The organism is Pseudomonas sp. zfem005 (assembly GCF_032621735.1).
GTDB lineage: Bacteria > Pseudomonadota > Gammaproteobacteria > Pseudomonadales > Pseudomonadaceae > Metapseudomonas > Metapseudomonas solani.
The window spans coordinates 343,230-458,572 of sequence record NZ_JAVYJE010000004.1 but is presented as its reverse complement, the minus strand read 5'-3'; the positions used below and the strand labels follow the sequence as shown (position 1 = coordinate 458,572).

Annotated in this window: 101 protein-coding genes and 5 tRNA genes (1 of these 106 only partly in view); 34 read left to right on the top strand and 72 right to left on the bottom strand. The window is 63.1% G+C overall.

Annotated elements, in window-relative coordinates; all coding sequences use genetic code 11:
* Positions 1-153: 153 nt before the first annotated feature.
* The 9 genes from RTW82_RS11650 to leuC form a co-directional block, all read right to left on the bottom strand.
* Entirely contained in the window at positions 154-777 is a 624-nt protein-coding gene (locus RTW82_RS11650; protein ID WP_043243356.1) for a phosphoribosylanthranilate isomerase, read from the bottom strand.
* Between the two features lie 56 nt (positions 778-833).
* Positions 834-1,694 carry a tRNA pseudouridine(38-40) synthase TruA gene (gene truA, locus RTW82_RS11645; protein WP_043243358.1) on the bottom strand — a complete coding sequence of 287 codons (861 nt, stop codon included), beginning with the start codon at positions 1,692-1,694 and terminating at the stop codon, positions 834-836.
* Positions 1,695-1,697: 3 nt separating this feature from the next.
* Positions 1,698-4,598, bottom strand: a complete 2,901-nt coding sequence (locus RTW82_RS11640; protein ID WP_316925164.1) for a FimV/HubP family polar landmark protein — start codon at positions 4,596-4,598, stop codon at positions 1,698-1,700.
* Positions 4,599-4,752: 154 nt separating this feature from the next.
* Entirely contained in the window at positions 4,753-5,754 is a 1,002-nt protein-coding gene (locus tag RTW82_RS11635) for an aspartate-semialdehyde dehydrogenase (protein WP_316925163.1), read from the bottom strand.
* Between the two features lie 106 nt (positions 5,755-5,860).
* Positions 5,861-6,973: an aspartate-semialdehyde dehydrogenase gene (gene asd / locus RTW82_RS11630; protein ID WP_021218578.1), complete on the bottom strand. Its 1,113-nt coding sequence runs from the start codon at positions 6,971-6,973 to the stop codon at positions 5,861-5,863.
* 57 nt (positions 6,974-7,030) lie between these two features.
* The gene (gene leuB, locus RTW82_RS11625; RefSeq protein ID WP_043243364.1) at positions 7,031-8,113 is read right to left on the bottom strand and encodes a 3-isopropylmalate dehydrogenase; all 1,083 of its coding nucleotides are present in this window, start codon (positions 8,111-8,113) and stop codon (positions 7,031-7,033) included.
* An 85-nt stretch (positions 8,114-8,198) separates the two neighbouring features.
* Entirely contained in the window at positions 8,199-8,963 is a 765-nt protein-coding gene (locus RTW82_RS11620) for a class I SAM-dependent methyltransferase (RefSeq protein ID WP_316925162.1), read from the bottom strand.
* Between the two features lie 14 nt (positions 8,964-8,977).
* Positions 8,978-9,622 carry a 3-isopropylmalate dehydratase small subunit gene (gene leuD / locus RTW82_RS11615; protein WP_021218581.1) on the bottom strand — a complete coding sequence of 215 codons (645 nt, stop codon included), beginning with the start codon at positions 9,620-9,622 and terminating at the stop codon, positions 8,978-8,980.
* Positions 9,623-9,632: 10 nt separating this feature from the next.
* Entirely contained in the window at positions 9,633-11,057 is a 1,425-nt protein-coding gene (gene leuC, locus RTW82_RS11610) for a 3-isopropylmalate dehydratase large subunit (RefSeq protein WP_316925161.1), read from the bottom strand.
* Between the two features lie 177 nt (positions 11,058-11,234).
* Here leuC and RTW82_RS11605 point away from each other — a divergent pair, with 177 nt between their 5' ends.
* Both RTW82_RS11605 and RTW82_RS11600 read left to right on the top strand, forming a co-directional pair.
* The gene (locus RTW82_RS11605) at positions 11,235-12,116 is read left to right on the top strand and encodes a LysR family transcriptional regulator (protein ID WP_021218583.1); all 882 of its coding nucleotides are present in this window, start codon (positions 11,235-11,237) and stop codon (positions 12,114-12,116) included.
* Positions 12,117-12,242: 126 nt separating this feature from the next.
* Positions 12,243-15,926: a PAS domain S-box protein gene (locus RTW82_RS11600; protein ID WP_316925160.1), complete on the top strand. Its 3,684-nt coding sequence runs from the start codon at positions 12,243-12,245 to the stop codon at positions 15,924-15,926.
* A gap of 48 nt (positions 15,927-15,974) precedes the next feature.
* Here RTW82_RS11600 and RTW82_RS11595 read toward each other — a convergent pair whose 3' ends face one another.
* Positions 15,975-16,421, bottom strand: a complete 447-nt coding sequence (locus RTW82_RS11595; RefSeq protein WP_021218585.1) for an Hsp20 family protein — start codon at positions 16,419-16,421, stop codon at positions 15,975-15,977.
* Between the two features lie 123 nt (positions 16,422-16,544).
* Between RTW82_RS11595 and RTW82_RS11590 the strand changes: the two genes are divergently transcribed.
* On the top strand, positions 16,545-17,291 hold the full coding sequence (locus tag RTW82_RS11590) for an SDR family oxidoreductase (protein WP_316925159.1): 747 nt from the start codon (positions 16,545-16,547) through the stop codon (positions 17,289-17,291).
* 122 nt (positions 17,292-17,413) lie between these two features.
* Here the strand turns inward: RTW82_RS11590 and RTW82_RS11585 are convergent, their stop codons facing one another.
* Complete coding sequence (locus tag RTW82_RS11585) at positions 17,414-18,385, bottom strand: tRNA dihydrouridine synthase (RefSeq protein WP_316925158.1); 972 nt, start codon at positions 18,383-18,385, stop codon at positions 17,414-17,416.
* A gap of 135 nt (positions 18,386-18,520) precedes the next feature.
* Between RTW82_RS11585 and RTW82_RS11580 the strand changes: the two genes are divergently transcribed.
* Positions 18,521-18,913 carry a hypothetical protein gene (locus RTW82_RS11580; RefSeq protein WP_021218588.1) on the top strand — a complete coding sequence of 131 codons (393 nt, stop codon included), beginning with the start codon at positions 18,521-18,523 and terminating at the stop codon, positions 18,911-18,913.
* Positions 18,914-18,917: 4 nt separating this feature from the next.
* On the opposite strand, the gene RTW82_RS11575 is transcribed toward RTW82_RS11580, so the two are convergent.
* The 10 genes from RTW82_RS11575 to RTW82_RS11530 form a co-directional block, all read right to left on the bottom strand.
* Entirely contained in the window at positions 18,918-19,367 is a 450-nt protein-coding gene (locus tag RTW82_RS11575; protein ID WP_316925157.1) for a thioesterase family protein, read from the bottom strand.
* Complete coding sequence (locus tag RTW82_RS11570; protein ID WP_043243379.1) at positions 19,367-20,014, bottom strand: bifunctional 4-hydroxy-2-oxoglutarate aldolase/2-dehydro-3-deoxy-phosphogluconate aldolase; 648 nt, start codon at positions 20,012-20,014, stop codon at positions 19,367-19,369. The genes RTW82_RS11575 and RTW82_RS11570 overlap by 1 nt, the downstream gene beginning before the upstream one ends.
* A gap of 227 nt (positions 20,015-20,241) precedes the next feature.
* Positions 20,242-21,069, bottom strand: coding sequence for an alpha/beta fold hydrolase (locus RTW82_RS11565; RefSeq protein WP_316925156.1), 828 nt, complete (start codon positions 21,067-21,069; stop codon positions 20,242-20,244).
* 10 nt (positions 21,070-21,079) lie between these two features.
* Positions 21,080-21,619, bottom strand: coding sequence for a TetR/AcrR family transcriptional regulator (locus RTW82_RS11560; protein WP_184490659.1), 540 nt, complete (start codon positions 21,617-21,619; stop codon positions 21,080-21,082).
* Between the two features lie 192 nt (positions 21,620-21,811).
* Positions 21,812-21,887, bottom strand: a tRNA-Glu gene (locus RTW82_RS11555).
* 67 nt (positions 21,888-21,954) lie between these two features.
* A tRNA-Ala gene (locus RTW82_RS11550) sits at positions 21,955-22,030 on the bottom strand.
* A 49-nt stretch (positions 22,031-22,079) separates the two neighbouring features.
* Positions 22,080-22,155, bottom strand: a tRNA-Glu gene (locus RTW82_RS11545).
* 46 nt (positions 22,156-22,201) lie between these two features.
* A tRNA-Ala gene (locus RTW82_RS11540) sits at positions 22,202-22,277 on the bottom strand.
* A gap of 246 nt (positions 22,278-22,523) precedes the next feature.
* Positions 22,524-24,008 (bottom strand): glutamate--tRNA ligase, encoded by a 1,485-nt coding sequence (gene gltX / locus RTW82_RS11535; RefSeq protein WP_316925155.1) that lies wholly within the window; start codon positions 24,006-24,008, stop codon positions 22,524-22,526.
* Between the two features lie 22 nt (positions 24,009-24,030).
* The gene (locus tag RTW82_RS11530) at positions 24,031-24,951 is read right to left on the bottom strand and encodes a LysR family transcriptional regulator (protein WP_021217519.1); all 921 of its coding nucleotides are present in this window, start codon (positions 24,949-24,951) and stop codon (positions 24,031-24,033) included.
* Between the two features lie 104 nt (positions 24,952-25,055).
* Between RTW82_RS11530 and RTW82_RS11525 the strand changes: the two genes are divergently transcribed.
* The 3 genes from RTW82_RS11525 to RTW82_RS11515 all read left to right on the top strand — a co-directional run bounded on the left by RTW82_RS11525 (position 25,056) and on the right by RTW82_RS11515 (position 28,591).
* Positions 25,056-26,093: an HlyD family secretion protein gene (locus RTW82_RS11525; protein ID WP_316925154.1), complete on the top strand. Its 1,038-nt coding sequence runs from the start codon at positions 25,056-25,058 to the stop codon at positions 26,091-26,093.
* A 62-nt stretch (positions 26,094-26,155) separates the two neighbouring features.
* Entirely contained in the window at positions 26,156-27,646 is a 1,491-nt protein-coding gene (locus RTW82_RS11520; RefSeq protein WP_162164725.1) for an MDR family MFS transporter, read from the top strand.
* A 45-nt stretch (positions 27,647-27,691) separates the two neighbouring features.
* A complete protein-coding gene (locus RTW82_RS11515) occupies positions 27,692-28,591 on the top strand; it encodes an EamA family transporter (RefSeq protein ID WP_021217878.1) in 900 nt (299 codons plus the stop codon).
* Between the two features lie 48 nt (positions 28,592-28,639).
* On the opposite strand, the gene uvrB is transcribed toward RTW82_RS11515, so the two are convergent.
* Positions 28,640-30,655: an excinuclease ABC subunit UvrB gene (gene uvrB, locus RTW82_RS11510; protein WP_184490656.1), complete on the bottom strand. Its 2,016-nt coding sequence runs from the start codon at positions 30,653-30,655 to the stop codon at positions 28,640-28,642.
* Between the two features lie 186 nt (positions 30,656-30,841).
* On the opposite strand from uvrB, the gene RTW82_RS11505 reads away from it, so the two are divergent.
* Positions 30,842-32,038, top strand: a complete 1,197-nt coding sequence (locus RTW82_RS11505; protein WP_316925153.1) for an amino acid aminotransferase — start codon at positions 30,842-30,844, stop codon at positions 32,036-32,038.
* A gap of 69 nt (positions 32,039-32,107) precedes the next feature.
* Positions 32,108-32,183, top strand: a tRNA-Asn gene (locus RTW82_RS11500).
* Positions 32,184-32,413: 230 nt separating this feature from the next.
* Here RTW82_RS11500 and RTW82_RS11495 read toward each other — a convergent pair.
* From RTW82_RS11495 to mtnA, 28 genes are all read right to left on the bottom strand, one after another.
* Positions 32,414-32,731, bottom strand: a complete 318-nt coding sequence (locus RTW82_RS11495; RefSeq protein ID WP_316925152.1) for a helix-hairpin-helix domain-containing protein — start codon at positions 32,729-32,731, stop codon at positions 32,414-32,416.
* A 351-nt stretch (positions 32,732-33,082) separates the two neighbouring features.
* A complete protein-coding gene (locus tag RTW82_RS11490; RefSeq protein ID WP_316925151.1) occupies positions 33,083-33,583 on the bottom strand; it encodes a hypothetical protein in 501 nt (166 codons plus the stop codon).
* Positions 33,584-33,848: 265 nt separating this feature from the next.
* The gene (locus tag RTW82_RS11485) at positions 33,849-35,819 is read right to left on the bottom strand and encodes a nucleoside-diphosphate sugar epimerase/dehydratase (protein ID WP_316925243.1); all 1,971 of its coding nucleotides are present in this window, start codon (positions 35,817-35,819) and stop codon (positions 33,849-33,851) included.
* A gap of 425 nt (positions 35,820-36,244) precedes the next feature.
* Positions 36,245-37,720 (bottom strand): aminotransferase class I/II-fold pyridoxal phosphate-dependent enzyme, encoded by a 1,476-nt coding sequence (locus tag RTW82_RS11480; RefSeq protein ID WP_184490652.1) that lies wholly within the window; start codon positions 37,718-37,720, stop codon positions 36,245-36,247.
* Positions 37,720-38,331, bottom strand: coding sequence for an acetyltransferase (locus tag RTW82_RS11475; RefSeq protein WP_316925150.1), 612 nt, complete (start codon positions 38,329-38,331; stop codon positions 37,720-37,722). The genes RTW82_RS11480 and RTW82_RS11475 overlap by 1 nt, the downstream gene beginning before the upstream one ends.
* Entirely contained in the window at positions 38,321-39,448 is a 1,128-nt protein-coding gene (gene neuC / locus RTW82_RS11470; protein ID WP_316925149.1) for a UDP-N-acetylglucosamine 2-epimerase, read from the bottom strand. Before neuC ends, RTW82_RS11475 begins: the two co-directional genes overlap by 11 nt.
* A complete protein-coding gene (gene neuB, locus RTW82_RS11465; protein WP_184490649.1) occupies positions 39,448-40,482 on the bottom strand; it encodes an N-acetylneuraminate synthase in 1,035 nt (344 codons plus the stop codon). Before neuB ends, neuC begins: the two co-directional genes overlap by 1 nt.
* A 2-nt stretch (positions 40,483-40,484) precedes the next feature.
* Positions 40,485-41,273 carry an SDR family oxidoreductase gene (locus RTW82_RS11460; RefSeq protein WP_184490648.1) on the bottom strand — a complete coding sequence of 263 codons (789 nt, stop codon included), beginning with the start codon at positions 41,271-41,273 and terminating at the stop codon, positions 40,485-40,487.
* The gene (locus tag RTW82_RS11455) at positions 41,266-41,967 is read right to left on the bottom strand and encodes a cytidylyltransferase domain-containing protein (protein ID WP_285962267.1); all 702 of its coding nucleotides are present in this window, start codon (positions 41,965-41,967) and stop codon (positions 41,266-41,268) included. Before RTW82_RS11455 ends, RTW82_RS11460 begins: the two co-directional genes overlap by 8 nt.
* Positions 41,964-42,953, bottom strand: a complete 990-nt coding sequence (locus tag RTW82_RS11450) for a Gfo/Idh/MocA family oxidoreductase (protein ID WP_316925148.1) — start codon at positions 42,951-42,953, stop codon at positions 41,964-41,966. The genes RTW82_RS11455 and RTW82_RS11450 overlap by 4 nt, the downstream gene beginning before the upstream one ends.
* 70 nt (positions 42,954-43,023) lie before the next feature.
* Entirely contained in the window at positions 43,024-43,671 is a 648-nt protein-coding gene (gene hisH, locus RTW82_RS11445) for an imidazole glycerol phosphate synthase subunit HisH (RefSeq protein ID WP_316925147.1), read from the bottom strand.
* Complete coding sequence (gene hisF, locus RTW82_RS11440; protein WP_081711520.1) at positions 43,661-44,434, bottom strand: imidazole glycerol phosphate synthase subunit HisF; 774 nt, start codon at positions 44,432-44,434, stop codon at positions 43,661-43,663. Before hisF ends, hisH begins: the two co-directional genes overlap by 11 nt.
* 16 nt (positions 44,435-44,450) lie before the next feature.
* Positions 44,451-45,779, bottom strand: coding sequence for an N-acetyl sugar amidotransferase (locus tag RTW82_RS11435; protein WP_265167938.1), 1,329 nt, complete (start codon positions 45,777-45,779; stop codon positions 44,451-44,453).
* Between the two features lie 230 nt (positions 45,780-46,009).
* Positions 46,010-47,251 carry a CDP-glycerol glycerophosphotransferase family protein gene (locus RTW82_RS11430; protein ID WP_316925146.1) on the bottom strand — a complete coding sequence of 414 codons (1,242 nt, stop codon included), beginning with the start codon at positions 47,249-47,251 and terminating at the stop codon, positions 46,010-46,012.
* Positions 47,248-48,237 carry a hypothetical protein gene (locus tag RTW82_RS11425; protein ID WP_316925145.1) on the bottom strand — a complete coding sequence of 330 codons (990 nt, stop codon included), beginning with the start codon at positions 48,235-48,237 and terminating at the stop codon, positions 47,248-47,250. Before RTW82_RS11425 ends, RTW82_RS11430 begins: the two co-directional genes overlap by 4 nt.
* A gap of 44 nt (positions 48,238-48,281) precedes the next feature.
* Positions 48,282-50,036 (bottom strand): asparagine synthase (glutamine-hydrolyzing), encoded by a 1,755-nt coding sequence (gene asnB / locus RTW82_RS11420; RefSeq protein ID WP_316925144.1) that lies wholly within the window; start codon positions 50,034-50,036, stop codon positions 48,282-48,284.
* Between the two features lies 1 nt (position 50,037).
* Positions 50,038-50,592 (bottom strand): sugar transferase, encoded by a 555-nt coding sequence (locus RTW82_RS11415; protein WP_265167934.1) that lies wholly within the window; start codon positions 50,590-50,592, stop codon positions 50,038-50,040.
* Complete coding sequence (gene murJ / locus RTW82_RS11410; RefSeq protein WP_316925143.1) at positions 50,576-52,111, bottom strand: murein biosynthesis integral membrane protein MurJ; 1,536 nt, start codon at positions 52,109-52,111, stop codon at positions 50,576-50,578. Before murJ ends, RTW82_RS11415 begins: the two co-directional genes overlap by 17 nt.
* Positions 52,111-52,941, bottom strand: coding sequence for an aldolase/citrate lyase family protein (locus RTW82_RS11405; protein WP_316925142.1), 831 nt, complete (start codon positions 52,939-52,941; stop codon positions 52,111-52,113). The genes murJ and RTW82_RS11405 overlap by 1 nt, the downstream gene beginning before the upstream one ends.
* A gap of 692 nt (positions 52,942-53,633) precedes the next feature.
* Positions 53,634-53,918, bottom strand: coding sequence for an integration host factor subunit beta (gene ihfB / locus RTW82_RS11400; RefSeq protein WP_021221182.1), 285 nt, complete (start codon positions 53,916-53,918; stop codon positions 53,634-53,636).
* 149 nt (positions 53,919-54,067) lie between these two features.
* A complete protein-coding gene (rpsA, locus tag RTW82_RS11395) occupies positions 54,068-55,747 on the bottom strand; it encodes a 30S ribosomal protein S1 (RefSeq protein WP_043243257.1) in 1,680 nt (559 codons plus the stop codon).
* Positions 55,748-56,110: 363 nt separating this feature from the next.
* Complete coding sequence (gene cmk, locus RTW82_RS11390) at positions 56,111-56,797, bottom strand: (d)CMP kinase (protein ID WP_263404352.1); 687 nt, start codon at positions 56,795-56,797, stop codon at positions 56,111-56,113.
* Complete coding sequence (locus RTW82_RS11385; RefSeq protein WP_316925242.1) at positions 56,797-59,037, bottom strand: bifunctional prephenate dehydrogenase/3-phosphoshikimate 1-carboxyvinyltransferase; 2,241 nt, start codon at positions 59,035-59,037, stop codon at positions 56,797-56,799. Before RTW82_RS11385 ends, cmk begins: the two co-directional genes overlap by 1 nt.
* Positions 59,030-60,142 carry a histidinol-phosphate transaminase gene (gene hisC / locus RTW82_RS11380; RefSeq protein ID WP_316925141.1) on the bottom strand — a complete coding sequence of 371 codons (1,113 nt, stop codon included), beginning with the start codon at positions 60,140-60,142 and terminating at the stop codon, positions 59,030-59,032. The genes RTW82_RS11385 and hisC overlap by 8 nt, the downstream gene beginning before the upstream one ends.
* Positions 60,143-60,169: 27 nt before the next feature.
* Positions 60,170-61,264: a prephenate dehydratase gene (gene pheA / locus RTW82_RS11375; RefSeq protein WP_410478789.1), complete on the bottom strand. Its 1,095-nt coding sequence runs from the start codon at positions 61,262-61,264 to the stop codon at positions 60,170-60,172.
* Positions 61,264-62,349 (bottom strand): 3-phosphoserine/phosphohydroxythreonine transaminase, encoded by a 1,086-nt coding sequence (gene serC / locus RTW82_RS11370; protein ID WP_021221176.1) that lies wholly within the window; start codon positions 62,347-62,349, stop codon positions 61,264-61,266. Before serC ends, pheA begins: the two co-directional genes overlap by 1 nt.
* Positions 62,350-62,447: 98 nt before the next feature.
* The gene (gene gyrA / locus RTW82_RS11365) at positions 62,448-65,219 is read right to left on the bottom strand and encodes a DNA gyrase subunit A (protein WP_316925140.1); all 2,772 of its coding nucleotides are present in this window, start codon (positions 65,217-65,219) and stop codon (positions 62,448-62,450) included.
* A 218-nt stretch (positions 65,220-65,437) separates the two neighbouring features.
* The gene (gene mtnA, locus RTW82_RS11360; protein WP_316925139.1) at positions 65,438-66,514 is read right to left on the bottom strand and encodes an S-methyl-5-thioribose-1-phosphate isomerase; all 1,077 of its coding nucleotides are present in this window, start codon (positions 66,512-66,514) and stop codon (positions 65,438-65,440) included.
* A 113-nt stretch (positions 66,515-66,627) separates the two neighbouring features.
* On the opposite strand from mtnA, the gene RTW82_RS11355 reads away from it, so the two are divergent.
* From RTW82_RS11355 to RTW82_RS11335, 5 genes are all read left to right on the top strand, one after another.
* Positions 66,628-67,953 carry a TRZ/ATZ family hydrolase gene (locus tag RTW82_RS11355; protein ID WP_316925138.1) on the top strand — a complete coding sequence of 442 codons (1,326 nt, stop codon included), beginning with the start codon at positions 66,628-66,630 and terminating at the stop codon, positions 67,951-67,953.
* A 26-nt stretch (positions 67,954-67,979) separates the two neighbouring features.
* Positions 67,980-68,678: a bifunctional 2-polyprenyl-6-hydroxyphenol methylase/3-demethylubiquinol 3-O-methyltransferase UbiG gene (ubiG, locus tag RTW82_RS11350; RefSeq protein WP_021221172.1), complete on the top strand. Its 699-nt coding sequence runs from the start codon at positions 67,980-67,982 to the stop codon at positions 68,676-68,678.
* Between the two features lie 5 nt (positions 68,679-68,683).
* Positions 68,684-69,355, top strand: coding sequence for an N-acetylmuramic acid 6-phosphate phosphatase MupP (gene mupP / locus RTW82_RS11345; RefSeq protein WP_316925137.1), 672 nt, complete (start codon positions 68,684-68,686; stop codon positions 69,353-69,355).
* Between the two features lie 100 nt (positions 69,356-69,455).
* Positions 69,456-70,196, top strand: a complete 741-nt coding sequence (locus tag RTW82_RS11340; RefSeq protein WP_021221170.1) for a YciK family oxidoreductase — start codon at positions 69,456-69,458, stop codon at positions 70,194-70,196.
* Positions 70,197-70,447: 251 nt separating this feature from the next.
* Complete coding sequence (locus RTW82_RS11335) at positions 70,448-71,374, top strand: GGDEF domain-containing protein (RefSeq protein WP_316925136.1); 927 nt, start codon at positions 70,448-70,450, stop codon at positions 71,372-71,374.
* A gap of 69 nt (positions 71,375-71,443) precedes the next feature.
* Here RTW82_RS11335 and rluB read toward each other — a convergent pair whose 3' ends face one another.
* The 6 genes from rluB to RTW82_RS11305 all read right to left on the bottom strand — a co-directional run bounded on the left by rluB (position 71,444) and on the right by RTW82_RS11305 (position 76,119).
* Positions 71,444-72,679: a 23S rRNA pseudouridine(2605) synthase RluB gene (rluB, locus tag RTW82_RS11330; protein WP_316925135.1), complete on the bottom strand. Its 1,236-nt coding sequence runs from the start codon at positions 72,677-72,679 to the stop codon at positions 71,444-71,446.
* Positions 72,680-72,767: 88 nt separating this feature from the next.
* Positions 72,768-72,947 carry a DUF1289 domain-containing protein gene (locus RTW82_RS11325; RefSeq protein ID WP_316925134.1) on the bottom strand — a complete coding sequence of 60 codons (180 nt, stop codon included), beginning with the start codon at positions 72,945-72,947 and terminating at the stop codon, positions 72,768-72,770.
* 22 nt (positions 72,948-72,969) lie between these two features.
* Entirely contained in the window at positions 72,970-73,785 is an 816-nt protein-coding gene (gene scpB, locus RTW82_RS11320; RefSeq protein WP_316925133.1) for an SMC-Scp complex subunit ScpB, read from the bottom strand.
* A complete protein-coding gene (locus RTW82_RS11315) occupies positions 73,786-74,484 on the bottom strand; it encodes a segregation and condensation protein A (RefSeq protein ID WP_169708463.1) in 699 nt (232 codons plus the stop codon).
* Between the two features lie 122 nt (positions 74,485-74,606).
* Positions 74,607-75,242, bottom strand: a complete 636-nt coding sequence (locus tag RTW82_RS11310; protein ID WP_148304265.1) for an L-threonylcarbamoyladenylate synthase — start codon at positions 75,240-75,242, stop codon at positions 74,607-74,609.
* Between the two features lie 13 nt (positions 75,243-75,255).
* On the bottom strand, positions 75,256-76,119 hold the full coding sequence (locus RTW82_RS11305; RefSeq protein WP_316925132.1) for a PHP domain-containing protein: 864 nt from the start codon (positions 76,117-76,119) through the stop codon (positions 75,256-75,258).
* A gap of 66 nt (positions 76,120-76,185) precedes the next feature.
* On the opposite strand from RTW82_RS11305, the gene RTW82_RS11300 reads away from it, so the two are divergent.
* The 6 genes from RTW82_RS11300 to RTW82_RS11275 all read left to right on the top strand — a co-directional run bounded on the left by RTW82_RS11300 (position 76,186) and on the right by RTW82_RS11275 (position 80,240).
* Positions 76,186-76,776, top strand: coding sequence for a septation protein A (locus RTW82_RS11300; RefSeq protein ID WP_021221162.1), 591 nt, complete (start codon positions 76,186-76,188; stop codon positions 76,774-76,776).
* Positions 76,777-76,784: 8 nt separating this feature from the next.
* Positions 76,785-77,081, top strand: coding sequence for a YciI family protein (locus RTW82_RS11295; protein WP_021221161.1), 297 nt, complete (start codon positions 76,785-76,787; stop codon positions 77,079-77,081).
* Positions 77,082-77,122: 41 nt separating this feature from the next.
* A complete protein-coding gene (locus RTW82_RS11290; protein ID WP_316925131.1) occupies positions 77,123-77,554 on the top strand; it encodes a hypothetical protein in 432 nt (143 codons plus the stop codon).
* A gap of 15 nt (positions 77,555-77,569) precedes the next feature.
* Entirely contained in the window at positions 77,570-78,247 is a 678-nt protein-coding gene (locus tag RTW82_RS11285) for a response regulator transcription factor (RefSeq protein WP_021221159.1), read from the top strand.
* 165 nt (positions 78,248-78,412) lie between these two features.
* Positions 78,413-78,838, top strand: coding sequence for a hypothetical protein (locus tag RTW82_RS11280; RefSeq protein WP_021221158.1), 426 nt, complete (start codon positions 78,413-78,415; stop codon positions 78,836-78,838).
* 79 nt (positions 78,839-78,917) lie between these two features.
* The gene (locus RTW82_RS11275) at positions 78,918-80,240 is read left to right on the top strand and encodes a sensor histidine kinase (protein WP_316925130.1); all 1,323 of its coding nucleotides are present in this window, start codon (positions 78,918-78,920) and stop codon (positions 80,238-80,240) included.
* A gap of 67 nt (positions 80,241-80,307) precedes the next feature.
* Here RTW82_RS11275 and RTW82_RS11270 read toward each other — a convergent pair whose 3' ends face one another.
* A complete protein-coding gene (locus RTW82_RS11270; RefSeq protein ID WP_316925129.1) occupies positions 80,308-80,865 on the bottom strand; it encodes a nitroreductase family protein in 558 nt (185 codons plus the stop codon).
* Positions 80,866-80,996: 131 nt separating this feature from the next.
* Between RTW82_RS11270 and RTW82_RS11265 the strand changes: the two genes are divergently transcribed.
* Together RTW82_RS11265 and RTW82_RS11260 are read left to right on the top strand one after the other, a co-directional pair.
* Entirely contained in the window at positions 80,997-82,451 is a 1,455-nt protein-coding gene (locus RTW82_RS11265) for a TrkH family potassium uptake protein (RefSeq protein WP_316925128.1), read from the top strand.
* 77 nt (positions 82,452-82,528) lie between these two features.
* Positions 82,529-83,983, top strand: coding sequence for a TrkH family potassium uptake protein (locus tag RTW82_RS11260; protein ID WP_316925127.1), 1,455 nt, complete (start codon positions 82,529-82,531; stop codon positions 83,981-83,983).
* A 121-nt stretch (positions 83,984-84,104) separates the two neighbouring features.
* Here the strand turns inward: RTW82_RS11260 and RTW82_RS11255 are convergent, their stop codons facing one another.
* Both RTW82_RS11255 and RTW82_RS11250 read right to left on the bottom strand, forming a co-directional pair.
* Entirely contained in the window at positions 84,105-85,106 is a 1,002-nt protein-coding gene (locus tag RTW82_RS11255; protein WP_031288353.1) for an AraC family transcriptional regulator, read from the bottom strand.
* Positions 85,107-85,458: 352 nt separating this feature from the next.
* Entirely contained in the window at positions 85,459-85,812 is a 354-nt protein-coding gene (locus RTW82_RS11250; protein ID WP_021221152.1) for a YkgJ family cysteine cluster protein, read from the bottom strand.
* Positions 85,813-86,101: 289 nt separating this feature from the next.
* Here RTW82_RS11250 and RTW82_RS11245 point away from each other — a divergent pair, with 289 nt between their 5' ends.
* The 3 genes from RTW82_RS11245 (at position 86,102) to RTW82_RS11235 (ending at position 88,592) form a co-directional block, all read left to right on the top strand.
* Positions 86,102-86,419 carry an Mpo1-like protein gene (locus tag RTW82_RS11245; protein ID WP_265167928.1) on the top strand — a complete coding sequence of 106 codons (318 nt, stop codon included), beginning with the start codon at positions 86,102-86,104 and terminating at the stop codon, positions 86,417-86,419.
* Positions 86,420-86,462: 43 nt separating this feature from the next.
* On the top strand, positions 86,463-87,050 hold the full coding sequence (locus RTW82_RS11240) for an HD domain-containing protein (RefSeq protein ID WP_021221150.1): 588 nt from the start codon (positions 86,463-86,465) through the stop codon (positions 87,048-87,050).
* A gap of 153 nt (positions 87,051-87,203) precedes the next feature.
* Positions 87,204-88,592 carry an adenylate/guanylate cyclase domain-containing protein gene (locus tag RTW82_RS11235; RefSeq protein WP_021221149.1) on the top strand — a complete coding sequence of 463 codons (1,389 nt, stop codon included), beginning with the start codon at positions 87,204-87,206 and terminating at the stop codon, positions 88,590-88,592.
* Positions 88,593-88,777: 185 nt separating this feature from the next.
* Here the strand turns inward: RTW82_RS11235 and RTW82_RS11230 are convergent, their stop codons facing one another.
* Positions 88,778-89,815 carry a glycosyltransferase family 1 protein gene (locus RTW82_RS11230; RefSeq protein ID WP_316925126.1) on the bottom strand — a complete coding sequence of 346 codons (1,038 nt, stop codon included), beginning with the start codon at positions 89,813-89,815 and terminating at the stop codon, positions 88,778-88,780.
* The gene (locus tag RTW82_RS11225) at positions 89,812-90,645 is read right to left on the bottom strand and encodes a UDP-2,3-diacylglucosamine diphosphatase (RefSeq protein WP_021221147.1); all 834 of its coding nucleotides are present in this window, start codon (positions 90,643-90,645) and stop codon (positions 89,812-89,814) included. Before RTW82_RS11225 ends, RTW82_RS11230 begins: the two co-directional genes overlap by 4 nt.
* Positions 90,646-90,778: 133 nt before the next feature.
* Here RTW82_RS11225 and RTW82_RS11220 point away from each other — a divergent pair, with 133 nt between their 5' ends.
* The 3 genes from RTW82_RS11220 (at position 90,779) to RTW82_RS11210 (ending at position 92,840) form a co-directional block, all read left to right on the top strand.
* Positions 90,779-91,534, top strand: coding sequence for an AraC family transcriptional regulator (locus tag RTW82_RS11220; protein ID WP_316925125.1), 756 nt, complete (start codon positions 90,779-90,781; stop codon positions 91,532-91,534).
* A gap of 92 nt (positions 91,535-91,626) precedes the next feature.
* Positions 91,627-91,965 carry a tRNA-binding protein gene (locus tag RTW82_RS11215; protein ID WP_021221145.1) on the top strand — a complete coding sequence of 113 codons (339 nt, stop codon included), beginning with the start codon at positions 91,627-91,629 and terminating at the stop codon, positions 91,963-91,965.
* Entirely contained in the window at positions 91,962-92,840 is an 879-nt protein-coding gene (locus tag RTW82_RS11210; RefSeq protein WP_316925124.1) for a DMT family transporter, read from the top strand. Before RTW82_RS11215 ends, RTW82_RS11210 begins: the two co-directional genes overlap by 4 nt.
* 66 nt (positions 92,841-92,906) lie before the next feature.
* On the opposite strand, the gene RTW82_RS11205 is transcribed toward RTW82_RS11210, so the two are convergent.
* The 3 genes from RTW82_RS11205 to RTW82_RS11195 form a co-directional block, all read right to left on the bottom strand.
* Entirely contained in the window at positions 92,907-93,416 is a 510-nt protein-coding gene (locus RTW82_RS11205; RefSeq protein WP_316925123.1) for a hypothetical protein, read from the bottom strand.
* Positions 93,417-93,539: 123 nt separating this feature from the next.
* The gene (rfaD, locus tag RTW82_RS11200) at positions 93,540-94,544 is read right to left on the bottom strand and encodes an ADP-glyceromanno-heptose 6-epimerase (protein ID WP_316925122.1); all 1,005 of its coding nucleotides are present in this window, start codon (positions 94,542-94,544) and stop codon (positions 93,540-93,542) included.
* Positions 94,545-94,623: 79 nt separating this feature from the next.
* Positions 94,624-94,908, bottom strand: coding sequence for a SelT/SelW/SelH family protein (locus RTW82_RS11195; RefSeq protein WP_021221141.1), 285 nt, complete (start codon positions 94,906-94,908; stop codon positions 94,624-94,626).
* A gap of 75 nt (positions 94,909-94,983) precedes the next feature.
* On the opposite strand from RTW82_RS11195, the gene RTW82_RS11190 reads away from it, so the two are divergent.
* A complete protein-coding gene (locus RTW82_RS11190; RefSeq protein WP_316925121.1) occupies positions 94,984-97,173 on the top strand; it encodes a patatin-like phospholipase family protein in 2,190 nt (729 codons plus the stop codon).
* Between the two features lie 128 nt (positions 97,174-97,301).
* On the opposite strand, the gene RTW82_RS11185 is transcribed toward RTW82_RS11190, so the two are convergent.
* From RTW82_RS11185 to recQ, 6 genes are all read right to left on the bottom strand, one after another.
* Positions 97,302-99,686: a FimV/HubP family polar landmark protein gene (locus RTW82_RS11185; protein WP_316925120.1), complete on the bottom strand. Its 2,385-nt coding sequence runs from the start codon at positions 99,684-99,686 to the stop codon at positions 97,302-97,304.
* 265 nt (positions 99,687-99,951) lie between these two features.
* The gene (locus tag RTW82_RS11180; RefSeq protein WP_316925119.1) at positions 99,952-101,352 is read right to left on the bottom strand and encodes a DHA2 family efflux MFS transporter permease subunit; all 1,401 of its coding nucleotides are present in this window, start codon (positions 101,350-101,352) and stop codon (positions 99,952-99,954) included.
* A complete protein-coding gene (locus tag RTW82_RS11175; protein ID WP_021221137.1) occupies positions 101,352-101,786 on the bottom strand; it encodes a MarR family transcriptional regulator in 435 nt (144 codons plus the stop codon). The genes RTW82_RS11180 and RTW82_RS11175 overlap by 1 nt, the downstream gene beginning before the upstream one ends.
* An 80-nt stretch (positions 101,787-101,866) precedes the next feature.
* On the bottom strand, positions 101,867-102,883 hold the full coding sequence (locus tag RTW82_RS11170; RefSeq protein WP_316925118.1) for a DUF2804 domain-containing protein: 1,017 nt from the start codon (positions 102,881-102,883) through the stop codon (positions 101,867-101,869).
* A gap of 88 nt (positions 102,884-102,971) precedes the next feature.
* The gene (locus tag RTW82_RS11165) at positions 102,972-104,141 is read right to left on the bottom strand and encodes a diguanylate cyclase (RefSeq protein ID WP_316925117.1); all 1,170 of its coding nucleotides are present in this window, start codon (positions 104,139-104,141) and stop codon (positions 102,972-102,974) included.
* A 230-nt stretch (positions 104,142-104,371) separates the two neighbouring features.
* Positions 104,372-106,504 (bottom strand): DNA helicase RecQ, encoded by a 2,133-nt coding sequence (gene recQ, locus RTW82_RS11160; protein WP_316925116.1) that lies wholly within the window; start codon positions 106,502-106,504, stop codon positions 104,372-104,374.
* A 137-nt stretch (positions 106,505-106,641) separates the two neighbouring features.
* Between recQ and RTW82_RS11155 the strand changes: the two genes are divergently transcribed.
* The 4 genes from RTW82_RS11155 to lapD all read left to right on the top strand — a co-directional run bounded on the left by RTW82_RS11155 (position 106,642) and on the right by lapD (position 110,375).
* Complete coding sequence (locus RTW82_RS11155) at positions 106,642-107,229, top strand: YecA family protein (protein WP_184490723.1); 588 nt, start codon at positions 106,642-106,644, stop codon at positions 107,227-107,229.
* A gap of 13 nt (positions 107,230-107,242) precedes the next feature.
* Positions 107,243-107,644 carry a YbaN family protein gene (locus tag RTW82_RS11150; protein ID WP_316925115.1) on the top strand — a complete coding sequence of 134 codons (402 nt, stop codon included), beginning with the start codon at positions 107,243-107,245 and terminating at the stop codon, positions 107,642-107,644.
* A gap of 85 nt (positions 107,645-107,729) precedes the next feature.
* Positions 107,730-108,416, top strand: coding sequence for a cysteine protease LapG (gene lapG, locus RTW82_RS11145; protein WP_021221131.1), 687 nt, complete (start codon positions 107,730-107,732; stop codon positions 108,414-108,416).
* Between the two features lie 3 nt (positions 108,417-108,419).
* On the top strand, positions 108,420-110,375 hold the full coding sequence (gene lapD / locus RTW82_RS11140) for a cyclic di-GMP receptor LapD (protein WP_316925114.1): 1,956 nt from the start codon (positions 108,420-108,422) through the stop codon (positions 110,373-110,375).
* 943 nt (positions 110,376-111,318) lie between these two features.
* Here lapD and RTW82_RS11135 read toward each other — a convergent pair.
* Both RTW82_RS11135 and RTW82_RS11130 read right to left on the bottom strand, forming a co-directional pair.
* Positions 111,319-112,581 (bottom strand): OprD family porin, encoded by a 1,263-nt coding sequence (locus RTW82_RS11135; protein ID WP_316925113.1) that lies wholly within the window; start codon positions 112,579-112,581, stop codon positions 111,319-111,321.
* A gap of 117 nt (positions 112,582-112,698) precedes the next feature.
* A complete protein-coding gene (locus RTW82_RS11130) occupies positions 112,699-114,075 on the bottom strand; it encodes an MFS transporter (RefSeq protein ID WP_316925112.1) in 1,377 nt (458 codons plus the stop codon).
* Positions 114,076-114,655: 580 nt separating this feature from the next.
* On the opposite strand from RTW82_RS11130, the gene quiC reads away from it, so the two are divergent.
* Positions 114,656-115,343, top strand: the start of a protein-coding gene (gene quiC, locus RTW82_RS11125) for a 3-dehydroshikimate dehydratase QuiC (RefSeq protein ID WP_316925111.1). It continues 1,223 nt past the right edge of the window; 688 of the gene's 1,911 nt are visible here — the first part of the coding sequence; it begins with the start codon at positions 114,656-114,658; its stop codon lies off the right edge, out of view.

Sequence of the window (115,343 nt, the reverse complement as noted above, 5' to 3'; positions counted from 1 at the left end):
AGGCCCCGGCCATCTGGGCGACGGGCACCGCCAGGGTGCCGTCGCGAAAAGCAAAATCGGCCCGATCCGACACCGTGCGCATACGCGCGTGCCCGGGCAACTGGGTTATGGACGGCAGCGCAGGCGGCGCCGTCACATCTGTGGACGACGGGTTCAGCATGCCGCCCTTGCCGCATCGATGAAGGCTCGCACCTTGTCGTGATCCTTGATGCCCTTGCTCGCCTCCACCCCGCCGCTGACGTCGACCGCGTAGGGCCTGACCTGCACCACCGCGCTGGCGACGTTTTCCGGGGTGAGGCCGCCGGCGAGGATCACCGGCTTGCCCAGGCCGACCGGCACCAGGTTCCAGTCGAAGGCTTCGCCGGTACCACCGGGGATGCCGGGCACGTAGGTATCCAACAGCACGCCCGAGGCGCCGGGGTACTCGCTTACGCGGGCCGCCACATCGTCGCCGGGCTTGACCCGCAAGGCCTTGATATAGGGACGACCATGGCCTTCGCAGGCTGCCGGGGTCTCGTCGCCGTGGAACTGCAGCAGGTCGAGGGGCACCGCTTCGAGAATCGCCGCCAGTTCAGCGGCGGGCATATCGACAAACAGGCCCACGCTGGTCACGAAGGGAGGCAGCGCCGCGACTATCGCCCGGGCCTGCTCGACATTCACCGCTCGCGGGCTGGCGGCATAGAACACCATGCCGATGGCGTCGGCACCGGCCGCTGCTGCGGCGAGGGCGTCCTCGACGCGGGTGATGCCACAGATTTTGATGCGAACGGCTGGCAAGTTGCAGGCACCGGTGGGTAAAAGATGCTGGATGGTAGCAAAGGCTCGGCGGAGCGTCAGCCCGGGTTTTCCGGTAACCAGGAGAGAAAATGCGGCCCGATGTAACGGTGCGGCAGCTGGAATTCCTCGGGGTACTCCACCTGCACCAGGTACAGCCCATAGGGATGGGCGGTGACGCCACCGGTACGCCGCACGCGGCTTTCCAGCACTTCACGGGCCCATTCCGGTGGGCGCTCGCCGGCACCGATGGTCATCAGCACGCCGGCGAAGTTGCGCACCATATGGTGAAGGAAGGCGTTGGCGCGGATATCCAGCACGATGAAGCGCCCGTGCTCGCTGAGGTGCAGGTGGTGCACCGTCTTGATCGGCGACTTGGCCTGGCACTGACGGGCACGGAAGGCGCTGAAGTCATGGGTGCCGACCAGATGGGCGGCGGCCTCGCGCATGCGCTGGATATCCAGCGGGCGATGGTTCCAGGTGACTTCCTCGGCCATGTGCGCCGGGCGGATCTGGTCGTTGTAGATGACATAGCGATAACGCCGCGCCATGGCACTGAAGCGCGCGTCGAAATGCCGGGGCATTTCCTGGGCCCAGGCCACGCTGATGTCGTTCGGCAGGTTCATGTTGGCGCCCATGGTCCAGGCATGCATGGAGCGCTGCACCGGCGTGTCGAAATGCACCACCTGGCCACTGGCATGCACCAGGGCGTCGGTACGCCCGGCACAGCTGAGGGTGACGGGAGCACCGCCGGCCACCTTGGACAAGGCCGTTTCCAGGGTTTCCTGGACGGAGGGCACCCCGGCGCGTTGACGCTGGAAGCCACGGTAGCGGGAGCCCTTGTACTCGATGCCGAGGGCGATTCTGTAAATGCCAACGGCAGCCGAGTCGGCTGCCGTTGTGGGTACTGCTTGGGTCATTGATCAGCTGATACGGGCGATGAGCTCGCGCGCTTCCTGTTGCTGGTTTTCACTGCCCTCGGACATCACTTCGTCGAGGATGTCGCGGGCGCCTTCGGTGTCACCCATGTCGATGTAGGCACGGGCCAGATCGAGCTTGGTGGCGGTTTCGTCAGTGCCGGAGAGGAAGTCGAAATCATCGTCGCCATCCAGATCAACTGCCGGAGCGGCGGTGCTGGCAGGTGCACTGTCGGCCGGCGACTGGTCGAGGCTCTCGGCGAGCTGGTCGAGCTCGGCGGTCACTTCATCGAGCTTGGCGGCGAAGCTGTCGGAGAGCGGCGCTTCTTCGGCGGCGGGCTCGTCTTCCGGCATCGACAGGTCGAAATCGGACGGCAGTTCGAAGGCCGATGCAGGCTCTTCCTTGGCGACCGGCTCGGCACCAGGCTGGGAGCCGCCCAGGCTCAGGTCGTCGTCCAGGCTGAGAAGGAAATCATCTTCCTCGGCGATGGACGACTTGCTGTCGCCTTCCAGCTCCAGGCTGAAGTCGGCCAGGTCGTCGCCCAGATCCAGCGATTGCTCGCCCAGCGGCTTGTCGTCCAGCTCCAGGTCGAAGCCGAGTTCGTCGTCGTTGCGGGCAGCCGGGGCGCTCGGAGCGTCGAGGTTGAGGTCGGCATCCAGGTCGATCTCGTCCAGGCCGGCCAGGGCATCGTTGCCGGAGGCAGCTTGCAGGTCGCGGTCGAGGTCGGCTTCCAGTTCATCCAGGCTCAGGTCGAAGGCATCGTCCATGTCGTCCTGGGCGGCAGGCGCCTGGGCAGCCGGAGCAGCAGGCTCGTCCAGGGTCAGGTCGTCGAGGCTGAAGCTGTCGAGGTCGTCACTGGCGGAACCGGCGGCGAAGCCGAGGCCGGCAGCGGCGGCCAGCGCCATGGCCGGGTACTTGGCCTTGAGCTGGTCGACTTCGGCATAGGCACCACCGATTTCACGCAGCTCGCTTTCCTGGCGGGCGAAGCCGTCGCGGTCACCCAGTTCGGCGTAGACCTCCATCAGCTTCAGGCGCAGGTCGGCACGATGCGGCTCGTCGTTGATCGCGTTCTGCAGCAGCTCGGCAGCCTGGTTGAAGCGGCCGTAGGCGATGTAGATGTCGGCTTCGCTGATGGCATCGCCGGTCTGGGCGGTGACACGCTCCTCGGCCTGGGCCGGAGCAGCGGCGACCGCAGCAGGCTCGTTTTCGAGGCCGGCGAAGGCGTTGTCCTGGATGTCCAGGTCGTTGTCGAAGCCGGTGTCGTCATCCTGGGCGGCCAGGCTGTTCTGCAGCTCGGCCTCCTTCATGGCGTTGCGACGGGAGAGGATCATCAGTGCAACCAGCAGAAGCAGCAGCGCGCCGCCACCGGCGATGCCCAGCAGCATCGGGTTGCCCATCAGGTCGTCGACGAAGCCAGGCTGTTCGGCTTCAGGTTCCGGCTGCACGGGCGCCGGAGCGGGCTCGACCGGCTTGGCAGCTTCTGCCGGAGCAGCAGGTTTTTCAACGGCATCAGCCGGCTCACTGGCCGGCTGCTGGTTCTGGGACTGGGCGGCTGCATCAGGTGCAGCCGGCTCCTCGTTGTAGTTGTAGTCCGGTGCCTGCCCGGCCGGGGGAGTGGCCTGAGTTGCATCGGGTGCCGGAGTAGCCGGCACCGCTGCAGGTTGTTCGGCAGCCGGAGTGGCCGGGGTGGCGGAAGCGGCTGGCGCTGTCGGCGTGGCCGGTGCTGCCGGAGCGGCGGCCTCGGGTTTCTTCGCCAGGTCGCCCTGCAGCTTGGCCAGCTGATCATCCTTCAGCTGGATCAGGCGTTGCAGTTTATCCAGCTGGCTCTGCAGGTCGGTCATCCGGCCCTTGAGCTCGTCGTTCTCGCGACGGGTGGTGTCCAGGCTTTCCTGGGTCACCGCCAGTTTCTCGGCCAGCGCCTTGTTGTTGCCGTTGCCAGCACCCTTCTCGCTGCCGGCAGTGGACTTGCCACTCTCGGCGGATACCAGGCGCAGGTTATCCTTGCTTTCGGTCTTGGCCGGAGCGGCACCGGCGCTGGCGCGCTTGGTGGCGTCGAGCTGGCGCTGGCCGGCGGTACCGGCTACGGCGCTGCCGTCACGCCAGGCGGCGTTCTGCGCTGCGACCTGGGCAATGGCTTCGGATTGGGAACGGCTGGCGATCTGCGCATCGGTCGGCATGCGCAGCACCTGGCCGCTCTTCATGCGATTGATGTTGCCGCCGACGAAGGCATCCGGGTTCAGGTCCTGGATGGCCAGCATGGCCTGGTGCACGGAGCCGCTGGAGCGATTGCGCTGGGCAATTTCCCAAAGGGTGTCGCTACCGGTGGTCTTGTATTCTTCGCCACCCGCCTTGGCGGTGGAGGCAGCCGAGGCGACAGGCGCGGACGGACGCGGTGCTTGGGCAGCCGGGCTGGCGCTCGGACGCGGTGCAGCAGCCGGGCGCGGAGCCTGGGCCGGAGCGGCGATGGGCATGCTCGGCACGACGGCAGCGGTGGTTTCGGGGGAGTAGGTCGGCGGGTCCAGCAGCAGGGTGTATTCGCGCAGCAGGCGGCCGTTGGGCCACAGCACTTCCACCATGAAGTTCAGGTAGGGCTCGCGCACCGGCTTGTTGGAGGTCACGCGGATCACGCTCTTGCCGTTGGGCTTGAGCACCGGCGTGAACTTGAGGTCGGTCAGGAAGTACTGGCGATCGACGCCAGCCTTGCTGAACTCTTCGGCCGAAGCCAGGCTCGGAACGACTTCGTTGGAGGCCAGATCACGGACCTCGAGCAGCTCGATTTCAGCGACCAGCGGCTGGTTCAAGGCGGACTTCAGGGTCACTTCCCCGAGCCCCAAAGCGTGAGCCATGCCGGAGGTCAGCGCCGAAGCAGCCGCAATTGCCAGCACCAGTTTGCGAACCCGAATCATAGCGTAATCCCTTGTTTTATCTTTTTTTCTCGGCCGAACGAGAGAGTATTTTGATCGCTGCCACAACACGCCATAGCGGTTCCCCGTCAGCGACGAAAACTAAACCAGTATTGTCAAGCTAGAAAAGTTCTTCAAATTTTCAGGTAAGTATCTTTTACAGATAGTGTTTTATCAATAACTCGCCGGACTGTACGGCGTTGAGTGCAGCGCCTTTTCGCACATTATCAGACGCAATCCACAAATTGACTTGGCGCGGGTCTTCCAGCCCTTTTCGCACGCGGCCGACGTAGATCACATCCTGCCCCACAGCGTCACCTACCGCCGTCGGATAGTCGCCCTGCTCCACCAGTTCGATGCCCTCCGCCGCCTCCAGTTTTTCCAGCACGACGGCCAGGTCGACGTCCTCGCGCACCTGCAGCGAGACGCTCAGGCTGTCGCCGAAGAACACCGGTGCCAGCACGCAGGTGGCGGCCACATCCAGGGCCGGGGCAGCCAGCAGTGCTCTCAATTCGCGTGCCAATCTCTTCTCTAGCTGGGCGTGGCCCGCCTCATCCACCGCATCGGGCTGGGCGAGGATGTTGAAGGCGACCTGGCGATCGAAGAAGCGCGGCTCCAGCGGACGGGCGTTGAGCAGCTCGGCGGTTTGCCGGGCCAGTTCGGTGACCCCCTCGCGGCCACGGCTGGAAACGGCCAGGCAGGCGGTGACCGTGACCCGCTCGATGCCCAGGGAAACCAGCGGCGCCAGGGCACAGGCCAGGGCGACGGCAGAAGCGCTCGGGCTGCACAGCTTATAAGGAGGGGCCAGTTCGCCGAGCAGGCCGGCATTGGCTTCCGGCACCAGCGGCTGGGCGTCGTCCAGAACACCGGAAAGATCGATCACCGCGCAGCCCGCCTGGTTGGCGTGCACGACGAAGCTGCGGCTCACCGCCTCGCCGGCGGCGAAGAAGGCCAGGCGCACCTGGGAGAAATCGAATTCGGCGACATCACGCACGCGCAGGTTCTTGCCGCGGAACTGCACGGAGGCGCCGGCAGACTCGATGCTGGCCAGCAAATGCAGAGTTCCGACGGGGAATTCACGCTCGGCAAGGAGTTCGACGAGGGTTTCGCCAACGGTACCGGTGGCGCCGACAACGGCGATATCGAAGGACTGGCTCATGGACATTGCCTCTGGCGAAACGGGAGCGGCACTTTAACCGTCGCCCCGCACGCAGGCAATTGAGGGAAACCGGGCGCCGACGAGCCTCGTCGGCGCCCGCTGTCGATCAACGCTCCAGGAGGATGCGCAGCATGCGGCGCAGCGGTTCGGCCGCGCCCCACAGCAGTTGGTCGCCCACGGTGAAGGCGCCGAGGTACTGCGTGCCCATGTTGAGCTTGCGCAGGCGGCCGACCGGGACGCTGAGGGTGCCGGTGACGGCGGTCGGGGTCAGCTCGCGCATGCTGATCTCGCGTTGGTTCGGCACCAGCTTCACCCAGGGGTTGTGCTGGCTGATCATGCCTTCGATATCGGCGATGGGCACATCCTTGTTCAGCTTGATGGTCAGCGCCTGGCTGTGGCAGCGCATGGCGCCGATGCGCACGCAGATGCCGTCCACCGGGATCGGGCTCTTGAAGCGACCGAGGATCTTGTTGGTTTCGGCCTGGCCCTTCCACTCTTCACGGCTCTGGCCGTTGGGCAGTTCCTTGTCGATCCAGGGGATCAGGCTGCCCGCCAGGGGCACGCCGAAGTTCTCGGTGGGATACGCCTCGCCGCGCATGGCTTCGGCCACCTTGCGATCGATGTCGAGGATGGCGCTGGCCGGGTTGGCCAGGTCATCGGCGACCGCCGCGTGGGTCGCGCCCATCTGCTTGATCAGCTCGCGCATGTTCTGGGCACCGGCGCCGGAGGCTGCCTGGTAGGTCATGGCGCTCATCCACTCCACCAGGCCGGCTTCGAACAGCCCGCCCAGGGCCATCAGCATCAGGCTGACGGTGCAGTTGCCGCCGATGTAGTTCTTGGTGCCGGCGTCCAGTTGCTGGTCGATGACACGACGGTTGACCGGGTCGAGGACGATGACCGCGTCATCCTGCATGCGCAGGCTGGAAGCGGCGTCGATCCAGTAGCCCTGCCAGCCGGCTTCGCGCAGCTTGGGGAAGACTTCGCTGGTGTAGTCGCCACCCTGGCAGGTCAGGATCACGTCGAGGCTTTTCAGCTCATCGATGTTGTAGGCGTCCTTCAGCGGGGCAACGTCCTTGCCGATCGCCGGGCCTTGCCCGCCAACATTGGAGGTGGTGAAGAAAACCGGCTCGATCAGGTCGAAATCCCGCTCTTCAAGCATTCGCTGCATGAGCACGGAACCCACCATGCCACGCCAACCGATCAGACCTACACGCTTCATGACAACTACACCTTTCAGGAAAAAGTGGACCGCCGGTATTCCGGCGAGCCCGACAGATTACAGATTACGCAGGGCCTCGACCACTGCATCGCCCATGGCTTGGGTACCGACCTTGGTGGTACCGGCGGAGAAGATGTCGCCGGTGCGCAAGCCCTGGTCGAGGACGAGGCTCACGGCCTTCTCGATGGCATCCGCGGCGGCACTCTGGTTGAAGCTGTAGCGCAGCATCATCGAGACCGAGAGGATGGTCGCCAGGGGGTTGGCGATGCCTTGGCCGGCGATGTCCGGCGCGGAGCCGTGGCACGGCTCGTACATGCCCTTGTTGTTCGCATCCAGGGAAGCGGAAGGCAGCATGCCGATGGAGCCGGTGAGCATGGAAGCCTCATCCGACAGGATGTCGCCGAACATGTTGTCGGTGACCATCACGTCGAACTGCTTGGGCGCGCGCACCAGCTGCATGGCGGCGTTGTCGACGTACATGTGCGACAGCTCGACGTCCGGGTAGTCCTTGGCCACTTCCTCGGCCACCTCGCGCCACAGCTGGCTGGAGGCGAGCACGTTAGCCTTGTCCACCGAGCAGAGCTTCTTGCCGCGCACGCGGGCCATGTCGAAGCCGACGCGGACGATGCGGCGGATCTCGCTTTCGGCATAGGGCAGGGTGTCATAGGCCTGGCGCTCGCCGTTTTCCAGCACGCGCTGCTCGCGGGGCTGGCCGAAGTAGATGCCGCCGGTCAGCTCACGGACGATGAGGATGTCCAGGCCCGCGACCACTTCCGGCTTGAGGCTGGAGGCATCGGCCAGTTGCGGATACAGGATGGCCGGGCGCAGGTTGGCGAACAGGCCCAGTTGCGAGCGGATCTTCAGCAGGCCGCGCTCCGGGCGGATGTCGCGCTCGATCTTGTCCCACTTCGGGCCGCCCACGGCGCCCAGCAGTACGGCGTCGGCCTGGCGCGCACGCTCCAGGGTCTCATCGGCCAGGGGCACGCCGTGCTTGTCGATGGCAGCGCCGCCGATCACGTCGTGGGTCAGCTCGAAGCCGAGCTGGAACTTGTCATTGGCCAGCTCCAGCACCTTGACCGCCTCGGCCATGATTTCCGGGCCGATACCGTCGCCAGGGAGAACCAGAATCTGTTTGCTCATGAGTCTTTCCTTCGGAAAAAAGCTTCAAGCCCCAAGTCGCAGGCCCCAAGTACTTGTCGCTTGGAGCTTGCAGCCTGGCGCTCAGTTATTTAGTGGCCCACAGCACCAGTACGTCGGTACTGAAGGAGCCGTCTTCGGTGATTTCGAAATACTCGCGCACTTCCTCGCCCACCGCATTCTGCAGGGCGAGGATGGCGTCGCGGAACACATCCGGCGTGCGCATGCGGGTGATCCAGGAGGCGAACTCCAGGCGCAGCCGCTGACGCGCATGGCGATCGACGAACAGACCGGCCTCGCTCACCTGGCGCAGCCACTCGGCGACGGAATAGTCACGCACATGGCTGGTGTCGCGCAGCACTTCCACGGCCTGCAGGTGGGTGTCGAGCAGCGGGCTGCCCGGCGACGCCACGTCGATGAAGGCAGCGGTGCCGCCCGGCTTCAGCACCCGACGCACCTCGCGCAGGGCCAGGCCCAGGTCGCTCCAGTGGTGCGCCGAATAACGGCTGAAGACGAAATCGAAGCTGGCATCGGCGAAGGGCAGGCGCTCGGCCACCCCGCGCTCGGTGCGCAGGTTGCCCAGCCCGCGCTCGGCGGCAGCAGCGGTGACCACCTCCAGCATCTGCTCGGAGAGGTCGTAAGCCACCACTTCGCCGACCAGCGGCGCGACATGGAAGCTGACATGCCCGGCGCCACAGCCGAGGTCGAGCACCCTGGCGTCGCCCCGGCCATCGACCGCCGCCTGCAGCAGCGCGAATTCGGTGCCCTGGGCGTGCACGGCACTGCTCAGGTAGGCACTGGCCTGTTCGCCGAACTGGCGCTGCACCACCTGGGCATGGGCCTTGTCGCTCATCTCGCTCCCCTGCCTCAGGCGTCGCGGAACAGCCAGGGCTGCGCCTGGCGATGGCCACCCTCGAAGGCGCGGATGGCGTCCGCGTCCTGCAGGGTCAGGCCGATGTCGTCGAGGCCGTTGAGCAGGCAGTGCTTGCGGAACGCGTCCACTTCGAAGCTGTACTGCTTGCCGTCCGGGCGGGTCACGGTCTGTGCGGCGAGGTCGACGGTGAGCTGGTAGCCCTCCTCCGCTTCGCACTGCTTGAACAGCTCGTCCACCTCTTCATCCTTGAGGATGATCGGCAGCAGGCCGTTCTTGAAGCTGTTGTTGAAGAAGATGTCGGCGTAGCTCGGCGCGATGATGGCGCGGAAGCCGTACTCCTCCAGGGCCCAGGGTGCGTGCTCGCGGGAGGAGCCACAGCCGAAGTTCTCACGGGCCAGCAGCACGCTGGCGCCCTGGAAGCGCGGGAAGTTGAGGACGAAGTCCGGGTTCACCGGGCGCTTGGAGTTGTCCTGGTTGGGCTGACCGACATCGAGGTAGCGCCACTCGTCGAACAGGTTGGGGCCGAAGCCGGTGCGCTTGATCGACTTGAGGAATTGCTTGGGGATGATCTGGTCGGTGTCGACGTTGGCACGATCGAGCGGAGCGACGAGACCGGTGTGTTGGGTAAAGGCTTTCATCTCGCTCTCCTTACTTGAGCATCTCGCGAACATCGACGAAGCGGCCGTTGACGGCGGCTGCGGCGGCCATGGCCGGGCTGACCAGGTGGGTACGACCACCGGCGCCCTGGCGGCCTTCGAAGTTGCGGTTGGAGGTGGAGGCGCAATGCTCGCCGCTTTCGAGGCGGTCCGGGTTCATCGCCAGGCACATGGAGCAGCCCGGTTCACGCCATTCGAAGCCGGCCTCGATGAAGATCTTGTCCAGCCCTTCCTGCTCGGCCTGCTGCTTCACCAGGCCGGAGCCCGGTACCACCATCGCCTGCTTGACGGTGGTGGCGACCTTGCGGCCCTTGGCCACTTCGGCAGCGGCGCGCAGGTCTTCGATGCGCGAGTTGGTGCAGGAACCGATGAACACGCGGTCCAGCTGGATATCGGTGATCGCCTGGTTGGCGGCCAGGCCCATGTACTTCAGGGCACGGGTGATGGAATCACGCTTGACCGGGTCGGCCTCGACGGCCGGGTCCGGCACGCGCTGGTCGACCGGCAGCACCATCTCCGGCGAGGTGCCCCAGCTGACCTGGGGAATGATGTCTTCGGCGCGCATCTCGATCACGGTGTCGAAGTGCGCATCGGCGTCGGAAACCAGGTCGCTCCAGGCCGACACGGCCTTTTCCCAGTCGGCGCCCTTGGGCGCGAAGGGGCGGCCTTCGACATAGGCGATGGTCTTCTCGTCCACCGCCACCATGCCCACGCGGGCACCGGCTTCGATGGACATGTTGCAGATGGTCATGCGGCCTTCCATGGACAGGTCACGGATGGCGCTGCCGGCGAACTCCAGGGCGTGGCCGTTGCCGCCGGCGGTGCCGATCTTGCCGATCACCGCGAGCACGATGTCCTTGGCGGTCACACCGAAGGGCAGCGTGCCCTCCACGCGCACCTGCATGTTCTTCATCTTCTTGGCGATCAGGCACTGGGTGGCCAGCACGTGCTCCACCTCGGAGGTGCCGATGCCGTGGGCCAGCGCACCGAAGGCGCCGTGGGTGGAGGTGTGCGAGTCACCGCAGACCACGGTCATGCCCGGCAAGGTGGCGCCCTGCTCCGGGCCGACCACGTGGACGATGCCCTGCCGTACGTCGTTCATCTTGAACTCGAGGATGCCGAAGTCGTCGCAATTCTCGTCGAGGGTCTGCACCTGGATGCGCGACACCTCATCGGCGATGGCTTCGAGGCCGCCCTGGCGCTCGGCGCGGGTGGTCGGCACGTTGTGGTCCGGGGTCGCGATGTTGGCGTCGATGCGCCACGGCTTGCGGCTGGCCAGACGCAGGCCTTCGAACGCCTGGGGCGAGGTCACTTCGTGGAGGATGTGACGGTCGATGTAAATCAGCGACGAACCATCGTCGCGGCGCTTCACCTCGTGCAATTCCCAGAGCTTGTCGTACAGCGTCTTGCCGGCCATCGGTGGGTCCTCATCAGCGTGTTTCTATGCCAGGGCTCTCATGGATAAAAAGGCCCCTTGGCTTGTGGGGATGATCCTAGGGATTTGACATGAATAACTCAAATTCATATTTTTCATCCAATGGATTCCCCTCAGGAATACCCTTAGCCACGCCCCCTGCCTGGAGCTCAAGCGCCAATGGACCTCGCCAGCCTCAATGCCTTCATCGCCATCGCCGAAACCGGCAGCTTCTCCGAGGCCGGCGAACGCCTGCACCTGACCCAGCCGGCGGTGAGCAAGCGCATCGCTTCCCTGGAGCAGCAGTTGAACGTGCGCCTGTTCGACCGCCTCGGCCGCGAAGTGGGCCTGACCGAAGCCGGCCGCGCCCTGCTGCCGCGTGCCTACCAGATCCTCAATGTGCTGGACGACACCCGTCGCGCCCTGAGCAACCTCTCCGGTGACATCAGCGGCCGCCTGACCCTGGCCACCAGCCACCACATCGGCCTGCATCGCCTGCCGCCGCTGCTGCGGGCCTTCACCCGTGCCTACCCGCAGGTGGCGCTGGACATCCAGTTCCTCGATTCCGAAGTCGCCTATGAAGAGATCCTCCATGGCCGCGCCGAGCTGGCGGTGATCACCCTGGCCCCGGAAACCGCCCTGCCCGTGCAGGCGGTGCCGGTTTGGGACGACGCCCTGGACTTCGTCGCCGCCCCCGAACATCCGCTGGCCCGCGACAAGACCATCTTCCTCGCCGACGTGGCCAAGCACCCGGCGGTGTTCCCCGGCGGCAACACCTTCACCCACCACATCGTGCGGCGCCTGTTCGAGGCCGAAGGTCTGACGCCGAACATCGGCATGAGCACCAACTACATGGAGACCATCAAGATGATGGTCTCCATCGGCCTGGCCTGGAGCGTGCTGCCGCGCACCATGCTCGACGAGCAGGTGGTGCGCCTGCCGCTGCAGGACATCCAGCTGAGCCGCAAGCTCGGCTACATCCTGCACACCGACCGCACCCTGTCGAACGCAGCCAAGGCCTTCATGGCCCTGCTCGACGCCCAGCGCGACAATCTTGCGTAGCCCCCGAACCAGGGGCTAACGTGAGCCGCATAACGATAAGAAAAGGCCCGTGCATGCCCCAGCCACCCCGCCCACTCTCCGCCCGCACCGCGCCACACTGCAGCCTCCGGACCGGAAAGGGCCGCCATGACCAAGCCATCTGATCGCCCGCCACTGCCCTTCATCCCCGCCCTCGACCCCGGCGAGTTCGAGCAGAGCTGGCAGGACACGCAACGCCTGCTCGCCGCGCTCAATGGCGCGCGCCTGGGCGCCTGGGACTGGGACATCGCCAGCGGCCGGGTCAACTGGTCCCGCGGCGCCCAGGCGCTGTTCGGCCTGGACCCCAAGCGCCCGCTGCGCACCCAGGTCGACTACATCGAACTGATTCCCGAGGAAGACCGCGCCGGCGTGCTCGAACTCTTCGCCCGGGTGCTGTCCGGCGCCCACCCGGACCGCGCCTTCCGCCACCGCATCCGCTGGCCCGACGGCAGCCTGCATTGGCTGGAGATCAGCGGCAGCCCGCAGGAAGACCCCGACGGGCGCAAGCGCATCATCGGGGTGATCCGCGACGTCACCGAGCAGCAGGAGCGGGCCGAGGCGCTGGAGAACTCCCAGCGACGCTTCTCCAGCCTGTTCCACTTGAGCCCCGATGTGATCCTGCTGGTGCGCATGGACGGCGGCATCATCACCGAGGCCAACCAGCACTTCGAAAGCGTGTTCGGCTGGCCGGCCGCCGAGGTGGTCGGCCGCAGCACCCAGGAACTGGGCATCTGGGTCCACCCGCAGCAGCGTGAACTGCTCTACCGCAACAGCCACGGCTCGGAAGACCCCATCGTCCAGGAGGTGCAACTGCGCACCCGCGACGAGCGGGTGCTCGACGGGGTGCTGTCCAGCCAGTTCGTCGACCTGGACGGCGAATCCTTCCTCATCAGCACCTTCCTCGACACCACCGAGCGCAAGCGCGCCGAAGCCGCCCTGCGCACCAGCGAGGAGAAGTTCTCCAAGGCCTTCCGCAGCACCCCCGATGCCGTGGTCATCACCGACCGCGAGACCGGTTGCTTCATCGAGGCCAACCCCGGCTTCCAGCGCCAGTTCGGCTGGGATGCCAGCGAAACCATCGGCCGCAGCTCGCTGGAACTGGGTATCTGGGTCAATGTCGAGCAGCGCCGCGAGATGCTCGACGCCTTCGGCAACAGCGGCATCCTCGCCGGCCTGGAAGTGCAACTGCGCGGCCGCGACGGTACCGTCAGCACCAACCTGCTGTATGGCGACCAGATCCAGCTCAATGGCCGTACCTGCCTGGTACTGACGGTGCGCGACATCACCGAGATGCGCGCCCAGGAGCGCGCCTTGAAGGACAGCCAGGAGCGCCTGGCCCTGGCTCTGGAATCCGCCGACCTGGGCACCTGGGACTGGCACATCCCCAGCAGCAGCCTCTATGGCTCGGCCCGGGCCTCGGCGCTGCACGGGCTGGCCACCGAGCCGTACGAAGGCGACTTCAAGAACTTCTTCAGCTTCGTGCCCCTGGAAGACCAGATGGCCATGCGCCAGGCCTACCAGGACCTGCTCACCGGGGTAACCAAGGACTACCAGTTCACCTACCGCTCACGCTTCGCCAATGGCGAGATCCATTTCCTGGAAAGCACCGCCAAGCTCTACCGTGACGAAGCGGGCGAGCCGCTGCGCATGGCCGGCATCCTCATCGACATCACTGAACGGGTGCGCCGCGAGCAGCGCCTGGCGGCGTCGGAGGAGAAGTTCGTCACCCTGTTCCAGGCCAGCCCCGACCCCATCTGCGTGACCCGCGTGCGCGACGGCGCCTTCATCGAGATCAACCCCAGCTTCACCGAGGTGTTCGGCTGGCGCCCCGATGAGATCGTCGGCCGCTGTGCACCGGAGATCGCCTTCTGGGCCGACCTGGAGCAGCGCGACCAGCTTTCGCGCACGCTGATGCGCGACAAGGGCCTGGACAACGTCGAGGCCCAGTACCTGACCCAGGACGGACGGATGCTGACCTGCGTAGTGTCCAGCCGCTTCATCCGCGTCGACCGCCAGCTGTGCATCACCACCACCTTCCGCGACATCACCGAGCGCCAGCAGTCCGAAGCGGCGCTCAAGGCCAGCCAGGAGAAGTTCGCCAAGGCGTTCCACTCCAGCCCCGACGCCATCACCATCACCGAGCGCGACACGGGCCGCTACATCGAGGTCAACGAAGGCTTCTGCCGCCTCACCGGTTACAGCGCCGAGGAGGTGATCGGGCGCACCGCCGACGACCTGCACATCTGGGCCCGGCCCGATGAGCGCGAGCACCTGATCGAGGTCATGCGCCGCGATGGGCGCGCGCACCACCTGGAGATGTCCGGCCAGCACCGCGACGGCACGCGCAAGGTGGTGGAGGTCTCGGTGGAGCAGATCGACCTCGACGGCAAGGCCTGCCTGCTGCTGACGGCCCGCGACATCAGCGCGCTGAAGGACGCTCAGGCGCAGATCCAGCACCTGGCGTACCACGACTCGCTGACCAACCTGCCCAACCGCGCCCTGCTGATGGACCGCCTGACCCAGCAGATCGCCCTGCTGCGCCGCCACAAGCTGCGCGGTGCCCTGCTGTTCCTCGACCTCGACCACTTCAAGCACATCAACGACTCCCTCGGCCATCCGGTGGGCGACTCGGTGCTGAAGATGGTCACCGCACGCCTGGAAGCCAGCGTGCGCCTGGAAGATACGGTCGCGCGCCTGGGCGGCGACGAGTTCGTGGTGCTGCTCACCGGCCTGGAGGGCAAGCGCTCCGAGGTGACGCGCCAGGTGCGGCAGATCGCCGACAAGCTGCGCAAGCTGCTGGCCGAGCCCATGTTGCTGGACGGCCACCACCTGCAGGTCACGCCGAGCATGGGCGTGGCGCTGATTCCCGATCACGGCGAGACGCCCGCCGACCTGCTCAAGCGCGCCGATATCGCCCTGTACCGAGCCAAGGATTCGGGGCGCAACGCCATCCAGATGTTCCGAGCCACCATGCAGGAGGCGGCCAGCGAGCGCCTGCGCCTGGAAAACGACCTGCGCCTGGCCCTGGTTCGCGGCGAGTTCGAGCTGTACTTCCAGCCCCAGGTGGACGCCCGCAGCAACCGGGTGATAGGCGCCGAAGCGCTGCTGCGCTGGATGCACCCGACCCTGGGGCCGCAGTCGCCGGCGCAGTTCATCCAGGTGCTGGAGGAAAGCGGGATGATCCTCGAGGTGGGCAGCTGGGTGCTGGCCGAGGCCTGCCGGGCCTGCGAGCGACTGCTCGTCGATCGGCTGGCCAGTTCCGACGACTTCAGCCTGTGCGTGAACATCAGCCCCCGGCAGTTCCGCCAGAACGATTTCGTCGAACGCATCGAGAAGAGCCTGGTCGATACCCGCTTGCCACACGGCATCCTCAAGCTGGAGATCACCGAAGGCATCGTCATCCAGAACCTCGACGACACCATCGGCAAGATGCGCCGCCTGAAGAAGCTCGGCGTGAGTTTCGCCATGGACGACTTCGGCACCGGCTACTCCTCCCTGACCTACCTCAAGCGCCTGCCGGTGGATGTGCTGAAGATCGACCAGTCATTCGTCCGCGATGCCACCAACGACCCCAACGATGCCGAAATCATCCGCGCCATCGTCGCCATGGCCCGCAGCCTGGGCCTGGGCATGGTGGCCGAAGGGGTGGAGCAGAAGGAGCAGCTGGACTTCCTCGAACAGCAGGGCTGCCACCTGTACCAGGGCTACCTGTTCAGCCGGCCGGTGCCGCTGGAGGAGTTCCGCGCGCTGCTGGCCAGGAACAACCAGCAGGCCCTCCCCCCGGCCCCATGAAAAAGGGCGCCCGCAGGCGCCCTCTTCGTTGCAGCAAGCGCTGCCGGATCAGTTCTCCAGCACCGCACGAGCGCCATTGATGGGGATGCGCTTGGCCTTGGCGTCTTCCGGCACGATGCGTACCAGGTCGATGTTCAGCAGGCCGTTCTGCAGCCCGGCGCTGCGCACTTCGATGTGGTCGGCCAGGCGGAACGACAGCTTGAAGCCGCGCTGGGCGATGCCCTGGTGCAGGTAGGTCACGCTCTCGACACCCTTGTCGCGCTTGCCACCACTGACGGTGAGCACGCCACGCTCGACCTGCAGCTCCAGGTCTTCTTCCTGGAAGCCGGCTGCAGCGACCACGATGCGGTACTGGTCATCACCGTGCTTCTCGACGTTATAGGGCGGATAGCTGCTGCCGCTGTCGTTGCGTTGGGCGGACTCGAACAGGTCGTTGAAACGGTCGAAGCCCACGGAATGACGGAACAGCGGAGCGAGGGAAAATGCAGTGGTCATGAAAATCTCTCCTGAATAATCAGCAAGTGTCTAAAGTCGCGGGACCCGACTTCGGCATCCCGCATTCCCCTAGATAGGGACGGCCGAAATGATTTCAAGGGCCTTTTTTTCAATGGAGGTTCCATGCACAAGGTCATGCTCATCACCGGCGCCAGCCGTGGCATCGGCGCCGCCACCGCGCGACTGGCGGCGGCGCGCGGCTATGCGCTGTGCATCAATTACCGGCGACAGCGCGAGGCGGCCGAGCAACTGGTGGACGAGATCACGCGCCAGGGCGGCCGGGCCATCGCGGTTGCCGCGGACGTGGCCGACGAGCGACAGGTGGCACAGTTGTTCGCAGCCATCGATAGCGAATTCGGGCGCCTGGACGTGCTGGTCAACAACGCCGGAATGCTCGAACGCCAGGCACGCCTGGATGAGATCGACGGCGCCCGGCTGCTGCGGGTGTTCGGCGCCAACGTATTCGGCAGCTTCCACTGCGCCCGCGAGGCGATCCGCAGGATGTCCACCCGCCACGGCGGCCGGGGCGGCGCGATCATCAACCTGTCGTCCATCGCCGCGCGCCTGGGCGCGCCCAACGAGTACATCGACTATGCGGGGGCCAAGGGCGCCATCGACGCGATGACGGTAGGGCTGGCCAAGGAAGTAGCGGCCGAAGGCATCCGGGTGAACGCGGTGCGGCCTGGGGTGATCCGCACGGAAATCCACGCCAGCGGCGGGGAGCCGGGGCGGGTGGAGCGGGTCGCCGCCAGCATCCCCATGGGCCGGGGCGGTGAAGCGGAAGAAATCGCCAAGGCCATTCTCTGGCTGGCCAGCGACGAGGCCTCCTACACCACCGGCGCCCTGCTGGACGTCGCCGGTGGCCGCTGAGTACGCATATCGTAGGTTGGCGCCGAGCGCAGCGAGGCCCAACGAGACAACCCTGATGCTGCGCTTCGTACCTCAGTGCGTAGCCCGGGCTTCAGCCCGGGAAAACCAAGGAACAAAGCGCATCAAGCCGCCGCGAACTCCCGCTCCAGGCTGGGCAGGCCCAGCAGGGCGTCGATGCGGGCACAGTCGCTTTCGCGGCGGATCTCGGTGAACAGCAGCACGGCTTCCGGGTAGGTGCGGGTGAGCATCGCCAGCCATTGCTTGAGCCGCCCTGGGGCGTAACGCGGGGCAAGCTTGCGCCGAGCCTGGCGCCAGAAGTCACGGAGCAGCGGCTGGAACTCCGCCCAGCTCATCTCCTCGGGTGTTTCGCCGGCACGCACGGCGGCGATCTGCCGGGCCAGGTCGGGGCGCGAGACCAGGCCGCGACCGAGCATGATGTCCTCGACGCCGCTGACCTCGCGGCAGCGTCGCCAGTCGTCCAGCGTCCACACCTCGCCGTTGGCGAATACCGGCACCTTGACCACATCCTGCACCCGCGCCACCCATTCCCAGTGGGCCGGCGGCTTGTAGCCCTCGACCTTGGTGCGTGCATGCACCACCAGTTGCGAGGCGCCACCTTCGGCCAGGGCCAGGGCGCAGTCGAGCGCGCCATCAGGGCTGTCGAAGCCCAGGCGCATCTTCGCCGTGACCGGAATGGCGGCAGGCACCGCACAGCGCACGCCGCTGACGATGGCATGCAGCAGCTCGGGCTCCCTGAGCAGCACGGCGCCGCCACGGGACTTGTTCACCGTTTTCGCCGGGCAGCCGAAGTTAAGGTCGATCACCGGCGCGCCCAGCTCGCAGGCGTATGCAGCGTTTTCCCCCAGGCACACCGGATCGGAGCCCAGCAGCTGCACGCGCATCGGCGTGCCGGCACGGGTACGCGCACCACTCTCCAGCTCGGGGGCGAGCTTCTGGTAGGTGCTGGCCGGCAGCAGGCGATCGCTGACGCGGATGAACTCGCTGACGCACCAATCGATGCCGCCCACACGGGTCAGCACGTCTCGGAGAATCTCGTCGACCAGGCCCTCCATGGGCGCCAGGGCGATTTGCATAGGGGAAGCCTTGGAAAAATGGGCGCGTAGTGTAAGCGCGAAGCGGGCCTGCACAGAATCCTCCCGACGAAAACCGCGGGAGCAAGTTCGCGCCGGCGCAGTCGAAAGCCATACGCCCTGGAGAAGGAACCGCCGATGAAGACGCTCCGCCCTGCCCTGCTCTGCCTGGCTCTTGGCAGCCTGGCCCCGCTGGCCGATGCAGAAACCCTATTGGAGAGCCCGCTGCAACCGGCGCCCGACTCAGTGGCGGAGCTGGTGGTCAGCCGCGACGAGAACGCCGCCAATGCCTGCGAAGTGGGCCTCTACCTGCAGGACGAACTGGTGGCGCAACTGTCTGCCGGGCAGGCCATCAGCCTCAGCGTGCCGGCCGGCGAGATGACCCTGAACGTCGCCCAGAGCCCCTCGGGCTATTGCGCCGGCAACCTCACCGGGCGCCCGCAGTCGGTGCTGATCCAGCCCGGCGAGCGGCGGCACTTCCGCATCGTGCAGAACCCGACCGAGCTGTTCCTGTCGCCAGCGGTGGACTGAGCGCTCAGAGCTCCAGGGGGAACGGCTGCATCAATGCGCGGCCATAGCCCTCGACGAATTCCGGCGGCATGCGCTTGGGGCGGCCGCTGGAAAGCTCGATGCAGACGAAGGTGGTCCTGGCCCGCAGCAGGGTCGCGCCGTCTTCGGGGCGGATCAGCTGGAAGCGGCGGTCCATCTTCAAGCGCTGGTCGGATTCGACGATCCAGGTGGCCATCTGCAGCTCCTGCTCCTCGTAGGCGGCAGCGAGGTAGTCGATCTCGTGGCGCACCACGGCCATGGCGCGATCCAGGCGGCGGTATTCGGCCAGGTCCAGGCCCAGGCTCTGGGAGTGGCGCCAGGCGCAACGCTCCAGCCAGCTGACGTAGACGGCATTGTTGGCGTGGCCGAGGCCGTCGATGTCATCGGCGGCGACCTTGATGTCGATGACGAAGGGGGTGGGCAGGTCCCAGTTCATCAGGCGTGCTCCGAGCTGCTGGCCAGCTCGCGCGCTTCGGCGGCGAGCTGGGTGATCTGGTCCCAGGCGCGGGCGCGGATCAGGCTCGACGGCGCGATCCAGGTGCCGCCGACGCAGGCGACGTTGGGCAGCTGCAGGAAGCCTTGCAGGTTGTCCGGCGTGACCCCGCCGGTGGGGCAGAAACGGATGCCGGTAAAGGGCCCCTTGAAGCTCTTGAGCATCTTCACGCTGGCATTGCCGTTGGCCGGGAACAGCTTCAGCGAGCGGTAGCCGTATTCCAGGGCCAGCAGCACTTCCGAGGGGGTCATCACCCCGGGCAGGTACGGCAGGCCGGAATCCTCCGCCGCTGCGGCCAGGCGTTCGGTGCAACCGGGGCTGACGGCGAAGTGGGCACCGGCGTCGCGAGCCTCGAGGAACTGCTCGGTGTGGATCAGGGTGCCCGCGCCCACCAGCAGGTCCGGGAATTCCTTGCGGATCGCCGCCACCGCGTCCAGGGCACGCGGCGTGCGCAGCGTCACCTCCAGCACCTCGATCCCACCGGCACTGAGCGCGCCGGCCAGGTCCAGGGCCAGCCCCGTGTCTTCGATGACCAGCACCGGCAGGACGGGTCGCGCCCGCTGCAGCACCACATCCATAGTCAGGCTCATTGCATCTTTCCCCTTGATTCGTGCCTCCGGTCCCGCGTTCGGGCCCGGAATTGATTCGCCCCGGCGACCACGCCCGGGCCGCCGCTGGCGGCGCAACAGACATGGACCTTGGAAGCGCAGCATCGACGGCAGGTCACCGACCGGCGGTGGGCCTTCGACGCATTCCATTGGCGAATCTTCCTGCACCCGGCGGCTGTCGCCAAGCCCGCCGTGCAAGGGGAGCGCAATCAGGCGCTGGCGCGCAGGCCGACCTCGTCGAACAGATGCAGCACCGCCGCCACCACACGCGGGTCGGACAGTACCCGCTGGTGCCCTCCTCCCTCCAGGCGCAGCAGCTGGCTGGCGGACCAGGCCTCGTGGATGCGGCCGGCCTCGATCACGGGGACCATGCGATCGTCCTCCGCGTGGACGATCAGGCCGGGAATATCCAGGCGGTAGCGGCGTACATCGATGTCCTCGGCGGGGATACCGGCGTGCTCGCCGACGCGCCTGATGAACTGCTCGCCGGCCCGGGGCGGCAGGCCGATGAAGCGGGCGAAGCCGCGCAGCATCCCGAGGACGCGACTGGGCGCGGCGATGGTGACCAGGGCCTGGGTTCGCAGTCCCAGCTGGGTGGCGAGCATGGCGCTGACGCCGCCCATGGAGTGCCCGACCACTCCATGCAGCGGTGGCAAGTCCTCGGCCGCTTCGAGCAGCGCGCGGGCGAAAAGCACGATGTTCGCCTCGCGCCCCGGCGAGTGGCCATGGGCGGGCGCGTCGAGGGCCACCACGCCATAGCCGGCCTGTACCAGGGCATCGATCAGGCTGGCGAACTGGGTCGGGCGCCCCTCCCAGCCATGCATCAGCAGTACGGTCGGGCCGCTGCCCCAGCGCAGCGCGGAGAGGCCGAAGCGCAGGGTGATGCGCTCGGCGCGCTCGAGCCAGGGCAGCTCCCAGTCACGGGGATGAGTGTCGCGAGGCGTCATGAAGCGCCGCCGGGCCTGGTCGGCGACGTGCCAGGGTGCCACGCGGCCGACGGTGGCGTTGAATCCTCGGAGCAGGGCCAGGCTATTCATCTCGTATCTCCTAGATCACCGCCATACGGGCGGCACGCAGTATCCGGTCCGACAGCTCGCCGGCCCCCAGGGCTCGGGCAAGGGCGAGGCCGCCCACCATCAGCGCGATGTCGGCCAGGGCCTTGTCGCCGTCCTCGGGGGAAACGGCGAGATCGGCGGCGAGCAATTCGAGGTGTTCGGCCAGCAAGTGCTGGTAGGGCTCGGCGTTGCGCGCCACCTCGCCCACCGAACCGGGGAGCGGGCAACCACGGTCAGTGCTGTCGCGGTGACGACGGGATAGGTAGAAGGCCGCCGCGAGGGTGCGCCGGTCAAGTGGCGCGAGCGTCGAGTCGAGCTGTTTCATCGATTGCCGCCGCTCCCGCAGCAGCTCACCGAACGCCTCCACCATCAACGCCTCCTTGCTGTCGAAATGGGCATAGAAGCCACCCACCGTGAGCCCGGCAGCCGCCATCACCTCGCTGACACTGGGCTCCAGCGGGCCCCGGGTGAACAGCGCCCTGCCCGCCTCGGCGAGGATACGCTTGCGTGTCTGGCTGCTCTTGTCACTCACGGCCGTCTCCCGGTGCATGATGGCAATAATATTATATTCATCATTCAATCTGGCAAGCCTTTATGCACACCACCGGTCGAGAGACGGCAAGAGCGGGAAAAAAAGAGGGGGATGAGATTTATCGGAGCGAAAAAACAAAAGGGCCACTCCATGACGGAATGACCCTTAAAAGCCCCGCAGAGCGGGAAAAAGTGGCGTCCCCTAGGGGACTCGAACCCCTGTTACCGCCGTGAAAGGGCGGTGTCCTAGGCCACTAGACGAAGGGGACTTTAAACCTTCGAAAAGCAAGGCCAGCCCGGAGGCTGGCCTTATTTCGATGCACTGGGCATCTGATTTGGTGGAGCTAGACGGGATCGAACCGTCGACCTCTTGCATGCCATGCAAGCGCTCTCCCAGCTGAGCTATAGCCCCGAAACCTTCTCGGTGCGCGATCAACCTGATGGTTGTCGCTGCTGGAAAGTGGCGTCCCCTAGGGGACTCGAACCCCTGTTACCGCCGTGAAAGGGCGGTGTCCTAGGCCACTAGACGAAGGGGACTTTAACCTTCGTAGGACCGCAGCCTTGGCTGCGAATCCTGGCAATTTGGTGGAGCTAGACGGGATCGAACCGTCGACCTCTTGCATGCCATGCAAGCGCTCTCCCAGCTGAGCTATAGCCCCACAGTAACGCTGGACCATCTCACTTCGCTTTCTAGTTCGTCGTGAGAACGGGGCGCATACTAAGGGCGACCCTGAAGGCTGTCAACAAAATTTTTCACCGGGATCGAAAAAATTTCATCGCAAGAACAATCACTTACCGGATTCGGCGGGAAGCACCCGTGCGCTGCCACCGATGAGCGAACCTAGCGCCCTCCCCCGGACATGAAAAGGCCCGCGCGAGGCGGGCCTTGTCGAAGGAGAAATCACTCAGCCAGGAATGGCGTCGCGAATCTTCTCCCACTCCTTGGTTTCCTTCTTCGACGCACCGCCCAGCAGCTCCAGCGCCTGACGCAGGCGGAAGCGGGTGAGGTCGGCACCGAGGACTTCCATGGCATCCAGCACGGAGACGGAGCTGGCCTGGCCAGTGATGGCCGGGAACATCAGCGGCATCACGTCACGCAGCTTGAGCTCAAGGTGCTCGGCGACAGCCTGGATGCAGGCGGTGATGCGCTCCTTGTCCCACTGGCGCAGCGACTCCAGCTTCCACAGGACCAGCTGCATGACCTGGCGCACCTGGTCGGGCGAGAGCTTCTTGTGCTCGAAGAGCTTGGCATCCAGCGGCAGCGCACCGGCGAAGAAGAAGCCGACCAGCGGGGCGATCTGGCTGAAGGTCTCGACGCGGCCCTGTACGTGGGGCGCGATCTTCATCAGGTACTCGGGATTCAGCGCCCACTTCTGCACCTCGGCGGCAAAACGCTCCACCGGCAGCTCGCGGATCCACTGGCCGTTGAGCCAGGAGAGCTTCTCCAGATCGAAGATCGGACCACCCAGGGAGACGCGCGAGAGGTCGAAGTGCTCGATCATTTCCGCCAGGGAGAACTTCTCGCGCTCGTCCGGCATCGACCAGCCCATGCGGCCGAGGTAGTTGAGCATCGCCTCGGGCAGGTAGCCCATGCGCTCGTAGAAGGTGATGGAGGTAGGGTTCTTGCGCTTGGAGAGCTTGCTCTTGTCCGGGTTGCGCAGCAGCGGCATGTAGCAGAGCACCGGCTGTTCCCAGCCAAAGTACTCGTACAGCTTGATCAGCTTGGGCGCCGAGGGCAGCCACTCTTCGCCACGCAGCACGTGGGTGATGCCCATCAGATGGTCGTCGACCACGTTGGCGAGGAAATAGGTGGGCAGGCCATCGGTCTTCATCAGCACCTGCATGTCCATGCGATCCCATGGGATTTCGACATCGCCACGGAGCATGTCCGGCACCACGCAGACACCCTCGGTGGGCATCTTCATGCGCACGACATGGGGTTCGCCGGCGGCGATGCGCTGGTCCGCCTCTTCGCGGCTCAGGTCGATGCAGTGGCCGTCATAGCGCGGGGTTTCCTTGCGCTCGGTCTGTTCGGCACGCAGCTTGTCCAGGCGCTCGGCGGTGCAGAAGCAGGGGAAGGCGTGGCCCTTGTCCACCAGCTCCTGGGAGTACTTCTTGTAGATCTCGCCACGCTCGCTCTGGCGGTACGGGCCGTGCGGGCCGCCGACGTCGGGGCCCTCGTCCCACTCGATGCCCAGCCAGCGCAGGGCGTCGTAGATCTGCTGTTCGGATTCGCGGGTGGAGCGAAGCTGGTCGGTGTCTTCGATGCGCAGGATGAACTGGCCACCGTGCTGACGGGCGAAGCAGAGGTTGAACAGGGCGATATAGGCGGTGCCGACGTGCGGATCGCCGGTTGGCGAGGGCGCAATGCGGGTACGGACAGTGGTCATGGCGGGTCCTGGTGCGGAACGGTCAAAGGCGCGATGTTAGCAGGGGCGCGGCGCCATGCTCCAGCCAGTGGCTGCGATCATTCGGCAGGCTGGCCATGAGGAAATCGAGGAAGGCCTTGACCTTCATCGCCTGGAAACGCCGGGAAGGATAGACGGCGTAGATTTCGCCGCTGGGCAACTGCACGCCCGGCAGCAATTCCACGAGTTCGCCGCGGCGCACCGCGTCCTCGGTGATCATCAACGGCAACGAGGCGATGCCTGCGCCGCTGAGCACCGCCTCGCGGGCGAAGGTGATGTTGTTGCAGTGCAGCACACGCTGGCAGGGCACGCTTTCGTCCAGCAGCGGCCAGTAGCGTTGCGGATCCTGGGGCAACAGCACGGCGCGATGGCCAGCCAGGGCGAGCACATCATGGGGGGTGCCGTGCGCTGCGAGGTAAGCGGGACTGGCGCAGAGGCGGCGTCCGTTCTCGAACAGCTTGCGGGCGATCAGGGTGGAATCCTGGGGCTGGCCGACCATGATGGCGATGTCGACCCCCTCTTCCAGCGGGTCGACATCCCGCGAAGTGATCTCCACTTCGGCGGTGATCTGCGGGTACTGGCTCATGAAGGTGCCGAGGACCTTGCCGAGGAACAATTGGCCGAACTCGATAGGCGCGGTGATGCGCAACAGGCCGGAAGGCTCCTGCTGCAACTGCATGACGGCCTGCTCGGCCTCGGCGAAGTCGACCATGATCTGCCGGCAGCGCTCGTAATAGGCCTGCCCGACCTCGGTCAGGCGCAGCTTGCGCGTGGTGCGATTGAGCAGACGAACGCCCAGGCGCTCTTCCAGCAGGGCGATGCGGCGGCTCACGGTGGACTTCTGCATGCCCAGACTGTGCGCGGCCTGGGTGAAGCTGTGCAGCTCTACGACGCGGGTGAAGATCAGGGCGTCATCCAGACCCATTATTGTTCCCCATAAGCAACAAAGTTTCTGAAGTGTACTGGCTACTTGCCTGACTGGAACAGTGCTAGATTCCCGCCTTTCCGCCCGCCCTTCGAGCTCCTGGAATGCCAGCCAAACTGCAACGTCGCCTGTTTATCTTCATTGCCCTGCTGATCCTCGTGGTGGGCGGCTTCTTCCTGCATTGGCTGCTGGTAGGCCGCTTTCTGGAAACCACCGATAACGCCTATGTCCAGGGCGAGATCACCCGCGTCTCCAGCCAGCTCGGTGCGCGAATAGAAGAAGTGCTGGTGGGCGACAACCAGCACGTGAAGAAAGGCGACCTGCTGGTGCGCCTGGAAGCAGAGGACTTCAAACTGGCCCTGCAGCGCGCCCAGGCCACCCTGGCCACCCGTGAGGCGGAGCTGGCCCAGTCGCGCAGCAAGCTCACCCAGCAGGACAGCATGATCGCCGCCAGCGAGGCCGACGTAGCGGCCAGCCAGGCGACCCTGGGCCGCACCCAGATCGACCTGTCCCGTGCCCAGACCCTGCGCAAGCCGGGCTATGTTTCCGAGGAGCGCGTCACCACCCTCTCCGCCGATTCCCGCGTGGCCCGCTCGCAAGTGGCCCGCGCCGAGGCCGACCTCAAGGCCCAGCGCGTGCAGACCGACGCACTGCGCGCCGACGTGAAGCGCCTGGAAGCGCAGATCGCCAACGCCCGTGCCGATATCGCCCAGGCCGAGCTGAACCTGACCCGTACCGAGATCCGCGCCCCCATCGACGGCATGGTCGGCCAGCGCGCCGCGCGCAACGGCCAGTACGTACAGGTCGGCGCCCACCTGATGTCGCTGGTGCCGGACCAGGACATCTGGGTCCAGGCCAACTTCAAGGAAACCCAGATCGAGCACATGCAGCCCGGGCAGAAGGCCGAGCTGATCTTCGACAGCTTCCCGGGTAACCCCATCGAGGCGAAGGTCGAGAGCCTGTTCGCCGCCTCTGGCGCCCAGTTCAGCCTGCTGCCGCCGGACAACGCCACCGGCAACTTCACCAAGGTGGTGCAGCGCATCCCGGTGAAACTGACCTTCGACCGCGACAACCCGCTCAAGGGCCGCATCCGCCCCGGCATGTCGGTGCTGGTGAAAGTCGCCATCAAGCTGGATGAATGACGGTGGCCGGTGACACCCTGATCCGCCCCACCGGCGAGCCCAGCCGCCGCGACTGGATCGCCGTGATGAGCGCCATGCTTGGCGCCTTCATGGCGGTGCTGGATATCCAGATCACCAACTCCTCGCTGAAGGACATCCAGGGCGCGCTTTCGGCGACGCTGGAGGAAGGCTCGTGGATCTCCACCTCCTACCTGGTGGCCGAGATCATCATGATCCCGCTCACCGCCTGGCTGGTGCAGGTGCTCTCGGCGCGACGCCTGGCGGTCTGGGTATCCCTGGGTTTCCTCGCCTCTTCCCTGCTCTGCTCCTTCGCCTGGAGCCTGGAGAGCATGATCGTGTTCCGCGCCATGCAGGGTTTCACCGGAGGCGCGCTGATTCCGCTGGCCTTCACCCTGACCCTGATCAAGCTGCCGGAGCACCACCGTGCCAAGGGCATGGCGCTGTTCGCCATCACCGCCACCTTCGCGCCCTCCATCGGCCCGACCCTGGGCGGCTGGCTGACCGAGAACTTTGGCTGGGAATACATCTTCTACATCAACGTGCCCCCGGGCCTGCTGATGATCGCCGGGCTGATGTATGGCCTGGAAAAGAAGGCGCCGCATTGGGAGCTGCTGAAGAGCACCGACTACGCCGGCATCCTCACCCTGGGCCTCGGCCTGGGCTGCCTGCAGGTGTTCCTCGAAGAGGGCCATCGCAAGGACTGGCTGGAGTCGCAGCTGATCGTCGGCCTGGGCAGCATCGCCCTGGTGAGCCTGGTGCTGTTCGTCATCCTGCAGACCTCGCGACCCAACCCGCTGATCAACCTGGGCATTCTGCGGAACCGCAACTTCGGCCTCTCGAGCATCTCCAGCGTGGGCCTGGGCATGGGGCTCTATGGCTCGATCTACGTGCTGCCGCTGTACCTGGCGCAGATTCAGGGCTACAACGCGTTGCAGATCGGCGAGGTGATCATGTGGATGGGGGTGCCGCAGCTGTTCCTCATCCCGCTGGTGCCCAAGCTGATGAAGATCATCTCGCCCAAGCTGCTCTGCGCCCTGGGTTTCGGCTTGTTCGGCGCGGCCAGCTTCGCCTCGGGGGTGCTCAACCCGGACTTCGCCGGCCCGCAGTTCAACCAGATCCAGATCATCCGCGCGCTGGGCCAGCCCCTGGTGATGGTGACCATCTCGCTGATCGCCACCGCCTACATCATGCCGCAGGACGCGGGCTCGGCCTCCAGCCTGTTCAACATCCTGCGCAACCTCGGCGGCGCCATCGGCATAGCCCTGCTGGCCACCCTGCTGGACAGCCGCGCCAAGGTGTATTTCGACTACCTGCGCGAATCCCTGGTGCCGAGCAACCCGCAGGTGGCCGAGCGCCTGGCCCTGCTCAGCGAGAAGCTCGGCAGCGACCAGGCGGCCCTGGGCAAGCTCAGCGAGATCGCCCATCAGCAGGCGGCGATCATGGCGTACAATGACGCCTTCCATTTCATCGGCATCGCACTCGGCATCAGCATGATCGCCGTGCTGCTGACCCGTTCCCTGCCCGCTGGCGCCTCCGGCGGCGCCGCTCACTAACCCCGCGCGCTGCCTGAAGCGGCGCGCTTCCGCTTCAGGCTTTGCATGTCCAGCATCAACGCAAGAACCCGCGCCCTCCTCCTGGTGGGCGCCTTCGCCCTCATCTACATCGGCTGGGGCACCACCTATCTCGCCAACCACTTCCTCCTGCGCGAGCAGCCGCCTTTCGTCATCGCCACCCTGCGCTTCCTCTTCGCCGGCCTGCTGGCCCTCGGCTGGGTGCTGCTGCGTGGCCAGGCGAAGGTGCAACGCAGCGACCTGGGCAGTGCCTTCATCGGCGGGGTGATGCTGATCGCCGTCGGCCAGGGCGCGCTGATCTACGCCAACCAGTACCTGCCCACCGGGATGCTGGCGATGCTCTACACCACGCTGCCTCTATGGAGCGTGGCGCTGGAGTGGCTGCTGGACGAACGCCCGCCGCTCTGGGTGCTGTGCGGGCTGGCCATGGCCAGTGGCGGCATCCTGCTGCTGATGGGCAACGGGCTGGGCGAGAACCCTGGCTTCGAGCAGTGGTTCGCTGGCGCCCTGGTGGTGACCGCCACCCTGCTCTGGGCAGTCGGTGCCTGGCTGTTGCGCAAGCGCGGGCCCTTCCGCTCCAGCTGGATGGGCCTGGCCATGCAGATGCTCATGGGCACCGTGCTGCTGGCCGGCTTCGGCCTGTGGCGTGGAGACTGGCAGGGCTTCGAGCTGGCGCGGCTGTCCCCGACTGGCTGGGCGTGGCTGGCCTATCTGGTGCTGCCGGTGAGCCTTGGTGTCTACCCTGCCTATTTCTGGCTATTGCGCGAAGTGCGCCCGAGCCTGGTGTCCACCTTCGCCTTCGTCAACCCGGTGGTGGCGCTGCTGCTAGGTTTCCTGATCCTCGATGAGCGTCTCAGCGTAACGGCATTGCTGGCCTGCCTGGCGACCTTGGGCGGGGTGATGATGATCATCTTCGGCCGGCGCTGAGCCGCAGACCGCGGATGGAAGAAGGGCGCCTGATGGCGCCCTTTTCGTTCACACCTGCAGCAACCTGTCGCGGAGCTTCTGGATCTCGTCGCGCAGCTGCGCGGCGGCCTCGAACTCCAGGTCGCGGGCCAGCTGGTACATCTTCTCTTCCATCTGGCGGATGCGCTTGGTGATCTCGCTCGGCGAGCGCAGTTCGGCTTCGTAGCGCGCATGCTCCTCCGCCACCTTGGCCATGGCCTTGCGCTTGTTGCTGCGCGAGCCGGGCACGGTGGCGCCTTCGAGGATGTCCTGGACGTCCTTCTGCACGCCCCGGGGAACAATGCCGTTCGCCTCGTTGAACGCGATCTGCTTGTTGCGGCGGCGATCAGTCTCGTCGATGGCCCGCTGCATGGAGCCGGTCATGTTGTCGGCATAGAGGATCGCCTTGCCGTGCAGGTTACGCGCCGCGCGGCCGATGGTCTGGATCAGCGAGCGCTCGGAGCGCAGGAAGCCTTCCTTGTCGGCATCGAGAATGGCCACCAAGGACACCTCTGGCATGTCCAGCCCCTCACGCAGCAGGTTGATGCCCACCAACACGTCGAAGGCACCGGTGCGCAGGTCACGGATGATCTCGACACGCTCCACGGTGTCGATGTCCGAGTGCAGATAACGCACACGCACGTCGTGGTCGGCGAGGTAATCGGTGAGGTCCTCGGCCATGCGCTTGGTCAGGGTGGTGACCAGCACGCGCTGCTCCACGGCAACGCGCTTGCGGATCTCGGAGAGCAGGTCATCCACCTGGGTGGTGGCCGGGCGCACCTCGATCTCGGGGTCCACCAGGCCGGTCGGGCGCACCACCTGCTCCACCACGCGACCGGCATGCTCCGCCTCGTAGGGCCCGGGCGTTGCGGAAACGAAGATGGTCTGCGGGCTCATCGCTTCCCACTCGTCGAAACGCATGGGTCGGTTGTCCAGCGCCGACGGCAGGCGGAAACCGTACTCCACCAGGTTTTCCTTGCGCGAGCGGTCGCCCTTGAACATCGCACCGACCTGCGGAACGCTGACGTGGGACTCATCGATCACCAGCAGGGAGTTGGCCGGCAGGTAGTCATAGAGAGTGGGTGGCGCCTGACCGGGCTCACGTCCGGAGAGATAGCGCGAGTAGTTCTCGATGCCGTTGCAGTAGCCCAGCTCGACGATCATCTCCAGGTCGAAACGGGTGCGCTGCTCAAGGCGCTGGGCCTCCACCAGCTTGTTGTTGCTGCGCAGGTAGTCGAGGCGCTCCTTGAGCTCCTCCTTGATCTTGTCCACCGCGCCCAGGATCACTTCCCTCGGCGTCACGTAGTGGCTCTTGGGATAGAAGGTGAAGCGCGGCAACTTGCGGATCACCTCACCCGTCAGCGGATCGAAGGCCGACAGGCTCTCCACTTCATCATCGAAAAGCTCGACGCGGATGGCTTCGAGGTCGGATTCCGCCGGGAAGATATCGATCACATCGCCGCGAACACGGAAGGTGGCACGGGCGAAGTCCATATCGTTGCGGGTGTATTGCAGGTCCGCCAGGCGACGCAACAGCTCGCGCTGGTCGATCTTGTCGCCCCGATCCAGGTGCAGAACCATCCGCAGGTAGGACGTGGGGTCGCCCAGGCCATAGATGGATGAAACCGTTGCCACGATGATCGCATCGGACCGCTCCAGCAGCGCCTTGGTGGCGGACAGGCGCATCTGCTCGATGTGGTCGTTGATCGAAGCATCCTTCTCGATATAGGTATCTGAGGAAGGAACGTAAGCCTCTGGCTGGTAGTAGTCGTAATAGGAGACGAAATACTCGACGGAGTTGTTCGGGAAGAAGGCCTTGAACTCGCCGTAGAGCTGGGCAGCCAGCGTCTTGTTCGGCGCCAGTACGAGCGTTGGGCGCTGCACCTGGGAGATGACATTGGCGATGCTGAAGGTCTTGCCCGAACCGGTCACCCCCAGCAACGTCTGGTGCGACAGGCCCGCTTCCAGGCCCTCTACCAACTGGCGAATGGCTTCAGGTTGGTCGCCGGCCGGCTGGAAGCGGGTGACGAGTTGAAACTCTGACATGGCTGACCTCGGCAAAATGATGTGACACCCGCCCAGTGGCAGCGTCAAACCAGGCGAAAAGCTAGCGTACGTTGTCGCGGCACGCGACCTTGACCGCTATAATACCGGCCCGATTGCGCAACCCCAATGCACGATGCTCGCGGGGTTGCCAGGCCTCCAACTTCCTTCCTCTCGAGCAGCCGCATCATGAGTCTGTTTTCTGCCGTCGAAATGGCTCCGCGCGACCCCATCCTGGGCCTCAACGAAGCATTCAACGCCGATCCGCGCCCGACCAAGGTCAACCTTGGCGTGGGCGTCTACTACAACGAACAGGGCCGTATTCCACTGCTGCGCGCCGTTGCCGAGGCCGAGAAGGCCCGCATCGAAGCCCATGCACCGCGCGGCTACCTGCCGATCGAAGGCATCGCCGCCTACGATCTGGCCGTGCAGAAGCTGCTGTTCGGTAGCGACTCGGCGCTGATTGCGGACGGCCGTGTTATCACCACCCAGGCCGTCGGGGGCACCGGGGCCCTGAAGACTGGTGCCGACTTCCTCAAGCGCCTGCTGCCTGACGCCGTGGTCGCCATCAGCGACCCGAGCTGGGAAAACCACCGCGCCCTGTTCGAGTCCGCCGGCTTCCCGGTGCAGAACTACCGCTACTACGACGCGGCCAGCCACGGCGTGAACCGCGCCGGCATGCTCGAAGACCTCAAGGCCCTGCCTCCTCGTTCGATCGTCGTGATGCACGCCTGTTGCCACAACCCGACGGGCGTCGACCTGAACCTCGACGACTGGAAAGCCGTTCTGGAAGTGCTGCGCGAACGCGAGCACGTGCCCCTCCTCGATATCGCCTATCAAGGCTTCGGTGACGGCATCGAGCAGGACGCTGAAGCCGTTCGCCTGTTCGCACAGTCCGGCCTGAGCTTCTTCGTCTCCAGCTCCTTCTCCAAATCGTTCTCGCTGTACGGCGAACGCGTTGGCGCCCTGTCCATCGTCACGGGCTCCAAGGACGAGGGCAACCGCGTGCTGTCGCAAGCCAAACGCGTGATCCGCACCAACTACTCCAACCCGCCGACCCACGGCGCCACAGTCGTCGCCTCGGTGCTCAACAGCCCCGAACTGCGCGCACTGTGGGAAGAGGAACTGGGCGAGATGCGCCAGCGTATCCGCGACATGCGCCTGGCCATGGTCGAGCAACTGGCCGCCTTCGGCGCCAAGCGCGACTTCAGCTTTGTAGCCCGCCAACGCGGCATGTTCTCCTACTCCGGCCTCACCGCCGAGCAGGTAGAACGCCTGAAGAATGAGTTCGGCATCTACGCCGTCAGCACCGGCCGCATCTGCGTCGCCGCATTGAATAACAGCAACCTGGAAAGCGTCACCCGCGCCATCACCCAGGTACTGTGAAAAAAGCAGGAGAAGCTCAAGCCAAACGCTTGACTTCTCCTTCTTAATCAGTAGGATACGCGTCGTTGTTCCGCGATAGCTCAGTCGGTAGAGCAAATGACTGTTAATCATTGGGTCCCTGGTTCGAGTCCAGGTCGCGGAGCCAAATTCAAAGCCCTCGGCACATGCCGGGGGCTTTTTCGTTTAAGCCACTGGACTCTCCTAGGGACTTCGTCCCCGGTTATTCGGACCTTCGGCCCTCACCCTCCGTGGCCGCGCTGAAGCGCGTTCGACGTCCGTCAAACCCAGCACTACGGTTGCGGTAACGAACAAGCAATCAGCAAGGCACAAAAAAGCCGGCTATCAAGCCGGCTTTCTTCGTGTCACTCTCAACGCTTATTCAACACTGAGCCTATCACGGTTAGCCTCAAGGGTCTTGGCACCAATCCCCTTGACCTGCAATAGATCGTCTACTGACGAGAAAGCGCCATTGGCTTCACGATATTCCACTATCGCCCTGGCCTTCAGCTCACCGACTCCGATCATCACCTCCTGCAGTGCCGCAGCGTCAGCCTTGTTGATATCGATCTTCTTGCTGACCTGTTCGGCGGCAACCTTTGCCGGCTCGCTCTTGGGTGGTACCTCTGCAGCAATGGCAGAACCGGCGAAGCCGAGAAAAACGAACAACAGGGACAGAATCCGTACGAGGGTCATCACTTGAATCTCCATGTGACTAGCTTAAAGGGCGGTACTCCTAGATCCGCCGAGCCAAACTAGCCATTAGAGAGATGCGGTTCAATTCCACGCCATTGATGGATTCAGTCAAAAACTTCCTACTCAAGAGGGTAAATATTGGCAGTTTCCTGTAGGACCTCACGAATCAATCCATAGTCATCCGCTCGAAAACCTACATGCAAGCATGAGATCAGCTCGAAAGCTCACCGCTTGTCTTGGTGAAGATTGAGCGACCAAGAACAAACCATCATGACGAACATGGCCCGCCCTAACCGGCCGCATCATATTGATGCACTAATTAAACAGGTCAGCACCTCTAACGAGCAACCTTTAATACAAACCGGATGCCATGCTCCGCAAATCATTGAAAATCGCCTTCATGGTATCAAGAGCCCCGTACTTGCCATCTAGGTAACCCTCCATATAAACGGCGAATTCGACAGTTCCACGAAGTCTTATTTCTCGCCCTACATCAATGGTAACCTTCCCATTAACAATAGGGAGATAGACACTGGAGAAGGTTACACGCCGGCGCTCTTCTTGCCAGTCGATACCTCCGCCCCAAGCCTCACAATGAATAAAATGGTTATTATCAGGAACTCTCGCAAAAATCTGCGCATAGTTCATTCCGCCACTGCCCGCATCGATAGGTATATAGGCCTTCATCTTGACCAGCACCAATACATGAGTCGCTGTAGATGGAATTTTAGATGGATCGACTTTATAGACATACCTGACTTGGCTGGCGGTCTCCGCTGCAGGCGAATCCGAAAGGACTGGTTCAAGCTCATCGTATGCGATAGGGATGGCAGCGCTACCAGTCATAATCATGGAGTCATGCTTTGCCGGTGCTCCCGAAAACAAAAACAATCGGCCGCTTTTAGACTCACTCAAAGAGTAAAAGCCCAGAAAAAAACACAAGAAAAGCCAAAAATACTTCAATCAGCCCCCTTTCAAACGAATACCAGCCCATCACTGGCCCTGAACGACCATATCCAGAGCAGCAAAAGCCAATCAAGGCACACCAGACCGCAATCACATGAGACCCAACAATTAATCTGAGAACCTAGAGCCCATAGGAAAGGCCCAGTATAAATCAGCTCAATGTGCGCTTCGAATGCATCCAGTCAACTATTTCACCCTCTGGAGCATAACCAGAAACTGCCTCACGCAATAGCTGGCGTACGCGATCATAATCATCCTGCTCGACAGATTCGATCAAATTGACAATAACCTCCTTGAAAGCCTCCCACGGTAGATGCTCTTCATTAGCACGCATGATCATCGGATGGTCAGTAGGACTTACGTTGTCACCGATCAAGAGTTCTTCATAAAGCTTCTCACCAGGCCGTAAGCCTGTGAATTCGATTGAGATGTCCCCGTGGGGATTAGCCTCGGAGCAGACACTTAGCCCTGTTAGATGAATCATCTTCTCGGCCAATTCGGCAATCTTCACAGGCTGTCCCATATCCAGAACGAATACATCACCACCCTGACCCATTGACCCGGCCTGGATCACCAGTTGTGCGGCCTCGGGAATAGTCATGAAGTAGCGAGTTATATTCGGATGAGTGACTGTCACGGGCCCACCCTTACGAATCTGATCGTAAAAGCGTGGAATGACAGAGCCCGAGGAGCCCAGCACATTGCCAAAGCGCACCATGGTGAAGCGTGTCTTGTTTTCTTGGTGCAGTTGCTCTTCATCACCGAACAATACGGGCGCAACTTCTTGACTCAATGCCTGCAAAACCATTTCAGCTAAACGCTTTGTGCTACCCATGACATTTGTAGGGCGCACTGCCTTGTCAGTGGAAATCAGAACGAAGTGCTCAACACCGGCGCGCAACGCTGCCTGAGCCGTATACAACGACCCCAGCACGTTATTCATGACTCCTTCGGCGATATTGTGCTCCACCATCGGTACATGTTTATAAGCTGCCGCATGGTAAACGGTGTTGACAGCCCACACTCGCATCAACTCATACAGACGCTCCTGATTACGGACCGAACCGAGAACAGGGAACAACCGCACGCTGAGAGACTCCCTGCGTATCCGTTGCTCCAACTCCGTGTGAATGCTGTATAGATTAAATTCGCTATGCTCGAACAACAGTAATATCTTTGCATCGGTAGAAAGAATCTGCCGGCACAACTCCGAGCCGATGGAGCCACCCGCCCCTGTCACCATGACCACTTGGCCTCGAATGCAACGCTCGAACAATTCTTGCTGTGGCGGCACTGCGTCGCGCCCGAGAAGATCGGCGATGTCCACTTCCTGAACATCCTCTACCTTTACACGACCACTCGCCAAGTCCATGAAGCCCGGTACGGTTCGAACATGCAGCGGATATTGCTCCAATGTTTCCAGTACTTGCCGTCTGCGTGTACGACTTGCAGATGGCACAGCCAAAAGAATTTCTACCGCACCCGTTTCGTCGATCATCTGCTGAATGTGACCAGGCGAGTACACGCGCAGGCCTGCTATTACACGATTACAGATATTCTGATCGTCATCGATGAAAGCAACAGGCCGCATGGCACGCCCCATGCGGAGGGCTGCAGCCAATTGATTTCCAGCAGCTCCAGCCCCATAGATCGCAACTCGAGAAAGTCGGCTATCGAACCCACCGAATCTGGACGGCTGCTCAGGCGAAAACCAGTTGCCCACGAAATAGTGACGCATGCATAGCCGCAAACCACCGATCAACATGATGCTCAACCACCAGTAATTCAGCACCATGGATCGAGGAATCATTGCGGGAGCATCTCGATACCAGTACACCGCCAATGCCAAGACCAAGGCAGACAAACTCACAGCCTTAACAATAGCGAGAAGTGCGTCATTCCCCAGATAGCGTGTGACGACTCGGTACATACCAAAACGAATGAACAGCGGTATGGACACCAATGGTGCAGCCAAGAACAACCATAAGTGCCCACTGAATGGAAAGATATTGTCCATGTCCCCGAGGCGTATCACGAATGCCAACCACAAGGCGACCCACAGCAACACAACGTCCATGAAGATCTGGATTGATCGCTTGTAACGACGCGGCAAGCGCAGCATGCGTTCTCTGAGTTTGTCAGCTAGTCTCAACACAACAACGGCACCATATCCTTCAAAAAGCCTGGTTCTGCGCTGGCAGCCCCAAGCAAAGTCCTGCAACTGAAGCGATCTCATCGACCACTACGCACACGTTTCCACACCATCGTGCCGTCCGCAACCGACAACGAATGAACTGTCCACTCTCGTAAAGTGCCAGGTCTGGCCAGACACTCGCACTTTCGTGCATGACGCAACCTGTGGCTTGATGGCTAAGGAGACTCCGCCCCCAACCGCATCATTTGATCTCGAGGTCTTGCCGCATAACAGCTTGAGGCGGGTGGGAGCAGGCAGCTAAACATGACACGCCACCAAGCAGCCACCCTCCACTTCCCACAGGCAGAAGCAATATTTCTCAGAGAGGAACACAGTCCTCTCTCCTCACCCCATCAAAACTTCGCAAAAATCTTCTTAGCGGTATCTATCACACGATCCTGCTCCCGCTCTGTCATATTGGATCCGGAGGGCAGGCAGATGCCATGAGCGAAAATATGATCGCTGACGGAATAATCCTCATCATGAGGAAAATAAGCACACCCTTCGAAAAGCGGCTGCAGGTGTAGCGGCTTCCATATCCTTCGTGCCTCAATACGATGCTCCGCCAGTCGCTCGATAAAGCGCTGAACATCAACACGGCCCTCAGAGTCAAAAACGCCGCAACTAAGCCATCGTGTCGAGCGGCCAAAGGAGGCCTCAGGCATCCACTGAAAGCTCTCTCCACCGATGCCACTGTCGCGATATCGTTCGAACACCGCACGTCGCTGGCCAACTCGCTCCTCCAGAACGCGCAACTGCCCACGACCTATACCAGCCAGGACATTACTCATACGGTAATTGAAACCGGCACTCGTGTGCTGATACCACGGTGCTGGATCTCTAGCTTGCGTCGCAAAGAAGCGTGCTCTCTCAATCAAAGCTCGATCATCCGACACCAACATCCCCCCTCCGGAGGTAGTGATGATCTTGTTGCCATTGAACGAATAGATACCGAGCTTACCGAAAGTACCACTGGCTCTGCCTTTGTAACTGGCACCTAGAGACTCAGCAGCATCCTCGATCAGCGGGACATTGAACTTGTCACAAATCGCTACGATAGGATCGAAATCCGAGCTCTGCCCATACAGATTGACGACAATCACAGCCTTTGGAAGACGTCCATCCCGAGCAGCCTGCTCAAGGCCACGCTGCAATGCTGCAGGTGACATATTCCAGGTTTCAGGCTCGGAGTCGATGAATACCGGGACAGCCTTCTGATAGAGAATAGGATTGGCACTGGCGACAAACGTCAGACTGGAACAGAACACACTATCCCCTTCATTAACCCCCAGAAGGATGAGTGCGAGGTGAATAGCGGCGGTGCCCGAACTCAACGCCGCCGCATGGCCAACGCCAACTTTCTCCGCCAGCTCTCGTTCGAAAGCATCGACGTTGGGGCCAAGAGGAGCAATCCAGTTAGTATCGAAAGCCTGGTTGATGAAGGAGAGTTCCTGATCCCCCATATGCGGCGTCGACAAAAGAATAGGCGACTCAAGGTCGCGAGCACGTAGCAGCTCTATTGGACGCCCGAAGTCATCAAGCACGGGGATATGATTGACATCATTTTGCTTCATCAGATCGAGAGCCAGCTCTCGGTCCGTCCCATCTTGCACCGTAATCGGCGTCTTCTCTGGAAGCTCGAACTGCACCTCCTCCAATGCGGTACCAGCCAGTAACAAGCGGCGAAGATCACCATCGGTAACGGTCCGAACCAAGCGGCCACTTCCATCTACCAATAGCAGAATTTCTGCACCGCCCTGATCCATGCGAGCAAGCAGCTCCCTCAAAGAAAGCCCTTGGTGAATAATGACGCGCTGTAACTCAATCATCACAAAGAAATCCTAGCAGGAACACCAACCAAAACAGCGCCTGCAGGTGCGTTGCGTGTAACCACCGCCCCGGCACCAACACGCACGCCATCTCCAATGCAGATACCAGGCAAGATTACCGCCCCACTGCCTATGAGAACTTCATTGCCAAGCGTAACGCCCCCACCCAATGTGGAATTCGGAGCGATATGGCAACACTCACCAACCCTGCAATCATGATCAACTATTGCACCATGGTTGATAATTGTAGATCGACCAACAATTGCATCTGGCCCAATAACAGCATACGCAGCAACGAAACAGCCATCGGCCACTTGGGCGCTTACTGCAACGCTTGAGTGGGGATGTATAACAGTAAACCAACCTAGAACTTGATTATCAAACGTCGCCAGCAGTCGTCGCCGAGTTAAATTTTCCCCAATGGCTAAATGACCGTAGAACGAAGAGCCAGTCAGAACAGGCTGCAACTCAATTGCATGATCGAGCAGTATCTCACCCACTCGAGAAGAATTATTATCGAACAAACGGACAGTACGCCCGTTCCGAACATAGGCATCCAGCACGACTTTGCCATGCCCGCCGGCGCCAAGAATAAAGTACTCAGTATGCATTGCACTTGAGCAACAAGTCGCGGTTCAAGGGAAGTCTTTCGAGCAGGTCAGTAATACGCAAACCAGCAGCACCATCTCCATACACATTTCTTACGGCAACTCTCCCTTTGGCCAAGACTTGGACCAGCGCGCGCTGTATTGCGGTTACATCAACCTCGACATCCACCACGTTATCACTCCGCTCCCGCCCTAATTGACGATTACCGACATTGACCACTGGGGTATGAAAACTGGCTGCTTCGATGATGCCGCTGCTGGAGTTCCCCACCATTACGTCAACAATCGACATCCAACGGCAGAAGTCGTCTCGCTGCAAATGATCGACCACTCGCACACCGAGAGCTGGATCTGACAAGACCGCGCGAATAGCTTCCCCACCAGCATCCGCATTGGGCATCAGCACCAGTGCCTGAAGATCGTCCACCAGACGAATGCCTTCGAGCAACGTTCGCATCTGCCGGTCAGCAAGCTCTGCGTGCTGCACTACCGGGTGAAAGATAACCAACGCAATAGGGAGTGAGGGATCAAATCCATACCCCTGCGCTATCTCGTCACGCACAGGTAACTGAATATCAGCAAGACCGTCGAGCCCGGGCGCCCCTGTAACGAAAATGTTCTCTTCTCGTTCCCCCATACGAAGCAGTCGCTCACGCGCACCAGCTGTCGCAGTGAAGTGGTAGTGTGCGAGTTTGGATATAGCGTGGCGTACAGGCTCATCGACAGTACCCGAGCGCTCTCCTCCGTGAATATGAACAATCGGGACATTCAGATGAAGTGCGGCAATTGCTCCCGCCAGCATCTCACCCCGATCGCCCAGCAGCATCACCACATCGGGTCTCCACTGCTCGAACGCCTCGACCATCCCAAGGATCTCCACGCCAATGGCCTTTGCCATGGCGGAACCGCTATCGGAGCGAAGCTCTACAGGCACACGGGCAACTATCGAAATACCGCAGGACTCAACTTCACGGATAGTATCTCCGTACTGCGAGTCCAGATGCATACCCGTCGCTAGGATTCCTAGCTCCAAGCCTGGACGGCCATGAATCATGAGCAAGGAAGAACGCATGAGGCCAAAGTCAGCACGGGTTCCAGTGACATATAGGATACGGCGCATTAGCTTAGCATTTCCCATTGGAGAGTCGTTCCGCTAACCATGGACTCACCAAGGGTTTGACCTATTACCTGATCCAGGGCAGCAGGCGGAATTCCGTTACCCGGGCGCAGCAGGCATAAATCCTGAGCGCTCAAAGTCTCCCCAGCCTTAACATCGCGCGCCAATGAAACGCTGCGTCGTACCAATGCTCGAACAGGTAGTTCAGATGTCGCGGGGGCCTTGATACTGGAACCCAAAGCCTGCTCGGTCACACGAATTTGCGCCACCAACTGTGCAAGCTCATCAGGATCAAGCGAAGCTTGATGGTCTGGACCAGGTAGCGATTTATCCAATGTAAAATGCTTCTCGATTACCGTAGCGCCAAGCGCTACCGCTGCGGTTGAAACAGCCACCCCTAGCGTATGGTCCGAGTAACCGACCGGCAGACCAGTTGCCTCGGCGATCGTATTCATTGCTCGAAGGTTCACATCCCGCGCAAGCGCTGGATAATTGGAGGTGCAATGCAGAACGCACAAGACACTGGACAGCGCCTCCGTCAGACCGGCACTCGTCCGAGCCTCTGCAATCGCCGCTACAGCTTCCACAACTTCATCAAGAGATGCCATTCCAGTTGAAAGAATCAGGGGAACATTCTTTTTTGCCAAAAAGCGCAGAAAGGGCCAATTGGTTATTTCACCGGAAGGTATCTTGATTCGCCGCATGCCGGAAGCAAGTAAGAAATCAGCAGCCTCTTCATCAAAAGGGGTCGACATGAATTCGATCCCGAGCTCCGAGCAACGCAAGATCAGAGCATCGTGTAACTCTGGAGACATCTCCAACTGCTTGAGCATGTCAAACTGGTCACCTTCACCTGTAGCGCTCTTTTGATAAGCCGCTTTCTCTGCGCCACGTCGAACAAGCTTTTCCGCAGTAAAAGTTTGAAACTTTACCGCATCAGCACCGCAGCGGGCAGCGGTCTCAACGAGCTTAATAGCCAGTTCTGGCGAACCATTATGATTGACACCAGCCTCAGCGATAACGAAAGTACTATTCATGCTCACCAGACCGTTAAACCGCCGTCAACCACTATATTTTGCCCTGTCACATACCCAGCCGCATCTGACAGCAGATAAATAAGAGCGCCAACCAAATCATCTGCTTGTCCCATACAGCCGAATGGAACCCGCTGGGAATAACGATCAACGAACACTTGATTCTGGCCGCTTTGAATGCCGCCAGGTGTAAGCGCATTGACGCGAACGTGGCGACTCCCCCAGTAGGAGGATAAATAACTGGTCAGCCCCCATAACCCCGCCTTGCTCGCACTATAGACCGCAGGGGTATTGATCGCTCGCCCTAGATATTCAGAGCCTTCGTATATTCGCTGATCAGGCGCAGCAATACCGTATATAGAAAGAACATTGACGATACTGCCATAGCCTTGGAGCGCCATGCGGCCTCCAAACTCCTGACAGCAAACGAACGCCCCCTGTAGATTAACGGACATGACATGATCCCAATCCTCCAGCGGGAACGTCTCAAACGGCTCGAAGAAATTCTCACTTTTAGTCGCGGCATTATTGAGCAGCCCATCTATACGACCAAACTGCTCAAACACCGCATCATGGACCAAGCGCAGCGCTTCTCTGTCTCTAATATCAACGCAGTGAGTAGTCAGGCGCGTCGACAGTTGCCGCTTCGTAAGCTCTGCCAATGCTTGACTATTGGAGTCAAGCCCAATCACCTGGGCGCCATACTCAAGCAACGCATCGCAAAATCTGCTACCAAGTATGCCTGCCGCACCGGTTACGACAATAACTTTCCCTTCAAGGGAGAATCTATCCATTATTCACCTCCGCATCACGTGCAGACAGAAGCATCTCGACTATCTTGAAATCCAACGGACTATCAATATCGATTGATCGCTCCCTCGGCATCACATGAAGCTTAAGCGCTCCATTCCAAAGCCCCTTGGCGAGCGTCTCACGATGCCAAACGTAAATAGAGGCATTCATCGAATAAACTGAAGGTGCTAGCTGACGAGCAACGACTCCACCCGTGGTATCGCAAACCAGCCCTAAAAGCCCTGATTCTTTGTACTCCACCATATTGAAATATGGATTCTTCTCCGACTCGAATGCAGTTATGACCGCGTCGGTTTTATTATCCAACAGGCTTATGCAAGCCTCGATATCAGAAATAAGCCTTAAAGGAGAAGTAGGATCAAGGTCAACAATGCGATCAAAAGGCCCTACATTTTCGAGAACCCAATCGCATAGGTGTTGAATTACAGGAATTTTAGCGGCGGTACTTGTCGCCAACTCGGCTGGACGGAGAAACGGGACAATTGCCCCATAAGCACGGGCTACTTCGGCGATTTCAGGGCAGTCTGTTGACACATAAACAGATTCGATTTGGTGTACCGATAGCGCCTGCTCAATGGTGTAGGCGATAAGCGGCTTGCCTTTGAGAAGTGAAATATTCTTTCTCGGCACGCCCACAGAGCCGCCTCGAGCACAAATGGTAGCGATAGTTCTCATACGCCATACCGTGATAAACGAGTTGAATTAGAGCTAAAAATCAGCTCCAAAGCCGAAATACCATTTTCAATACCTTGCGATGTCACAGCTTGCTCATCGATTGCCCGCAGAAGCTCGGACATCGCTGCTACATAGGTCTGAGAAATATCGAATGCATCTGGCCCCAGCGGTGCTGCAGTGGATCCCTTATCCGTTGTCACGCGAAGCGTTCGACTGGGCAAGTCCCACTCAGCGGTGCTTTGGTCGCCAACGATTCGATAACGCCTAAATGGTGAGCGACTTACATAATTGACATGTACAGAGACGAGCGCACCCAAGCGAGACTTCATCAAAAAAGAAGCTGAGTCTTCAACATCGATCTCAAGCGCTGAAGCTTTCGCGAAAATGGCTTGTATGTCGTACAACTCACCCAGCATCCAGCGCGCAGAATCAAGCTCATGAATAAGGTCTAGAGCAACTCCGCCACCTAAGCTTCTTCTCGCACTGTAAGAGGTCCTGTAGTCAATGTCGGGCCGCCAGTCTGGCAGCCATTGTCCAGCCTCGAAGCTAGCGTGAACAATATTCCCTAAGTCACCACTCTCAACCAGCTTCCTTAGCGCTTGTAGAGAAGGCAGAAATCGAAGATTACAACCGACGATGTTCGGCGGCAGTATTTCATGCTCACCAATGCAACGCTTGAGTGCGCCCAAGTCTTCAGCCGAAGACACAACAGGCTTTTCAGCGTAAAAAGGAATGCCTTCTCCGATAGCGACCTCCAATAACGGCAAGTGCAAAGCACTGGGATTGGCAATTACCATCAACTGAGGTCGCTTACTAATGGCCTCAGTCAGGCTAGAAGACACTGTAAAAAAAACGCCCTCATCAACCAGGTTCGATCTCGGAGGTCGCTCTCGCAAAACATCGAAGCGCACGTCTGGACGAAGCGCTTGGATGGTTCGCATATGCCTTCTGCCAATTGATCCGGTACCGATTACTAAAACTCGCATTCGCAGGATCCTGAAAAGCCACCATCTTCACGGCGTCGTTTATGCAAACAACAAAGGGACCAGATTTCCCCTAGCCTAAGAATTTCTTAATCAATTCAAGTCCGGCAGTACCACTGCGCTCCGGATGAAATTGAGTTGCAAAAATGTTATTGCGACGAACCGCCGCGCATATCCGATGCCCGCCGTATATGCACTCGGCCAGCTTATCTTCATCGCGGTCGGGGTGGGCGGAGTATGAATGCACGAAATAAAATGCAGGCTGTTCACTCTCCCACCCATCCAGAGGCGTTCCTGCCCATGAAGGCTGGGAATGCGGAAGCACAAGATGATTCCAGCCAATATGAGGTACACGCTGCGCATCGCCCTCAACTGTCTTGGCCGGCACCGCTTTTACTTGGCCTGGAAGTATCCCCAGGCCATTGTGGTCACCAAATTCCTCACTCCCATCGAAAAGCATCTGCATTCCAACGCAGATGCCGAACAGTGGTCTCTCGGTTTCCGAGAATCGGCGAATGGCTTCATCGAGCCCGCGTTCCGCGAGCTCTCTAATTACATCTGCAAAAGCCCCAACACCTGGCACTACGAGACGATCCGCAGAAACAACGTCTTTAGGATCCTCAATAATGCGAACAGTAGCGCCGCAATATTCAAATGCCCTGGCGACATTCAGTAAATTCGCCATACCGTAGTCAAGTAACGTGATATTTCTATTTACCAAAGGTCACCTTCCTAACAGGCAAATCAGCCGCTAGTGCCGCACTACGAATGTCATCAATAGTCAGTCGGTTATAGTGCAATACATCAGCCATTGCGATGGCATCTGCCTTACCTAACTTGGCCGCATCCACCATATGCTCGACTTTACCCATACCACCGCTAGCGATAACAGGTACCGAAACCGCTTCACTTATCTGGCGAATCAAGTCAATGTCAAAGCCTTTCCGAGTGCCCTCTCGGTCCACTGAGGTGACGAGCACCTCACCAGCACCTAACTCGACACCTCTTACAGCCCACTCGACAACATCCAGCCCTGTGCGCTCCCTACCATTATCTGTGTAGGCTTCCCACTTACCTGGCGCTTGCTCTTTTGCCTCGATAGACAAAACCATCGCCTGAGAGCCAAAACGCCTTGAAACCTCACGAATCAGCTCCGGCCTCAATACTGCGGCCGTATTTATGGCAACTTTATCCGCCCCAGAACGCAAGATGTGTCTCGCATCATCAATACTGCGTATCCCACCCGCCACGGTAATAGGGACAAATACCCTATCAGCAGCACGGCGAATGATATCGCTTAGATTATTTCGACCATAGAGGCTCGCAACGATGTCAACATAAAGCAACTCATCAGCGCCCGCCTCGGCATAGCGGACTGCATATTCCTGAGGGTCACCAACAACACGCAACCCCTCAAGGTGAATGCCCTTGATGAGATTGGGCCCCTTGATATCTAAGCGCGGTATTAATCGCAAATTGCTCATTTAAAAGTCCAGCCCATTACTTCTTGTGCTGTTCGTGCCATACCGCATGACGCAGCTTCCACTCACCATTGTCCCACGCCCAAAGATGTGGACTGCGGAAAGTGTCAGCCAAGGTAGTGAAGTATTCGCGCGACATAATAGGCTCTTCAAACATCTGGCTAGCACGAGGGAACTCTTCAGGCGTGATACTCAGGTAGCGGAAAATCTCCTCAGCAAACCGCTCCGGAAACTCATGATCAAATCGTTTTACAAGCGCTGCCCCTTCCTCGCGAGTGATGTCGCCCGATCGAATTTCCTGCGCAGCATCGTAACTGGCTCGACCCAGGCCAAACTTCACGCCTGTCGTGTAGTAGTGGAAGTCATCAATCCTGTCATCAATGCTATTGTACTTACTGTAAGTGCCTGGCGTTCTTTCTGGTGAAGCCTCAAAACCGCCATGCTCAACGGCATAGTAATAGCAACTCTGCGGATGCCATTTCAAGTAATAGCCCAGATAATGAACTTCGACCTTCTGCTCTTCAATCTGGTGCGGATCAGCGGGCAGATAAGGCAGCAGGTCTTGCTGCTCTACATCGAAGAATTTCTTTAAATCAGGTACAGACACGCCACCTAGACTGACCTTCGACTGATCGTCGGAAGTAAAATATGACCAATCTCGTTTGGCCGATTCAGTATCCCCAATTGGATTACCATATTCAGCTTCGTTTTCACCAAAAAAAACCAATGGTATTTTATGCAGAAGCGCCATTTTGGGCGCAAGTGCCTTTTGCCCAAACATAAAAGCTTGGAAAGGATGAAAGAGATTATCTACCGCGAGGCGAGTTAATAGGCGATGCACTCGACCATTGGGTGTCATCAGGAGGTTGTCATGGCCTGCATGAATCCAACTTTGGAAATTACGCCACCCCCACTCTGTGTATACGTGTGGTGCCCACGTCACAGTTAGCGGGTGCATACCATACTTGGTTCTCAATATATGGGATGCGTAAAAGCTATCTTTACCACCAGAGCCGGGAACAATACAGTCGTAGCTACCGTCCTTACTACGGTGCTGGTCGCACAACTCACGCAACTGACGCTCGCGATCATCCCAGTTGATACTGGCATGCTTTCTCTCCGCGAACCGGCAGGCATCACACACGCCGTGCTCATCGAAGTGAATGGTCTTCTTTTTGGTTGCCTTAGTGTGGGAGTATTCAACTGCCGAGTTTGGTCGCTGATTGGAAATGACACAGCGCACGCAATACTGCACTTCGCTAGGCAAGCCATATTTAGCTTCGGAAGTATCTGCCGAAACTGAAAATGCAGCCTTATCAATTTTCGAAGGGTACGGAATTTTGTTCATAAGAAACCACTATCCATCAATAAATATTTTAACGCTCTATCAGCTAGTCAACACACTACAACTAACCAATACCCGTATCATCAGCACTCTACCTTCAATTGCCATGAGGCAATAAAATAGGGCGCCCTTTAAACTGAAGCCTTCCAGTATCAGCGCGACACTTGACCTTCAGCATATTACAAGATTTATTCAGGAAACGCATCGCGCGGCACCCATGCAGGCCCTGAAGCTCACACTCCGCCTTCCAGCAGTTCCAGAATCACCGCCTCCACTCTCGCAGCAGCACCTCCGTCAAAAAGGTGAGGCCGCTGAAGCTCAAGAGGACGGTCGAGAACGTCGCGAATTGCCCCCCCCAGATCTCTATGAGCCTCTACCGCTCTGGCTACGCCAAGCTCTGCAAGCGGTAAATCGTGAGAAAAAATAGAATCCATGCACTGGATGACTGGCAGGCCTAGGTAAGCTGCCTCCAGCCCGACAGTCGAGCTTGCGGTGACAATACAGTCCGCGGCGCAGAGCAAATGGTCCAGCGCCTCAGATGAATCACTGTAATGAACACGATCTGCCACAATTGACGGGGGGCGAGACTCACTGGGATGCAAGCGCATGATCAGGTGCACATCAGGATCATCGCCAAATGCCTCAAAGAGGTATTTTTCGACATTAACAGGATAGTTTTCGTCACCAAGGGCGCCAGAAAAAGGATGCCGACTTGGTTCTGGCTGCGAGATCCATACAACTAGCGATTGAGATTCCTCAATGCCTAATCGATGACGGAACATACGCCTACACTGAGAGCGGTCAATGTGAGCCAATCGATCAAATGCCGGATTACCCGTGACGCTGATTCGAGACAAATGCAAACCCGCTCTCTCGAAGCGCTCGCAAACCTGCTGGTTCAAGACGCAGACCTTACTTGCGTAGCGATCTGACGCACACCATTCAATTTCATAGTATGCATACAGATCGACCAAGCAAACGGAGGGAATACCCAGTTCGCGTGCAGCCTCGAGTGCCGCACGCTCTGACCTTGGAGAGTTGGTGGAAACAACCAGCCTTGGTCGCTCCTTTTTAAAAAGCTCAATAAAGAAATCAGTGGGGAGGAATATCTGCCTGCCGGAGAGGGCGTACATTTCTTTGGCTTTTACCAAGCCGTACTCTCTCACCAGCGCATGAAATCCGACACCTAGGTAGGCAGCCGTATCCCGGGGGCTAACCAGGGGATGAGAAGCGTGAGCCTTGGCCAGTATTGAACCGACATAGGGAGCACGCCTATAGGGTCGTACCCTTCCAATAAGAGCACTAAAATCTAATGTACTGATTCCCGCGCGCTCTATAGCCTGCTTTGCTGTTGTCAACCCAAGGACGGCAACATCCACCTCCCGATCTCTAAGGCGCTTTATTACAGGCAGCAACGCAGCGGAATGCCCACCACCGTAGCAGACAAATAGAATCTTATCCTGAATGCTACTCATACCCTTTCCTTGTACCATGCCCGAGTTGGCGGATAACATTCTGCCCTTACCGCAAGTGGAACCTGACAGATAAACATGAATAGAGGAACAATCAAAGCAACAACACCTAGTCCCTCAAGAAAGAAAGCCGGAAGGCCCGCAAAAAACAACAAGCCATACCCACTAAACTCTCGAACACATAGAGACAAGAGTATAATCAAGAGCGCCGCAAATAAAAACGCAAGATATACCCCACCTCTGATGTAGTCGCCCTCATAGAACGAGGTAAAAATAGTATTCCTAGTCAGCACTCCCAAAAGCCCACCCCCACCTATAGACACGGTGGGCTGATAGCCAATACTGGCCGACATGAAGCCAACTATTTTGTCCTGCAATGAGACCACAAAGGAGAGGATCAGACTTATAAGAAATGCACCTAAGCGCCAGTTCCACGCCGAAAACCTAAAAGCATAGATACACACCACCAGGATACCGATCAACACAGACGCGGAGCTTAGATTCAAGAACACAAAAGAGCATATTAGATAAATCGCCCGCCTAGAACAGAGAAAGTACAAAAAAATATAACCAACAGACAAAGCAACAAACACAGCACGGTAGCTAACCAATGCAATCAAGACAGGCAGCAAGATAGAAAGATATGAAAATCTCGCATGGACAAAGAGCCGCATGATGGGAATGAAGAACAGCGCAACGCCGAATGCCACCAGCCACGCTCCACCTATATAACTCAAGAAATCAAAATAATAAAACAAACCGGACCGTATCAAGTGGATCCAGATAAGTGGAGGCTGATCAAGAATATTACCTCCGAGATCGAGAATTTCGCGCACATAGAGAACTTGTGACGTATACCCATCAATCGCCTCCCCCTCCCCTGCCACCGGCAAAAATCCCTTACCACTCAGGGACACTTGAATCCAACATACGAAGAGAGAAAAACAAAACAGGATTTTAAAAAAAACCTTATTGATTGATTCCTGCATAGATCTCTCTTTTATCTAACCAGCACCGTCAAGCCCTCTAAAAATCAGACCATGTCTGCCCAGTGCTTTAACGCGATGAGAGCGCGCAACTCTCTAGTCCGGTTTCGCTTACTCGAAAAATGCTCTTCACAAATAGTATTTAATTCATCATTGGAGAAAGAATCTTTGGGGAGATTGGACAGGCAGTATTCCTTCTTGGTCGTTTTGAACCACTCACCTACAGGGACTGTAAACATCTGCTTTTTTCGATAAGCGAGATGCTCACCAATAAGTGGCGCCACGGCCTTCTTGTAGATATATTTGGTCACACCATCCTTGAGCTTTAATTCACCCGGCATACGAAAGGCAAATTCCATCATCCGGTAGTCGAGAAACGGAGTACGCGCTTCAAGAGAAACAGCCATCCCCATTCGATCAGGTTTTACTAGATTATTGCCACTGAGCAGCAATTGCATATCCAGGAATAGAGCCTGATTAATCCTGTCCTGATGAGAAACTGCTTGAAAATAGGGAGCAGCAATATCGAAGGACTCAATACCACGCAGACGGGCAGCCATGTCTGGCTTGTAAAGTGCAGACTTGCCATGATCGGTAAACAAGGAAATACTATCAAAATAACGACGCTGAAACTCGCTATCTGTAAGTGCCCCAATATCAGGATTGGAGAAGAAATCCTTGTGCTTGTCATAACCGGCAAACAACTCGTCGCCGCCATCACCTGTTAGCACGACCTTTACATGTTTAGCTGCTAGCGCAGAAACGCGATAGGTAGGAAGAAACGACACATCGCCATGGGGTTGATCACAGTGATAAGTCGCCATGGGCCAGAGCTCGAGCATGTCAGGCGCGACACGCTCCATAATGTGCTGAGTGCCAAATCGACTGGCCGCCTCTTGGGCGAATATCGACTCATCGTAGCGGGGATCATCAAAGCCAATACAGAATGTCTTGACCGGCTCACTCATATGCCGGGCCATTAAACCTACGACAGTGCTGGAATCCACCCCACCCGACAAAAAAGCGCCAAACGGAACATCGCTTCTCAAGCGAAGCCGTACTGCATCATCGAGGATGTAGTTGAACTCTTCTATCCAATCAGCTTCGGATCGGCCATGTACCGGCTCGACGGGAGCCAAGTCCCACCAACGTGATACCGAGCTGCCCGCCCGGGTAATCTTCATCACATGTCCCGGCATGAGATGATGAACACCCTGATATAGAGTGAGCGGGGCAGGTACATAGTTAAAGGTCAAGTAATGATGCAAGGCCTCCTCATTCATTGCAGGATGAGGCATCCCAGCACGGAGCAGTGACTTTATTTCGGAACCAAAAGTCAGCTGAAGTCCATCGTCGTGCACATAAAGAGGTTTAACGCCAATCCGATCCCTGACTAAATAGACGGACTGCTCACGGGCATCATAAATGGCAATGGCAAACATTCCATTTAGCTTGCTGACAAAAGAAATGCCTTCACGCTCATACAAGCGCAATAGCACTTCCGTATCCGAGTGAGTGCGGCACGGGTATCCCGTCCGGGCCAAATCGACGGCGAGTTCAACGTGGTTAAATATCTCTCCGTTTTGGACGACGACAATTTGCCCGTCATCTGAAACAAATGGCTGATGACCGCCTGCAAGATCAATTATCGAAAGTCTCTGATTGCCCAGCGCGAGGCCGGGGGCACTGAAAATCCCCTGATCGTCAGGCCCGCGATGCTGAATCGCCATTCCCATGGCGCTCAATTTCTCAGGGGAAAGGGAGCGCACTCCCCGGTGGAAATAGCCAAAAATGCCGCACATTTCAGTTGCCGCCCTTTCCGAAAACTTGTTTGAACGTCAGCAGGATAATCTGAATATCCTTGAGCAGGGAGACCTGTCGAGCATATTGCAAATCCAACTCCTTGCGCTGACTCTCTGTAGCCGCCGAACGTAACGTTGCCTGAGCAAGACCCGTGATACCCGGACGCACACTGAGGCGTAGGCTCCATTCCGCATCAGTGTAAAGCGACCGCTGTGCAGGTACATCTGGGCGAGGTCCCACAACACTCATTGATCCCGAAAGCACATTCAGTAATTGAGGCAGCTCATCAAGGCTAGTTCGCCTGATAAACCTTCCCACTCTGGTGATACGGGGGTCCCCATCTGCGGTGGAATAGCCCCCAAGCTTATCAGCATCTATTACCATGCTACGAAATTTATAGATGAAGAACTCATGCCCACCCCGACCAATACGCTTCTGCTTGAACAGCACGGGGCCGAAGTCAGAAAAATAGATAGCAGCTGCAACTCCGATCATGAGGGGTGAAAGAAGAACAATCGCCACAAGTGAGCTAGAAAAATCAAATATTCGCTTCATTAAATGCCACTCTTTCCCGTGATCGCATCATATGGAGTACCGCGATAGCACTGATACCGAATGCTATTCCCGCCAATCCTAAGCGCCATATTGCCAACGGCCCCACTAGCCATGACCCGGCAGGCTTCAAACAGAAGAAATCTATCAATACTGCCACTGAGACCACGACAGCAATTAGCGCTCCGAGCGGAAGAATGTACGCCCCTCCTAGCCCAGCGTTAAGCACAGCCCCTCCAGTAGCCCGAGCAAGATTAATAGCCAGCATCATATGAAAAATCGGTAGAGCCAACATCAGAGCAATAGGTTCTTTCAGCCAAAGGCCAGGAATGCAAAGTAAAGGAAGGAACAACATGACCGCAGCGGTACGGCGCAGAACCTGCCCGGGCCGTCTTTGCGCATTTACAGCAGCCGCAGCGAGGCTTGAAATACCAACGAAGGGTACGCTTAGCAACGCGACCTGTGTGAGAGTCGTAATGTGCTGTAGACCCGCAGTGCTTATCTGCCCGCCACCAAATAGTATGAATATCGCAGCATCGATGAATGGAAGCCCACACAGTACGATTACGATGGACAGCAGCACCGACCGCTGTAACGACACACGCAGAATCTCGTTGAAAGCAACGATATCCTGTCGATCATGAGCCTCACTCAATCGAGGAAAGGCCACAGTAGCGAGGGTGGTAATAAGAATACCAAGCGGCAATTCGATCAACTTAACGGCGTAATTGAACGCCGCTAACTCGCCCTCTCCGAGCCATGATGCCCCCGCCCGAAGGACTAGGGGCACTATCACCAGTAGAGAGGCCGAAGCTAGCCCTGCAACAAAACCAAGCAATAACTGGCGATCCAGAACCCACCCACAAGACACGTCATGCTTTTTAGGCAGACGTCCGACTCGAAGCGCTGAAAGCTGAATAACCCAGCGAGCTAATGCACCTAGGAAAATCCCGGCACATAGCCAAGAGAGATACCGCCCACCAACAGCCAACGCGTAGAACAGCCCACCAATAATGCAGAGGTTGAATATCAACGTACCGCAGCCTGCCACAAAAAAACGGTCTTTTGAATTCAACGCCGCCGAACTAACACCAGATAGCGCAGTTAGCGGGATAGCGGCCGCAATGGCATAGATCATCCAACTGTCCAGCCAGCGCAACGGACTGAGCAGACCTGGAGCAAGCAAGTAGAGCCAAACAGTCGGCGCCACTGCAAATATCGCCGCTAGCACGGCGAATCCCCCTCCCACTACAATAGAGGCCTGGAGAAAAAGCGCCGCCGCTTTGTCTGAGTCTGCCGATCTCAATGCAGGAACTAGCGCGACACTTAATCCCCCGGACAAGAGGAGATTGACAAGAAGATCAGGGATCGAGAGAAGAATGATTGCGATATCTGCTTCAGCGGACAAACCGAAAGAAGACGCGATTAAAACTTCCCGACCGAAACCTGCCAGCCGCCCGCCCATCAAAGCCAAGCCCAAAAAGAGCCCAGCCCCAAGCAAGTTTCGCTGCGCCTGCGTCATCAATTCAACCTGCGTGCCTTTATCGACTCAACTATCATCTCTACTTTTTCTTGAACGTCTCGATGCTTAGCTTGCAAAAGCTCCGAATCATACCCCTTACTTTCCTGATATGCGCTCTTTAGTTTGCTAACTTCGGCGGAGAAGTCCATTTGCTTTTTGATTTCGGCAACAGACGAAGCCTGACGATGAAACGTTCTAGACAGAATGGCGGCACTGGATCCTAGACGAGCATGCTCGGCCAGTAGCAGCTCCGCTGGCAACAACCCCTCGCCGACACGAGCGATGCCGCCTATGCCAAAAGGTTTACCACTATCGCGTAATATCGTAGCCATGCTATCGACCATTCCGCTGGCCAGAGGCTCAAACATGAAGTCGAGGCCAAGCTCCAGATGAAGGTCGTTTAGACCGATATGCACCTCATCAACACCTGGCACTTCGATGCACGCTTTCAAATTGGCAGCAGCAGATACCGTCTCAACGAGAAGGTTGCAGCGCGCACGCCCCCCCACAGCCGCTATGAATAACTCAACCTCCTCTACACGATGAAACATCGGAAGCATGAGCACATCAGCACCTGCCTCAATTGCGAGATCGATCTCAGCCTTGCTTCCCTCATGGATTGGGTTCACACGAACCAGCAAACGCCCCTCTGGCACTACAGGCCTAATCCTACGAACATCATCCAATGTGTGCCGACTGATCACGGTGTTAAGGTGCCCCTGACGCGCATCCTTACCAAGAATCTCAGTATCTACAAAGATACGATCCACGCCACTAGTGATGGCAAACTCTGCCAGATCGAGGCAATTGGTTATCATGAAAAGCTTCATCAATAAACCTCTGCACCCAGAAAAACATGATCAGCAAAAAAAGCCATATAGTCATCCATACTAATTTAGCCACGGAGCCTTACAAGAGCCCCAACCATCAGAAGTAGCATTGAGTTCATTAATTCCAAAAGGAAACAACAGACATATCAATAGCGAGCCTTTACAGTGAACCTGAAGCAGCCATGCAAAATATTTTATGTCCTTACAATAATCAGAAACAGATCACTTGGCGCCTAAGTACTACCAGTAATCACTTCATCCTTCACTGTGCCAATGGCGCGTAGCGGGAACACGGCCTAGGGACGCTGGAGCCAATCGATAGGAAATCCAATCGAAGCACTCAACCACTCGCGGGTCGGATTGAGAGCGCTTAGTCCATAGAAAGAAAATTTGCGGGCCGTAGCAGTATCGTACAGCGCCGAAAAGAATACCCAGAGGAAGGATCAAGGAGTACCGCACAAGCAAATCCCTTAACGATAACGAAACCAGAGGGACTCAGCCCTAGGTGCGAGCTACTGGCTTAGCTACCTGCAATACGCCAGAGAGTGGAGAAACGACCTTGCTCCAACTAGACAACTGGAGTCGCATTCTGCCTGCTTCCTAGTATTTCGCAAGCAGGGAGGTGTCAGCACCAGCCTTGAAGACGGGGGATTCACAGCGCGCCCCTCCGCTCAATTACTTCAAGCTAAAGCCTACTCCTCTTCGTTAACCCGATCCCGCAACTCCTTACCCGGTTTGAAGTGCGGCACGAACTTCCCATCCAGACGAACAGACTCGCCGGTCTTTGGATTGCGTCCCGTCCGCGGCGCGCGGAAATGCAAGGAGAAGCTGCCAAAGCCGCGTATCTCGATACGATCCCCCGTGGCCAATGCCTGGGACATCTGCTCGAGCATGGTCTTGATGGCAAGCTCCACATCCTTCGAGGAAAGCTGGCCCTGGTGGGTAACGATTCGTTCGATCAACTCCGACTTGGTCATGGTTTTTCCCTTCTATATCAAGCGGCTAGATCAGCTCTATGCGGTTTTAGCATGACCACGGAGCTTTGAACAGCCCTAATAACCGAGGGTAAAACTCAGACAACAAAAAGGGCGGCCGAGGCCGCCCTTTTTGATGAAGGAATCAGGACTTAGCCCTGGTTCTCCATCTGAGCGCGGATCAGATCACCAATGGTGGTCGGACCGGTGCTCTCGGATTCCTGCTTGCGCAGTTCCTTCATTGCGTCTTTCTCGTCGTCCACGTCTTTCGACTTGACGGACAGGCTGATGACGCGGCTCTTACGGTCGATGCTGATGATCTTAGCTTCAACTTCTTCGCCTTCTTTCAGCACGTTGCGCGCGTCTTCAACGCGGTCACGGCTGATTTCGGAGGCTTTCAGGATGCCTTCGATGTCATCGCCCAGGGTGATTACAGCGCCCTTGGCATCAACTTCCTTGACGATACCGCGCACGATGGTGCCTTTCTCGTTCAGGGAGGCGTAGTTGGAGAACGGATCGTCTTCCAGCTGCTTGATACCCAGGGAGATGCGCTCGCGCTCCGGATCTACGGACAGGATGACGGTATCCAGCTCGTCGCCTTTCTTGAAACGACGTACGGCCTCTTCGCCAACTTCGTTCCAGGAAATGTCGGACAGATGAACCAGGCCGTCGATGCCGCCTTCGAGACCAATGAAGATACCGAAATCGGTGATCGACTTGATGGTGCCGGAGATCTTGTCGCCTTTATTGAAGCGACCGGAGAAGTCTTCCCACGGGTTGGATTTGCACTGCTTGATACCCAGGGAGATACGACGACGCTCTTCGTCGATGTCGAGAACCTGAACTTCCACTTCGTCGCCAACCTGAACGACTTTGGACGGGTGGATGTTCTTGTTGGTCCAATCCATCTCGGAAACGTGCACCAGACCTTCCACGCCTTCTTCCAGCTCTGCGAAGCAGCCGTAGTCGGTCAGGTTGGTAACGCGCGCAGTTACGCGGGTGCCTTCCGGGTAGCGAGCCTTGATGGCAACCCATGGGTCTTCGCCCAGTTGCTTCAGGCCCAGGGAGACGCGGTTGCGCTCGCGGTCGAACTTCAGAACCTTGACGTCGATCTCGTCGCCAACGTTGACGATCTCGGACGGGTGCTTGATGCGCTTCCAAGCCATGTCGGTGATGTGCAGCAGGCCGTCTACGCCGCCCAGGTCAACGAATGCGCCGTAGTCAGTGAGGTTCTTGACGATACCTTTGACTTGCTGGCCTTCCTGCAGGGATTCCAGCAGAGCTTCACGCTCGGCGCTGTTCTCGGCTTCCAGGACACTGCGGCGGGAAACGACAACGTTGTTGCGCTTCTGGTCGAGCTTGATGACTTTGAACTCGAGCTCTTTGCCTTCCAGGTGAGTGGTGTCGCGCACGGGGCGGACGTCCACCAGGGAGCCCGGCAGGAACGCGCGGATGCCGCTGACGTCGACGGTGAAACCGCCTTTGACCTTGCCGTTGATAACGCCCTTGACCACTTCTTCAGCAGCGAAAGCAGCTTCCAGAACAATCCAGCACTCGGCGCGCTTGGCTTTCTCGCGGGACAGCTTGGTTTCACCAAAGCCATCTTCTACCGCGTCCAGCGCAACGTGAACTTCGTCACCCACGCTGATGGTCAGCTCGCCCTGTTCGTTGTAGAACTGCTCGACCGGGATGACGCCCTCGGACTTGAGGCCAGCATGCACGGTGACCCAGTCACCGTCGATGTCGACCACGATGCCGGTGATGATGGCACCCGGCTGCATGTCGAGGGATTTCAGGCTTTCTTCAAAAAGTTCTGCAAAGCTTTCGCTCATGATCATACCTGTAGTCAAAGGCCACTAAAGGCCCTATTCCGCACTACCAGCAAATGCGGTCAAGTCAGTGATTAAAGGTGAAAGGGACGTTAACTGGTATCCCGTCCCACCCCTGCGGCACCACGCTCAGTCGGACGACTGGCAATGAGGCACATCCTTTCGGAATCAGAACCGACTCGACCTCTAACGAGAGAAATCAAGCCGACATAAGGGCTGGAATGTTAGCAATGAGGCTGACTGCCGTCAATTGCCACGACTTGGCGAAGCCGGGCATTCAGCCCGACGGATCGCCAATGCCCTGGTCGCTGTGAAAACGACAACGCCGCGACCGGGGGCCGCGGCGTTGTCGGCGTAGATACCCGATCAGTCATCCAGCCCCAGATCAGCAAAAGCCGCGAGAATCCGCTCCAGCACCTCGTCGATGCTCAGATGGGTGGAGTCGAGGATCAGCGCATCCGCAGCGGGCTTGAGCGGCGCGACGGAGCGCTGTGTATCACGCTCATCCCGCTCGATGATCTCGTTCAGCAGGGAAGCCATCTCGACTTCCATGCCCTTGCCTTTCAGTTGCAGATAGCGGCGGCGCGCGCGCTCCTCTGCAGTGGCGGTGAGGAATATCTTCAGCGGTGCATCGGGGAACACCACGGTGCCCATGTCGCGCCCATCGGCGACCAGGCCGGGCGCCTCCTGGAAGGCACGCTGACGCTGCAACAGCGCATCGCGCACCGCCGGCAATGCGGCAACCTGCGAAGCCCCCGCCCCCACCGTCTCGGTGCGGATGACGTCGGAGACGTCCTCACCTTCGAGGATGATCCGCTGCACGCCACCGGCATTGGAGAGGAACTGCACATCGAGATGCGCCGCCAGAACCTTCAGCGACTCCTCGTTGGTCAGGTCGACGCCATGATTGCGTGCGGCGAAGGCCAGCAGGCGATAAAGCGCACCGGAGTCCAGTAGGTTCCAGCCGAGGCGCTTGGCCAGCAAGCCCGCGACCGTGCCCTTGCCCGAGCCACCCGGGCCGTCGATGGCGATGACCGGCGCTGCAGTACTCATCACTTGCCCTCTTCGGCGACTTGGATGCCGACCTGCGCCGCCAGCCCGAGGAAGTTCGGGAAGGAGGTCGCGACGTTGGCGCAATCATGGATACGGATTGCCCCGCCCGCCCGCAGCGAAGCGACACTGAAGGACATGGCAATACGGTGGTCGCCGTGGCTCCAGACCTCACCACCACCGAAGGCCCCGCCGTCGATGATGATGCCGTCCGGGGTCGGCTCGGCCTTCACGCCCAGCGCCACCAGGCCATCAGCCATGACCTGGATACGGTCGGATTCCTTGACCCGCAGTTCTTCGGCGCCACGCAGTACGGTACGCCCTTCGGCACAGGCGGCAGCGACGAACAACACCGGGAACTCGTCGATGGCCAGCGGCACCAGGTCCTCGGGAATATCGATGCCCTTGAGCTTCGCTGCGCGCACGCGAATATCAGCAACCGGCTCGCCACCCACTTCGCGCTGGTTCTCCAAGGTGATATCGGCGCCCATCAGCTTGAGGATGTCGATCACGCCGGTACGGGTCGGGTTGATGCCCACGTGTTCCAGCAGTAGTTCGGAGCCCTCGGCGATGCTCGCGGCGACCAGGAAGAAGGCTGCCGAGGAAATGTCCGCAGGCACTTCGATATGGGTCGAAGACAGCTTGTGACCGCTTTCCACGGTTGCAGTGCTGCCATCCACGGCAACGGGGTAGCCGAAGCCCTGCAGCATGCGCTCGGTGTGATCTCGGGTCGGCGCGGGCTCGGTGACGGAGGTCTCACCGGCGGCATAGAGACCGGCGAGCAGCAGGCAGGATTTGACCTGAGCACTGGCCATCGGCATCTCGTAGCTCATGCCGGTAAGGCGGTGGCCACCACGGATGACCATCGGAGGACGGCCTTCGGCGGCAGTTTCGATCACCGCGCCCATTTCGCGCAGCGGCTTGGCCACGCGATTCATCGGGCGCTTGGACAGCGAAGCGTCGCCGGTCAGGGTGGTGTCGAACGGCTGGGCGGCGAGCAGGCCACTGAGCAGGCGCATGGAGGTACCGGAGTTACCCAGGTACAACGGGCCGGGCGGCTGCTTCAGGCCATGCAGGCCAACACCATGGATGGTCACGCGGCCATGGTGCGGGCCCTCGATAACCACCCCCATGTCGCGGAACGCCTGCAGGGTCGCCAGGGCGTCTTCGCCCTCGAGAAAGCCCTCGACCTCGGTCGTGCCCTCGGCCAGGGAGCCGAGCATGATCGAGCGGTGGGAAATGGACTTATCGCCCGGAACGCGGATACGCCCGGAAAGGCGGCCACCCGGCTGGGCCAGGTAAATCAGGTCGTTATTGTGCATGGCGTCCACATAGGCCCTGCGGGCCAGGATTTTACTGAAATGTTCGCGGGCGACGCGGGCGCGAGTGAAAACGCCCAGCAGTTGATGCCCATCCCCAGCGTCGACCGCGTCGCGCAAGGCGTCGAGGTCGCCACGAAATGCGTCCAGCACCCGCAGCACGGCCTCGCGGTTGGCGAGAAAGATGTCGTGCCACATGACTGGATCACTGCCAGCGATCCGCGTGAAGTCGCGGAAGCCACCGGCGGCATAGCGGAAAATCTCCAGGTTCTCGCTGCGCTTGGCGAGCGAATCCACCAGGCCGAATGCCAACAGATGCGGCAAGTGGCTGGTGGCGGCAAGCACTTCGTCGTGATGCTCGACCTGCATGTGCTCGACGTCGGCACCCAGCTCGCGCCAGAGCGCATCGACCAGAGCCAGCGCGTCGGCATCGGTGGAATCCTGAGGCGTCAGGATCACCTTATGGCGACTGAAGAGCGCGCCATTGGCCGCCTCCACCCCGCTCTGCTCGGAGCCGGCGATGGGGTGCCCGGGCACGAAACGCGCCGGCATACCATCGAAAGCCAGGCGCGCGGCACGCACGACATTGCCTTTGGCGCTGCCGACATCGGTCAGCACCACATTGCCGAGATCGAGCTGCGCCAGCTCTTTCAGCAGGCGCTCCATGGCCAGGATAGGCACGGCGAGCTGGATCACCGCAGCCCCCTGACAGGCGGCAGCGAGATCGACCTCGCAACGGTCGACCACGCCCAGCTCCACGGCCAGGCGGCGCGACTCGGCGTCCAGATCGACACCCACGACTTCATCGAACGCCCCCTTCTCACGCAGCCCCTTGGCAAAGGAGCCGCCGATCAGGCCAAGCCCGATCACCACGAGGCGCCCGAGCTTAGGAGAACGCTGTTGCAGCGGCATGACATCAGCCACGGGCAAGCACCTGCCCCAGAACGTCGAGGAAGCGCTGGTTCTCCTGGGGGAGACCGATGGAAACACGCAAGAAGTTCGGCATGCCATAACCGGCTACCGGGCGCACGATAACGCCAGCAGCCAGCAAGGCCTTGTTGATCCCGGCAGTATCACGACCGAAATCGATGGCAATGAAGTTGCCACGGGACGGAATCCACCCCAAGCCCAGCGCGCGGCAACCGTCTTCCAGTTGCGCCATGCCGGCATCATTGAGACGACGGCTTTCGGCCAGGTAATCCACATCCGCCAGGGCCGCGCACGCGGCTGCCAGGGCGAGACTGTTGACGTTGAACGGCTGGCGCACACGGTTCAGCACATCGGCGACACGGGCCGAGGAAATCCCGTAGCCGACGCGCAGCGCAGCGAGGCCGAAAGCCTTGGAGAAGGTGCGGGAGACCAGCAGGTTCGGATAGCGCGCCAGGTAGTCGAGACCATCAGGCAGCTCATCGCCCGATGCATACTCGATATAGGCCTCATCCAGCACCACCAGCACGTTCTCCGGCACCTTGGCGAGGAAACCATCCAGCGCTTCCGGGCCGAACCAGGTACCGGTCGGGTTGTTCGGGTTGGCGACGAAGACGACGCGGGTCTGCTCATCGATGGCCGCCAGCATCGCCGGCAGGTCATGCCCCCAATCCTTGGCCGGCACCACCTTGGCAGTCGCACCGACAGCCTGGGTGACGATGGGATAGACGGCAAAAGCATGCTCGCTGAAGACCGCGTTCAGCCCCGGAGCCAGGTAGGCACGCCCCACCAGCTCGAGGATGTCGTTGGAGCCGTTGCCCAGGGTTACCTGCTCCGGCTTCAGGTCATAACGCTCGGCCAGGCGACGCTTGAGCTCGAAGCCATTGCCGTCCGGGTAACGGGTCAGCTCGGCCAGCTCGGCACGAATGGCCTCGAGCACCTTCGGGCTCGGGCCCAAGGGGTTCTCGTTACTGGCCAGCTTGACGATGCCGGCCGGGTCGAGGTTCAGCTCGCGGGCCAGCTCATCAACCGGCTTGCCCGGCACGTAAGGCGAAAGTTTCTGCACGCCCGGCTGTGCCAGGGCGAGGAAGTCGCAGCTCATGGGCGCTCCTTGGGAAATCTCTTGGGTTCAGAGAACCGCTTTCGGGTAGGACCCCAGCACCTTCAGCGCCACGGCTTCCTGGTTGATCTTCTCCAGCACATCCTTGATCAGCGGATCACGGTGATGGCCGATGAAGTCGATGAAGAACACATAGGTCCACTTGCCGCTGCGGGACGGGCGGGTCTCGATACGGGTCAAGTCGATGCCATTGGTGTGGAAGGGCACCAACAACTCATGCAGCGCGCCGGGCTTGTTGCGCATGGAGACGATGACCGAAGTCTTGTCGTCGCCGGTGGGCGGCACTTCCTGGCTACCGATGATGAGGAAGCGCGTGGAGTTGTCCGGGCGGTCCTCGATCTTCTCGCAGAGCTTGGTCAGCCCATAGAGGCTGGCGGCCACGTCGCCGGCGATGGCGGCGGAGTTCCACTCACTCTTCACCCGCTTGGCGGCGTCGGCGTTGCTGGAAACAGCCACACGCTCGACGTTCGGGTAGTGCGCGTCCAGCCACTTGCGGCACTGGGCCAGGGACTGGGCGTGGGAATAGATGCGGGTGATGTTGTCGGTCTTGGTGGTATCCCCCACCAGCAGGTGATGGTGGATACGCAGCTCCACCTCACCGCAGATAACCATGTCGTGCTCGAGGAAGCTGTCCAGCGTGTGGTTGACCGCACCCTCGGTGGAGTTCTCCACCGGCACCACGCCGAAGTTGACCGCACCGGCCGCCACTTCGCGGAACACTTCGTCGATGGCGGCCATCGGCGTGCTGATCACCGCGTGACCGAAGTGCTTCATCGCCGCAGCCTGGGTGAAGGTACCCTCCGGCCCCAGGAAGGCGACCTTGAGCGGCTGCTCCAGCGCCAGGCAGGACGACATGATTTCGCGGAACAGCCGCGCCATCTCTTCGTTGTCCAGCGGCCCCTGGTTGCGCTCCATGATGTGCTTGAGCACCCAGGCTTCACGCTCGGGGCGATAGAAGATCGGCTTTTCGCCTTCCGGCAGAGCGGCCATCTTCACCCGCGCCACATCCTGGGCGCAGCGGGCGCGATCACTGATGAGCTCGAGGATCTTCTCGTCGAGGCTATCGATACGCAGGCGCAGGGCCTTCAGTTCGTGTTCGGACATCAGCCGCGCTCCTTCTCGAACTCCGCCATGTAGGCCACCAGGGCTTCGACTGCGTCCAGGCCAACGGCGTTATAGATGGAGGCGCGCATGCCGCCCACCGAGCGATGGCCCTTGAGGTTGAGCAGGCCACGGGCGTCGGCACCGACGAGGAAGTCCTTGTCCAGGCGCTCATCGGCCAGGCGGAACGGAACGTTCATCCACGAACGCGCATTCACTGCGATCGGGTTGGTATAGAAGTCGCTCTTGTCGATGTAGCCGTAGAGCAGTTCCTTCTTCGCGCGGTTGCGCTGCTCCATAGCCTCGACGCCGCCCTGCTCCTTCAGCCACTCGAACACCAGGCCCGAGAGGTACCAGGAGAAGGTCGCCGGCGTGTTGTACATGGAGCCGTTATCCGCGGCGATCTTGTAATTGAGCATGGTCGGGCAGGAGGAGCGAGCGCGACCCAGCAGGTCTTCGCGGACGATGACCACCACCAGGCCGCTCGGGCCGATGTTCTTTTGCGCGCCGGCGTAGATCAGGCCGAAGCGGGACACATCGAGCGGGCGGGAGAGGATGTCGGAAGACATATCCACAACCAGCGGCACATCGCCGGTCTCGGGAATCCAGTCGAACTGCAGGCCACCGATGGTTTCGTTGGAGGCGTAGTGCAGATAGGCGGCATCAGCACTGAGCTTCCAGTCGTTCTGCCCAGGGATGGCGAAGTAGTCCAGGCCCTTGGCGCTGGCAGCAACGTTGACGCGGCCATAGCGGGCAGCTTCCTCGATGCTCTTCTTCGACCAGATGCCGGTCTCGACGTAGTCGGCCACGCCGTTTTCCGGAAGCAGGTTGAGCGGGATCTCGGCGAACTGCTGGCTGGCACCGCCCTGGAGGAACAGCACCTTGTAGTTGGAGGGGATGGAGAGCAGGTCGCGCAGATCCTGCTCGGCCTTCTCGGCGATGGCGACGTAATCGTCACTGCGATGGCTCATCTCCATGACGGAGAGGCCCTTGCCTTGCCAATCGAGGAGTTCCGCCTGGGCGCGTTGCAGGACAGCTTCCGGAAGCGCGGCCGGGCCGGCGCAGAAGTTAAAGGCTCGCTTGCTCACATCCACTCTCACTGGGTAGCGCGGGGGCACCTGCACCCCCACTGATGGTCTTCTACCGAGTGGACAGGCCGGCTAGGGCCCGCCCGCTCTGCAGCTTCTTACTCTTCACCTGCCGGTTGCGCGTCATCCTGCTGGACGTCGTCCGCCGGAGCGTCGGCTGCGGCATCGACTGCCACCTCGCCGTCTTCCAGCTCCTCGTCCTCGTCGACGCCGGACGGCTCCTGCACACGCTCCAGGCCAACCAGGGTCTCGTCCTTGGCCAGCTTGATCAGGGTCACGCCCTGAGTGTTGCGGCCGGAACTGGAGACTTCGTCGACACGGGTACGCACCAGGGTGCCCTGGTCGGAGATCAGCATGATCTCCTCGCCGTCCTGCACCTGAATGGCGCCGACCAGCTTGCCGTTACGCTCGTTGATGACCATGGCGATCACGCCCTGACCACCACGGCCACGGCGCGGGAACTTGCCCAGGCCGGTGCGCTTGCCGAAGCCGCGCTCCGATGCGGTGAGGATCTGCGCACCGGTTTCGGGGATCAGCATGGAGATCAGTTGCTGCTCCTTGGCCAGGCGCATGCCGCGGACACCACGGGCGGTACGGCCCATGATGCGCACCATGCTTTCGGCGAAGCGGATCACCTTACCGGCGCTGGAGAACAACATGACTTCCTTGGCGCCGTCGGTGATGGCGGCAGCGATCAAGGTGTCACCCTCATCCAGGCGCAGAGCGATCAGGCCACTGGAACGCGGCTTGCTGAACTGCACCAGCGGGGTCTTCTTCACGGTACCGAAGGCGGTGGCCATGAAGATGTAGGCACCGGTAGGCTCAGCCACCAGTTCCGGGGTATCGCCTTCGACTTCCTCGACTTCCTGCTCGACGATCTCGCCTTCGAGCACTGCGCCCTCGGCTTCCTCGAGGTCATCCTCGTCGCCGGCTTCGCGCTGCAACGCTTCCAGGTCGATCTGCAGCATCGCGGTGATGCGCTCGCCCTCGTCCAGCGGCAGCAGGTTCACCAGCGGACGACCACGTGCGGTACGCGAGGCTTCCGGGATTTCGAAGGTCTTCAGCCAGTACACCTTGCCCTTGCTGGAGAACAGCAGCAGCGTGGCGTGGCTGTTGGCGACCAACAGGTGTTCGATGTAGTCCTCGTCCTTCACACCAGTGGCGGACTTGCCGCGGCCACCGCGACGCTGCGCCTGATAAGAGGCCAGCGGCTGGGACTTGGCGTAGCCACCATGGGAGATGGTGACGACGCGCTCTTCTTCGGTGATCAGGTCGGCGATGGTCAGGTCCACCTGGGACGCGACGATCTCGGTGCGACGGGCGTCGCCGAACTCGGCCTTGACCTTCTCCAGCTCCTCGCGGATGACTTCCATCAGGCGCTCGGGGTTGGTGAGGATGCGGATCAGCTCGCCGATCAGGGTGAGGATTTCCTGGTACTCGGACAGGAGCTTCTCGTGCTCCAGGCCGGTCAGGCGGTGCAGGCGCAGCTCGAGGATGGCCTGGGCCTGCTCCGGGGACAGGTAGTACTTGCCTTCGCGCAGTCCGTACTGCGGATCCAGGTCTTCCGGACGGCAGGAATCGGCACCGGCGCGCTCGACCATGGCTTCCACGGCAGAGGATTCCCAGGCGGTGGCGATCAGGCGGTCCTTGGCCTCGGCCGGGGTCGGCGAGTTCTTGATCAGCTCGATCACCGGGTCGATGTTCGACAGGGCGACGGCCTGGCCTTCGAGGATGTGGCCGCGTTCACGGGCCTTGCGCAGCTCGTAGACGGTACGGCGGGTCACCACTTCACGGCGGTGACGGATGAACACCTCGAGCATGTCCTTGAGGTTCATCGTGCGCGGCTGGCCGTCGACCAGGGCCACCACGTTGATGCCGAACACGCTTTGCATCTGGGTCTGGGCGTAGAGGTTATTGAGCACCACCTCGCCGACTTCGCCACGACGCAGCTCGATCACTACGCGCATGCCGTCCTTGTCGGACTCGTCGCGCAGCTCGGTGATGCCTTCGAGCTTCTTCTCCTTGACCAGTTCGGCGATCTTTTCGATCAGACGCGCCTTGTTCAACTGGTAGGGCAGCTCGGTGACGATGATCTGCTGGCGGTTGCCGCCCTTCTCCATGTCCTCGATTTCGGCGCGGGCACGGATATAGATGCGGCCACGGCCGGTGCGGTAGGCCTCGATGATGCCGGCACGACCGTTGATGATGCCCGCGGTCGGGAAGTCCGGACCGGGGATGTACTGCATCAGCTCATCGACGGTCAGCTCGCCGTTGTCCATCAGCGCCAGGCAACCGTCGATGACTTCGGACAGGTTGTGCGGCGGGATGTTGGTGGCCATGCCCACGGCGATGCCGCTGGAGCCGTTGACCAGCAGGTTGGGGATCTTGGTCGGCATGACCGCCGGGATCTGCTCGGTGCCGTCGTAGTTGGGCACCCAGTCGACGGTTTCCTTGTCCAGGTCCGCCAGCAGCTCGTGGGCCAGCTTGGACATGCGCACTTCGGTGTATCGCATGGCCGCGGCGTTGTCGCCGTCCACCGAACCGAAGTTGCCCTGGCCATCGACCAGCATGTAGCGCAGGGAGAAAGGCTGGGCCATGCGCACGATGGTGTCGTACACGGCGGTATCACCGTGGGGGTGGTACTTACCGATCACGTCACCGACCACACGGGCGGATTTCTTGTACGGCTTGTTCCAGTCGTTGCTCAGCTCGCTCATGGCGAACAGCACGCGACGGTGTACCGGTTTCAGACCGTCGCGCGCATCCGGCAGGGCGCGCCCGACGATCACGCTCATCGCGTAGTCGAGGTAGGACTGTTTCAGCTCGTCTTCGATATTGACCGGGAGGATTTCTTTGGCCAGTTCGCCCATGAGAAGCCTGATTCCTTTTTCTAGTGAAACCCCGACACATCCTTCCTGGATGACGCGAGGCTCGTCGCCTGGCTGCGCCAGCACGACTCACGACAAATCAACGAGTTAAGCCACGGATCCGCACAGAATGCCGACCTTGCAAAGGGAGGCTCGATAACTGGCGGAGCTTACCACAGTCACTGCCCTGCACCCAGCCCCGCCGGGCGCAGGCCCACGCCTCAATGCAGGCGTTTGCGGCACATCAGCTGCGCCAGCTTGGCGGTGTCGGGCCGTTCGACAATGCCTTTCTCGGTCACGATGGCGTCGATCAGATCCGCCGGGGTCACATCGAACACCGGATTGACCGCATGCACATCGGCCGCCACCCGCTTGCCACCCAACTCGAGCAACTCGCGCCCTTCACGCTCCTCGATCGGAATGTCATCACCGCTCTCCAGCGCCATATCGATGGTGGAGCTCGGCGCCACGACCATGAAGCGCACACCATGGTGCATCGCGCACACCGCCAACTGGTAGGTGCCGATCTTGTTCGCCACATCGCCATTGGCAGTGATGCGGTCCGCCCCGACTATCACCCAGGTGATACCGGCGGTCTTCATCAGGTGCGCTGCCGCGGCATCGGCATTGAGGCTCACCGGCACGCCTTCGTTGGCCAGCTCCCATGCGGTAAGGCGCGCCCCCTGCAACCAGGGGCGGGTCTCGTCGGCATACACGCGCTCCACCAGCCCATCGAGGTGGGCGGCGCGAATCACCCCCAGCGCAGTCCCGAAGCCGCCCGTGGCCAGGGCACCGGTATTGCAATGGGTCAACAGGGCCTGGGGATTGCCCTGGTGCTTGCGGATCAGCTCCATGCCCAGTTGGGCCATGGTCAGATTGGCCTCGCGGTCGCTTTCGTGAATGGAGACCGCTTCTGCCTCCAGCACCTGCAGCGGGTCTTCGCCATCTTTGAGGCGATCCAGACGCTCGCGCATACGATTGAGCGCCCAGAACAGGTTGACCGCCGTGGGTCGCGAGTCCGCCAGCACACTGAAATCCTGCTCCAGTGCCTCACGCCAATCGCCGCCGGCCGCCAGCCGCGCACGGACACCCAATACCAACCCGTAGGCGGCACTGATGCCGATGGCCGGCGCACCACGCACCACCATCAGACGGATCGCGTCAGCGACGTCGGCCGCCGTGGCGTATTCCAGCCAGGTTTCCTCCTGGGGCAGGAGGCGCTGGTCGAGCAGTCGCAGGACCCCGTCCCGCCAGTCGATGGCGATCACCTTCTCGGCTGCCAACAGTTGCTCACGCATGGAACACCTCGCCACCAATAAACTCGCGGAAAAACCGCGGATTATAGCGATCCCGAGCCTGTCTGGCTCGGGTATACTGCCGCGATATTTTCCTGCGCCCAGGATGCGCCACCATGCCCGACGCCAAAGCCCCGCTCGACCTGCTCCTGCTGCCAACCTGGATAGTCCCCGTGGAACCCGCAGGCATGGTTCTGCGTGACCATGCGCTGGGCATCCGCGACGGGCGTATCGCGCTGATCGCCACGCGCGAAGAGGCCCTGCGCTGGCCCGCGACGGAAGTGCGCGAGCTGCCAGGCATGCTGCTGGCTCCCGGGCTGATCAACGCCCACGGCCACGCCGCCATGTCGCTGTTCCGTGGCATGGCGGACGACCTGCCGCTGATGACCTGGCTGGAGCAGCACATCTGGCCGGCCGAGGCCAAATGGGTCGATGAGGCCTTCGTCCGTGACGGCACCGAACTGGCCATCGCCGAGCAGATCAAGGGCGGCATCACCTGCTTCTCCGAGATGTACTTCTACCCCGCCGTGGCCAGCGAGGCGGTGCACGGCAGCGGGATCAAGGCGCAGATCACCATCCCGGTCATCGACTTCCCCATTCCCGGCGCCCTCGACGCCGCCGAAGCCATCCGCCATGGCCTCGAACTGTTCAGCGACCTCAAGCACCACCCGCGCATCAAGGTCGCCTTCGGCCCCCATGCGCCCTACACGGTCAGCGACGACAAGCTGGAAAACATCCGCATGCTCGCCGAAGAGCTGGATGCCGGCATCCACATGCACGTGCAGGAAACCGCGTTCGAGGTCCAGCAGAGCCTGGAGCAGCGCGGTGAACGCCCCCTGGCCCGCCTGGCCCGCCTCGGCCTGCTCGGCCCGCGCTTCCAGGCCGTGCACATGACCCAGATCAGCGATGAAGACCTGGCACTGCTGGTAGAAAGCAACACCAGCGTCATCCATTGCCCGGAATCCAACCTCAAGCTCGCCAGCGGCTTCTGCCCGGTGGAGCGCCTATGGCTGGCCGGGGTCAACGTCGCCGTGGGCACCGACGGTGCCGCCAGCAACAACGACCTCGACCTGCTGGGCGAAACCCGCACCGCCGCCATGCTGGCCAAGGCCGTCGCCGGCTCGGCCACCGCCCTGGACGCCCACCGCGCCCTGCGCATGGCTACGCTCAATGGAGCGCGGGCCCTGGGAATGGAACAGGACACCGGCTCGCTGGAGATCGGCAAGGCCGCCGACATGGTCGCCTTCGACCTCTCCGGGCTGGCGCAGCAACCGGTCTACGACCCGGTTTCGCAGCTTATCTATGCCACCGGCCGCGATTGCGTCCGGCATGTGTGGGTCGACGGCAAGCCCCTGCTCGATGCAGGCCGTCTCACCCGCCTGGACGAAGACCGCCTGATCGCCACCGCGAAAGCCTGGGGCGAGCGGATCGCCGGCCACTGAATTCCGATTGATGAAAAGGTGTCTCCATGAGCAACGTCGACCACGCTGAAATCGCCAAATTCGAAGCCCTCGCCCACCGCTGGTGGGACCGCGAAAGCGAATTCAAACCGCTGCACGACATCAACCCCCTGCGGGTCAACTGGATCGACGAGCGCGCCCGCCTCGCCGGCAAGACGGTGCTCGACGTCGGCTGCGGCGGCGGCATCCTCAGCGAGGCCATGGCCCAGCGTGGCGCCAAGGTCACCGGCATCGACATGGGTGAAGCGCCCCTGGCCGTCGCCCGCCTGCATCAGCTGGAATCCGGCGTGCCGGTGGAATACCGCCGCATCACCGCCGAAGAGCTGGCCGCCGAGATGCCCGGCCAGTTCGATGTGGTCACCTGCCTGGAGATGCTCGAACACGTGCCGGACCCGGCTTCGGTGATCCGCGCCTGCCAGACCCTGGTCAAGCCGGGCGGCCAGGTGTTCTTCTCCACCATCAACCGCAACCCCAAGGCCTACCTGTTCGCCATCGTGGGCGCCGAATACATCATGAACCTGCTGCCCCGCGGCACCCATGACTTCAAGAAATTCATCCGCCCCTCCGAGCTGGGCGCCTGGAGCCGCGCCGCCGGCCTGCAGGTGAAGGACATCATCGGCCTCACCTACAACCCCCTCACCAAGCACTACAAGCTGGCCAGCGACGTGGACGTCAACTACATGATCCACACGCTGCGCGAGGAGTGACCGGCATGCGCCTCAGAGCGGTACTCTTCGACATGGACGGCACCCTGCTGGACTCGGCGCCGGACTTCATCGCCGTGACCCAGGCCATGCGCGTCGACCGGGGCCTGCCGGTCCTGGACGACAAGCTGGTCCGTGACCAGGTCTCCGGCGGCGCCCGCGCCATGGTCGCCGCCGCCTTCGACATGGCCCCGCAAGCCGAGGGCTTCGAAACCCTGCGCCAGGAATTCCTGGAGCGCTACCAGGCCCATTGCGCCGTGCTCACCCGCCCCTTCGACGGCATCGATGCACTGCTGCAGGATATCGAGAAGGCACGCCTGATCTGGGGCGTGGTCACCAACAAGCCGGTGCGCTACGCCGAGCCGATCATGCAGCAGCTCGGCCTGGCCGAACGCTCGGCGATCCTCATCTGCCCGGACCACGTGAAGAACAGCAAGCCCGACCCCGAGCCCCTGCTCCTGGCCTGCAGCCGCCTGCAGCTGGACCCGGCCAGCGTGCTCTTCGTCGGTGACGACCTGCGTGACATCGAGTCCGGCCGCGCCGCCGGCACCCGCACCGCCGCCGTCACCTATGGCTACATCCACCCCGACGACAACCCCAGCCACTGGGGCGCCGACGTGGTCGTCGACCACCCCCTCGAACTGCGCGCCGTACTCGATCGCGCGCTGTGTAGCTGCTGACGCAGCAGGGGCGAGCTTCAAGCCACAAGCTGCAAGACGCCCCTTCACCTTACTTTTCAGCTTCAGGCTTGCAGCCTGCAGCTCTCCGAAGGAGCCCGACATGTTCCAATATTCCGCCCGCCCCGACCTGCTCAAGGGCCGGGTCATCCTGATCACCGGCGCAGGCCGCGGCATCGGCGCCGCCGCCGCCAAGGCTTTCGCGGCCCACGGCGCCACGGTGCTGCTGCTGGGCAAGACCGAAGCCAACCTCAACCAGGTCTATGACGAGATCGAAGCGGCGGGTCACCCCCAGCCTGCGGTGATCCCCTTCAACCTGGAAACCGCCCAGCCGCACCAGTACGACGAGCTGTCGGCCATGGTGGAGAACGAATTCGGCCGCCTCGACGGCCTACTGCACAACGCCTCCATCATCGGCCCGCGCACGCCGATGGAACAGTTGTCCGGCGACAACTTCATGCGTGTCATGCAGATCAACGTCAACGCCATGTTCATGCTGACCAGCACCCTGCTGCCGCTGCTCAAGCTGTCCAGCGACGCCTCGGTGGTCTTTACCTCCAGCAGCGTTGGCCGCAAGGGCCGCGCCTACTGGGGCGCCTACGGGGTCTCCAAGTTCGCCACCGAAGGCCTGATGCAGACCCTGGCCGACGAACTGGACGGCATCGCCAACGTCCGCTCCAACAGCGTCAACCCCGGCGCCACCCGCACCAGCATGCGCGCCCAGGCCTACCCGGGCGAGAACCCGGAAAACAATCCGCTGCCCGACGCCATCATGCCGGTCTACCTCTACCTCATGGGTGCCGACAGCACCGGCGTCAACGGCCAGGCCTTCGACGCCCAGTAACCCGACACCCCGCCTCACGCGGCGACCGCAACGGTCGCCGCCGCCCCTCCGCCATTAAACCGGCACCGCCCTCTCGTGAACGGCATCACATTGCCAGGCGTGCGCCAATCCACCGGCAAAAGCTTGCCACCGGCTTTTTGCCACTACAGATAACACCTTGAATCCAAACGCTTTTGAAGACGAAAAACGGTTCTGGCACGGAAATCGCTCTATGCCTGGTGTCGTCGCTTCGAGCGTCAGAGGTTCGCCAAATGGTCCCGTCCACCCCTACCAACACCATAGATTTCGATGCTGCCAAGCTTCAGCGCCTGGGCTTTACCAGCCCGGCCCAAAGCAAGCTGCGGCAGATGACCCTGCTGGAACTGCGTCGCCAGCTGAGCATGCAGCTGCAGACCAGCCTGGATGTGGAGCGCATCGTCAGCCTGTTCTTCCGTGAAGTGCAGCGCCTCGTCCCCCTCGACGCCCTGGCCTACCAGCACCAGAGCAGCGACCTGCGCCTGGAATATGGCGAACGCGCCGCCCACTCGGCCGGCTACCGCCTGAGCCACGAGGGCGAGTACCTGGGCGAGCTGATCTTCCGCCGCCGCCAGCGTTTCGACGATGCCGAACTGAGCCAGCTCGAATCGCTGCTCGCCTGCATGCTCTTCCCGCTGCGCAACGCCCTGCTCTACCGCACCGCGGTGCAATCGGCACTGCGCGACCCGCTGACCGACACCGGCAACCGCATCGCCATGGACCAGGCGCTGCAACGCGAGGTGGATCTGGCGCGCCGCAACCTGCAGCCGTTGTCCGTACTGATGCTGGACATCGACCACTTCAAGCGCATCAACGACGAATACGGCCACAGCACCGGCGACGAAGTGCTCAAAGCCGTGGCCGCCACCCTCAAGGGCAAGCTGCGCAACGTCGACATGGTGTTCCGTTACGGCGGCGAGGAATTCCTCGTCCTGCTCTCCAACACCTGCCGCGAAGCCGCCGGCATGGTCGGCGAGCGCCTGCGCATGGGCGTGATGGAAATCCAGCACCTGGTGGGCGGGCGCCCCATCGAGCTGTCGATGAGCCTGGGCTGCGCCACGCTGCTGCCGGCCGAATCAGTGGACAGCCTGCTGCGTCGTGCCGACAGCGCCCTCTACGTGGCCAAGCGCAATGGCCGCAACCGCCTGTCCATGGCTGGCTAAGCCCCGCCGACGCGAACGACACCCACGAAAAAGGGGCCCATCGGGCCCCTTTTTCATTGCATCGACAAATCAGCGCTTACGGCCGAAACCGGGGCGCTGGCCCTCGCCTGCCGGCCCGTTGGTGCGCTTGCTTACCGGGCGTGCCGGCTTGCGCTGCGGGCGTTCAGCCACTTCGCTGGCATCACCCTGGGGCTTGCCACGGGGCTTCTTGGCCACATCACGCGGGCGCTCCGCCAGGGGCGTGCCACGGTTCTGCTCGCCACGGGCCGCCGGGCGCGGAGCACGGGCGGGACGTTCAGCACCTTCGCCACGGGGGCTGCGTGCCGGGCGGTCCGCACCCTCGCCACGAGGAGCACGGGCCGGACGATCGGAACCTTCACCACGCGGCGCACGACTCGGGCGCTCGGCACCCTCACCACGACCACGGGCCGGGCGCTCATCGCCCTGGCGCCGGCCACGGCCGCTCACCGGCTTGACCAGCTTGCGCTGCATGCGCTCGACCTTGTCCTTGTGCTTGCTGGAAACCTCCGGCAGCTGGATAGGCTTGAGGCCCACTTCGCCACTGAGGATGTCCACTTCGGACTGGCTCATCTCGCGCCAGCGCCCCATGGTCAGCTCGGAGGTGAGGAACACCGGGCCGAAACGCACGCGCTTCAGGCGGCTGACCACCAAGCCCTGGGATTCCCACAGGCGACGTACTTCGCGGTTGCGGCCTTCCATCACCACGCAGTGGTACCAATGGTTGAAACCTTCGCCGCCGGGCGCTTCCTGGATGTCGGTGAACTTGGCGGGGCCGTCTTCCAGCATCACGCCGTTCTTCAGGTTCTCCAGGATCTCCTCGGTGACTTCGCCCCGCACGCGCACGGCGTACTCGCGGTCCATCTCGTAGGAGGGGTGCATCAGGCGGTTGGCCAGCTCACCGTCGGTGGTGAACAGCAGCAGGCCGGTGGTGTTGATGTCCAGACGACCGATGTTGATCCAGCGGCCAGCGCGCAGCCGCGGCAGGCGCTCGAATACGGTAGGGCGGCCTTCCGGGTCGTCGCGGGTGCAGACTTCGCCGTCGGGCTTGTTGTAGATCAGCACGCGGCGGACGGCTTCGGTCTCTTCCTCGCGCTTGAGCAGGCGGCCGTCGACGCTGATGGCGTCATGACGGTCGACGCGCTGGCCGAGGGTCGCGGCCACGCCGTTGACCTTGACGCGGCCTTCGGTGATCCAGGCCTCGATGTCTCGGCGCGAAGCCAGGCCAATGCGGGCCAGGACCTTCTGCAGCTTTTCCCCAGCGGGGCTGTATTCGTCTTCGTTCATCTGGGCACCTCCCGGTGTAGTCATTCAAAAAGGTCGCGCATCATACGCGGCGGGCGAACCTCAGGCTAGCTGAGAGCGCGCGGGGTCGTCAGCGTTTTCGCCGGCCGGTCGCGGCGAGGGCCAGCAGGCGCATATCGGCTTCGACCAGCACCTCGCGGCGCGCCTGCTTGCCGAGCTTCTTCCAGCCCTTGATTTCGCTGCGGGTACGTCCGCACCCCCGGCAAACGTCGTCGGCAAACTGGCAAACCTTGATGCAGGGGTCCTTCATCGCAGCGCCTCGTCTTGTGGCCTCAGTGACGGGTCTCGTCAGGCGCCTCATCGAACAGCGCCTCGTCGCCCGCGCCCACCTCGGCGGGCTCCTCGCCCGCCGGTTGCTCGGCGTCGGCGACGGGCAGGTCGTCGAAGTCGATCTTCAACCCCTGCTCCATGGTGTCCAGCTCCGCCAGCAAGGAGCGGAAGCTGGTTTCCTCGCGGGGCTCGGCGGGCTCTTCGCTCGCCAGGTCGGCGCGCGCCTGCAAGCCTTCGGGCACCGGCACGTCGACGTCATCGAGGGCCAGAACCGGCTCGGGCTCCAGCTCTCTCAGGGCGGCGAGCGGCGGCAGGTCATCGAGGTTCTTCAGGTTGAAATGGTCGAGGAAGCCCTTGGTGGTGGCGAACATCGCCGGGCGGCCGGGCACATCGCGGTAACCGACCACACGAATCCACTCGCGCTCGATCAGCGTCTTGACGATCTGGCTGTTCACCGCCACGCCACGGATGTCCTCGATCTCGCCCCGGGTGATCGGCTGGCGGTAGGCGATCAGCGCCAGGGTTTCCAGCATCGCGCGGGAATAACGCTGCGGGCGCTCCTCCCACAGGCGGCCGACCCAGGGCGCGAAGCGTTCACGCACCTGCAGGCGGTAACCGGATGCCACTTCCTTGAGTTCGAAGGCGCGCCCCTTGCAGGAGGTGGCCAGGATCGCCAGTGCGGCACGGATCTGCGCGAGCTCCGGTCGCTCGGCCTCCTCGAACAGCTCGGCGATGCGCTCCAGCGACAGCGGCTTGCCGGAAGCCAGCAGGTACGCCTCGAGCAGGGAGGCCAGCTCCTTGGGGTCGTTAAGGTTCATCTACTCGGCTCTTGCGCGGACGTGGATGGGTGCAAAGGCCTCATTCTGCACCAGTTCCACCAGTTGTTCCTTGATCAGCTCCAGCACTGCCATGAAGGTCACCACCACGCCCAATCGCCCTTCTTCGGCGGTGAACAGGCTGACGAACGGCAGGAAGGCGCCCCCCTTGAGGCGCTCCAGCACTTCACTCATGCGCTCGCGGGTGGACAGCGCCTCGCGGGTCACCTGGTGGCTTTCGAACATGTCGGCGCGGCGCAGCACCTCGGCCATGGACAGCAGCAGTTCTTCCAGGCTCACATCCGGCAGCAGCTTGCGGGCCCGCGCCTCGGGAGCATCCAGGCGCGGCACGGTGTTGTCGCGGCCAACCCGGGGCAGCATGTCGATGCCTTCGGCGGCGGCCTTATAGCGCTCATACTCCTGCAGGCGGCGGATCAGCTCGGCGCGCGGGTCTTCTTCCTCGACCTCCGCCTCGCTGGAGCGCGGCAACAACATGCGCGACTTGATCTCGGCGAGCATGGCGGCCATCACCAGGTACTCGGCGGCCAGCTCCAGACGCACCGACTTCATCAGCTCGACATAGCCCATGTATTGGCGAGTGATCTCCGCCACGGGAATATCGAGGATGTTGATGTTCTGCTTGCGGATCAGATAGAGCAGCAGGTCGAGCGGCCCTTCGAAGGCTTCGAGGAACACCTCCAGGGCATCCGGCGGGATATAGAGGTCGATGGGCAGCTCGGTGACCGCCTGCCCGTAGACCAGGGCGAACGGCAGCTCCTGCTGGGCACCGGCCTGGCTATCGACCTGGGGCGTAGCCTCTGCACTCACGCTTCGGCGTCCGTCAGGAAGGGCGCCGGGTCACCACACCCCGCGCGCACCAGGCGCGGCTCGCCTTCGGACAGGTCGACCACGGTGGAGGCTTCCATGCCGCCATAACCGCCGTCGATGATCAGGTCCACCTGGTGCTCGAGGATCTGGCGCATCTCGTAGGGATCGCTCATCGGCAGGGCTTCACCGGGCAGGGTCAGGGTGGCGCTCATCAAGGGCGCGCCCAGCTCCTCCAGCAACGCCAGGGCGATAGGGTGGTCCGGCACCCGCAGGCCGATGGTGCGGCGCTTGGGGTGCAGCAGCATGCGCGGCACTTCGCGGGTGGCGCTGAGGATGAAGGTGTAAGGCCCGGGCGTATGCGCCTTGAGCAGGCGGAACGCAGCGGTGTCGACCTTGGCGAACAGCCCCAGCTCGGAAAGGTCGCGGCAGACCAGAGTGAAGTTGTGCTTGTCATCCAGGCGGCGCAGGCGGCGGATGCGTTCCACGCCGTTCTTCTCGCCGATGGCGCAGCCGACCGCATAAGAGGAGTCGGTCGGATAGACGATCACGCCCCCCGCCCTGACGATCTCCACCGCCTGTTTGATCAGCCGCGGCTGGGGATTCTCCGGGTGGACCTGGAAAAACTGACTCACGTTATCTCCCTGTTCAGCGTTCAGTTGGTCGTTGTGCATGTTGGAAACGCGCCGCCAGGGGCGGCAGGCCCTCCGGTATGGGTCGGTACACGCCCAGCTCCGACCAGTCCCCAGGTGCGTGGAAATCGCTGCCGGCACTCACCAGCAAGCCGAATTCGCGGGCGAGAATGGTCAACACGCCCACCTGCTCCGCAGGCTGCATACCGTTGACCACCTCTATGGCGTGGCCGCCGGTGGCGATGAAATCCGCCACCAGCTTGCGACGCTTGGTCTTAGTGAAGTCGTAATGGTAGGGATGCGCCAGGCTGATCCAGGCCCCGGCGGCACGCAGCGTACCCACCGCCTCGGCCAGGGGCGGCCAGTGCTGCTTGACGTCGCCGAGCTTGCCCGAGCCCAGCCATTTGCGGAAGGCCTCGGCGCGGTCGCGCACATGCTTCTCGCGCACCAGGAACTCGGCGAAATGCGGGCGTGCCGGCGCGTTACCGCTGTCGCCCAGTTCGCGCTGGATCGCTCTCGCACCTTCCAGCGCCCCGGGCATGCCCTTGGCGGCCAGGCGCCGGTCGATCTCCTCGGCCCGCGACCAGCGGCCCTGGTGCAGGTCGGCGATGGCCTGGCGCAGCTCTGGCGCGTCCTGACGGAAGGCATAGCCGAGCACGTGAATCGTGGCGCCGCCCCAGGTGCAGGACAGCTCCACGCCGTTTATCAGTTCGATATCCAAGTCGGCGGCGGCGCTGCGCGCTTCCTCCAGCCCTTCGAGGGTGTCGTGGTCGGTCAGCGCCAGCACCCGCACGCCCTTTTCATGGGCGCGCGCCACCAGTACGGCGGGCGCCAGGGCGCCGTCGGAGGCCGTGCTGTGACAGTGCAGATCAATGTGCATGGCGTGCGCTTTCGCTACGAGAATGGTTTGTTATTATGCCGCCACATCCCGCTTCTGGCTGCCGCCGTGAAACAATTCATCGACTTCATCCCGCTCATCCTCTTCTTCATCGTCTACAAGCTCGAGCCACGCGCCATCGAATTCGCCGGGCACAGCGTCATGCTGGGCGGCATCTTCAGCGCCACCGCCGTGCTGATCGCCGCCTCGGTGGTGGTCTACGGGGCGATCTTCGTCACCCAGCGCCGCCTGGAAAAAGGCCAGTGGCTGACCCTGGCCGCCTGCCTGGTGTTCGGCGGCCTGACCCTGGCCTTCCACAGCGAAACCTTCCTCAAGTGGAAGGCGCCGGTGGTCAACTGGCTGTTCGCCCTGGGCTTCGCCGCCAGCCACTTCATCGGCGACAAGCCGCTGATCCAGCGCGTCATGGGCCACGCCGTGGCGCTGCCCCAGGCCATCTGGGTGCGCCTCAACCTGGCCTGGATCGTCTTCTTCCTGTTCTGTGGCTTCGCCAACCTTTATGTCGCCTTCACCTATCAAGAGTTCTGGGTCGACTTCAAAGTCTTCGGCAGCCTGGGCCTGACCCTGCTATTCCTCATCGGCCAGGGCATCTTCCTGGCGCGCCACATGCACGATCCCGAATCCGAAAAACCTCAAGAATAAGGACTGTCATGCTCTACGCGATCATCTCCACCGATGTTGCCGACTCCCTGGAAAAACGCGTGGCCAACCGCCCCGCGCACCTCGTCCGCCTGGAGCAGTTGAAAGCCGAAGGCCGCCTGGTACTGGCCGGCCCGCACCCGGCCGTGGACAGCAACGACCCGGGCAGCGCCGGCTTCACCGGCAGCCTGGTCGTCGCCGAGTTCGAGTCCCTGGTCGCCGCCCAGTCCTGGGCCGATGCCGACCCCTTCCGCACCTCGGGTGTCTACGCCAACGTGACCGTAAAACCCTTCAAGCAGGTCTTCTGACAGCAGCACGCAGAATCCATTCGTAGGAAACAGGAGTTCCGATGCGCCACGCCTCGCTGTCCCTGCTGTTCGCCCTGTCCTTGACCGTCGCGCTGGCCCAGGCCGAAGAGGCCCTGCCAACGGTGGCCCCCAACGTGGCGGTGGAGCCGCGCCCGGTGGAAAACGTCGCTGCCCAGGAGCTTGCCGCCCTGCAGCAGCGCCTGGCGGAAAGCGAGCGCCAGCGCAACGAGCTGGCCGCCCAACTGGCCAACGGCACCACGGCCGAACGCGACACCGCCTTGCTGGCGCGCCTGCGCCAGGAAAACCAGCGCCTCAAGCTGCAACTCAAGGAGGCCCAGGCGGATCGCTCGCCGCGCCTGGTCAGCGACGACCAGATGTGGTTCGCCATCGGCGGCGGCGTCGCCCTGCTGTCGCTGCTGATCGGCCTGTTCGCCCGCGGCGGACGACGCCAGCCCCGCCCGTGGATCAACTGATGCGAAACGACGGCCATGAGTGAACTGCTGCTGATCGACGACGACCAGGAACTCTGCGAGCTGCTCAACAGCTGGCTGAGCCAGGAAGGCTTCAGCGTGCGCGCCTGCCACGACGGCGTCAGTGCCCGCGCCGCCCTCGCGGCCCATGCACCGGCGGTCGTCGTGCTCGATGTGATGCTGCCCGACGGCAGCGGCCTGGAACTGCTCAAGCAATTGCGCGGCGACCACCCCGAGCTGCCGGTGCTAATGCTCTCCGCACGGGGCGAGCCGCTGGACCGCATCCTCGGCCTGGAACTGGGCGCCGACGACTACCTGGCCAAGCCCTGCGACCCGCGCGAGCTCACCGCCCGCCTTCGCGCCGTGCTGCGCCGCACCCAGCCGCCGGCGCAATCCAGCCAGCTGGAGTTGGGCGACCTCTGCTACAGCCCGGTGCGTGGCGTGGTCAACGTCGGCGATCACGAAATCAGCCTCACCGTTTCCGAAGGCCGCTTGCTGGAGGCCCTGCTGCGCCAGCCCGGCGAGCCGCTGGACAAGCAGGAGCTCGCGCAACTGGCCCTGGGCCGCAAGCTCACCCTCTATGACCGCAGCCTCGACATGCACGTCAGCAACCTGCGCAAGAAGCTCGGCCCGCACGCCGATGGCCGGCCACGCATCGTCGCCCTGCGCAGCCGCGGCTACTACTACAGCGCCTGACACGCCTCACCCGGCGCCGCGTCGCAGAGCGCCCCGGGCCTTTCGTAACAGTTCCCTGAACCTCTCTTTACCCAAGCTTTACCCTGGCCTGACCGCCCTTGACCTTGCCCTCCCTAGACTGAGCACATCCGGCAACCAGCCGGTTCAGAGACAAGGAGATAGACCATGCGCAAGACAATCGCCGCCCTGCTTCTCGCAGCCGCCCTGCCCACCGTCGCCATGGCCATGCCCGAAGGTGGCCCCGGCCCGGAACGCGGCTTCGGCGGCCCCGGTCACGGTGGCCCCGGCCTGTTCAAGGAGCTGGACCTCAGCCGCGACCAGCGCCACCAGGTCGGCAAGCTGATGGGCGAGTCCATGAAGAACCGCCACGACATCACCCAGAAGTACCTGGACAAGCTGCCCGCCGCCGACAAGAAGGCCATGCAGGACGAGCTGAAGGCCAGCGAAGAGAAGAACCGCGCCGACATCCGCGCGCTGCTCACCCCCGAGCAGCAGAAGGAGTTCGACGCGCAGCAGAAGAAGATGGAAGAGCGCCGCGCCGAGCGGGCCGAGTTCGAAGCCTGGAAAGCCCAGCGCGCCAAGGCCCAATGACCGCGGCGGCCTGACCGCCCGTCCTACCGCCCATCAGGCCCCCGCCTGATGGGCTTTGCCGTTTCCGGAGGAGCATCGCGTGCGTTCACTGTTCTGGCGGATCCTCGCCGCCTTCTGGCTCGCCCTGGCGCTGGTCGCCGGCCTCGCCATGTTGCTGGGCCGCGCGCTCAACCAGGACGCCTGGATCCTCAGCCGCCACCCCGCCCTGCAAGGCCTGGCGGAAACCCTGGTGCAACGCTACGAAGTCGGCGGCCCGGACGAGGTGCAGCGTATGCTCGAGCAGTTCAAGCGCCGCGCCCGCATCGACGTGCAAATCCTCAACGACAGCGGCCAGCCCGTGGTGCGCGGCACCTTCCCGCCCCGCGCCGCCGCCTTCGAGGCCCGCCAGCACGATGAACGCCTGCCCTGGCGCCGCCTCACCGAGGAATACACCAGCACCCGCAGCGGCGATTCCTTCCTGCTCATCTACCGCATCCCCTACCCCGAACTGGAAGCCTGGCACCGTGGCAGCCTGCTCTGGCCCTTCAGCGCCCTTGGCATCGCCCTGGTGGTACTGACCCTGTTCAGCCTGGCGTTAACCCTCTACATCACCCGGCCACTCAACCGCCTGCGCCGCGCCGTGCACGACCTCGGCCAGACGGCCTACCAGCAGGACAGCCTGGCGCGCCTGTCACGGCGTCGCGACGAGCTGGGCGTGCTGGCCGGCGACTTCAACCGCATGGGCCAGCGCCTGCAGGGCCTGATCGGCAGCCAGCGCCAGCTGCTGCGGGACGTCTCCCACGAGCTGCGCTCGCCCCTGGCTCGCCTGCGCATAGCCCTCGCCCTGGCCGAGCGCGCCGGCCCGGAGCAGCGCGAGGCCCTGTGGCCACGCCTGAGCCAGGAATGTGACCGACTGGAAGCGCTGATCAGCGAAATCCTCGCCCTCGCTCGCCTCGACGCCGAGCCGGGCGCCACCCGCCCGATCGCGGTGCGGCCGCTACTGGTAAGCCTGGCCGATGACGCGCGCCTGCTGCACCCGGATCAGCGCATCGAGATCCGCTGCCCCGCCGAGCTGCGCGTGGACGGCTGGCCGGACATGCTCGAACGAGCCCTCGACAACCTGCTGCGCAATGCCCTGCGCTTCAACCCGGCCGAACAACCGGTGGAAATAGACGCCAGCCAGGCCGACGGCCTGCTGCACGTGCAGGTGCGTGACCATGGGCCCGGCGTGCAACCCGAGCACCTGGCCCAGCTGGGTGAGCCCTTCTACCGGGCCCCGGGCCAGGCAACTCCCGGCCATGGCCTGGGCCTGGCCATCGCCCGTCGCGCCGTGGAGCGCCACGGCGGCACCCTGGCGCTGGCCAACCACCCCGGTGGCGGTTTCGTCGCCAGCATCGAACTGCCGCTGCGGCCGCTGAACTGAACCACCCTCCAGGCAATAAAAAGCCCGGCGCAGGCAACCTGCGCCGGGCTCGTTGGGCCGCTGCCGATCAGCCCCAGGCTTTGACGAAATCAGCGGGCGCCAGCTCCGGCGGCCCACGACGCTCGCCGTCGACACTGCCCAGGTAAAGGAAACCCACCACCTGTTCGTTGTCCGCCAGGCCCAGGCCACGGGCGACATGGCGGTCGTAGCTCAGCTCGCCGGTGCGCCAGATGGCGCCCAGCCCCTGGGCATGGGCGGCCAGGAGGATGCCGTGGGCAGCACAGGCAGCCGACAGCACCTGTTCGCTTTCCGGCACCTTGTGCCCCGCGGTCAGGCTGGCGATCACCACCACCACCAGGGGCGCACGCAGCGGCATGCCGAGGGCCTTGTTCACCGCCGCCTCGGGGGCTTGCGGGTCCTTGGCCTTCACCGCCTCGGCCAACAGCTCGCCCAGCCGGTTACGGGCCTCGCCCTCGACGGTAAGAAAGCGCCAGGGCCGCAGGTAGCCGTGATCCGGTGCACGCAGGGCGGCGCGGAACAGCACCTCGCGTTGCGCCGCATCGGGCGCCGGCTCCACCAGGCGGGACAGGGATACACGGTTGAGCAGAGCGTCTAGAGCCTCCATCGGGCCACCTCCAGATTCGAGTGAAGCGGCATTCTAGCCGAAGTTGCGACGCATTCCGGGCTCACACTCTGCTTTACAGCGTCATGCACCTACGTAGAATCTCGCTCCTTTTCCCTCGGTCCAGACTTGCCATGGCACTGCCGACCCTCCGCATCATCGCCTTCATCATCGGCATCTTTCTCATCACCCTGTCCGTCAGCATGGTCGTGCCCATGCTGGCACTGCTGGTGTTCGAACGTACCGACGACCTCAGCGCCTTCACCTGGTCGAGCCTGATCACCTTCGTCTGCGGCCTGGCCCTGGTCGCTCCGGGCCGTCCCGAACACCTGCACATGCGCCCCCGCGACATGTACCTGCTGACCACCAGCAGCTGGGTGGTGGTGTGCTGCTTCGCGGCACTGCCGATGGTGCTCATCCAGCACATCAGCTACACCGACGCCTTCTTCGAGACCATGTCCGGCATCACCACCACCGGGTCGACCGTGCTGACCGGGCTGGACACCGCCTCGCCGGGCTTGCTGCTGTGGCGCTCGATGCTGCACTGGCTGGGGGGCATCGGCTTCATCGGCATGGCGGTGGCCATCCTGCCGCTGCTGCGTATCGGCGGCATGCGCCTGTTCCAGACAGAATCCTCCGACTGGGGAGAAAAGGTCATGCCGCGCTCGCACATGGCGGCCAAGTACATCCTCGTCGTCTACATCGGCCTCACCGCGCTAGGCACCCTGGCCTTCTGGCTGGCTGGCATGACCCCGTTCGAAGCCATCAACCACTCCGCCTCGTTGATCTCGACCGGCGGCTTCTCCACCTCCGACAGTTCCATCGCCCATTGGCCGCAGCCGGCGGTGCACTGGGTGGCGATAGCGGTGATGATCCTCGGCAGCCTGCCCTTCACCCTTTACGTTGCCAGCCTGCGAGGCAATCGCAAGGCCCTGATCCGCGATCATCAGGTCCGAGGCTTCATTGGCTTCCTGGTCATCACCTGGCTGCTCTTCGGCACCTGGTTCTGGGCCAACTCGGCAAACAGCTGGCTCGACGCCGTTCGCATCGTCGCCGTGAATGTCACCTCGGTGGTCACCACCACCGGCATCGCCCTGGGTGACTACACCCTCTGGGGCAGCTTCTCGGTCATGCTGTTCTTCTACCTGACCTTCGTCGGTGGCTGCTCGGGGTCCACCGCCGGCGGCCTGAAGATCTTCCGCTTCCAGGTGGCCCTGGTGATGCTCAAGGCCAACCTGCAGCAACTGGTGCACCCGCGCGCGGTGATCCGGCAGAAGTACAACGGGCATAACATCGACGAAGAGATTGTCCGCTCGCTGATCACCTTCTCCTTCTTCTTCACCGTCACCATCGGTGTCATCGCCCTGGGCCTGTGCCTGGTTGGCGTCGATTGGGCCACCGCCATCACCGGTGCCGCCACCGCCGTCTGCAACGTAGGCCCAGGCCTGGGCCCGACCATCGGCCCGGTGGGCAACTTCTCCAGCCTGCCGGATGCGGCGAAGTGGATGCTAACCGTCGGCATGCTGCTGGGGCGCCTGGAGATCCTCACCGTGCTGGTACTCTTCACCCGGGCATTCTGGAAACACTGACCTCACCGGCAGGCCGGCCGTGGACAGGCGCCCCAGCACGGCTAGAATGGCGGCCTTCACCTTTCAGAGCTTGACCCATGGCATTGCCGACCCTACGCATCATCGGTTTCATCATCGGCATATTCCTCATCACCCTCGCCGTGAGCATGGCCATCCCCGTGCTGACGCTGTTCATCTTCGAACGCACCCAGGACATCCACTCCTTCGTCTGGTCGAGCCTGATCACCTTCCTCGCCGGCCTGGCCCTGGTCATCCCCGGGCGCCCGGAGCATGTGCACCTGCGCCCACGCGACATGTACCTGCTCACCGTTTCCAGCTGGGTGGTGGTGGCGATCTTCGCCGCGCTGCCCTTCCTCTTCACCCAGCACATCAGCTACACCGACGCCTTCTTCGAAAGCATGTCGGGAGTCACCGCCACCGGGGCCACCGTGCTCAGCAGGCTGGACAGCATGTCCCCCGGCATCCTCATCTGGCGCTCGCTGCTGCACTGGCTGGGAGGCATCGGCTTCATCGGCATGGCGGTGGCCATCCTGCCGCTGCTGCGCATCGGCGGCATGCGCCTGTTCCAGACCGAATCCTCCGACCGCTCCGACAAGGTCATGCCGCGCTCGCACATGGTGGCCAAGTACATCGTCCTGGTTTACGTCAGCTTCACCCTGCTCGGCACCCTGGGCTTCTGGGTCGCCGGCATGAGCCCATTCGACGCGGTCAACCACGCCATGTCGGCCATTTCCACCGGCGGCTTCTCCACCTCCGACCAGTCCCTGGCCAAATGGCCGCAGCCGGCGGTGCACTGGGTGGCGGTGGTGGTAATGATCCTCGGCAGCCTGCCCTTCGCCCTCTACGTCTCCACCCTGCGCGGGCACCGCAAGGCGCTGATCAAGGACCACCAGGTGCGCGGCTTCCTCGGCCTGCTGCTGGTGATCTGGCTGGTACTCGGCACCTGGTACTGGGCCACCACCAAGCTGCATTGGCTCGACGCCCTGCGCCACGTGGCGGTCAACACCACTTCGATTCTCACCACCACCGGCTTCGCCCTGGGCGACTACAGCCTGTGGGGCAACTTCTCGCTGATGCTGTTCTTCTACCTGGGTTTCATCGGCGGCTGCTCCGGCTCCACGGCCGGCGGCATCAAGATCTTCCGCTTCCAGGTCGCCTACATCCTGCTCAAGGCCAACCTCTACCAGCTGATCCACCCGCGCGCGGTGATCAAGCAGAAGTACAACGGCCACCGCCTGGACGAAGAGATCGTCCGCTCGATCCTTACCTTCTCCTTCTTCTTCACCATCACCATCTGCGTCATGGCCCTGGGCCTCTCGCTGATGGGGGTGGACTGGATCACCGCGCTGACCGGCGCCGCCAGCACCGTCTCCGGCGTCGGCCCCGGCCTGGGCGAAGTGATCGGGCCGGCGGGCAACTTCTCCAGCCTGCCCGATGGCGCCAAGTGGCTGCTCTCCCTCGGCATGCTGCTGGGCCGCCTGGAGATCATCACCGTGCTGGTGATCTGCACGCCGTACTTCTGGAGGCATTGAGGCTCCCGCATGCGCTGAGAACCGGCTCCTGCTCTTCAGGTGGAGATCGGAGGCCGGCGGATGCGAGGCGGCGCGGGCGCCGCTGGGCGACTGAAGTCGCCCCTACAGGCCCGGAAGGTGATTACAGGCGCGCGCGGTACTCGCCAGGCGTGGCGTCGAACCAGCGGCGGAAGGCGCGGAAGAAGTTGCTCGGGTCGGCAAAGCCCAGCAGGTAGGCGATCTCCAGCAAGGTCAGGTTGGGCTGGGCCAGGTACTGCCCGGCCAGTTCGCGGCGGGTGTCGTCCAGCAGTTGCTGGAAGCTGGTGCCCTCTTCCTGCAGGCGACGCTGCAGGGTGCGTTGGGACAGGTGCAAGGCGCTGGCCACCACTTCCCGCTTGGGTTCGCCCTGGGGCAGCAGGCGGCACAGCACCTGGCGCGCCTGGTGGGTCACCCGGCTGCCGGAGAAACGTGCCAGGTACTCGCCCGCAAAACGGTCATGCAATTGCGCCAGGGACTCGTTGGCCGTGGGCAGCGGCGTCTCCATGTCGGCGCGATCGAACAGCAGCGCATAGTGCTCGGCGTTGAACCGCAGCGGCGCCTGGAACACCTGGCGATAGGGCTCCATGTCAACAGGCGGCGGGCCCTGGAAACGAATCTCCAACGGGTTGATCGGCCGCCCGGTCATCCAGCGGCAGAAGGCCAGGGAATAGGCCATGGACGCCTCGGCGCTCTGCCGTGCCGGTGGCAACCGGTCGCCATGGATCGCCAGGATCAGCGCATAGCCTTCCGGCGTAGCGCGAAAGCTCAGGTCCGCGCCTTCGGCGATGATCCGCTGGTAGCGCACCAGGCGGGCGAAGCCCTCCTTCAAGGTGCGGCTGGACATCAGCGCATAACCCACCACATGGAAAGACGCCGGCCTCACCACCTTGGCCATGTTCAAGCCGATGGCCGGGTTGCCCGAGAGCTCCACTGCACGCAACCACAGGCGGGTCATGCCGTCCTGGGGGAAACGGGCATCGGGATCGCTCAGTGCGGCATAGTCGAGGCCCAGCTCGGGAAACAGGTTGCGGCAGTCGACGCCGCCCATTTCCAGCGCCTGGACAATCCCCAGGGCCCAGCTCGATGACGTGGTACGTTCGCTCATGGCGCCTTCTTGTTCTGTCAGACACGGAGACCGCAGGACACGGCCTGGCGACGAAGGATACTAACCCAAGAGGGTGAATGTAAGGCTCAGTATCTATGCGGCTTTCAGCGATCTCACCGCACTGAAAACCGGATATAAACGGGCTGAATTGGCTGGGTTATGCCGGCTTGATGGCAGCCTGCTCAGCCTCTTGCTCCATAGCGACAGCCCCATCACGGTGAAGGCATGACGCCATACACCTGACACGGAGGTCGCACTGCGCGAGGCCTCCCCATACAGTTACAAGATCTCCGGTCACTACGGCGCGCCCCGGGCAACTGACTCCTCTCCCCTCCTCCTCATATCCGCCAGCCTAAACCAAAACCTGCCGCGTGCTGGCAATCAGCTGGTTGATCTGGAGCACCACTGATTCATCAGTCGGCGTCTCTGGCCCTCTCCCTTCCGGGCAAGGCATTTGGGGTGTAGTTCCGAATAGCCTGCAGATGAGCGGCCTCTGCTCATAGGCCTCACATCCATTGGGGCCAAGGTGGACGCAGTTCCACTCCCCCAGGGCGGCTTCATGTTCGGCCTCACTCTTGACGGGGAGCCTGGCCAACTCCACCGAGCTCGCAGTAACCGGCCCGCAGCAGTCGTGACAGCCCGGCTTGCACTCGAAGCCGGGGATTCTCCGACGTAACTGATCAATCCTGCGGCTCAAGCTATCCATTGGCACATCCTGATTTTGGGGCGCGGATTGTACATCCACCCGCACCTCCCACACCGAATCCCGCCTTGACGGCCCAGCTAGCCAGACCAACACACAACAGCTGGACGCTACTCAAATCGGGGGAGACGTCGCTCCTTTTCGCCGGAAATGCCCGCTTGATGGCAACAATCAACCCGAAAGCCCCGGAATCACTGGCGGCGCGTCGGGATACTAAACTGGCACCTAATGTCACTGGTCTGGAAAGGCCCCGGTCCTACACTCTCTCCCAACAAGAAAGAGGAGATATCCCATGAGCACCGTGCCCGCCGAGCGTTTCAACAGCTTTGCCGAGTTCTACCCCTATTACCTCCAGGAACACAGCAACGACGTGTGCCGCCGCCTGCACTACGTCGGCAGCCTGCTGGTCCTGAGCATTCTCGCCTACGCCATCCTCACCCAGCAGTGGCTGTGGCTGCTGGCCCTGCCGGTGGCCGGCTACGGTTTCGCCTGGGTCGGCCATTTCGTGTTCGAGAAGAACCGCCCCGCCACCTTCAAGTACCCGCTCTACAGCCTGATGGGCGACTGGGTGATGCTGAAGGACGCCTTCACCGGCCGCATCCGCTTCTGAGGAAGCGGCAGGCCCCCGAAAACAACAACAAGAGAGGCCCCTGATGAATGCCCACGCCCGCTTCACCCATATGGAAGACGGCACCGCCGAGGACTGGGGCATCATCGCCCAGGACTTCGCCCGCTACGCCGCCCAGTTGCCCGATCGCATCCTCACCCACCTCAAGCTGCTGGACGGCGACTTCGGCGGCTTCCCGGTGGACCGCCTGACCCACTCGCTGCAGACCGCAACCCTTGCCCACCGCGACGGCAAGGACGAGGAGTACGTGATCTGCGCACTGCTCCACGACATCGGCGACACCCTCGGTTCCTTCAACCACGCCGATATCGCCGCCGCCATGCTCAAGCCCTTCGTCAGCCCCGAGAACCACTGGATGGTTGAGAAGCACGCGATCTTCCAGGGCTATTACTTCTTCCACCACCTGGGCCTGGATCGCCACCTGCGCGAGCAGTTCAAGGACCACCCGCAGTACCGCCAGACCATCGAGTTCTGCGCGCGCTACGACGCCGCCGCCTTCGACCCGGAAGCCGAGTACCTGCCCCTGGACTACTTCGAGCCGATGCTGCGCCGGGTCTTCGCCCAGCCCAAGCAATCCATCTACAAGGCCGCGATGGAACGCAACGCGAGCTGACCGTCCATTCCGCCCCACCGTTCGGCGGCCACGCTTGGCCGCCGTAGTGGCACTTGGTTATGATCCCGCACCCGCCAGGCATTGGCTCAGGTCTTGCAGACCATCGGACGCCCGTACAACGCGTCAGAAAAACATCAGGGATCGTTCGTTTACATGAAGTCAGCCAATCTAGACCGGCTCAGCAGTCTTCCGACCCCGCCGCTCCGCGAGTATTACTCCCGCGTACTGGCCTATATCGCCACCGCCGCCAGTATCGCCGCCGGCACCTACACCCAGTACTTCGGCTTCGATGTGCTGTGGATCGTCCCCTACGCCCTGCTCTATCCGCACCTGGCCCATCACCTGAGCCTGCGCTTCAAGCGCGACCACCCCGAGCGCACCCACCTGGTCCTGCTGTTCATCGACGCCCTGCACGCCGGCGCCGGTGCGGCCCTGCTCGGCTTCTCGGTGGTGCCGAGCCTGATGTTCCTGCTCACCCTGTCGTTCAGCGCACTGATCATCGGCGGCCTGCGCCAACTGGGCCTGGCCATCCTCGTCGCCGCCAGCGCCACGGTACTGACCACGGTAATCGCCCACCCCGACCTCAAGCTCGGCACGCCGGCCCTGGTGTCCTTCGTCAGCATCTGCTTCACCACGCTCTACGTGTGCATCACCGCCTTCTTCGTGCATCAGCAGGGCCTGCGCCTGGCGCTGGCGCGCAGCGAGATCAAGCTGGAGCAGGAAAAGGCCGCGCGCCTGGCCCGCAACCTCGCCAAGTACCTGTCGCCGCAGGTCTGGGAAATGATCTTCAGCGGCAAGCGCCACGTGCGCCTGGAAACCCAGCGCAAGAAGCTCACGGTGTTCTTCTCCGACATCAAGGGCTTCACCGAGCTCTCCGAAGAACTGGAAGCCGAAGCGCTCACCGACCTGCTCAACAACTACCTCAACGAAATGTCGAAGATCGCCCTCAAGTACGGCGGCACCATCGACAAGTTCGTCGGCGATTGCGTGATGGTGTTCTTCGGCGACCCCTCCACCCAGGGCGCCAAGAAGGACGCCGTGGCCGCCGTGTCCATGGCCATCGCCATGCGCAAGCACATGAAGGTGCTGCGCCAGCAGTGGCGCGCCCAGGGCATCACCAAGCCCCTGGAAATCCGCATGGGCCTGAACACCGGCTACTGCACCGTGGGCAACTTCGGCGCCGACACGCGCATGGACTACACCATCATCGGCCGCGACGTGAACCTCGCCAGCCGCCTGGAAAGCGCCTCCGAAGCCGGCGAGATCCTCATCTCCCACGAGACCTATTCGCTGATCAAGGACGTGATCATGTGCCGCGACAAGGGCCAGATCACCGTCAAGGGCTTCGCCCGCCCGGTGCAGATCTACCAGGTGGTGGACTTCCGCCGCGACCTGGGCGCCACCTCCAGCTACGTCGAGCACGAACTGCCGGGCTTCTCCATGTACCTGGACACCAACGGCATCCAGAACTACGACAAGGAAAAGGTCATCCAGGCCCTGCACCTGGCTGCCGAGAAACTGCGCGACAAAGTCATTCTCTGACCTAATGGGTCACAAGAAGGCCGCCCTCGGGCGGCCTTTTTCATGGGCGCGATGCAGGTGTCTCAGGCCGCAAGGACGTTTTTTCACATACGTCCATGGCACCCTCCGTAGGAGCGAGCTCTGCTCGCGAAGCTGTACGTCGGCTGGCGCGAATCCATTCGCAATCGGGATCACGGGAATTAACCCTACGACAGCGACCCTTCCCCCACCGCCTCGCCGCACAGCTCGCCATCCAGCAACGGCTGGCGTGCCAGGAACTCCTGGGCGGAGGCCCGCCAGGACAGGCGCGCGGCACGCTCGGCGCAGACGCCACGGTCCAGCTCCAGTGCGCGTAGGCAGGCAGCGTGAAGATCCTCGTCCATCACCCCGGTGAGGTCCGCTTCCAGCACGTCCAGCGGGCCGGGCACCGGGAAGGCGGCCACCGGCGTGCCGCAGGCCAGGGCCTCGAGCATCACCAGGCCGTAGGTATCGGTGCGCGAAGGGAAGACCAGCACGCTGGCGCCGGCAAAGGCATCGGCCAACGCCTGGCCGTGGCGGTAGCCGAGGAAGCGCGCATCGGGGTAGTCGGCTTCCAGCTCGGTCCGTTGCGGCCCATCACCCACCAGCCATTTCTCGCCGGGCAGGTCCAGGTCGAGGAAAGCCCGCAGGTTCTTCTCCGGGGCGATACGGCCGACGTAGAGGAACACCGGCTTCAGCGGTCGCGGCTGTTCCGGGCGCGGGTGGAACAGGCGGGTGTCCACGCCCTTGCGCCACAGCGACAGGTGGCCCAGCCCACGGCCGGCCAATTCGCCGCGCAGGCGCTCGGTGGTCACCAGCACCGTCTGACTGGGGCGGTGGAAGGCCCGCAGCACCGCGTAGCCCCATTCCAGCGGTACGCGTGGCCAGCGGGTGTGCACGTATTCGGGGAAGCGCGTGTGCACCGCGCTGGAGAAGGCCAGGCCTCGGCGCTTCAGCCAGCGCCGCGCGGCCCAGCCCAGCGGCCCTTCGGTGGCGAGGTGCACGCAGTCCGGGCGGAAATCGCGGATCGCCGGGCCCACGCGCCAGAGGTCCCACACCAGGGGGATCTCCGGGTAGGTCGGGCACGGCCGCGAGCGGAAATCCCGGGGCGACAGCACCTTCACCAGGTGGCCAAGCCCGTGCAGTTCGGCCACCAGGGCCTGCAGGCTGGTGACCACGCCATTCACCTGGGGTGCCCAGGCATCGCTGACGATAAGAATCCTCATGCAGCGGGCTCGAGGGCGGGCTGTTTGGTCTCGGTCGCCAGGCGCGCCTGGTCATCGGCCAGGCGGTACAGCTCGATGGTGCCGTCCCAGTGCTCGATCAGCGCCGTGCAGGATTCCACCCAATCGCCGCAGTTCATGTACTCGACACCGCCCACCTGGCGGATCTCGGCGTGGTGGATGTGGCCGCAGACGGCGCCGTCCAGCCCGCGCTTGACGCACTCGTGGGCGATGGACTCCTCGAAGTCGCTGATGAAGTTCACCGCCGTCTTGACCTTGTGCTTGAGGAAGGCCGACAGCGACCAGTAGCCGTAGCCCCAGCGCTCGCGCCAGTGGTTGAGCCAGCGGTTGAGGGTCAGCGTGAACTCGTAGGCCGAGTCGCCGAGGAAGGCCAGCCACTTGTGGTAGCGGGTGATGACGTCGAACTGATCGCCGTGGATCACCAGCAGGCGGCGGCCGTCGGCGGTCTCGTGGATCGCTTCGTCCACCAGCTGGATATTGCCCAGCATCAGGCTGGAGTAACGGCGCAGGAATTCGTCGTGGTTGCCGGTGACATAGATCACCTCTGTGCCACGCTTGCTCATGGTCAGCAGGCGGCGGATCACGTTGGTGTGTGCCTGGGGCCAGTAGATGCCGCCACGCAGCTTCCAGCCGTCGATGATGTCGCCCACCAGATAGATGCGGTCGGCATGGTGGCGCTTGAGGAAGCGCGCCAGGTGCTCCGCCTGGCAATCGCGGGTGCCAAGGTGAACGTCGGATATCCACAGGGTGCGGACGCGTTGCTTGCGGGGACGAGCCGGGTCGGCCGGCTCCAGGCGTTGAACGCTGCTCATGGGCGGCCTCCAGCTGGGTTTTTCCGATCTTGCGCAGGCCCGGTGAAGTGCAGGTGACGGTTAGGCTGCAGAACGATGACACTGGCGGCGCCCGCGCCGGGGAGTAGACTGGCCACCTGCCGAGGAACACCCCATGAGCCCGATGCTGACCCTGCGCCGCTACAACCACGACCTGCTCGCCCACAGCCACGACCACGCCCAGCTGGTGTTCGGCCTGAGCGGCAGCCTGGAATTCGAGGTGGGTGGCATCGGCGCGCGGGTCGAGCGGCAGAACCTCGCCGTGGTCCCGCCGGGCGAACACCATGCCTGCGGCAGCCCGCGCGGCAGCCTGTGCCTGGTGCTCGACGTACCCGACGACGCCTGGCTGCAACGCACCCTCGGCGGTCACTTCGACGCCAGCCGCCGCCTGCTGGAGAAACCCGGCGCCCTACAGCTCGCCCCCGCCCAGAGCCAGCTGGTGGGCTGGCTCGCCGCCAGCCCCATCGATGACCCGGTGATCGCCACCCAGGGCGTCGGCCTGCTGCTGGCCAGCCTGGTGGCACCGAGCGCCATACCAGCGTCGGAGCAGAACACGTTGCCGCTGACAGCCCTCGACGCCTATATCGACCAGCACGCCGCACGCCCCCTGCAGGTGGCCGACCTGGCCCGGCTCTGCGGCCTTTCGGTGGCACGCTTCCACAGCCGCTTCCTCGCTGCCACCGGGCAAACGCCCATGGACTACCTGCGCACCCGGCGCCTGCTCCAGGGCCGCCGCCTGCTGCTGGAGTGCAGCCTGAGCGTGGCCGAGATCGCGGCCCAGGTAGGCTACAGCTCGCAGAGCGCCTTCACCGCTGCACTATCCCGCGAGTTCGGCACCACCCCGCGCGCCCTGCGCCGCCAGCGCGGCTGACGCGAGGGCCGCGACGAAAGCCGCGAGTCCCGCGACAGACAAGCCACCCCGCCGCCCTCTAGACTGCGGCCATCGTCAAACAAGGGGGCTGTATGTCATCGACCATCGAATGGGCGGATTTCGAGCGCGTTGAACTGCGCGTCGGCACCGTCGTATCCGCCGCACCCAACGTCAAGGCCAACAAGCCGGCCTATGTGCTGGAAGTGGACCTGGGCGAGCTGGGGGTGAAGACCTCCAGCGCGCAGATCACCGCCCACTACGCCGCCGAGGAGCTGGTCGGCCGCCAGGTGCTGTGCGTCTGCAACTTCGCACCCAAGCGCATCGCCGGGGTGCGCTCGGAAGTGCTGGTCACCGGCGTCCACGATGCCGAAGGCAAGGTGGTGCTGGCCGGCTTCGACAAGCCGCTGCCCAACGGCGCGCGCCTGGCATGAACGAACGCAACGCGCTGCTCGCCATCCACCTGGGCGCCCTGCTCTTCGGCCTCTCCGGCATCTTCGGCAAGCTGGCGGAAACCACGCCGGTGGTGATCACCTTCGGCCGCGCGCTGTTCGCCGTCATCGCCCTGGCGCTGTTCGCCCAGCTGGTCGGCGGCGCCCGTGGCGGCGCGCCCTCGCGGCGGCAGATTCCCCTGCTGCTGCTCGGCGGCCTGCTGCTGGGCGGGCACTGGGTGCTGTTCTTCCAGGCGGTGAAGATCGGCGGCGTGGCCATCGCCACCCTGGGCTTCGCCAGCTTCCCGGCCTTCACCCTGCTGCTGGAGGGGCTGCTGTTCCGCGAGCGCATTCACCTGCGCGAGTTCGTGGTGGTGGCCCTGGTCAGCCTGGGCCTGGTGCTGGTGACGCCGGACTTCGATTTCGCCAGCGATGCCACCCAGGGGCTGATCGCCGCCATCCTCTCCGGCCTGCTGTTCTCCCTGCTGTCGCTGCTCAACCGTGCCAGCACCAAGGGGCTGGACCCGGTGAAGGTGGCGCTGTGGCAGAACCTCTGCATTGTCGTCTGCGTGCTGCCCCTGGGCTGGGCGGTACTGCCCACGGTGCGGGCCATCGACTGGCTGTGGATCGCCATGCTCGGCGTGCTCTGCACCGGCCTCGCCCACAGCCTGTTCGTGGCCAGCCTCAAGGTGCTCAAGGCGCGCACCACGGCGGTGATCTTCGCCCTGGAGCCGGTCTACGGCATCGCTTTCGCCTGGTGGCTGTTCAGCGAGGAGCCCTCGCTGCGCATGCTTGCAGGCGGCACGCTGATCATCGCCGCCATCGCCTTCCCGGCGCGCAAAACCAACGCGGTGAAGCCCGCCGAAGCGGCGAGCTGACGGTAACCACCGGAAGCCCGGACTGAAGTCCGGGCTACGCACCGCCCCCTGCGCAGCCCGCCGTTTTCAGTTCACGCTGTACCCACGCCCCATCAGGCAGGCGCCCAGCGCGCGGCGGTAGCGGTCGGTGCTGTCGCTGCCCACCGGGCGGGTGACGGTGGCCGGGTCGAAACCGCTCTGGGACACCGCCCAAGTGTGGCACTCATAGCGGTCGCGGCCCTGCTGGTCGACGCTCTGGCCATTGGCCGGGTAGGCGATCACTTCATAACTGACGGCAGCGTTGCCCTGGACCACCGCGGGCGGCGTCACCACTTCGTAGCGCTGCACATTGGCGTTCCACAGGTAGTAGGTGCCGGCGGCGACGAAGTACAGCGCACTGCCGATCCACAGTTCGCGGGCGCCGGACGGCAGGCCCCGGTCGTGCCCACCGCCACCCGGGCCCGGGCCCCAGCCAACCTGCCCGCCCGGGCCGGGACCACCGCCATGGGCGCCGGGGCCACCCTGGCCGGGGCCGGCGAATAGCGGGGTGGACAGGCCGAGCAGCAGTGCCAGCGCCAGGGTTGTTTTCAAGGACATCATTCACCTCGTGCAATACGGCCGTAGGGTTCGCGGCCTCTGGAGGGAATTATTCGCCCGGCGCCCCCGGGCGAGCGTCAGCCCTGTGTAAATCCGGGGTAAACGTCCTGATACACGCCCGCCTCAGGCCTGCTCCTGCTCCTGCTCCAGCAGCCAGCGGCAATAGCGCGCCACGCCGGTCTCCAGGTCGAGGAAGCCCTCGCCGGCACCGGCCTCGCGCAGCAACTCGATGTCTGCCTGGGTATGGCTCTGGTAACGACCCCGGAGCACGGCGGGGAAGTCCTCGTAGTGCAACACGCCCTGCTCGATCAGCGCGGCCAGGCCCAGGGGCGGCCGATCCTCCTCGGCGCGCAGGGCATTGACCACCGCCATGGCCACCGCATTGAAAGGCCGGGCGACGCCGGTGCCGAGGTTGAAGATGCCCGAACGCTGGGAATGGTCGAGAAAGTGCAGGTTGACCCGCGCCACGTCCTCCACCGACACGAAATCGCGCTGCTGCTCGCCAGCGGCGTAACCGTCGCAGCCGCCGAACAAGCGTACCCGCCCCTCCGCCCGGTATTGGTGGAAGCAGTGCAGCGCCACCGAGGCCATGCGCCCCTTGTGCCCTTCGCGCGGGCCATAGACGTTGAAGTAGCGCAGCCCCACCACCTGGGCGCGGGCATGGGGCAGCAGGCGCCGCACGCGCTGGTCGAACAGCAGCTTGGAGTAGCCGTAGACGTTCAGCGGCAGCTCGTGCTCGCGGCCTTCACGAAACACCTGGCCCGCGCCATAGACGGCCGCCGACGAGGCATAGATGAAGGGCAGGCCGCGACGCTGGGCGGCATCCAGCAGCTCGCAGCTGTAGCGGTAGTTGTTGTCCATCATGTAACGCCCGTCCGCCTCCAGGGTGCTGGAGCAGGCGCCCTGGTGGAACAGTGCGCGGACCATGCCGAACTCGCCGGCGGCGAAGCGCGGCACGAAGTCGCGCTTGTCCAGGTAGTCACGGATCTCGCAATCGACGAGGTTGCGGAATTTGTCGCCTTCGGTCAGGTCGTCGACGGCGATGATGTCCGTCTCGCCGCGCTGGTTGAGGGCCTTGACCAGGTTGCTGCCGATGAAGCCGGCGGCACCGGTGACGATGATGCTCATGACGGCGCTCCAGGGAAGTGGAAGTACCGTCAGGCTATGCCTGCGTGATCAGCCCGCCGTTGACCTGGGGCAAGGCCGCTCAGGGGCGGTCGTTGTGGCCCAGGTCACGCGTCGGATCGATGCAGTCACGCACCCGCTGCTTGAGCACCTTGGCCTCGGGGAAGCCGCCGTCGGCCTTGCGCTCCCAGATCTGCTCGCCGTCGCAGGTGATGCGGAACACACCGCCGGTGCCCGGCTCCAGGGCCACCCGGCCGAGGTCGTCGGCGAAGGTGCTGAGCAGTTCCTGGGCCAGCCAGGCCGCGCGCAACAGCCATTGGCACTGGGTGCAGTAGGTGATGACGATCTCGGGCCTGGAACTGGACATGACGGGACTCGGTGGCGGCGTGCAGGGCGCCTATAATAGCGGCCTTTTTCCTCCCCGCCTGACCAGGGATGCGTTATGCGCCGCGTGCTCGTTTTCCTCGCCCTTATCTTCCTGCCGCTGGCCACCCTGGCCGACCAGGCCCACCCACGCATCGGCCTGGTGCTGTCCGGCGGCGCCGCACGCGGCCTGGCCCATATCGGCGTGCTGCGAGCCCTGGAAGAACAGGGCGTGCACATCGACGCCATCGCCGGCACCAGCATGGGCGCGGTGATCGGCGGCCTCTACGCCTCGGGCTACAGCGTCGACGAACTGGAAAAGCTGGCCCTGGCCATCGACTGGCGCCAGGCACTCTCCGACGCGCCCCTGCGCGATGACGTCCCCTTCCGCCGCAAGCAGGACGATCGCGATTTCCTGGTCAAGCAGAAGCTCAGCTTCCGCGACGACGGCAGCCTGGGCCTGCCGCTCGGCGTGATCCAGGGCCAGAACCTGGCCCTGCTGCTGGAAAGCCTGCTGGTGCACACCAGCGACACCCGCGACTTCGACCGTCTGGCCATCCCCTTCCGCGCCGTGGCCACCGACATCTCCACCGGCGAGAAGGTGGTGTTCCGCAAGGGCCACCTGCCCCAGGCGATCCGCGCCAGCATGTCGATCCCGGCGGTGTTCGCGCCCGTGGAGGTGGACGGCCAGCTGCTGGTGGACGGCGGCATGGTGGACAACATCCCGGTGGACGTGGCCCGGGAGATGGGCGTCGACCTGGTGATCACGGTGGATATCGGCACCCCGCTGCGCGGGCGCAAGGAGCTGCTCACCGTGGTCGACGTGCTCAACCAGTCGGTGACCCTGATGACCCGACGCAACTCCGAGGCGCAACTGGCCACCCTCGGCCCGGACGACATCCTGGTGCAGCCGCCGCTGGCGGGTTTCAGCGCCACCGACTTCGGCCGCGCGCGGCAGATGATCGACGCCGGGTACCGCGCGGCCACCATCCTCAAGCACCGTTTCGCCCCGCTGGCGCGCCAGCACGGCCAGCACGAAGCGGAATTGGCCGAGGCGCGCCTGCCCGTGGAACGCCGCCCGGTAATCGCCCGCATCAGCGTGGAGAACGACTCCAAGGTGGGCGACGAGGTGATCCGCCGCATCATCCGCCAGGAAACCGGCCAGCCCCTGGACCTGGAGCGCCTGCAGAGCGACATGGGCACCCTCTACGGCCTCGACTACTTCGAGCAGGTGCATTACCGCGTGGTCAAGCGCAAGGATGGCAACACCCTGGTCATCAACGCCCGCGGCAAGCGCACCGGCACCGACTACCTGCGCCTGGGCCTGAGCCTGGACGACGACATGCGCGGCGGCAGCACCTTCAACCTGGGCGCCAGCTACCGGGTCAACGGCATCAACAAACTCGGCGCCGAATGGCTGACCCGCGCCCAGATCGGCAGTGACCAGGAGCTCTACAGCGAGTTCTACCAGCCGCTGGACTATGGCTCGCGCTACTTCGTCGCGCCCTATATCGCCGCCGAGGCGCAGAACGTCGACGCCACCCTGGACAACGACCCCATCGCCGAATACCGCCTGCAGCGCTACGGCTACGGCTTCAACATCGGCCGGCAGATCGCCAACAACGGCGAGCTGCGCCTCGGCATCGGCCAGGGCTGGGGCGATGCCGACGTGCGCATCGGCGACCGCCGCCTGCCCAGCTTCAGCTTCAGCGAGGGCTACTACGAGGCCAAGTACTCCTTCGACACCCTCGACAACGTCGACTACCCCCACGAGGGCGAAGACATCAAGCTGACCCTGCGCCAGTACGACCCCGAACTGGGCTCGGACGATCGCTACCGGCAGTGGGAACTGAGCCTGGACAAGGCCCTCTCCAGCGACGCCAACACCTTCGTCCTCGGTGGCCGCTACGGCCGCACCCTGGACAGCGCCGAGGTGGTCACCTCCAGCTTCCAGCTCGGCGGCGCACGCCAGCTCTCGGGCTTCCGCGAGGATTCGATCTCCGGGCAGAACGTCGCCCTGGCCCGGATGGTGTACTACCGCCGGATGACCCAGCGCTCCTTCCTGCCGCTGGACTTCCCCTTCTACCTCGGCGCCAGCCTGGAGCGCGGCCGGGCCTGGAACCACGACAACAGCTTCGATAGCGGCTACATCAACGCCGGCAGCCTGTTCATCAGCTTCGACACGCCCCTGGGCCCGCTGGACTTCAGCTACGGCCTCAACGACGTCTCCGAGCAGGCGCTCTACCTCAAGCTGGGCCGGGTGTTCTAAGCACCCGACTCACTTACGTCCCTGCAGGAGTGAGCTCTGCTCGCGAAGCGCTGCCGGGCAATACGCGCCGTGATCAGCCATGAAAAAGCCCGGAACAGTGTCCGGGCTTTTGGGTGTTGCGTGAGCGGTCAGGCGATCTTCGCCAACAGCTGGCGGGCCTCCTGCTTCTGCTCTTCGTCACCGCCGTCGATCACCTCGTTGAGGATGCTGCAGGCGCTTTCGATGTCGCCCTGGTCGATGTGGGCCAGCGCCAGGTTGAGCTTCATCAGGTTCTCCTGCCGTGCGGCCAGGTGGTCCAGGTCATCGCTGGCTTCCAGCGGGTCCTCGAAGTCGAACGACAGCTCGTCCAGCTCCTCGGCCTGGGGCAGCTCCGGCAGTTCGAGGCGATCGGCCTGCTCCAGGTCGTCCAGTTCGAACACCTCGGGCATGTCCTGCAGGTTGCTGCGGAAGGCCGGGTCAACGTGGTGATGCACCGGCTCGGGCTTGCTGCCCGTCGCCTTGGTCTTGGGCGCCTCGGTCTTGAAGGGGCTGAGGCTGTCCCAGTCGGCATCCAGGGGCAGGTCGTCGAGGTTGAGCTGGAATTCATCGGTCAGCTCATCATCACGCACCCTCAGCGGCTCGGCCGGCTGTAGGTCCGGGGCCTGGTCACCGAGGACGAACTCCGGCTCCTCGAACATCGGCTCGGCCTTGCGGCCCTGGTCGATGCCGGGATAGCGCGCCTTGATCGGGTCGATACGGGCCGAACCGACGCCCATCTCCAGCAGGTTGCTTTCCTCGATGGCGAAGCCGCTCGGGTCACGCAGTTCACCCAGCACTTCCAGCAGTCGGAAGCGCAGGTCGGTGCGGTTGGGCTCCTGGACGATGGCACTGCGCAGCGCGCTCTCGGCATCGTTGAAGCGGCCATAGGCGATGTAGATGTTGGCGCCATCCAGGGAATCGCTGGACGGGCGTACCGTCGCCAGGGTGGGTTGCGGCCTGGGCGCGGGAGCCGCCACCGGTGCAGCGGCAGCGCCGACCGCCACCACCGGCTCGGGGCGGGCCTGGGGCACAGCGGCGATACGGGGGCGCTCGGCCGGCACGGCGACGGCCTCGGCCGGACGCACCTTGGGTATGACCACCGGCTCAGGCGCCTCGGGGCGGGTTTCCTGGCGGCGACGCAGCAGTGCCACGGCCAGGACGAACAGCAGCAGGATGCCGCCGATGATCATCAGCGCGCGGGACCAGGTGTCCAGGCTGTCCGGCTCTTGCACCGCCACATCGGGCGCCGCGACCGCCGGCGTGCCCTGCTGGGTCGCCTCGGCAGCCGGCTCGGCCGGAGCTTGTGGAACGGCGCTGTCCACAGGGGCGGGGCTTTCGCTGGGGGCAGGCTCCTGGGCTGCTTGCGGTGCGACCGGGGCGCCATCGTCCAGCGGGGGCAGGTTGGTTGCATCGGCGACCGGCGCATCCGCCGGGGCGGTGGCCGTTAGCGGCGGCAGCCCGGCATCGGCGGACGCCTGCTGGACACTGTTCGGACCGAGCGCGCTCTGCAGGCGCGCCAGCTGAGCGTCCTTCTGCTCCATCTGCCGTTGCAGGGTTTCCAGCTTGAGCTGGAGGTCGGCGATGTCCTGGCGCAGTTGCAGGCGTTCGTTCTCGCTGTTGACCAGTTCGGTGTCGACGCGGCGCTGCACCTCGGCGATCTGCTGGGGCAACGGCGCCGGCTGGCTCGGGGTGCCGGGGGCGGACACCGGGCCGGGGGCGCTGCCGACCATGGCCTGGCCGGTGGTGCCGGCATCGTTGGCCGCTGCATTCGCAGCGGCGCCCATCGACACGGCGGCATCGGGCAGCAACAGGCTCTGGCCCACGCTCAGGCGGCTCGGGTCGCCATTGGCGAAGGCGCTGGGGTTGAGGGCGTGGATGCCGTTCATCATCTGCGCCGTGCTCATGCCGCTGCCGGCGCTCTGGCGCTGGGCAATGGCCCAGAGGTTGTCGCCCTTGACCACGGTGTAACGCTTGCCCTGGGTGGCGGGCGGCGCCTCGGTCGGGGCCGGCTGGCTGCTGGCGGCAGCGCTGCTGCGACGGTTGTCCCGTTGAGCAGCGGTGTTGCCCAGGGGCGCGGCCACCGGGTTGTAGGCGGAGGCTTCCGGCGGGTCCAGCAGCAGGGTGTATTCACGCAGCAGACGGCCGTTGGGGCGGGCCACCTCGACAATGAAATTCAGGTAGGGCTCGCGCACCGGCTTGTTGGAGATCACGCGAATGTGGCCGCTGGCGCCGCGGATCATCGGGCTGAAGCGCAAGTCATTGAGGAACAGCACGCGGTCGACGCCGGCACGCTCGAACACATCGGCGGGGGCCAGGCTGATCTTGATGTCGCTGTCGGTCAGGTCGCCGACGTCGAGCAGGCCGATCTCAGCCTCGAGCGGCTGGTTCAGCGCGGAATGCAGGGTGATTTCGCCCAGGCCTATGGCGGAGGCCAGGCTGGAATAAAGAATAGGTCCCGATGCAAGCGCAAGCAGGATCCTGTTGACTCGAGCCATGTGCCCTCCCCCGGTCATGCCGGCTCGAACGCCACAGCCGCCTCCCTACGATCCTGAGTCCATGGAGGGGCGAAAACGGGCGTCGGCATTGAAAGAAAACGCGTCGGGCGGCGATCCCTGGAACCCAACTGAAAATAAGTATGGATGCAATTTCCCAGATTGCCCGGCGTAGAGGCCTTGGGCCATCAGGCAGGTGAAATCCTACCGCAAGTTCGCCATGAAAGTGACGGAAATCACACCTTTACTGAATATTTATAGAGCTTCGTCAGCCTTTTGTCGCGCGCACGCCCCACGCAGGCCACACCGCCATGAGAAAAAGCCCGGCGACCAGCCAAAAGGTCTGCTGGAAGGCCAGCGCCTCGGCCTGCAGGTCGCCGCCGCCGGCGTGGTAGCGCCACTCCAGGAAGAAGGTCATCAGGTTGACCCCGAAGGCTCCGCCGAGCTGGCGCACGAAGGTGATGGCGCCGGCGCCCAGGGCAAGTTCCTCGGCACTGAGCACGTCCAGCGAACCGGTGCTCAAGGCCGGCAGCAGCAAGCCCAGGCCGAGGCGACCTAGGCAGGCCCAAAAGCACAGCACGAGGAAGGAGGCGCCGCTGTCCACCAGGCCCAGTCCCAGGGATGACAGGGCGAACACCAGCAGCCCAGCCACCAGCAGCAGCGCGGCGGAAAGCTTGTCGCTGAGCCAGCCGCCCACGAACGAGGCCACGCCCAGCACCACCCCGGTGGGCAGCAGCAACAGGCCCGCGCGGCCGGCGCTGTAGCCTTCGACCGTCTGCAGGAACAGCGGGATCAGGTAGGTGGAGCCGTAGAGCCCGAGGCCGAGGATCAGCGCCACCCAGCTGGCCTTGCGGAAGGCCCGGTGGCGCCACAGCGCCAACGGCAGCAAAGGCCGTGGGCTGGCGCGGCTGCGCAGGACGAAGCCCAGGGTTGCGCCCAGGCCCAGCAGCCCGGGGATCCAGCAGCTCGGTGCCAGCCAGCCGAAGCGCTGGGCTTCGGCCAAGGCGCCGAGCAGCGCGAACAGCGCCACGCTGAGGAACAGGAACGCCACGAGGTCGACGCCCGGCGTGCTGCGGTCGCGGTCCGAGGGCATCAGCCACTGGGCGCCAACGGCCGCCGCCAGGCACATGGGCAAGGGCAGCCAGAACACCGCCTCCCAGCCGAAATGGTCGATCAGGTAGCCGCCGATGGTCGGCCCGAGCGTTGGCGCAATCATCACCCCGAGCCCGTAGGTGCCCAGCGCCATGCCGCGCCCGCCCTCGGCGAAGATGCGGAAGATCAGCACCATGGCCAGCGGCTGGATGATCCCGGCACAGGCCCCCTGGACGATGCGCAGGGCGATCAACTGCCAGGCGGAAGTGGCCGCCAGGGCCAGCAGGGAGCACAGGGTGAAGATCAGCAAACCGCCCTGCACGGTGCGGCGCGCACCGAGCCGCGACTGGGCCCAGGCGGCGAGCAGCAGGCCGGCGGTCATGGAAGCGAGGAACCCCGTGGCCAGCCATTGCGCCAGCGGTCGGCCGATGGCGAAGTCGGCCATGATCGCGGGCAAGGCCACGTTGATGCTGGTGGACGCGAGGATCATCGCCATGCTGCCGACCATCAGCAGCCCCAGCAGCAACTGCGGGTAACGCGGGCCGTAGCGCGCGTGCAGGGCCTCGAGGTCCTGCATCAACGCCGTTCCAGGTTGGCCAGTATCCGCGCGTGTACCTGCTGGCAGCGGCGCAGTTCTTCTTCATCGATATCGGTGAAGACCTCCCTGCGCAGCTGGTTGGAGATGGCCTCGATCTTCTCGATCAGCGGACGTGCCTTGGGGCACAGGGTGATCTTCTTGGCGCGGCGGTCCTCGGCGACGGCCAGGCGCTGCACCAGCCCCTGGGCTTCCAGGCTGTCGAGCAGCCGGGCCAGGGTCGGGCCCTCGACGCCGACGCTCTGCGCCAGTTCACGCTGGGTGGGGAGTTCTTCGAAGCGAGCGAGATGCAGGAGAACCAGCCAGCGAGCCTGGGACAGGCCGAGGTCGACGAGCCGGCGATCCAGCTCCGCACGCCAGGCCCGCGACATCTGCGCGAGCTGCATGGCAAAGCGGTGTTGATCGGTATGGGACATTGAAACGGACTCTAACTGCCTAAACTAATAATTAGCGAGCTAACCATAGGCGACAGCCGGGAGCAAGCGCAGCTTTGTATCTACCACTTCACATATTGGTCTTCGACGAAGCCCCAGAGCCCATCGATGCTCACGGGCGCCCGGCCGCGGGGGCGCAGCACGCCATCGAAGCGACCGAAGATCTGCTTGAAGTTGCTGGCGATGAAGCCCAGGTTCAGCCGCTCCTTGTGCAGGCCGGTGCCGGTGAAGCGCAGCTCCACCTGGCCGTCGTTGGAGGTGATCAGCCACTGCTCCAGCGGCCGGTCGTGATCGAAGGCGAAGCGCACGCAGTCCACCTTGATCAGCTCGCCATCGAGCCAGAAACAATTCTCGGTGAAGCTGGTTTCGTTGACCCCGCAGGACAGGTTCACCCCCACCCGCTGCCCCTGGGCCTCGCCGGACAGGCAAGCCCAGTTCCAGAAGGTCTCCGGGCGCATGTAGCCGGCGGACCAGTCGTGGTGGGCGAAGGCACCGATGGCCTGCAGGTCGAAATCACCCAGCGCGCTGCGCACCTCGCCCCGGCAGGTGACACCCGCCACCTTGCGCGCATAGACCCAGCCGTTCACGGCGGTGGGCGTGCACAGGCTCATGGGCTGGAAGGCCGGCTCATCCTCGGAGAAGCAGGCATCGATGCGGGTGCCGTCGTCCAGCTCCACCCGCAGGCGCTTCTCCTTGGGGTTCGGCGAATTCTCCAGGCGCAGCAGGTTACGGCCCTGGCGCAGTTCGCAGACGCCCTCGTCCGGCACCTGGGAAAAACGCGTGCCCATGCCCAGCGGCAGCTTGAACTGGCGTTCGATCATGCGCCCGCTGGCCGGGTGGAACAGGTAGACGAACCCGATGCCGGCCAGGCTCAGGTTGGCCAGGGCGCAGCCGCCGATGAGCTGGTCGCTGATCAGGCCGAAATACTGGAACTGATGGAAGCGCCGCCACTTCGCCAGGGCCCCCAGGCGACGGCCCATGGGCGAGCGGAAGTCGAAATCGCGGTAGTTGACCAGGCCGGGAGTGCCGTCGAAAAGTCCGTAATGCGGCTGGCCGCCAGCGCCGATCAGCTTGTCCATGGGCAGGGCTCGTCAGGTGGGAAGGCGCGATCCTAGCACCGCCGTACCAGGGCACGCAGTCACGCAGCGCGCCACCGCGAGCGACGAACTACGCCACCACCTGGTTACGCCCGAACGCCTTGGCCTCGTAGAGCGCGCGGTCGGCGTGCTCGTAGAGTTCGTACAGCTGGCCCAGGGGCATGTCGTTGCCCGGGAAGATGCAGGCCAGGCCGATGGACATCGTCAGCACCTCGGCCACCTGCGAGCCCTCGTGGCGGATCGCCAGGCCCTCCAGGGCCGCGCGCACGTTCTCCGCGCACTGCCGCGCCTCCGCTTCCGGCGTGCCATAGAGCAGCACCGCGAACTCCTCACCCCCCAGGCGCACCGCCATGTCCAGCGGCCGTCGCGCGGCATCTTCCAGCACCCCCGCCACCCGCTGCAGGGCGTGGTCGCCGCCTTGGTGGCCGTAGAGGTCGTTGTAGGCCTTGAAGTGGTCGACATCGCAGAGCATCAGCGCCAGCGGCAGCCCCTCGCGCTGGGCCTGGCGCCAGACGCGCTCCAACTGGCGGTTGAAGCTGCGCCGGTTATGCAGCCCGGTGAGGCTGTCGTGCTCGGCCAGTACCCGCATCAGCCGGCTGACGAGGAAGTGCTCCCGCGACTTGAACTCCAGCAGGTAGCAGCCCACCGCCCCCACCAGGTTGCCGAACACCAGGAACAGCAGGTTGTTGACCAGGCGCGGCCAGGGCAACCCGGCCCAGAGCTCCAGCGCCACGTAGGCCACCAGGATCAGCAGTGACACCAACAGCGCTTCGCCCAGGCGCAGGCCCACCACGAAATAGGCCGCCATGCACACCAGCAGCAGGCCTTCATAGGGGAATGACGGGTCGACCCGATGGGCGATGGCCACCACCGCCGCCGCCCCCACGCCCAGGGCGCTGACGCACACCAGGCTCAGGGGCACCAGCAGATGAACATGGCGCCGCTGCAGGATCAGCAAGCCGCAGACCACCAGCAGCACCAGCACCCCCAGGCGCACGGCAAGCATCCACCAGCGTTCGGCGCTGGCGATCAGGTGGAAATCGAGAAAGGCGAAGGCCAGCCAGATGGGCAGCCCGATCAGCAGCGCGATGCGCTTGAGGTCGAAGGTCTGCTCGAGGAAGTAGTTGCGGTATTCCTGTTCCAGCGGTCGGACGAAACGCAGTTGCCGGAAGCCCAGGGCGAGCTGGTCGGCATAGGGATTCGGGCGCACTTCGTCCAGCCAGGCGTTGAGTGTCGACACTGCCACCTCTTCTTATTTGAGCCGGGACCTACTGCCGCGCCCGGCCTTGCAGCGTCAGGACAGGAGTACATCGCCGCCTACCTCACGTAGACGAATCGCCCTCACGGCCCTGACCCTCACGGCACCGGCGGCGACCTCACATCGCCGGCCGGAAGCCTTGTTGCACATTAGTAGCAGGCGGAATCGGCCACAAGAGGCCGGAGGGGTCACGAGGGGCCGTGCCCCTCCACTCAGGATTCGAATTCCGCCTGCAGCGCGGCACGCACGCAATGCAGCACGCCTTCCGGCACCTTGCCGCCGAGCATCTCGGCAACCTGGGCGACGCTGGGCAGCTCGCCCTCGCCATCGAGGAAGGCGTCCTGCACCTCGCCGAGCATCGCTTCGGGCAGGTCCAGGGCCTGTTCCAGGCTCAGTTGCTGCTCGCTGATGGCCTCGGCCAGCAGGCTGTAGACGTTCTTCTCGGTGCAGTCGAGCTGGCGAGCGATCTGCGCCGGGGTCATGCCGGCGCGGGCCAGGCTCACCAGTTCGTGGCGCAGGTCGGCCACCGCGCGCGGGGCTGGCGCGGCTTCGGCGCCACCGTTGAGCACATCGAGGAAGGCCTCGCCGTAGCGCTCCAGCTTGCGCGCGCCCACGCCACTGACCCGCGCCATCTCCGCCAGGGTGCTCGGCTGGCTGCGCAGCATTTCCAGCAAGGTGGCGTCGGGGAAAATCACATAGGGCGGCACGCTGTGCTCTTCGGCAAGCTTGCGACGCAGGGCGCGCAGGGCTTCCCACTGCTCGCGCTCCTCGCCCCGCACCAGTTGGCTGGCGGCGCTGGCGGCGGGCTTCGGCGCCTTGGTGGAAATGTCCCGGCGCAGTTGCAGGCTCACCTCGCCACGCAGCAGCGGGCGGCAGGCATCGGTCAGGCGCAGGCCGCCGAAACCGTCGAGGTCGACATCGGCCAGGCCACGGGCGACCAGTTGGCGGAACAGCGTGCGCCACTCCCCTTCGGACAGCGCCTTGCCCATACCAAAAACAGACAGGTGTTGGTGGCCCGAAGCGCGGACCTTCTCGTTGTCGCGACCCAGCAGCAGGTCGACCAGGTGACCGACGCCGTAGCGCTGGCCGCTGCGGTAGATGGCCGACAGCGCCTGGCGCGCGGGCTCGGTGGCGTCCCAGGTCTGCACGCCGTCGACGCAGATGTCGCAATGGCCGCAGGGCTGGGGCAGCTCTTCGTCGAAGTAGGCCAGCAGCGCCTGGCGACGGCAGCGGATTTCCTCGCACAGGGCCAGCATGGCGTCGAGCTTGTGCTGCTCGATGCGCTTGTGGCGTTCGTCGCCCTCGGAGTTGTTGAGCATCTGCTTGAGCAGCAGCACGTCCTGCAGCCCGTAGGCCATCCAGGCATCGGCGGGCAGGCCATCACGGCCGGCGCGGCCGGTCTCCTGGTAATAGGCTTCCAGGGACTTGGGCAGGTCCAGGTGGGCGACGAAGCGCACGTTGGGCTTGTCGATGCCCATACCGAAGGCGATGGTCGCCACCATGATCAGCCCTTCCTCGTTGAGGAAGCGCTTCTGGTGGTAGGCGCGCAGGTCGCTGGGCAGGCCCGCGTGGTACGGCAGCGCCGGGTAGCCCTGCTCGGAAAGGAAGGCCGCGACCTCGTCGACCTTCTTGCGCGACAGGCAATAGACGATGCCGGCGTCGCCACGGCGTTCGGTGAGGAAGCCCAGCAGCTGCTTGCGCGGGTTGTCCTTGGCGACGATGCGATAAAAGATGTTCGGCCGGTCGAAGCTCGACAGGAAGCGCTCGGCATCCTGCAGGTGCAGGCGCTGGACGATCTCCTCGCGGGTGCGCATGTCCGCCGTGGCGGTCAGGGCGATGCGCGGCACATTGGGGAACAGCTCGGCGAGCTGGCCCAGTTGCAGGTATTCGGGGCGGAAGTCATGGCCCCACTGGGAAACGCAGTGGGCTTCGTCGATGGCGAACAGGGCGATGTCCAGGCGCTCGAGGAAGGCCAGCATGCGCGGCTGCACCAGGCGCTCGGGGGCCAGGTAGAGCATCTTGATCTCGCCCCGGCGGATGCGGTCGGCGATGTCGCGCTGCTCGTCGTTGCTCAGGGTCGAGTTGAGCGCCACGGCGGCCACGCCGAGCTCGTCAAGGGTGGCGACCTGGTCCTCCATCAGCGCGATCAGCGGCGAAACCACCACCGCCAGGCCGTCGCGCAGCAACGCCGGCACCTGGAAGCACAGCGACTTGCCGCCGCCGGTGGGCATTAGCACCAGCACGTCGCCGCCTTTGGCCACGCGGTCGATGATCGCCGCCTGGTGGCCACGGAAGGCGTCATAGCCGAATACGTCTTTGAGGATGCGCTGGGCGTGGTCGAGCATGCGGGTCTCCGAATGAAGCCGGGCATTATACGTCAGCAAACGCCCGGGGAAGCCTTCGCCCATCGGGAGCGCTTTTGCCGCGGGCTTCGCACTCGACTAGAATCCACCCTCGTTTAATCCTCTTAGGTAGTCCCACGATGTCCTTCGCTGAGCAATTGTCCCGCCTGCAAGCCTTCCTCGATGCCGATGACCTGCACGAAGAAGCCTTGGACTACGTGGCCGCCCATGGCTACCTGACCGCACTGTCCATCTGCCCGGACCCGGTTCCGGAGCGTGAGTGGATCGACGCCCTGTTCGCCGAGCCGCCGCATTACCGCAGCGACGCCGAGCGTGAGGAGATCGAAGCCACCCTGCTGCTGCTCAAGGCCCACATCGCCCGCCAGCTGGCCAGCGACGAAGACCCGGAGATGCCCTGCGACCTCGACCTGGGCGATGACCCGGACGACTCCGACCTGCGCGGCTGGTGCATCGGCTTCATGGAAGGCGTGTTCCTGCGCGAGGCCGTGTGGTTCGAGGAATCCGAAGAGGAAGTCAGCGAGCTGCTGCTGCCGATCATGGTCGGCTCCGGCCTGTTCGACGAGCAGCCCGAGTTCGCCGACATCGCCGCCGACCGCAACCTGGTCGACGAGATGATCGAGCAGATCCCCGAGCTGCTGACCGCCCTGTTCCTGCTCTGCAACGCCCCCGAAGAGAAACCCGCACTGCTCAAGCCCCGCAGCCACTGAGCAGGTCGCGCTGATGGCGCACGGTGACATCCGCCAGAGCCGCAACCCGGCAGTACGCTACGTACTGCTGGCGGTCGGCTGGCTCGCCGTCGCCCTGGGTGTGATCGGCATCTTCCTGCCGGTGCTGCCGACCACGCCCTTCCTCCTCCTCGCCGCGGCCTGTTTCGTACGCAGTTCGCAGCGGTTCTACCTCTGGCTGGTCAACCACAAGCACCTCGGCCCCTGGATCAGGGACTACCTCGAAGGCAACGGCATCCCGCTCAAGGGCAAGGTCTACGCCATCGGCCTGATGTGGGTCAGCATCGCCTTCTCCTGCTACCTCGTGCCCCTGCCCTGGGCGCGCGGCTTCATGCTCACCAGCGCCGTGCTGGTCACCGTCTACATCCTGCGCCAGAAGACCCTGGACCGCGGCTGAAGCCCGCCCCGAAACATCGCCCAAGCCCACCGGCAAAAAGCCCGACCACCACCTAGACTGCACTGATCCAAGGGCGGAGACCCTGATGATGCGGCTAGGGCGGCGTGCGAAAGCGAAGCAAGGACGGCCACGGACGACGTGGCTGGCCCTGCTCGCCTGCCTGCTGGTCTCGGCGGTCGCCGCCAACTGGGATTTCGGCCTGATCCTGCAAAACGCGCAGAAGCGCTACGGCAGCCTCGGCACCGCCAAGGAACGCATCGAAGCCTGGAGCGTGCTGATCGACGGCAGCGGCGCATTGCCGGAGAAAGACAAGCTCGCCGCCGTCAATCGCTTCTTCAATCGCCAGCTGCGCTTCGTCGACGACCAGCGCAACTGGGGCCAGAACGACTACTGGGCCACCCCCGTCGAAGCCCTGGTCAAGGGCGCCGGCGACTGCGAGGACTACTCCATCGCCAAGTACTTCACCCTGCGCCGGCTCGGCATCCCGTCCGAGAAGCTGCGCATCACCTACGTCAAGGCGCTCAACTACAACCAGGCGCACATGGTGCTCACCTACTACGCCAGCCCCAGCTCAGACCCGCTGGTGCTGGACAACCTGATCGGCGAAATAAGGCCGGCCTCGCAACGCAAGGACCTGCTGCCCGTGTACGCCTTCAACGCCGAAGGCCTGTACACCGCCGGCAAGCGCAGTGGTGACAGCAAGAAGCTTTCGCGCTGGCAGGACATCCTGCAAAAGATGCGCGCCGAAGGCTTCGCCATTGGAGAGGGATAGACGATGTCGTTACTCAAGCAGCTGTTTCTGGCGATCTGCCTGTTCCTGGTGGTGGCATTCACCGGCAGCTTCCTCGCCGGGGTGGAAAGCTCCCGGGAACAGCTACGCAGCCAGTTGCGCTCCCACGCCCAGGACGCCGCCACCGCCCTTGCCCTGTCCATGACGCCCCACGTGGACGACCCGGCGATGATCGAGCTGATGGTCAGCTCGATCTTCGACAGCGGCTACTTCGCGCGCATCCGCGTGGTCAACATCGCCGACGAGAAGGTCATCGTCGAACGCCAGGCCGACCCGACCTCGGAAAAGGTACCCGCCTGGTTCGTGAAGCTGGTCGACCTGCGCGCCCAGGGCGGCGACGCCCTGATCATGCGCGGCTGGGAACAGGCCGCGCGGGTCGAGGTGCTCAGCCACCCGCAATTCGCCCTGGCCAAACTGTGGGACAGCGCCATCGGCAGCCTGCTCTGGCTGCTGCTCTGCGGGCTGGTCAGCGCCGTGCTCGGCGGCTTCCTCCTGCGCCCCCAACTGCGCCCGCTGGACAACATGGTGCAGCAGGCCCAGGCCATCAGCCGCCGCGAGTTCCTCACCCTGCCCAAGGTGCCGCGCACCCCCGAGCTCAAGCGCGTGGTGCTGGCCATGAACCAGATGGTCGACAAGCTCAAGACCCTCTTCGCCGAAGAAGCCGCGCGCAGCGAGAAGCTGCGCGAAGAGGCCTACCAGGACAGCCTCACCGGCCTGGCCAACCGCCGTCAGTTCGACATCCGCCTGGGCAACCAACTGGCCGTGGCCGAGCAGAACGCCGCCGGCTACCTAGTGCTGCTGCGGGTCAACGACCTCGGCGGCCTCAACCAGCGCCTCGGCGGCCAGCGCACCGACGCCCTGATCGGCGAGATCGGCGAACTGCTGAAGAAAGTCCTGGAAGACCGCGGCAACCCCGACTGGCTGGCCGCCCGCAGCCGGGGCGGTGAATTCACCCTGCTCGCCCCCGGCCTGGTCAACGACGACGCCGACCTCCTCGCCCAAAGCCTCAGCGACGCCCTGGAAAGCCTGCGCAGCACCGGCGCCAGCGACTGCACCCCGGTGGCCCACCTGGGCATCGCCGCCTTCCGCCCCGGCGAGGACGCCGCCAGCGTCATCGGCCGCGCCGACCAGGCCCTGGCCCAGGCACAAAGCAACCCGACACATCCCTGGGAACGCCTCGACGACTACCAGGCCGCGCCCAATCAGGGCCTGCACAGCTGGCGCGCATGGATCGACGAAGCCCTGCAGCAAGGCAAGCTGCAGCTCTACTTCCAGCCCGTGGCCGACTGCGCCGATACCGGCAAGCTGTTGCACCGCAAGGTCCTCGCGCGCCTGCTCGACCCGCAGGGCGAAGCCGTGGCCGCCGGCCGCTTCCTGCCCTGGATCGAACGCCTGGGCTGGGCCGCGCGCTTCGACCTGGCGATGCTCGAACACACCCTCACCCACCTGGAGCAGCACCCCGAGCCGCTGGCCCTGAGCCTCTCCGCCGCCACCCTGCGCGAGCCCGCCAGCCAGGAACGCCTGCTCGCCATGCTCCGCGCCCACCCGCAGCACGCCGACCTGATGACCCTGGAAGTGGACGAGCGCTTCCTGCCGCCCCCGGCCGCCCTGGAGCAGCTCAGCCAGGCGGTACGCGAAGCCGGCTTCCACCTCGGCCTGCAACACTTCGGCGGGCGCTTCAGCCTGATCGGCAACCTCACCCACCTGGGGCTGGCCTACCTGAAGATCGACGGCACCTACATCCGCGCCATCGACCAGGAGAACGACAAGCGCATGTTCATCGAAGCGATGTACCGTGCCACCAACAGCATCGACCTGCCATTGATCGCCGAGATGGTGGAAACCCCGGGCGAGCTGGCCGTGCTCGGCGAGCTGGGCATCCAGGGCGCCATGGGCCGCCTCATCGGGCCCCCCGCCCCCTGGAGCGAAACCCAGGCCTGATGAGTGTTGGCCGGCGGCGCACCCGTGGGAGCGGTTTCAACCGCGAAAACCCAGGCACCCGGCCCAGCCCTTTTCGCGAATGAATTGGCTATGTCTGCGTTAAGTGTTGCTAGAGGATTTGAGTCCAGCTGATTGCCGAGCTCTGGTGATGTTTCTGGTTTCGGCCACCCGGGCGAGTCCCTTTTCTCAGTCGTCGGGATGCCGAACCACTTAAAAGGAACCAAAAGGGCTTGCCCCATCATCCGGCCCGACTGCGTCGGGTTCCCTCACTCCATCGTTGCTCTGGGGGCCGGCGCGATGGGCCATCCATGGCCACCAAAAAACTTGCCCCATCATCCGGCCCGACTGCGTCGGGTTCCCTCACTCCATCGTTGCTCTGGGGGCCGGCGCGATGGGCCATCCATGGCCTGGCGCGCCTCTCGCGGCATCCATGCCGCTCGTCCCCCGGCGCAACGACTGCGTTCGGCCTCCTGGAGGGGCGTTGGCGGCTGCTCCAACTTTCTTCGTCCAGCACATCGCCACGAGGTGCGCACGGGCTTTAGTAGGATGGTGTAGAGCGAAGCGAAACCCATGCGGTGGCGATGGCAGAAATCCTTTGGTGCCCGGAAAGCACCGTGCTTGAGCGCCTGCATTAAAACCACAACAGCTAACGCAGATAGAGCCAATTCATTCGCCAAGCAGGCCGCAGGGCTGCCTGACACCGTGCGTCCCGGCCACTCCCCTTGGTGGATGAAAAGAGCGTCATCCACCCTACGCACCGGTGGTGGTTTTGATCGGGCACGGTGGCGCAGCCCCCTGTGGGAGCGGCTTCAGCCGCGAAAGACCTTCCGCCGGCACCTGGCTGTGGATGGCCGGACACTCCATCGCGAATGAATTCGCTCCTACAAAAAAGCCCGTCACAAGGACGGGCGAGGGGCTGCAGCTACGAGGATGAAGCGGGGTTTCAGAGCAGCGAGAACGGGTAGCTGACGATCAGGCGGTTCTCGTCGAAGCTGTTGGTGTTGCCCCAGTCGCGGCGCTGGCTGGAGTTCCGCCATTTCACCGCCAGGCTCTTGAAGGTGCCGGACTGCACCACGTAGGCGAGTTCGCTTTCGCGGCCCCATTCCTTGCCGTCGGTGACGCTGCCGGTGTGCACGTTGGAGCCGTGGATGTAGCGGTTCATCAGGGTCAGGCCGGGGATGCCGAGGGCGACGAAGTTGTAGTCGTGGCGCAGCTGCCAGGACTTTTCCTTGGCGTTCTCGTAGCTGGAGTTGTAGCTGTCGTTGGCCAGGGTGCCGCCGCTGGTGCCGTTGACGCGCATCCAGGCATCGTCGCCGCTGACCTTCTGCAGGCCGAGGTAGAAGGTGTTGCCGCCGATCTTCGCCGAGAACAGGCCGGACCAGGTGCGGTTGTCCAGGTCGCCGGCCAGGGCGCTGCCGTCTTCCTTGCCGTTGAACCAGCCGATGTTGGCGCCCAGGGTCCAGTCGCCGAGGGGCTGGCTGTGGGTCAGTTGCAGGTAGTTCTGCTGGTAGATGTCCTCCAGTCGGGCGTGCCAGGCGCCGAGCAGGGTGCGGCCCTGGTTGAAGGCGTATTCGCCGCCGGCGAAGTCGAAGCGGTCCGAGGTGAAGGCCGCGCGGCCGTTGAGGGACATGTCTTCCATGCTGGCGTCGTTGCGCGGGCTGTTGCCGCGGAACTGGCCGGCGTAGAGGGTCAGGCCGTCGAACTCCTTGGAGGTCAGCTGGGCGCCTTCGAAGGTCTGCGGCAGGGAGCGGCCGTCGTCGGAACGCAGGATGGGCAGCACCGGCATCCATTCGCCGACCTTCAGCTCGGTCTTCGACAGGCGCATCTTGCCGGCCACGCCGAGGCGGCCGAAGTCGTCGGCGGGGCGGCCATCGTCATGCACCGGCAGCAGCTGGGTGCCCCGGGTGCCCTTGCCACCGTCGAGCTTGAGGGCATACAGGCCGAGCACGTCGACACCGAAACCCACCGGCCCCTGGGTGAAGCCGGAGCGGGCGTCGAGGATGAAGCTCTGGGTCCATTCCTCGGCCTGGGCCTGGGTGGTGCCGCCGACGAAATTGCGGTTCATGTAGAAGTTGCGCGCCGTCAGGGTGGCCGTGGCGTCTTCGACTAAGCCGGGCTCGGCAGATACGGCGCCGGCGCTTAGTGCCAGGGCGACGGCCAGCGGCAGGCGGGCGTGGGAAAGGCGGTTGCGATGCGGCTGTTGCATGGTGATCGTGCCTCTTTGCTTGTTGTTTTCAGGCATGGCGAAGCCGTCTCGCGCCGTGGCGCGAAAGGCGTTGAGTGGTGCAGGTGAGTGCGGGGCCCCGGAGGAGCCCCGGGGGCGTCAGTGGCTGGCGACGCGCAGGCTGTTTTCGCGGCTGCTGTCGTACTGGGTCTTGTCCATGGGCTTGGCGTCGGGCTTGCCGAGGTCCTCCATGCCCAGGCGGTAGGTCTCGGGCGCCAGGTAGGCGGCGAGGGCGCAGATGCAGGTGATGGCGAAGGCCAGGCTGCCGACGATCACCGGGACGTTGTCCGAGCCGGGCGGGGCGACGGCGGCGAACAGCGCCGGCAGCATGGCGGTGAACATGGTGCCGATGTTCTGCGAGATGGCCATGGCCGAGACGCGGTAGCGGGTCTGGAACAGTTCCGGGTAGAAGCTCGGGAACACCGCGTTGTAGCCCTGGTAGACCATGCCCCACATGAGGATCGACATGCAGAAGGCCAGGGGCACGTTCTGGATGCTGATGGCGTAGAGGTAGGCGAAGGCCAGCAGGCCGGAGCCCAGGGCGCCGGTGATCATGGTCGGGCGGCGGCCGATCCTGTCGGAGAGGTTGCCGACGAAGGGGATGACCAGCACCGCGACTATGTTGCCCACCACCGGAATCCACAGGTAGACGCTCTTGTCGAAGCCGATGCCGTAGGCCGGCTGCACCGCGTAGGCGGCGCCGAAGATGGTGGCCACCACCGGGATGACGTTCATCAGGGCCATGAAGGTGACCAGGATCATGTTCTTCCAGCTGTGGCGGAAGGCCTCGGTGACCGGCGACTTGGCGACCTTCTGCTGCGCCTCCTCGTTGACGAAGGCCGGGGTCTCGTGGACTTCGCGGCGGATGATGTAGCCGGCCACCAGCACCAAGGCGCTGAGCAGGAAGGGAATGCGCCAGCCCCATTCATTGAAGGCATCGCTGGGCATGAAGTAGGCCAGTGGCAGGAACACCGCGGCGGCCATCACCTGGCCGGCCTGCACGCCCTGCAGGGTGAAGCTGGCGTAATAGCCACGCCGGCCGAAGGGCGCGTGCTCCATGATCATCGAGCTGGCCCCGGAGATTTCCCCGGCCACGGCGAAGCCCTGGATCAGGCGCAGCACCACCAGCAGCACCGGCGCGAGGATGCCGATGTCGTGGTAGGTGGGCAGCAGGCCCACGGCCATGGTGGAGATGCCCATGAGGAACATGCACAGCAGCAACACGTTCTTGCGGCCGCGGGTGTCGCCCCAGTGGCCGAGCACGAAGGCGCCGATGGGGCGCGCCAGGTAGCCGACGCCGTAGGTGGCCAGCGAGGCGACGATGGCGATCTTCGGGTCGGTGGAGGGGAAGAAGATCTGCGGGAAGATCAGCGCCGCTGCCTGGGCGTAGATGAAGAAGTCGTAGTACTCGAGGGCGGAGCCTATCCACCCGCTGGCAGTTGCTTTCTTGGCTTGGGAGCTTGAGGGAGTAGCCATCGTTGTCTCCGTTGTTCTTGTCTGTACGCCGGGCAAGCGGGCTCGACCGGTAGTGTGCCGGGTCGAATGAGGTGCACGCAGGCTTGGCCGGACTGGTGGTGCCCTCGGGGGCACGTGCCGGGTTGACCGGTCTGGTTCGGGGAGTGCTGCCGGGGATGGCTAGGCTGTTCGCGCCCGGGGTTCGAGTCGCGCCGGGGCTGGCGGGGGGAGGAGTGCGGTGAGGCGGCTTGGAGTGAGCATGAGGATTTACCCGATTCTTGAAATTGTTATGTGGTGACGCTGGGTTTCGATTGCGTTTTGCCGTGGCGTTTTCAGCAGGCTGTGCCGACGGCGGGTTGCAATGTGGTGAAGATGGTTGCGCAGTGAGCGAAATACCGTCAATTCGATAACCGGCCTTCTGTTCGGTAATCGAACGCAAAACTAACCAGTTCGTACATTTCAATTGCTGGGCGGACTTTAGCTACGAATAATCGATTGCGCTACGGCTGCCGCGCAAAATCCTCCGACCTCGGGTCGGGACTCGCGGCGACCACCCCTGCCGCCGACCGCAGAGCCGGCGCCCTCGATCAGGAGCTGAAGCATGCAGCGTTCGATTGCCACCGTCTCATTGAGCGGCACCCTGCCGGAAAAGCTCGAAGCCATCGCCGCCGCCGGTTTCGACGGTGTGGAGATCTTCGAGAACGACCTTCTCTACTACGCCGGCAGCCCCCGTGAAGTGCGCCAGCTGTGCGCCGACCTCGGGCTCGCCATCACCCTGTTCCAGCCGTTCCGCGACTTCGAGGGCTGCCGCCGCGACCGCTTGCAGAAGAACCTCGACCGCGCCGAACGCAAGTTCGACCTGATGCAGGAGCTGGGCACCGACCTGGTGCTGGTGTGCAGCAACGTCGCCGCCGATTCCCTGGGCGATGAGCGCACCCTGGTGGACGACCTGCGCCTGCTCGGCGAGCACGCCGGCGCGCGCGGCCTGCGCATCGGCTACGAGGCCCTGGCCTGGGGCCGCCACGTCAACACCTGGCAGCAGGTCTGGAACCTGGTACGCCAGGCCGACCACCCGGCCGTCGGGGTGATCCTCGACAGCTTCCATACCCTGTCGCTCAAGGGCGATCCCCGTGCCATCGCCGAGATTCCCGGCGAGAAGATCTTCTTCGTGCAGATGGCCGACGCGCCGATCCTGGCCATGGACGTGCTGGAGTGGAGCCGCCACTTCCGCTGCTTCCCCGGGCAGGGCGAGTTCGACCTGCCGGGCTTCCTCGCGCCCATCTTGCGCA

Coding starts and splice junctions, on each gene's coding strand:
- RTW82_RS11150 (WP_316925115.1), top strand. CDS start 107,243: ATGGCGCACGGTGACATCCGCCAGAGCCGCAACCCGGCAGTACGCTAC.
- RTW82_RS11220 (WP_316925125.1), top strand. CDS start 90,779: ATGAGCCCGATGCTGACCCTGCGCCGCTACAACCACGACCTGCTCGCC.
- RTW82_RS11620 (WP_316925162.1), bottom strand. CDS start 8,963: ATGAGCGACAAGGCCCATGCCCAGGTGGTGCAGCGCCAGTTCGGCGAA.
- lapG (WP_021221131.1), top strand. CDS start 107,730: ATGATGCGGCTAGGGCGGCGTGCGAAAGCGAAGCAAGGACGGCCACGG.
- RTW82_RS11600 (WP_316925160.1), top strand. CDS start 12,243: ATGACCAAGCCATCTGATCGCCCGCCACTGCCCTTCATCCCCGCCCTC.
- RTW82_RS11635 (WP_316925163.1), bottom strand. CDS start 5,754: ATGAGCCAGTCCTTCGATATCGCCGTTGTCGGCGCCACCGGTACCGTT.
- cmk (WP_263404352.1), bottom strand. CDS start 56,797: ATGAGTACTGCAGCGCCGGTCATCGCCATCGACGGCCCGGGTGGCTCG.
- RTW82_RS11280 (WP_021221158.1), top strand. CDS start 78,413: ATGCGCAAGACAATCGCCGCCCTGCTTCTCGCAGCCGCCCTGCCCACC.
- RTW82_RS11130 (WP_316925112.1), bottom strand. CDS start 114,075: ATGGCTACTCCCTCAAGCTCCCAAGCCAAGAAAGCAACTGCCAGCGGG.
- mtnA (WP_316925139.1), bottom strand. CDS start 66,514: ATGCGTGAGCAACTGTTGGCAGCCGAGAAGGTGATCGCCATCGACTGG.
- RTW82_RS11415 (WP_265167934.1), bottom strand. CDS start 50,592: ATGAAGCGAATATTTGATTTTTCTAGCTCACTTGTGGCGATTGTTCTT.
- mupP (WP_316925137.1), top strand. CDS start 68,684: ATGCGCCTCAGAGCGGTACTCTTCGACATGGACGGCACCCTGCTGGAC.
- RTW82_RS11355 (WP_316925138.1), top strand. CDS start 66,628: ATGCCCGACGCCAAAGCCCCGCTCGACCTGCTCCTGCTGCCAACCTGG.
- RTW82_RS11155 (WP_184490723.1), top strand. CDS start 106,642: ATGTCCTTCGCTGAGCAATTGTCCCGCCTGCAAGCCTTCCTCGATGCC.
- RTW82_RS11230 (WP_316925126.1), bottom strand. CDS start 89,815: ATGAGGATTCTTATCGTCAGCGATGCCTGGGCACCCCAGGTGAATGGC.
- RTW82_RS11515 (WP_021217878.1), top strand. CDS start 27,692: ATGTCCAGCATCAACGCAAGAACCCGCGCCCTCCTCCTGGTGGGCGCC.
- RTW82_RS11135 (WP_316925113.1), bottom strand. CDS start 112,581: ATGCAACAGCCGCATCGCAACCGCCTTTCCCACGCCCGCCTGCCGCTG.
- leuD (WP_021218581.1), bottom strand. CDS start 9,622: ATGAAAGCCTTTACCCAACACACCGGTCTCGTCGCTCCGCTCGATCGT.
- RTW82_RS11595 (WP_021218585.1), bottom strand. CDS start 16,421: ATGACCACTGCATTTTCCCTCGCTCCGCTGTTCCGTCATTCCGTGGGC.
- RTW82_RS11430 (WP_316925146.1), bottom strand. CDS start 47,251: ATGAGTAGCATTCAGGATAAGATTCTATTTGTCTGCTACGGTGGTGGG.
- RTW82_RS11180 (WP_316925119.1), bottom strand. CDS start 101,352: ATGCAGGACCTCGAGGCCCTGCACGCGCGCTACGGCCCGCGTTACCCG.
- RTW82_RS11305 (WP_316925132.1), bottom strand. CDS start 76,119: ATGCACATTGATCTGCACTGTCACAGCACGGCCTCCGACGGCGCCCTG.
- RTW82_RS11285 (WP_021221159.1), top strand. CDS start 77,570: ATGAGTGAACTGCTGCTGATCGACGACGACCAGGAACTCTGCGAGCTG.
- RTW82_RS11505 (WP_316925153.1), top strand. CDS start 30,842: ATGAGTCTGTTTTCTGCCGTCGAAATGGCTCCGCGCGACCCCATCCTG.
- RTW82_RS11485 (WP_316925243.1), bottom strand. CDS start 35,819: ATGCTGCGCTTGCCGCGTCGTTACAAGCGATCAATCCAGATCTTCATG.
- RTW82_RS11175 (WP_021221137.1), bottom strand. CDS start 101,786: ATGTCCCATACCGATCAACACCGCTTTGCCATGCAGCTCGCGCAGATG.
- RTW82_RS11425 (WP_316925145.1), bottom strand. CDS start 48,237: ATGCAGGAATCAATCAATAAGGTTTTTTTTAAAATCCTGTTTTGTTTT.
- RTW82_RS11640 (WP_316925164.1), bottom strand. CDS start 4,598: ATGATTCGGGTTCGCAAACTGGTGCTGGCAATTGCGGCTGCTTCGGCG.
- RTW82_RS11270 (WP_316925129.1), bottom strand. CDS start 80,865: ATGGAGGCTCTAGACGCTCTGCTCAACCGTGTATCCCTGTCCCGCCTG.
- RTW82_RS11460 (WP_184490648.1), bottom strand. CDS start 41,273: ATGGATAGATTCTCCCTTGAAGGGAAAGTTATTGTCGTAACCGGTGCG.
- RTW82_RS11495 (WP_316925152.1), bottom strand. CDS start 32,731: ATGACCCTCGTACGGATTCTGTCCCTGTTGTTCGTTTTTCTCGGCTTC.
- asd (WP_021218578.1), bottom strand. CDS start 6,973: ATGAAGCGTGTAGGTCTGATCGGTTGGCGTGGCATGGTGGGTTCCGTG.
- RTW82_RS11575 (WP_316925157.1), bottom strand. CDS start 19,367: ATGAACTGGGACCTGCCCACCCCCTTCGTCATCGACATCAAGGTCGCC.
- RTW82_RS11295 (WP_021221161.1), top strand. CDS start 76,785: ATGCTCTACGCGATCATCTCCACCGATGTTGCCGACTCCCTGGAAAAA.
- rluB (WP_316925135.1), bottom strand. CDS start 72,679: ATGAACGAAGACGAATACAGCCCCGCTGGGGAAAAGCTGCAGAAGGTC.
- RTW82_RS11260 (WP_316925127.1), top strand. CDS start 82,529: ATGGCATTGCCGACCCTACGCATCATCGGTTTCATCATCGGCATATTC.
- uvrB (WP_184490656.1), bottom strand. CDS start 30,655: ATGTCAGAGTTTCAACTCGTCACCCGCTTCCAGCCGGCCGGCGACCAA.
- leuB (WP_043243364.1), bottom strand. CDS start 8,113: ATGAGCAAACAGATTCTGGTTCTCCCTGGCGACGGTATCGGCCCGGAA.
- neuC (WP_316925149.1), bottom strand. CDS start 39,448: ATGCGCCGTATCCTATATGTCACTGGAACCCGTGCTGACTTTGGCCTC.
- RTW82_RS11245 (WP_265167928.1), top strand. CDS start 86,102: ATGAGCACCGTGCCCGCCGAGCGTTTCAACAGCTTTGCCGAGTTCTAC.
- recQ (WP_316925116.1), bottom strand. CDS start 106,504: ATGCTCGACCACGCCCAGCGCATCCTCAAAGACGTATTCGGCTATGAC.
- RTW82_RS11205 (WP_316925123.1), bottom strand. CDS start 93,416: ATGTCCTTGAAAACAACCCTGGCGCTGGCACTGCTGCTCGGCCTGTCC.
- RTW82_RS11565 (WP_316925156.1), bottom strand. CDS start 21,069: ATGAATAGCCTGGCCCTGCTCCGAGGATTCAACGCCACCGTCGGCCGC.
- ubiG (WP_021221172.1), top strand. CDS start 67,980: ATGAGCAACGTCGACCACGCTGAAATCGCCAAATTCGAAGCCCTCGCC.
- RTW82_RS11325 (WP_316925134.1), bottom strand. CDS start 72,947: ATGAAGGACCCCTGCATCAAGGTTTGCCAGTTTGCCGACGACGTTTGC.
- RTW82_RS11255 (WP_031288353.1), bottom strand. CDS start 85,106: ATGAGCGAACGTACCACGTCATCGAGCTGGGCCCTGGGGATTGTCCAG.
- murJ (WP_316925143.1), bottom strand. CDS start 52,111: ATGACGCAGGCGCAGCGAAACTTGCTTGGGGCTGGGCTCTTTTTGGGC.
- ihfB (WP_021221182.1), bottom strand. CDS start 53,918: ATGACCAAGTCGGAGTTGATCGAACGAATCGTTACCCACCAGGGCCAG.
- RTW82_RS11265 (WP_316925128.1), top strand. CDS start 80,997: ATGGCACTGCCGACCCTCCGCATCATCGCCTTCATCATCGGCATCTTT.
- RTW82_RS11290 (WP_316925131.1), top strand. CDS start 77,123: ATGCGCCACGCCTCGCTGTCCCTGCTGTTCGCCCTGTCCTTGACCGTC.
- RTW82_RS11225 (WP_021221147.1), bottom strand. CDS start 90,645: ATGAGCAGCGTTCAACGCCTGGAGCCGGCCGACCCGGCTCGTCCCCGC.
- RTW82_RS11570 (WP_043243379.1), bottom strand. CDS start 20,014: ATGAGCCTGACTATGGATGTGGTGCTGCAGCGGGCGCGACCCGTCCTG.
- RTW82_RS11490 (WP_316925151.1), bottom strand. CDS start 33,583: ATGATTATGACTGGTAGCGCTGCCATCCCTATCGCATACGATGAGCTT.
- RTW82_RS11340 (WP_021221170.1), top strand. CDS start 69,456: ATGTTCCAATATTCCGCCCGCCCCGACCTGCTCAAGGGCCGGGTCATC.
- RTW82_RS11530 (WP_021217519.1), bottom strand. CDS start 24,951: ATGGGTCTGGATGACGCCCTGATCTTCACCCGCGTCGTAGAGCTGCAC.
- RTW82_RS11190 (WP_316925121.1), top strand. CDS start 94,984: ATGCGCCGCGTGCTCGTTTTCCTCGCCCTTATCTTCCTGCCGCTGGCC.
- RTW82_RS11475 (WP_316925150.1), bottom strand. CDS start 38,331: ATGCATACTGAGTACTTTATTCTTGGCGCCGGCGGGCATGGCAAAGTC.
- neuB (WP_184490649.1), bottom strand. CDS start 40,482: ATGAATAGTACTTTCGTTATCGCTGAGGCTGGTGTCAATCATAATGGT.
- hisC (WP_316925141.1), bottom strand. CDS start 60,142: ATGAGCTGCGACTTCCTCGCCCTGGCACAGCCGGGCGTGCAGAAACTT.
- RTW82_RS11235 (WP_021221149.1), top strand. CDS start 87,204: ATGAAGTCAGCCAATCTAGACCGGCTCAGCAGTCTTCCGACCCCGCCG.
- RTW82_RS11525 (WP_316925154.1), top strand. CDS start 25,056: ATGCCAGCCAAACTGCAACGTCGCCTGTTTATCTTCATTGCCCTGCTG.
- RTW82_RS11170 (WP_316925118.1), bottom strand. CDS start 102,883: ATGGACAAGCTGATCGGCGCTGGCGGCCAGCCGCATTACGGACTTTTC.
- RTW82_RS11215 (WP_021221145.1), top strand. CDS start 91,627: ATGTCATCGACCATCGAATGGGCGGATTTCGAGCGCGTTGAACTGCGC.
- RTW82_RS11585 (WP_316925158.1), bottom strand. CDS start 18,385: ATGCAAATCGCCCTGGCGCCCATGGAGGGCCTGGTCGACGAGATTCTC.
- RTW82_RS11435 (WP_265167938.1), bottom strand. CDS start 45,779: ATGAACAAAATTCCGTACCCTTCGAAAATTGATAAGGCTGCATTTTCA.
- hisF (WP_081711520.1), bottom strand. CDS start 44,434: ATGAGCAATTTGCGATTAATACCGCGCTTAGATATCAAGGGGCCCAAT.
- RTW82_RS11335 (WP_316925136.1), top strand. CDS start 70,448: ATGGTCCCGTCCACCCCTACCAACACCATAGATTTCGATGCTGCCAAG.
- RTW82_RS11480 (WP_184490652.1), bottom strand. CDS start 37,720: ATGATTGAGTTACAGCGCGTCATTATTCACCAAGGGCTTTCTTTGAGG.
- asnB (WP_316925144.1), bottom strand. CDS start 50,036: ATGTGCGGCATTTTTGGCTATTTCCACCGGGGAGTGCGCTCCCTTTCC.
- gyrA (WP_316925140.1), bottom strand. CDS start 65,219: ATGGGCGAACTGGCCAAAGAAATCCTCCCGGTCAATATCGAAGACGAG.
- lapD (WP_316925114.1), top strand. CDS start 108,420: ATGTCGTTACTCAAGCAGCTGTTTCTGGCGATCTGCCTGTTCCTGGTG.
- RTW82_RS11605 (WP_021218583.1), top strand. CDS start 11,235: ATGGACCTCGCCAGCCTCAATGCCTTCATCGCCATCGCCGAAACCGGC.
- truA (WP_043243358.1), bottom strand. CDS start 1,694: ATGACCCAAGCAGTACCCACAACGGCAGCCGACTCGGCTGCCGTTGGC.
- rfaD (WP_316925122.1), bottom strand. CDS start 94,544: ATGAGCATCATCGTCACCGGTGCCGCCGGCTTCATCGGCAGCAACCTG.
- RTW82_RS11210 (WP_316925124.1), top strand. CDS start 91,962: ATGAACGAACGCAACGCGCTGCTCGCCATCCACCTGGGCGCCCTGCTC.
- RTW82_RS11240 (WP_021221150.1), top strand. CDS start 86,463: ATGAATGCCCACGCCCGCTTCACCCATATGGAAGACGGCACCGCCGAG.
- leuC (WP_316925161.1), bottom strand. CDS start 11,057: ATGGCCGGCAAGACGCTGTACGACAAGCTCTGGGAATTGCACGAGGTG.
- RTW82_RS11450 (WP_316925148.1), bottom strand. CDS start 42,953: ATGCGAGTTTTAGTAATCGGTACCGGATCAATTGGCAGAAGGCATATG.
- scpB (WP_316925133.1), bottom strand. CDS start 73,785: ATGAACCTTAACGACCCCAAGGAGCTGGCCTCCCTGCTCGAGGCGTAC.
- pheA (WP_410478789.1), bottom strand. CDS start 61,264: ATGTCCGAACACGAACTGAAGGCCCTGCGCCTGCGTATCGATAGCCTC.
- RTW82_RS11195 (WP_021221141.1), bottom strand. CDS start 94,908: ATGTCCAGTTCCAGGCCCGAGATCGTCATCACCTACTGCACCCAGTGC.
- RTW82_RS11405 (WP_316925142.1), bottom strand. CDS start 52,941: ATGAAGCTTTTCATGATAACCAATTGCCTCGATCTGGCAGAGTTTGCC.
- RTW82_RS11185 (WP_316925120.1), bottom strand. CDS start 99,686: ATGGCTCGAGTCAACAGGATCCTGCTTGCGCTTGCATCGGGACCTATT.
- RTW82_RS11590 (WP_316925159.1), top strand. CDS start 16,545: ATGCACAAGGTCATGCTCATCACCGGCGCCAGCCGTGGCATCGGCGCC.
- gltX (WP_316925155.1), bottom strand. CDS start 24,008: ATGACCACTGTCCGTACCCGCATTGCGCCCTCGCCAACCGGCGATCCG.
- rpsA (WP_043243257.1), bottom strand. CDS start 55,747: ATGAGCGAAAGCTTTGCAGAACTTTTTGAAGAAAGCCTGAAATCCCTC.
- RTW82_RS11250 (WP_021221152.1), bottom strand. CDS start 85,812: ATGGATAGCTTGAGCCGCAGGATTGATCAGTTACGTCGGAGAATCCCC.
- RTW82_RS11580 (WP_021218588.1), top strand. CDS start 18,521: ATGAAGACGCTCCGCCCTGCCCTGCTCTGCCTGGCTCTTGGCAGCCTG.
- RTW82_RS11455 (WP_285962267.1), bottom strand. CDS start 41,967: ATGAGAACTATCGCTACCATTTGTGCTCGAGGCGGCTCTGTGGGCGTG.